This is a genomic window from Sphingomonas sp. BK580, from assembly GCF_014194975.1.
In the GTDB taxonomy this organism is placed as follows: Bacteria; Pseudomonadota; Alphaproteobacteria; order Sphingomonadales; family Sphingomonadaceae; genus Sphingomonas.
The window spans coordinates 57,142-170,604 of the sequence record NZ_JACIAY010000005.1 but is presented as its reverse complement, the minus strand read 5'-3'; the positions used below and the strand labels follow the sequence as shown (position 1 = coordinate 170,604).

The window sequence follows — 113,463 nt, the reverse complement described above, 5'->3', positions numbered from 1 at the left end:
CCTTGATCAGCCACGGCGCGCCGCCGGCGAAGCCGATCCGCCAGCCCGTCATCGCATAGGCCTTGGAGCAGCCGTTCACCGTCAGCGTGCGCTCGTACAGCGACGGGCAGACCTCGGCGATCGTGGCGAAGCGGAAGCCGTCGTAGACGATATGCTCGTACATATCGTCCGCGAAGATCCACACGTGCGGGTGGCGCTCGAACACCGCGCCGAGCTCCCGGAGCTCGTCGACGGTGTAGGCCGCGCCGGTCGGGTTCGACGGCGAGTTGAGGATCACCCACTTGGTGCGCGGCGTGATCGCCGCCTCGAGCATCGCGGGGGTGAGCTTGTAGCCGACATCGGCACCCGCGGCGACGATCACCGGCGTGGCGCCGGCGAACTGCACCACGTCGGGGTAGCTCACCCAATAGGGCGCGGGCACGATCACCTCGTCGCCGGCGTCGAGCGTCGCCACCAGCGCGTTGAAGAGCGTGTGCTTGCCGCCGACGTTCACGCTGATCTGCGCGGGCGTGTAGTCGAGCCCGTTGTCGCGCTTGAACTTGGCGACGATCGCCTCCTTCAGCTCGGGCGTGCCGTCGACGTTGGTGTACTTGGTCTTGCCCGCGCGGATCGCCGCGATCGCGGCCTCCTTGACGAAGTCGGGCGTGTCGAAGTCGGGCTCGCCGGCGCCCAGCCCGATCACGTCGACCCCGGCGCGCTTCAGCTCCAGCACGCGGCTGGTGATCGCCAGCGTCGGCGAGGGGTTGATGCGGTCGAGCGCGGCGGAGGTGTGCATGGCGGGCGCCTTCGTTGAGGAAGCGCGCGTGCCTATGCGACGGGCGTCCTCATTGTGCAACCGCGAGCGTGGCCGGCATCAACCCGCGCAGCGCATTGCCGAGCAGGAATCCGCCCGCGAGGTCGCTGGGGGTGAGATCGCCCTCGGTCGCACGACCCTGTTCGATCAGCTCGGCGCGCAGCACGCCGGGCAGCAGCGGGCCGTCGCGCGGCGTCACCAGCGTCTCGCCCCGTTCGACGAAGACGGTCGTGAAACTGCCCTCGGTGAGGCGTCCGTCGGGGGCGACGAACACCACCTCGTCCGCACCGGCGGCGCGGCGCGCGCGATCGTAGAAGCCGCGGTCGCTGCTCTTGTGCCGCAGCCGCCAGTCACGCGGCGTCACCGGCAGCGGCGCCAGCGCGACGCGCAGCGGGGCGAGCCGCGGCAGCGGCGGCGCGGTCACCTCGATCGCGATCGCACCGGAGGGCGCCAGCAGCAGCCGCACACGCGCGCGCTCGCGCAGGCGGAAGGTCGCCGCCTGCAGCTCGTTGCGCGCGGCATGGCGATCGAAGTCGAAGCCCAGCGCGGCCGCGCTCGCCTTCATCCGCGCGAGATGGCGGTCGACGAGCAGCAGCCCCTCGAGCGGGTCGAAGGCGATCGTCTCGATCAGGTCGGGCGTGGTCACCGCGCGCGCGACGAAAGCCGCCTTGGCGAGTGCCTCGTCCCACTCCTCGTCGGCGCGCGAGTCGGCGACGATCCCGCCGCCGACGCCGAGCAGCGCCGTCTCCGCGCCGGCGGCGAGCGCGAGCGTTCGGATCGCGACGCTGAACTGCGCGTCACCGCCCGCGTCGATCCGCCCGATCGCGCCGGTGTAGACGTCGCGGGCGGTACCGCGCTCGATCGCGGCGATCGCCTGCATCGCCCGCACCTTGGGCGCGCCGGTGATCGAGCCGCACGGGAACAGGGCGGCGAGCACGTCGGCGGCGCCGCGATCCGGCGCGAGCGCGGCGGTGACGGTGGAGGTGAGCTGGTGGACGCTGGGATAATGCTCGACCGCGAACAGCTCGGGCACCGCGACGCTGCCCGCGACCGCGACGCGCGCGAGATCGTTGCGCATCAGGTCGACGATCATCAGATTCTCGGCGCGCTGCTTGGCGTCGGCGGCGAGCCGCTCGGCCGCGGCGCGGTCGGCCGCTGGGTCGGTCTCGCGCCGCGCGGTCCCCTTCATCGGGCGACAGGTGAGCCGGTCGCCGTCGAGCGCGACGAACAGCTCGGGCGAGAAGGACAGCAGCCAGTGCTCGCCGGTGGCGACGATCGCGCCCCAGCCGGCGCGCGCGTGCGGGCGCAGCCGGGCGTAGAGCGCGAGCGGGTCGCCGAGCACGGGCACGCGCGCGCGGAACGTGAGGTTGAGCTGGTAAAGGTCGCCCGCCGCGATCAGCGCCTGCGCCTGCGCGAACATCGCGTCATACTCGTCGCGCGTCGGCTCGGGTTCGGGCGCGCCGACCCAGCTCGCCGCCGCCTCGGGCAGCAGGGCGGCGACGTCGTCCACGGTCTGCCAGCCGTCGAACAGCCCGAACCAGGCGAGCGGCGGTGCGCCGTTCGACGGGAGCACGGCGCCCGCGCTCGGCTCGAACGCCGCACCGGCGGCATAGGAGAGGAAGCCCGCGGCGTCCGATCCCGTCGCCTCGCGGAGCAGGGCCGGTACGGCCGCGAGCGTGTCGGCGCGCAGCACCCGGCGCGGGTTCGTGTAGAGCCGCGCCGGACCGGCACCCGGTCGCGCGTCGTCGAGCAGCACGAAGGGCGGTTCGAGCACCATTGGCCGGTGATGCCCGCCCGCCGCCGCGGCGGCAAGTCGGCTCGCCTCGTCTCGTCGCGGCGAAGTCGCGGGAAGCGCGGCGATTCGGTCGACGCCGCCGGGTCGACGGCTGTGACAAGCGTCGTCGCCGCGGCTATGCGGGGCGCGCGCGGCGCTGCGGACCGCGCCAGGCGCGAGCCCAGGAGCGAGCAATGAGCGACACCCCGCTGCGCGCGGCGATTATCCCGGTCACCCCGCTTCAGCAGAATTGCACCCTGATCTGGTGCACCGCGACGATGCGCGCCGCGGTGGTCGATCCCGGCGGCGACCTGCCCAAGATCACCGCCGCGATCGCGCGCGCCGGCGTAGCGGTAGAGAAGATCCTGCTCACCCATGGCCATATCGACCATGCCGGCGCGGCCAAGCCGCTCGCCGACTCGCTGGGGGTGCCGATCGAGGGGCCGCACGAGGACGATCGCTTCTGGCTGGCACGGCTCGACGAGGACGGCCGGCAGTGGGGCGTCGAGGGCACCGTCTTCGAGCCGAACCGCTGGCTGGTCGAGGGCGACACGGTGAGCGTGGGCGAGCTGGTGCTCGACGTCTATCACACGCCGGGGCACACCGCCGGACACGTCATCTTTCACCACGCGCCGTCGAACTTCGCGCAGGTCGGCGACGTGCTGTTCCAGAATTCGATAGGTCGCACCGACCTGCCGCAGGGCAACTTCCCGCAGCTGATCGAGTCGATCGTCACCAAGCTCTGGCCGCTGGGCGACGCCACCGCCTTCATCCCCGGGCACGGCCAGCCGAGCACCTTCGCGCACGAGCGCCGCCACAACATGTTCGTGAGCGATCGGGTGCTGGCGCAATGATCGTCGGTCGCGAGTGATTCGCGTGAAGGTGCCGGGCCTTGCGCTTCGTCGTCGGCGGCATCAATTGCGCCGCTCGCTCGTTGGTGGCGCAGCGGAGAGACAGGTGACGGCGACTTGCAACAGTGGCGGAAATCGCTATAGGCGCGGGGCTTCGCGATACGAGCCGATGCCCGGCTGTCCGCCGCGGCCGGCTCATGCGTCGGCCGCGCGGCCCCGGACATCGGCTCGTCGCTGTTACGAACTCTTAGATAGATCAAGGTGCCGCGATGGCCGTCCCCAAGCGAAAGACTTCCCCCTCCCGCCGCGGCATGCGCCGCGCGCACGACGCGCTCTCGGTGGAGGCGTTCCAGGAGTGCCCGAACTGCGGCGAGCTGAAGCGCCCGCACAACCTGTGCACCGCCTGCGGTCACTACAACGGTCGCGAGGTCATCGCGGTCGACGCCTGACCGCGGGTCTCCCGCGGCTGAGCATCAGGAGTTGGGTCCAGTGATGTCCGACAGGTCCCGGATCGCCGTCGATGCGATGGGCGGCGACGAGGGGTTGGCGGTCATGCTGGCCGGGGTGGCGCGCGCGCGCCGCCGCTTCGACGACGTCAGCTTCCTGCTGGTGGGCGACGAGGCGGCGATCTCGGAGGGGCTGAAGAGCCACCCGAACCTTTCGCAGCATTCCGAGATCGTCCACGCCCCCGACGTGATCGCGGGCGACGAGAAGCCGAGCCAGGCGATCCGCCGCGCGCGCACCACCTCGATGGGCGTCGCGATCGATCTGGTGAAGCAGGGCCGCGCCGGCGCGGCGGTGTCGTCGGGCAACACCGGGGCGCTGATGGCGATGGCCAAGCTGTCGCTGCGCACCATGCCGGGGATCGACCGGCCCGCGCTCGCCGCGCTGCTGCCGACGCTGGGCGACAACGACGTGGTGGTGCTCGATCTCGGCGCGAACACCGAGTGCGACGCGCGCAACCTCGTCCAGTTCGCGGTGATGGGCGCGGCCTATGCGCGCACCACGCTCGACCTCGACTCGCCCCGGGTCGCGCTGCTCAACATCGGCAGCGAGGACCAGAAGGGCACCGAGGAGATCCGCGATGCCGCGCAGATGCTGCGCGTGGCGGGGCATCTGCCGATGAACTTCACCGGCTTCGTCGAGGGCGACCGGCTGTCGCGCGGCGAGCATGACGTGATCGTGTGCGACGGCTTCTCGGGGAACATCGCGCTCAAGACCGCGGAGGGCACCGCGCGCTTCGTCGCCGACCTGCTCAAGCGCGCCTTCACCAGCTCGGTCCGCTCCAAGCTGGGCTTCCTGATCTCGCGCCCGGCGACCGAGCTGCTGCGCGACCATCTCGATCCCAACAACCATAACGGCGCGGTCTTCCTCGGGCTCAACGGCCTGGTGCTCAAGAGCCACGGCGGCGCCAACGAGGTCGGCGTCGCCACCGCGATCGGCAACGCCGCCAAGATGGTGAAGGCCGATCTGGCGCGCCGCATCGCCGACGACCTGCGTCACTTCGAAGCGAAAGCCGCCGCATGATCCGTGCCGTGCTCACGGGGACGGGCGCCGCTCTCCCCGCGCGCCGCGTCTCCAACGCCGACTTGGCCGAGCGAGTCGACACGTCCGACGAGTGGATCGTCGAGCGTACCGGGATCCGCTTCCGCCATATCGCGGGCGAGGGCGAGACCACCGCGACGCTGGCGCGCGACGCCGCGCTCGCCGCGATCGCCGCCGCTGGGGTGACGGCGCGGGACGTCGACCTGATCGTGCTGGCGACCGCCACGCCCGACAACACCTTCCCCGCCACCGCCACCAAGGTGCAGGCGATGCTGGGGATCGACGACTGCGTCGCGTTCGACGTCGCGGCGGTCTGTTCGGGGTTCCTCTACGCGGTGCAGGTGGCGGACAGCATGATCCGCGCCGGCGCGCATCGCCGCGCGCTGGTGATCGGCGCCGAGACCTTCAGCCGGCTGCTCGACTGGGAGGATCGCGCCACCTGCGTGCTGTTCGGCGACGGTGCGGGCGCGATCGTGCTGGAGGCGCGCGACTCGGCCGACGACAACGCCGATCCCGCGGCGCGGGGCATCCTGGCGACCCGGCTCCACGCCGATGGTCGCCACAACGACCTGCTCTACGTCGACGGCGGGCCGTCGACCACGGGGACGGTCGGCAAGCTGCGCATGAAGGGGCGCGAGGTTTTCCGCCACGCGGTGGTCAATCTCGCCGCGGTGATGGAGGAAGCGCTCGCCGCCGCCGGGCTGCCGACCGATTCGGTCGACTGGGTCGTCCCACATCAGGCCAATGCCCGCATCCTCGACGCCACCGCGCGCAAGCTGTCGCTGCCCGCCGAGAAGGTGGTGATGACGGTCGACCAGCACGCCAATACCTCGGCCGCTTCGGTGCCGCTGGCCCTCGATCAGGCCGTGCGCGACGGGCGCATCCGGCCTGGCCATGTCGTCGTGCTCGAGGCGATGGGCGGCGGCTTCACCTGGGGCGCGGCGGTGCTGCGCTACTGACCCTGACTGGCGGTCGCCGATCGACAAGATAACGATTGCGTTATAACGGACCGTAATGAAAGTGTTTTAGTCTCGAAGGGGGTTGCGGTCATGGTGGATGCTGGCACGCTCACGCGCGCTGACCTGGCGGAGGCGCTGCATCGGCGCGTCGGCCTCTCGCGCGCTGACTCGGCACGCATGGTCGAGCAGATCCTCGAGAAGATGTGCGGTGCGCTGGCCGAGGGCGAGAACGTCAAGATCTCCGGCTTCGGCACCTTCGTGCTGCGCGACAAGGGCGAGCGGATCGGTCGTAACCCCAAGACCGGCGTCGAGGTGCCGATCGCGCCGCGCCGCGTGCTGACCTTCCGCGCCAGCCAGATGATGCGCGACCGCATCGCGGGCGCCAGCTGACGATCGTGGCGTCGGACGAGAAATCCGCCGCCGCCTTCCGGACGATCGGCGAGGTCGCCGCGGCGACCGGGGTCGCCCCGCACGTGCTGCGCTACTGGGAGGAACGCTTCCCGCAGCTCCGCCCGGTGACCCGCGCCGGCAACCGTCGCTATTACCGCCCCGCCGACATCGCGCTGATCGAGCGGATCGCCGCGCTGCTCGACGGCGAGGGCTACACGATCCGCGGCGTCCAGCAGCTGCTCGCGCGCGAGCGCCCGAGCGGCCGGCGCGCGAGCGCCACGGCCGCGGCCCGTTCCGAGCCGGCCGACGCTGCCACGCCGACACCGAGCATGACCAAGCACGCGCCGGGCGAGTTGCAGGGCGAGGCCGCCACGCTCGCGCGCGTACGGGTGGTGCGCGACTGGATCGCCGCCGCGCTCCGCGACGACTGAGGTTGTGATCTGATCTGTCCACGCCGACCCGTCCTCCCGCGCGCGCGATAGTCCAGCGTGACGGGCGTGAGGTCGGTGGCGCTGGGCTCCTGCGGGCGCAGGAGCACGCGGCGGTGGGTCGGACTCTAGGCCCCGCTACTCTCCACCAGCGCGTCGCGTAGCGCCTGCACCTGCCGGTTGAGCGCGGCGAGCTGGTCGATCGACAGTCGCGAGCGCTCCAGCAGGCGCTCCGCCAGGCAGCCGCAGCGCGCGCGCATCGCCTGTCCCGCCTCCGACAGGAACACCCGGACCTGACGCTCGTCGTCCGGATTGCGCCGGCGCTCGACCAGGCCCGCCGCCTCCATCCGCTTGACCAGTGGCGTGATCGTGCTCGACTCGAGCGCGAGCCGCTCGGCGATCGTGCCCACGCTGCGGCCGTCCTGCTCCCACAGCGCATGAAGCACGAGATATTGCGGGTAGGTGATGCCGAGCTCGTCGAGCAGCGGCTTGTACGCGCGCCCGACCGCCATGCTGGCGGCGTAGAGCGAGAAGCAGAGCTGTTGGTCGAGCGGCAGCGGAGCGGACATTCATGTCATCCTTTCCCGCGACATAGCGCATTCCTTATCGCGATACAAATTTTGCTGGACAGCGCGACCAGCGCGGTTTAGCAGAAACATATCGAGGCAACGATTGCTGCGATAGGAGATTGCATCATGACCGTCGACGTCAAGTACAGCACCCGCGCCACCGCCACCGGCGGGCGCGACGGCGAGGCGCGCAGCGAGGACGGCAAGCTCACCGTCGCGCTCTCTACCCCCAAGGAGCTCGGCGGTGCCGGCGGCGAGGGCGCCAACCCGGAACAGCTGTTCGCGGCGGGGTATTCGGCCTGCTTCATCGGCGCGCTCAAGGTCGCGGGCCAGCAGCTCAAGGTGAAGGTGCCGGCCGACACCAAGGTGACCGCAACCGTGGGCATCGGCCCGCGTTCGGAAGGAGGGTTCGGCATCACCGCCGACCTGCTCGTCGACCTGCCCGGGGTCGAGCGCGCCGAGGCGGAGCGGCTGGTCGAGACCGCGCACCAGATCTGCCCCTATTCGAACGCGACCCGCGGCAACGTCGACGTCGGCCTCACGCTCGCCTGACGGAGACTCGCTCATGCCCCGCCCTGCCGGTACCGAGCGGTTCACGCTCAACCAGACGATGCTGCGGGTGCGTGACCCAGCGGCGTCGCTGGCCTTCTACCAGCAGGTGCTGGGCATGACGCTGCTGCAGCGGCTGGATGTCGACGACCTGCGCTTCTCGCTCTACTTCCTCGCCTTCCTCGGCGAGGAGGAGAGCGTGCCGGCCGACCCGGTCGAGCGCGCTCGCTTCGTCTTCACGCGCGAGACCACACTGGAGCTGACGCACAATTGGGGCACCGAGAGCGATCCCGACTTCGCCTATCATAGCGGCAACGACGCGCCGCGCGGCTTCGGCCATCTCGGCGTCTCGGTGCCCGACGTCGCCGCCGCCTGTGCGCGGTTCGAGGCCATGGGCGTGCCGTTCCGCAAACGTCCCGACGAGGGTACGATGCGCGACATCGCCTTCATCACTGATCCCGACGGCTATTGGATCGAGATCCTGTCGCCCCAGAGCATGACCGCCCGCGTCGTCGCGGCGGGCTAGGAGATGCCGCCGACGAGCTGCTCGCTCGTAAGCGGGGAGGCGATGCGGGATGCCGACGGCACCGCTCAGCGGAACCAGTGCCGCCGAAGGAAATAGATCACCGTCCCCGCGGCGATCAGCGCGCAGACGCCCGCGATCGCGTCGAACGCCCAGGGCTCCTTGGCATAGGGCAACCCCTCGACGTTCATGCCGTACAGCCCGGTGAGAAACGTCAGCGGCAGGAACACCATCGCGACGACGGAGATCACCAGCCCTCGCTGGTCGAGCTGCTCGGCGCGCAGGTCGGTCAGCGCCTCGTGCACCAGCGCGGCGCGCTCGCGGATCGCCTCCACCTCCTCCGCCATGCGCGCGGCGCGGTCGGCCGCGGCGGAGAGGTGCGCGCGGTCGTCCTCGGCGAGCCAGTCGCCCGGCAGGGTCGCCAGTTTCTCCAACGCGGCGCGCTGCGGCGCGAGGAAGCGGCGATAGTTGATCGCCTCCGACCGCACCTTGGTGACGCCGCGGCGCAGCTCGAAGATATGCTCCGCGGCGAGTTTCTGCTCGCAATCGTCGAGCCAGTCGCCGAGGTCGCCGACCACGGGATCGAGGTCCTCGGTGATCTCCGTGGCGAAGGCGCTGATCAGGTCGCCGGGGTCGCGGAGCGCACCCGCGCGCATCTGCTGCACCACCTCCTCCAGCACTACCAGATGCTTGCGGGAGACAGTGACGACCCGCCCCCTAGCCGCCCAGATGCGGATCGAGGCGAGCATGTCCGAGCCGTCGAGCTGCTCGTCGGTGCGGCCGCGCAGGTTGACGAAGGCGCTGTCGGTGAGCTTGTCCGCGCGCGGGCGCGACTCAGCGGCGGTCAGCGCGTCGACGATATAGGGTGGTAGCCCGGCCTCGTCGCGCAGCCACGCCTGGGCGTGCTCGGCATTGCTGGCGAGATGGACCCAGACGAACGGCGCGCCGCAGCCGAGCGCGCCCTTCACCGGCACCTCCTCGACCGCGCCCTCCCCGGTGACTCGCCACGCGGTGCCGCTCATCGCTCCTCCTCCATCGCGAGATCGACCACCAGGCCGGCCGCGGGGGCGAGCGGCGGCGCGGCGCACTCCACCCGCTCGGCGTCGGCGCGCGCGCGATCGAGGATCGCGGGTGGCACGTCGGAGCGATGCGTCACCACGTCCGCCGCGGCGAGTAGCCTGGCTTGGCGCAGCGTGAGCTCGTCCGGGTCGTGCGAGCGCAGCCGCAGCCGGGCGAGGCCGGTGGCGCGTTGCGCCGCGATCACCGCGGCGGCGACGTCGTCGAGCGCGGGCGTGCCGAACGGATCGAGCGCGCCGCCAGGCGCGAGCGCGGCGCCGATCGCGCGTCGGCGCGCGCTCATGTCGGGCAGTCCGGCGCGGAGCGCGGGCCGGGCGGCGTGAAGCGCCTCGGCCAGCCGGCCGAGCGTCGCGGGCAGCAGCGTCTCGAGGCGTTGGCGCAGCGCGGCGGCCAGACCCGCCGACACGCCCGCGCTGCCGATCGCGACCAGCACCGGCGCACGGTCCACGATCGCGGGCAGGGTGAAGTCGCACAGCTCGGGCCGGTCGACCGCGTTGACTAGCACGCCGCGGGCCTTGAGCCGCGCCACCGCCGCCTCGTCGTCCGCCACCACGGCGAGCCGCGCCGCGCCGTCGTCCTCGCCGACGATCACCGCGCCCGCGCGCTCGAGCAGCCGCCGCTTCGCCGCGGCCGGCTCGCCCCCGCCGACCAGGATCACGGGCCGTCCCGCCAGCCGCAGGAACACCGGCAGGCTCGGCAGCGCCGCCGCGGCCTCGCGCGGATCGCTCACCGGCTCACAGCCATTCGGGTACCCGCTCGGCGGCGAGGATCGTCTCGGCCGCGATCCGGTCCGCCACCACCGCGAAGCGGTCGCCGTCGACGAGCACCTCGGGCACCAGCGCGCGGCTGTTGTAGGTCGAGGCCATGGTCGCGCCATAGGCGCCGGCGCTGCGGAACACCGCGAGATCGCCCTTGGCGACGCGGTCGATCTCGCGCGCCATCGCGAAGGTGTCGCCGGTCTCGCACACCGGACCGGCGATATTGGCGGTGACTCGCTCGCCGCTCGGCACCACCGGATCGAAGTCGTGCCAGGCGTCGTAGAGCGCGGGCCGTGCCAGATCGTTCATCGCCGCGTCGACGATGACATAGGGGTTCACCACCCCGGGCTTCACCCAGATCACGCGGGTGAGCAGCACACCCGCGTTGGCGGCGATCACGCGCCCAGGCTCGAACATCAGCGTGACGTCCCAGCCGCGCGTGACGCGCTCGACCATCGCGCCGTAATCGGCCGGGGAGCGCGGCGCGTCGCCTTCCTTGTAGCGGACGCCGAGCCCGCCGCCGAGGTCGACTCGCGTGACGCGGTGACCGGCGGCGCGCAGGGTGGCGACCAGCTCACCCACGCGGCGGTAGGCGGCCTCGAGCGGGGCGAGGTCGAACAATTGGCTGCCGATATGAATCGCCACGCCCTCGAGCGACAGGCCGGGCAGTTCTGCGAGCCGCGCGAACATCGCGGGCGCCTGATCGATCGGCACGCCGAACTTGTTCTCCTTGCGCCCGGTCGAGATCTTGGCGTGGGTGCCGGCGTCGACGTCGGGGTTGACGCGCAGCACCGCGCGCGCCGTCAGCCCGCGAGCGGCGGCGAGCCGGGCGAGCGCCTCGCCTTCCTCCTCCAGCTCGAGGTTGAACTGGCCGATCCCGGCGTCAAGCCCGCGCACCAGCTCGGCCTCGGTCTTGCCGACCCCCGAGAAGACGACGGAGTCAGCGGGCATCCCCGCCGCGAGCGCGCGTGCCAGCTCGCCGCCGGAGACGACGTCGGCGCCATAGCCCTCGGCCGCGAGCAGGCGCAGGACGGCGACGTTGGGATTGGCCTTGATCGCGTAGGCGAGATGCGCGTCGCGCACGCCGGCCAGGCCGGCGCGGAAGGCGCGCGCGTGATCGCGGAAGGCGTTGGCGGAATAGACGTAGACGGGGGTGCCGACCTCGGCGGCGATGCGTGCCAGCGGCACGTCCTCGCACCACAATGCCCCGTCGCGATAGTGGAAATGGTCCATCATGTCTCTTCTAGCGTGGTTCGCGCGTCGGCGTGACACAGACGTGGCCGGATGTGGGGCGCATGCCATCGCCCCGCCACGTGCCGCCGCGTCGAACTCGTCTCGGGATCCACGATGCCGCGCATCCCCGGCCGCGGCGTATGCGGGCCAGTGGGTCCCGAGACAAGTTCGGGATGACGGCTTTCGGGTGGGAAGCGCGAGACCCATGAAGCTGCTCCCACGTCACCGCGGCGGCAGGTCGTACTCGTCGCTCTGGCGCTCCTGCGAGCGGGTCAGCACCTCGCCGGTGCGGCGCGGGCGCGCCTGGACGCTGGGGGTGAGCAGGTCCTTGATCGCCGGCGTCGCGGTCGCGCCATAGGGCGCCACCGGCAGCGGCGTGCCCGGCGCCGGCTTGAGCGCCTGGGTCGAGCCGCACCCCGCCAGCGCGGCCGCCAGCGCGATCACCACGAACGATCGGCGCACCCTCACGCTTCCGCTCCCGTCCGCTCCGCCCGCGCGGCCGCGATCGCGGCGCGGACATTGTCGGGCGCGGTGCCGCCGAAGCTGCGCCGGCTCGCCACCGAGGCGTCGACCGACAGCACGTCGTACACCGCGGCGGTGATCCGCGCGTCGATCGCCTGCAGCTCGGCGAGCGGCACGCGGTCGAGCGTGCAGCCCAGCGCCTCGGCGCGCGCCACCGCGCGGCCGGTGATATGATGCGCCTCGCGGAACGGCACGTCGGCCTCGCGCACCAGCCAGTCGGCGAGGTCGGTCGCGGTGGCGAAGCCGCTCTCCGCCACCTGGCGCATCCGCTCGGTGCGGAAGGTGGCGCTCTCGACCATCCCGGTCATCGCCGCGAGCGACAGCGCGAGCAGGTCGTGCGCCTCGAACACCGGCGGCTTATCGTCCTGCATGTCCTTGGAATAAGCGAGCGGCAGCCCCTTCATCGTGACCATCAGGCTCACCAGGCAGCCGGTGATCCGCCCGCTGTGGCCGCGCACCAGCTCGGCGGCGTCGGGGTTGCGCTTCTGCGGCATGATCGAGCTGCCGGTCGACCATTGGTCCGACAGCGCGACGAAGGCGAAGGGCTGCGACGCCCACAGCACGAACTCCTCCGCCAGCCGCGACAGATGGAGCGCGCACTGGCTCGCCGCCATCAGGTAATCGAGCGCGAAGTCGCGGTCGCTGACCGAGTCGAGGCTGTTGCGCGTCGGCGCGTCGAAGCCGAGCGCACGCGCGGTGGAGTCGCGGTCGATCGCGAAGCCGGTGCCCGCCAGCGCCGCCGCGCCGAGCGGACAGAGGTTGGCGCGCGCGCGATTGTCGATGAAGCGCGAGCGGTCGCGCCGCACCATCTCGTGGTAGGCCATCAGATGGTGGCCGAGCGTCACCGGCTGCGCCGACTGGAGATGCGTGAAGCCCGGCATGACGCTGGCGGCATGTTCCTCGGCGCGCGCGAGCAAGGCGTCGTCGAGCCGGTCGAGCGCGGCGACGACCTGGTCGGTCGCGTCGCGTACCCACAGGCGGAAGTCGGTCGCGACCTGGTCGTTGCGGCTGCGGGCGGTGTGGAGCCGCCCCGCCGCGCCGCCGATCACCTCGCCGAGCCGCGCCTCGCTCAGCATATGGATGTCCTCCATCGCGAGATCGTCGGGCACGCCCTCTTCGGCGTAGCGCTCGGCCACCTGCGCCAGACCCGAGTCGATCGCGGCGGCGTCGTCGGCGGAGACGATCCCCTGCGCGCCCAGCATCGCGGCATGCGCGCGGCTGCCCGCGACGTCCTGGCGCCACATCCGCTTGTCGAAGGGGATGGAGGCGTTTATCTCGCGCATGACGGCGGCCGGACCCTCGGCGAAGCGCCCGCCCCACATCTGGTTGGAACCGCTCATGGTCTCGCGTGTCGCGATCGTCTGTCTCCTCGGCGCCGCGCTGGCGGTCAGCGCGTGCGATAAGGGCTCGGGGGGCGACGGGCAAGCCGCGGGCGGCAACGCCAACGCCGCCGCGAGCGCGGACGAAGTGCCCGCCACCGGCGCGGCACGCCCGGACAAGGTGGACCGCAGCCACAAGGGTGAGGCCGCGCCGGGCGCCGGCTTCACCACACTCGCGGGCGCGCCGGCGACGCTGCCCGAGCTGGGCGGCGGCAAGCCGCTGCTGGTGAATCTGTGGGCGACCTGGTGCGCGCCCTGCGTCAACGAGATGCCGACGCTCGACGCCGCCGCGGGGGCGCTGGCGGGCAAGGTCCGCGTCGTCGCGGTCAGTCAGGACATGGAGCCGGCCAAGGCGAGAGACTTCCTCAAGGCGCGCGGCTTCGCCAGGCTGGAGCCGTTCCTCGACGAGAAGCTCGCGCTGAGCACCGCCTATGGCGCCAACCTGCCGACGACGATCCTGTACGACCGCGCCGGCAAGGAGATCTGGCGCGTGACCGGTGACCTCGACTGGACCGGGGCGCAGGCCAAGGGTTTGCTGGCGGAAGCTGGCTGAGGGCGCGTACTTCTGCCAGCGAGACCGCGGCGTTGCTCCACTTGCGGGTGGCAGCCGTCTCTCGGCGAACGCGGGAACCTGGGGCCAGGCAGATCAACGCTTCATGATGCGTGCGACCTCGGGCTCCTGCGTCCGCAGGAGCGCAGAAACGAACCTCCCATGATCCTTCTCATGAAGAGGAGATCGCCTCGGCTCGACGCTCTGCCGTCATCCCGGGCTCAACCGGGGATCCATGCTCCCGCGAGAGCACGCGCGGCATGCGCGGCACGATGGATCCCCGGTCGAACCCGGGGCGACGGCACCCACAGCAGGGCAGCTGCCGCAAGCGTCAGCCCGCTGTACGCGTGAGAAGGACCGCGTCGGCCCCTCACACCTCGCCGATGAACGCCACGCCGGGTGCCCGCGCCGCCGCGCCGAAGGGCGCCAGCCGACCGTCGCGACCCACGGTGAAGCCGTCGATCGTGCCGCTGCGCTCGTTGGCGACGAGCAGGCGCGAGTCGAGGACGCGCAGGTGGCGCGGCCAGCGCCCGCCGCCGGAGATATGCTGGATCGGCGTGAGCGCGCCGTCCGCGGCGATGGCGTAGACCGCGACGCTGTCGGCGCCGCGGTTCGAGGCGTAGAGCCAGCGCCCCCGCGGGTCGATCGCGATCGCGCCGGCCTGGCTCTTGCCCGCGAAGCCGGCCGGCAACGTCGATTGCCGCCCGACCGCCGTGAAGCGCGAGTCGGCGCCGCGGCGCAGCACCGTCACGCTGTTGTCGAGCTCGGCGACGAGATAGGCGAGCGGCAGCCGCGGGTGGAAGGCGAGGTGGCGCGGCCCGCTGCCCGCGACGGCGCGATAGGCCGCGCGGGTCTCGCCGAGCCGCGTGCCGGCGGCGTCGAGCCGGTGCGCGAAGATCGTGTCGGCGCCGAGATCGACCGACCACAGCCACTGCCGGTCCGAGCTGAAGCCGACCCAATGCGCGTGCGGCGCGGCCTGGCGCTCTGCATCCGGCCCGCGCCCGCGGTGCGCCACCACCTGCGCCCGGGCGCGCGGCAGCCCGGTGCGCGGGTCGAGTGCGATCAGCGCGACGCTGCCGCTGCTGTAATTGGCCACGGCCAGCGCGCCGCCGTCGGCGCTCAGCGCGAGGTGGCAGGGGTCGGCGCCGCCCGAGTCGACCAGCGCGAGCCGCTGCCACGCGCCGCCGCGCTGGCGGAACACCGCCACTTTCCCGGCGCTGCCCTCCTGCACCAGATAGTGCAACCCGAGCCGGGGATGGCGCGCGCCCCAGGAGGCGTCGGGCGCGGCGGCCACCGCCGCGTGAGCGTGCCACGCGCCCGCGGCCGGCGCATAGTCGAGCGGCAGCAGCCCCGCGCCGCCCTCCTTGTTGTAGCCGCCCGCGTAGAGCGCGCGGGTCGCCGCGGGGGCGGCCAGCGCGGCGCGCGGCAGCGCGGACGCGGCCGCGGCAACGAGCAGCGCGCGGCGTGTCAGTCGGTCGTCGATCATCTTCGTCTCCGGGGCTCGGCTCATCCTGGCGCGCGCCCCGTCAGCCGCTCGAGGCAGGTTCGCAGCGTCGCCATCGTCAGCGGCTTGTTGAGGTGCGGTGCGTCGGCGAAGGCGGGGTCGCGGTCGGCCGCGTCATAGCCGGACGCGAAGGCGAAGGGGATCGCCGCGGCGCGCAGCGCGGCGGCGACGGGATAGGCCTTCTCGCCGGCGAGATTGAGGTCGAGCACCGCGACGTCGGGCCGCGCGCCCGTCGCCAGCGCCTCGAGCGCCGCCGCGACCGAGGGCGCCACCGCGACCACCTCGGCGCCGTCACGTCGGAGGGCGCGCTCGAGCTGGCGCGCGAGCAGATACTCGTCCTCCACGACCAGCACGCGCAGACCGGCGAGCGCGGTCACGCCGCGGCGCCTCGTGCCAGCGTCTGCGACACCGGCAGCACCATCGCGCAGCGCACGCCATCGGCGGTGAGCGCATAGTCGACCGTCGCCTCGAGCTGGTAGGGCACGGCCCGCTCGATCAGCTCGCGCCCCTGGCCGACGCGCTCGGGCGGGTCGCCGCGCGTCGGCATGGCGACGCCGCGCTCCTCCCAGTCGAAGCGCAGCCGCGGCCGCTCGCCCGCGGTGACCGGCAGCAGTGCCCAACGCACCGACAAGGTCGCGCCCGGCTGGCTCAGCGCGCCATACTTGAGCGAGTTGGTGATGAGTTCGTGGAGCGCCAGCGCCAGCGTCTGGATCCCACCCGATCGCAGCGGTACGCCGCGCGGGCCGCCCAGCGACACGCGCGAGTCTTCCTCGGGCAGCGCACCGAAGGCGGCGAGCTCGCTGCGCAGCAGCTGATCGAAGCCGACCCGCTCCAGCCCCTCGATCCGCGACAGCAGCTGCTGGACGCGCGACAACGCGTCGAGCCGCGCCGAGAAGGCGCGCTCGAAGTCGGTCAGGTCGGCACTCGCCTCCAGCGTGCTCTCCGCCACCGCCTGGATCACGCCCATCAGGTTGCGCGTGCGGTGCTGCAGCTCGCCGATCAGCATCTGCAGCCGCGCCGCGGTGTCGCGCTCCTCGGTGACGTCCTGCGCGATGCCGCCGATATGGCTGACGCGCCCGTCGGGTTCGCGCAGCGGGAAGGCGGTGTTCTTGAGCCAGCGCACCTTGCCGCTGCCGGGGATGCGCGCGCGAAAATCGTGCGTGACCCGCTCGCCCTGGCGGACCCGGCGCAGCGTGGTGGCGGCGAGCTCGCGGTCCTCGGTCACGATCGCGGTCTGCCAGTCGAAGCTCAGCGGCGCGCCGCGCCCGCTCGCCACCCCGATCCCGTAGAGCTTGCGCAGCGCCGGGCTGAGATAGGCGAAGCGCGCGCTGTCGATGTCGAACAGCCACAGCACGTCGGACGAGGCCTCGGCGAACTCGCGGAAGCGCGCCTCGCTCGCGCGCAGCGCCGCCTCGACTCGGTCGCGCTCGGTCGTCTCCTCCACCACCGCACCGATGCCGACGACCTGATCGCCGCTCCGGATCGGGAAGAAATGCTCGCGCCAGCTGCGCTGCTTGTCGCTGTTCGCCGGGGTGCCGCCGCGGACCTCGACGTCGAGCCACGGCTCGCCGGTGTCGATGATCGCGCGCCAGCGCTCCATCAGGGCGTCGATCCCAGCGATGTCGGGCAGCAGCTCGCGCGGCGTGAAGCCGATATGGGCCTCGGGCGGCAGACCGTTCATCTGCGCGAGACTGGCATTGACGCGGACGAAGCGCAGCTCGCGGTCCCAGATGCCGAGCCCGAGCGGCGCGGCGTCGAACAGCGCGTCGAGCGCCGCGGCGGCGCTGGGGGCGGGAGGATGCGCGGGCGCGGGGCCGGAAAGCGACTCGGCCACCGCGGCGCGCAGCGCCGGGCTCCAGCCCTCGGGTGCGCCGAGCGGGGTGGATGCCCAGTCATAGTCACCCAGGGCGGTGACGGCGGGCACAGGAGGATCGGGGACGTGCATGCCGCAACCTATTGTCTCTTCGCAACGAATAGCAGGTCGCACGGGGCTGCCAAGGGCCGCGCGGCGCGCTTGACCGCGCGCGTGCGTCCCGGCACCTCAGGCGCCATGACCCGCCGCCTCCCGCTCGCCCGCCGCGCCGCCCCGTTCCTGCTCGCCGCGGCGCTGCCGGCGGCACTGAGCGCGCAGCGCGCGCCCACCGACACGATGGCGAACGAGCAGGTCGCCAGCTACGACTGGGTGCGCCCCGAGGCCGATTACGTCCGCCGCACCGAGATGGTGCCGATGCGCGACGGCACGCGATTGTACACCGTGATCGTCTACCGCAAGGGCGCGCATGACGCGCCGATCCTGCTCAGCCGCACGCCCTATGACGCCGACAAGGCGACCAGCCGCAACCGCAGCCAGCACATCGAGGAGATCCTGCCCGTCGCCGACGCCGAGTTCGTCGATGACGGCTACATCCGCGTCTACCAGGACGTGCGCGGGCTGGGGAAGTCCGAGGGCGATTATGTCATGAACCGGCCGCTGCGCGGGCCGCTCAACGCCACCAAGGTCGATCACGCCACCGACGCCTATGACACGATCGACTGGCTGGTGAAGAACGTGCGCGAGAGCAACGGCAAGGTCGGCATCACCGGCTCGTCCTATCTCGGCTTCACCTCGCTGATGGCGCTGATCGACCCGCATCCCGCACTGAAAGCGGCGGTGCCGCAGAGCCCGATGGTCGACGGCTGGATGGGCGACGACTGGTTCCACAACGGCGCCTTCCGCACCTTCGGCTTCGACTATGACCTGTCGCAGACGGTGAAGGCGGGGGGCGGTGCGGTGCCGAAGGGGGGCGGCGACGAATATGCCGCCTATCTCGCCGCCGGCTCGGCGGGCGATTACGCGCGCCATTACGGGCTGCTCGACCTGCCGGTGGTGCGCAAGGTGCTCGAGCATCCGAGCTATGATTCATGGTGGCAGGGGCAGGCGGTCGACAAACTGCTCGGCGCCCGAAAGCTGACCGTGCCGACCATGCTCGTCGTCGGCCAGTGGGACCAGGAGGACAGCTACGGCGCCCCCGCGGTCTACCAGGCGCTGGAAGGGCAGGACCCGGACAACCGGCTCGTCAGCCTCGTGATCGGGCCGTGGCGCCACTCGCAGGTCAACTATGAGGCGCGCGAGCTCGGCCCGCTGAAGTGGGAGGGCGACACCGGGCGGCAGTTCCGCACGCGCTGGATGAAGCCGTTCCTCGACTGCCACCTCAAGACCGAGCCGGCGCCGTGCGACACGCCGCCGGTGCTCACCTACGCCACCGGCGAGGACCGCTGGGAGGTGTCGCCGCGCTGGCCCGCCGGCCAGTACAGGCCGCTGTATCTCGCCGCCGGTGCCTCGCTGTCGTGGCAGAAGCCCGCGGCGGGGAGCGACAGCTATGTCTCCGACCCGGCCAAGCCGGTGCCGATGCTGCCGCGCCCGATCCACATGCAGGGCGAGGAGTGGCGCACCTGGCTGGTCCACGACCAGCGCTTCGTCGACGGTCGCCCCGACGTGCTGAGCTACACCGGCGCGGTGCTCGACCGCCCGGTCCACATCAAGGGCGCGCCCAAGGTCGACCTGCGCGCCGCGACGACCGGGCGCGACGGCGACTTCGTGGTCAAGCTGATCGACGTCTATCCCGACGAGAACAGCGCCGATCCGGCGATGGCGGGCTATCAGCTCGCGCTCGGGATCGAGATCTTCCGCGGCCGCTACGTGGGCGGCTTCGCCACGCCCGCGGCGCTGACGCCGGGCAAGACCTATAAATTCGGCTGGTCGCTGCCCAACGTCGACCACGTCTTCCTGCCGGGGCACCGCATCATGGTGCAGGTGCAGTCGACGCTGTTCCCGCTCTACGACCGCAACCCGCAGAGCTGGGTGCCGTCGATCATGGACGCGAAGCCGCGCGATTACGTGAAGGCGACCCAGACGGTGCGCTGGGGCGGCGACGCGGCGAGCGCGGTGTGGCTGCCGGTCGCGGCGGACTCGCCCGCCCATGCGGCGGCCGCGGCGAACTGAGCGCCGCGGCCGCTCCGGCTCAGCTCCGCCCGCGCAGCGTGTTGAGCACCGCGAGCGCGGCGACACCGACGAAGGCGGCGCTGGTCCAGGGTCGCTCCTTGGCGAAGCCGCGCGCCTTCTCGGTCAGCGGCGCGTCGCCGGTGAAATGCGTCTTGAGCGAATCGGTGAGCGCGGTCTTCTTGTTCGACGTGGTGGCGGTGTCGGCCATGAGTGTGTCTCCTGCTGGATGCGGGGGCACAACGAACGAGGCGCGATGCGGTGCCGTGCGGCCGTAGGGGGGCTTGGCCTGAGCCACCTCTTCCCGCTTGGCGAAGAGCGGTGGGAAGCGATCTCCCGTCAGCGCAGCGTTCGCGAAAGCCCCCGTCCACCACCGCTGCGCGGCGGTCCCCTCCCCGTGCCGGGGAGGATCGCTCCTCACTTCAGCCGCAGCGGCGGCGAGTAATCGGTCATCGTCATGAACACGCTGTCGACCTTGGTCACGATCTTGCCGTTGACCTCGCTCGCGGCGGCGACCTTCTGCCACTCGGGGTCGGCGCCGAACGCCTTCCAGTCGGCGTCGCGCGCGGCGCGGTCGGGGTAGGCGAGCACGTAGACGACGCGGCCCTCGGGATAGTCGGCGCTGGGCAGCTCGTTCCAATAGGCCACATTGGTCATGCCGTGGCGCTTGAAGATGCCGAGCGTGTGCTCGCGGAAGCGCGTGTTGAGCGCCGCCAGTTTGCCCGGCGCGGGATAATAGGTGCGCAGCTCGTAGAGCGCGGTACGCGGGTCGAGCGCCGCCTTGGGCGCGGCCGCGGTCAGCGCGAGCGGGGCGAGCAGGGCGAGGGGGAGCGCGATCAGGGCAGGACGCATGCGGCAGGTCTCCGGGACGATGAGGCCGCAGGCTGCGCCGGATTTCGTCGCGACGCCAGTGACTCGGATCAACCCGCCGGCTCAGCGGTGCACGCGCACCACCGCGCGCGTGACGTCGCCCATCAGGCGCAGCCGCGCCGGCAGCGGCGCGCGTGTCCGCGCGATCAGCACCGCCACCGCGTAGCGATGCCCGTCGGGCGCGGTGAGCAGCCCGACGTCGTTGGTGCCCGTCGCGGTGCCCGCCAGCTCCTGTCCGGTCCCGGTCTTGTGCGCGAGCGTCCAGCCGCGCCCCAGCCCCGAGCGCAGCCGCAGCGGGCCGGTGCGGCTCGCGCGCATCAGCGCCAGCATCCGCGCGGTCGACGCCCGGCTCAGCAGTCGCCCCTGCGCCAGCCGCGCCAGTCCGAGCGTGACGCCGTCGGCCGAGGCGCCGTCGGGCGGGCTGGCGACGTAGCGGTCGAGCGCGCGGCGCCGCGCGGCGAGGCTCAGCCGCGCGCGCGCGCGCAGGAAGCCGTCGCCGCCCGCCCACGAATCGCGCCACGTCAACCCGGCGGTGCGCGCCTGGAGCAGCCGCTCGCCGGGACCGAAGGTGACGCCGCTGATCCCCTTGCGCGCCAGCGTCCGCCGCACCGCGGCGGGGCCGCCGACCTGGCGCAGCAGCACGTCGTTGCAGGTGTTGTCGCTGCGCGTCAGCGCGCAGTCGAGCAGGCCGGCGATCGTGATGCGCAGCCCGCCGGCGCCGACGCGCGCGCGGATCGGCTGGTGGAACAGGGTGAGGTCGCCGCGCCGCACCGTCACGGTCTTGCGCAGGCTGAGCGCGCCGCGATCGATCGCGTCGAAGGTGGCGAGCGCGACCCACAATTTGCTCACGCTCTGCTGCGGCCGGCGCGTGCCGCCCTGCCACGAGACGGTCCAGCCGCGCTCCACGTCGCGCACCGAGATGCCGACCGCCCCGGGGAAGCGTTGGCCGAGCGCCTCGACCGCGTTGAGCAGCCGCGCCGGCGGCTGCGGGCGCACCGCGCCGCGGTCGCGCGCCGCGGCGGGCGTCCCCGGTGCGGCCAGCGCGAGCGCGGCGAGCAGCGGGGCGATCAGGCGGTGCGGGGACATGGGTCGGGCGATCTCACTGTCATGACCATTCATCGGGCGCACGGAGTTCTACGCCGCCCGTGTCGCGCCAGCGGCCCTGGGCTCCTGCGTGTGCAGGAGCACCCGTGAACCGACCGTGTTCCTGCGCACGCCGGAACCCAGCGCCGCGCACGAAGCGGTGCCGGCAACGCACTCCGGTCACCCGAGCGCGACCGCCATAACCGCGTCACACGATAAGGAAAGCGTTCAGCGGCCCAGCACGGCCGACACGACCCGGCAGCAGCACTGGCCTATTGCCTCCCCCGTCGCCACGTGGCACCGCCTTCTCATACCAAAAGTTACTATTCTGCCCGGAGACGATCCCGTGACCCTGAAGAGCGTGCTGCTGGCGGCGACCGCCGGCCTCGTCCTCGCCGCCCCCGCGCTGAGCCGCGACCAGCAGGCCGCGCCCGCGCCCACCGCCGCCGCGGCGCCCGACGCCGGCGCGACCCGCTACGGCGCCTGGGGCTTCGATCTCACCGGCATGGACCGCAGCGTCCGCCCCGGCGACGACTGGTTCCGCTTCGTCAACGGCGCCTGGGTGGCGCGCACGCAGATCCCGGCGGACCGCTCCTCCTACGGCGCCTTCGCGGTGCTGCGCGAGCTCTCTGAGCAGCGGCTACGCGCGCTGATCACCGGCTATAGCGCGAGCGACACCGCGCACCCCGACCGCGCCAAGGCGGCGCTGCTCTACACCGGCTTCATGGACACCGCCGCGGCCGAGCGCGCCGACGCCGCGCCGCTGGCCGAGCGGCTGCGCCCGATCACCGCGGCGACGAGCAAGGACGATATCGCGCGGCTGATGGGGCGCTCGGTCGGCGGCTTCGGCGCCAGCTTCGTCAGCGCCGGGGTGAGCGACGACGCCAAGCGCCCCGAGGTCTACGCGCTCTACCTGCGCCAGTCGGGGCTCGGCCTGGGCGACCGCGAATTGTACCTCGACCCCAAGTTCGCGCCGCAGGTGGCGCGCTACCGCCAATATGTCGCGCAGATGCTGACGATGGCGAACTGGCCCGACGCCGCTGCCGCGGCGGAGCGGGTGGTCGACATGGAGACCAAGCTCGCCCAGGCGCACTGGACCCGCGCCGAGAGCCGCGACCGCGACAAGACCTACAACCCGATGACGCTCGCCGAGTTGAAGGCGCAGGCGCCGGGCTTCGCGTGGGACGCTTACTGGCAGGCGGCCGGGCTCGGCGCGGCGGACCGCGCGATCGTCGCGCAGAACACCGCTTTCCCGAAGATCGCCGCGCTGTTCGCCGCCACCGACCTCGCCACGCTCAAGGCCTGGGCGGCGTTCCGCACCGCCGACGACGTCGCGCCGCTGCTGTCGCGCCGCTTCGTCGACGCCGAGTTCGACTTCCGCTCCAAGTTCCTCAACGGCCAGCCGCAGCAGCGCGAGCGCTGGAAGCGCGCGGTGGGCTTCACCGAGAATGCGATCGGCGAGGGCATCGGCCGCGACTATGTCGCGCTCTACTTCCCGCCCGAGTCGAAGGCGAAGATGGACACGCTGGTCGGCAACCTGCGCGTCGCGCTCGCCGGGCGGATCAGGAACCTGGCGTGGATGAGCCCCGCGACCAAGACCCAGGCGCTCGACAAGCTGCAGGGCTTCACCGTCAAGGTCGGCTACCCCTCGAAGTGGCGCGACTATAGCGGGCTGGAGGTGCGCGCGGGCGATCTCGTCGGCAACGCCGAGCGTGCGACGCGGTTCGAGTGGGACTATGACCGTGCCCGCATCGCGCGCCCGGTCGACAAGGCCGAGTGGGGCATGACGCCGCAGACGGTGAACGCTTACTACAGCTCGGTGAAGAACGAGATCGTCTTCCCCGCCGCCATCCTGCAGCCGCCCTTCTTCGATCCGCAGGCGGACGACGCGATCAACTACGGCGGGATCGGCGGCGTGATCGGCCACGAGATCAGCCACGGCTTCGACGACCAGGGCCGCAAGTCGGACGGGCGCGGCGTGCTGCGCGACTGGTGGACCGCCGAGGACGCGACCAAGTTCGAGGCGCAGGCGGCGCGGCTCGGCGCGCAGTACGAGGCCTATACCTTCCCCGGCCTGCCCGGCGTCCACATCAACGGGCGCGCCTCGATGGGCGAGAACATCGGCGACCTCGGCGGCGTGCTGATCTCGCTCGACGCCTATCACGCCTCGCTCGGGGGCAAGCGCGCGCCGGTGATCGACGGCTTCACCGGCGACCAGCGCTTCTTCCTCGGCTGGGGGCAGGTGTGGCGCACCTTGTTCCGCGACGAGGCGCTGCGCCAGCAGCTCGTCAGCGACCCGCACTCGCCGGGGCAGATCCGCGCGGTCAACCCGCTGCGCAACGTCGACGCCTGGTATGCGGCGTGGAAGATCGACCCGTCGCAGAAGCAGTACGTCGCGCCGAAGGACCGCGTGCGGATCTGGTGAGGGGGCGTCGCGGCTCCTTACCTGCGAAGGTAGGACGATGCTCCCTCTCCTCTCCTCGGTCATCCCGGACTCGGCCCGGGATGACCGAGGAGACGGGCAGGCTCTCACTCAGCGGCAGCACCTCATCGCGCGCACGTCACCGTCGCCGGCGCGACGGCGCGCACGTCGCACCGCGGGCGCCCGGCGACGCTGACCTGCGCGTTCTGGATCGCCACCACCGTCGCCGTCTGTGACGCAGCGGCGCGCACGATCGAGTCGCCCGCGCCGCGCGCCGTCAGCCGCTGCGTCGCGAGCGCTCTCGCGTCGATCGTGCCGGAGCCGTTGGCGATCAGCGTCGCGTCGGGCGCGCGGCCGGTCAGCGTGATCGTCGCGTCGCCTGCGAGCGTCGCGCTCACGCGCGCCGCGTCGATCGCCGCCGCGTCGATCGACCCCGCGGCGGCCGACAGGTCGACGCGCTCGCCGCGCATCGCCGCGATCGTCACGCGCGACCCGGCATAGACCGCGACCCAGGCGAGCCGCGGCGCGACCACCGTCACGATCGCTCCAGCGCTCGCCGACCCGCCGCGCAGGACCAACGTCCCCCCGCTCGCCTCCACCTTCAGCGCGTCGAGCGACGCCGGGTCGGTCGCGCTCGCCGCGACGCCGGTGCCCGCACCGCCCGGCGCCGCGACGACGACGCGCACCGTCGCCGGCGTCTCGACCCGCAGCCGCTCGACCGTGGCGACCGACCAGCGCCGCTCCGCGGCGGTCGCCGGCGCGGCGGCGAGCGCGAGCAGCGCGACGGCGGGAGTCAGCCGCCGCACCGCACGCTGCCCGAGCCCATCTTGCGGACCGAGCAGCGCGCGCGCGGCCCGAGATCGACGTCGCCCGAGCCCATCGCCATCACCTCGGCCCGGCCGTCGACCGTCGCGCGGACGCTGCCCGACCCCATCACCTTGATGTCGGCGGCCTTGGCGACCAGCCGCTCGCCCGCCACGTCGCCCGACCCCGCGATCGAGACGTCGAGCCGATCGCTCTCGCCCGCCAGCGTGACGCTGCCCGAGCCCGCGATCGACAGGTCGAGTGTGCCCGAGCGACCGGTGAGGGCGGCGTTGCCCGAGCCGGCGATCGAGACGTCGGCCTCCTCGGCACGCAGCGTCGCCACGGTGAGGTTGCCCGAGCCCGCGAGCTTCGCCTTGAACGCGCGCGCCTCGACCCGATCGACCGAGAGATTGCCCGAGCCGGCCAGGACCGCACCCCTGATCGCGGGCATCGTCACCGTCACGCGCGCGTGCCCGCGCGAGCGGCCGTTGCGGCGGGACACTCGCAGCGTGGCGCCGTCGCGCGTGATCTTGAGTTTGTCGAGCGCCTCGGCGTCGCCCTCGGCGGTGACGGCGAAGCCGCCGCCGACTCGCACGCTGACGTCGTCGCTGCCGGCGAGCTCGACCGAGTCGAAGCCGGCGACCGGGAAGCTGCGCTGGTTGCCGCTGCCCGTGCCCGGGATGCCGGGGCTGTCGTCCTGCGTGAAGCTGTTGCCGCAGGCCGCCAGCGGCAGCAGTACGGCGGCGATGATCGCGCGCATGTCCGTTCTCCCCTACGTGTATTGCAATACTAATACACGAGGGAGAGACGCGCAAACGAAAAGGGGCGGCCCCACGGACCGCCCCTCGCCATCCGACCCGATGCGGCGGCTTACGCCGGCACCTTGTCCTTGTTGTAGATCGCCGCGGCCTTGCGCAGGATCTCGAGGATCTTCTCCTGCGCGGCGGGCTCGTCGATCTGCTCCATCGCGGCGAGCTCGCGCGCGAGGCGGCTGCACGCGCCCTCGAAGATCTGGCGCTCGGAATAGCTCTGCTCGGGCTGGTCGTCGGCGCGGAACAGGTCGCGCACCACCTCGGCGATCGAGACGAGGTCGCCCGAGTTGATCTTCGCCTCATATTCCTGCGCGCGGCGCGACCACATCGTGCGCTTGACCTTGGGCTTGCCCTTGAGCGTCTCCATCGCCTCGCGCATCGTCTTGTCCGACGAGAGCTTGCGCATGCCGACCGACTCGGCCTTGTTGGTGGGGACGCGCAGCGTCATGCGCTCCTTCTCGAAGCGCAGCACGTACAGCTCCAGCTGCATGCCCGCGATCTCCTGTTTCTGCAGCTCGATCACACGGCCGACCCCGTGCTTGGGATAGACGACATAGTCACCGACATCGAAATGCAGAGCCTTGGCAGCCATAGGAGGCCTTTCCAATGTTAGGGCTCCCGCAGCCCGCTGCGACCCGCGCCGGCAAGCACCGCGGAACGGACTAACGAGGGGAGCAGAAGGTTTGACGTCTCCAGGGACGCGAGAACGAATGCGCCCGTGCCGGTCTCTTATAGCAACTCGGCAATAAAATTTCCAGCCCAATTGGGGCAGGCAGGCTGACGCGAGGGAACCTTTTTACAGTTTCGCGTCACCCGGCGCGGCGAGATGCCCCGTTATGGTGCGGTTCGACGGCGATCGCCACGCCCAGAGCACGAGCGTGCTCCTGCGCAAGCAGGGACCCGGGGCCACGAACGCGCTTCCCGGCTCGCTAAGCTCCACCTTCGCTGGAGCCCGCCTCAGCTTCGATCGATCGGACGCTAGCCGGTGGTAGGCGGGCGGAAGAAGCCGGGCGGGAAGGGCGCCTGGCGCGGCCCCCTGGGATCGCGCAGGTCGTTGCGCACGCCCGCGTCGGCGCTGAGCGGGATCGCCATGCCGCCGGTCGTCTCCAGCAGCGCGAACAGCTTGGTGCTCATCCGCGCGGCCAGATCCTCGTGGCCGGGGCGCGCGAGCAGATTGTCGCTCTCGTGCGGGTCGGCGGCGAGGTCGTACAGCTCGTCCAGGTCCCAGATGCCGTGAAAGTGCATGTACTTGTACCGATCCTCGCGGAGCGCGTGGACGGTCGGGGTCTGCGGGAAGTTGCGCTCCCAGTAATATTCGTAGAGCAGCTCGCTCCGCCACGGCACCGCGCCGCCGCGCGCCAGCGGCAGCATGTTCGCGCCCGCCATGTCCGCGGGCGCGCGCAGCCCGGCGGCGGCGAGCATGGTCGGCGCGACGTCGATGTTGGCGACCACCTGTTCCACCACGCTGCCGGCGGGGAACAGCGACGGACAGCGCGCCAGCATCGGCACGCGCATCGACTCCTCGTACGCCGCGCGCTTGTCGATCAGCCCGTGCTCGCCGAACATGAAGCCGTTGTCCCCCATGTAGAGGATCAGCGTGTCATCGAGCTCGCCGCGGCGCTCGAGCAGGTCCATGATCCGCGCCAGCCCCTCGTCCACCGCGAGCAGCGTCTCCATGTAGCGCTTGTAATAGTCGCCGATGTCGAGCGTGCCGTGATAGGGGTAGCCGACGCCGTGCCAGCTGTTGCGCTGGTTCTCGACCCACATCGGCCGCCCCGCGACTCCGGGCTTCATCGACGCCGGGTAGCGGAAGGTCTCCTTGTCGTAGCGGCCCTTGTGGCGCTCGGCCGGGATGAACTCGGAATGCACCGCCTTGTGCGCGAGGTGCATCATCCACGGCTTGCCCCTGGGCCGCTCGCCGAGCCAGTCGAGCGCGTACTCGGTCAGCTCGTCGGTGATATAGCCCTTCTGCGGCACCTTGCGCCCGTCGACGTTGAGCCCGTTCGCCTCGGGCAGGTAGCTGCCCTGGCCGCGGAAACTGACCCAGCGGTCGAAGCCGGGCTGGGGCGAGTCGCCCTCCTCGCCCATGTGCCACTTGCCGATGAAGGCGGTGTCGTAGCCGGCGGCCTGGAGATACTCGGGATAATAGACCAGCCCGGGCGGGATCGGGTGGTTGTTGTCGACCACCTTATGCTGGTGTGCGTACAACCCGGTGAAGATCGAGGCGCGGCTCGGCGAGCACAGCGCGGTGGTGACGAAGGCGTTGCGGAAGTGCGTGCCCTCGCGCGCCAGCCGATCGAGCGTCGGCGTGTCGCCGAAATCCTGCGCCTTCATGAAGCCCATCGCGTCGTAGCGATGGTCGTCGGTCAGCACGAACAGGATGTTGCGCGGCTTCGTGCCCGGCACGCGCGCGAGCCGGCGCGAGCGGCGCGGCGCGGGCGTCGCCGCCTCCGCCGCGCCCGCCGCCCAGCTGTACAGCCCGAACGCGCCGCCGGTCCCCGCCAGCAGCACGCCGCGTCGGCTCGTGTCCTCCGCCATCGTCAGAAATCCTTGCGCAGCAGCAGCCCGGCGTAGCGCCGATCGTCGCGCGGCACGAACCGCACCGTGCCCGCGAACGAGCCGTTGGCGAGGAAGCTGGCATAGGACTGGTCGGTGATGTTCTTGACGTAGGCGCGCAGCTGCCAGCCGTCGCCGGGGCGGATCAGCGCGACGCTGGCGTTCCAGATCGCATAGGCGGGCTGGATCGTGCTCGGCGTCTGGTTGAGCGAGTACTGCGTCTTCGAGCTGAAGCTGACGTCGCTCTGCAGCTCCATCGACAGCGAGTCGCTCAGCGCGAAGCGGTACGCCGCGTTCTCGTACAACTTGACGCGCGGCGCGAAGGGCAGCGGCTGGCCGTTGATGTTGCAGCTGGTCGGCGCGCCGGGCGGGCAGAGGAAGTCGCGCACCGTCGCGTCGGTGAAGGCGCCCGACAGGCCCACCGTCAGCCCCGCGGTCGGGCGCAGCGTCACGTCGGCCTCGACCCCGCGCGAGCGCACCGATCCGGCGTTGATCAGCCGGGTGACCTGCGCGCCGTTGACGACGTCGTTGAAATTGGCCTGATAGCCGTCGAACGTCGTGGTGTAGGCGGCCAGGCTGTAGCTCAGCGCGCGGTCGGCGGTGCTGCCCTTGAGCCCGATCTCGAACGAGTCGCTCGTCTCGGGGCTGAGCGGCAGCTCGTCCAGCAGCGTCGTCGCGTTGAGCGAGCGCATGTTGAAATAGACGTTGTACGCCGGGCCCTTGTAGCCGCGCGAGTAGGTGAAATAGGTCTGCGCGCGCGCGCCGAGATCGAGCTGGAGCCCGAGCCGGTAGCTGTCGCCGCGCCGGTCGGTGCTGCCGCTGGCGTTGTGATAGGCGCGGATCGCGGGGCGATCGAGCGCGGCCGCGCCGCTGTTGGTCGGGTCGTTGCTCGACGTGCGGACGTGGTAGAAGTCGAGCGTGTCCCAGGTCGAGCGATAGCCGGCGATCGCGCGGAAGGCCGAGGTGAAGTTGACGTTGGCCTCGCCGAACAGCGCGTAATTGTGGCTGGTGATCCCGTAATTGGCGACGCCGACGGTGGTGAGCGGCGCGCCCGCGGTCAGCGTGGTGAGCGTGCGCTGGTAGCGCTCGTCGGTCTCGCCGCGCAGGTAATAGGCGCCGACGACATAGTCGATCAGCCCGCCGCGCGGCGAGGTGAGCCGCAGCTCCTGCGAGAACTGCTTGCTGTTCACCGTGCCGTCGTCGAGCCCCTGCGGGAAGGCGGTGCTCAGCCCGGTGAGCCCGTCATAGTCCTGGCGCTGGTGGTTGAGCCACTGCCGCCACGCGGTGATAGAGGTGACCTGATAGTCGCCCAGCCCGAGCTCGGCGGTGAGCGAGCCGCCGTAATTCTCGTCGCGCACGTCGGTGTCGATGTCGGTGGCGTTGGCGCGGTTGGTCGGCGACGGCGTGATCCCCTGCGCGCCGAGCGCGGCGAGCAGCGGCGCGGAGGTCGTCACCGCGCGGCTCGGATAGGCGATCTGGCTCGCGGATGAGTAGACCGCCGCGACCGTCTCCTTCGTGTTGAGATAGTCCCCGATCGCGGTGAGCTTGAGCGTCTCGGTCGGGGTCGCGACCAGCTTGGCGCGCACGCCGTAGCGGCGCGAGGCGTTGGTGTCGTTGCCGGTGACGACGTTGCGCGTGTTGCCGCCGAAATCGTCGTAGAGGCCGCCGATCAGCGCGGCGAGCTTGCCCGGGATCAGCGGCCCCGACACGCCCGCCTTGACGCGATATTCCTCGTCCGTGGTGGCGCCGAGCTCGCCGAAGGCGGCGAAGCCGTCGCCGGGATCGCGCGTGACGATATTGACCACGCCGGCCGAGGCGTTCTTGCCGAACAGCGTTCCCTGCGGCCCGCGCAGTACCTCGATGCGCTCGACCTCGCCGAGGTCGAGCGTCGCCTGGCCCGGCCGCGTCAGCACCACGCCGTCGAGCACGGTCGACACCGAGGGCTCGACGCCCGGCGAGGTGGTGATGGTGCCGACGCCGCGGATGAAGATCGTGCGATCCTTGTTCGACGCGCCGGTGCGGAAGTTGACCGAGGGGATCGCGGCGGTGATCGCCTGGACGTTGTTGAGCTGGCGCTCGGCGAGCGAGGCGCCGCTGAGCGCGGTGATCGCGATCGGCACCTGCTGGAGCGACTCGTTGCGGAAGCGCGCGGTGACGACGACGTCGCCGTCCGCGGGGTTGGCGGCGGGGTCGGCGGCGGCGGCGGGCGCGGGCGTCGCTCCGGCGGCGGTGTCCTGTGTCGGCGTGTCGGGCGCCTGCTGCGCGGTCGCGGGGAGCGCGACGGCGAGCCCCGCGGTGGTGGTGAGGAACGCGAACAGACGGCGACGGTGCATGGAGACTCCCCTCTACGATCAATGTGCTTGTAAAAGCCGACTTCGTCGATGGGGAATAAAGAAGCGCATGCGCCGCATGCACGCGGGCTTTAGTGGACCGCCAGATGCTCCCCTTTCGCGGGAAGGGGAAACACTGGGTCGACGCGGCTCGATCCTCCCCTGCCAGGGAAGGTGGCGCGCGTAGCGCGACGGAGGGGTCACCCGGCCCGCGAGCGTCGCTGAACTCGCGACCGGCGACATCCCTCCGTCAGGCCTGCGGCCTGCCACCTCCCCTTACAGGGGAGGATCTCACGCCTCGTCCGACGAACCCCTATTCCCCGTCCGGCCCCAGCGTCGCGTCGACGTCGCGCGGGCGGACGAAGCGCGTCAGCGTCGCGCCGCCGCGCGCGACCTCGCGCCAGCCGTCGACCGCGAAGGTCATCTCGGCCAGCGTCGCGGTGGGATATTTCTCCTCCACCGCGTCGCGCAGCCCGCCCGGCGCGTCGGGCACCAGCGCGAGCACCAGCTCCTCCAGTCCGGGATTGTGGCCGACCAGCAGCAGCGTCTCCGCGCCGTCGTCCTGCTCGTGCACCACGTCGAGCAGCGTCGCCGCCGAGGCGAGATACAGCCGCCGGTCCCACTCGGGCGCGAGCGCGCGGCCGAGCCCGCGCTCGGCCTCCTCGATCGTCTCGCGAACCCGCACCGCGGGGGAGGCGATCACGCGGTCGAAGTCGAGCCCCATCGCCTTGATCTCGCGCCCCATCGCCTGGGCGGCGCGGCGGCCCTTCGGGTTGAGCGGGCGGTCCAGGTCGCGCGGCACGGCGTCGTCCCAGCCCGACTTGGCGTGGCGCAGCAGCGTCAGCGTCTTCATTCGGGCAGCTCCGCTCGGGCGTCGTCGAGGCCGGCCTCATGCCCGATCGGTCCCGCCGTGGAAAGCCGCTGCCGCACGCGGTTCACCGCCTCGTCGAGCGGCACGCGGGACACTCGGATCCCCGGCGGGAAGGCGTCGAGCAGCCGCGACGGCATCGCCGCTGACAGCAGCACGAACATTCCCGCGTCGTCGCCGCGCCGGATCAGCCGCCCGAACGCCTGCGCCAGCCGCGCACGCACGATGCGGTCGTCATAGGCGCTGCCGCCACCCGCGAGCCGGCGCGCGGCGTGGAGCACGGTCGGCTTGGGCCAGGGCACGCCCTCCATCACCACCAGCCGCAGCGACTGGCCGGGCACGTCGACGCCGTCGCGCAGCGCGTCGGTGCCGAGCAGGCTGGCGTGGGGATCGTCGCGGAAGATGTCGACCAGCGTCCCCGTGTCGATCGGGTCGACGTGCTGCGCGTGGAGCGGCAGCCCGGCGCGCGCGAGCCGATCGGCGACGCGCGCGTGCACCGCCCGCAGCCGCCGGATCGCGGTGAACAGCCCGAGCACGCCGCCGCCCGACGCCTCGATCAGCCGCGCGTAGGCGTTGGCGAGCGCTGGCACGTCGCCGCGCTTCACGTCGGTGACGATCACCACCTCGGCGTTGCGCGCGTAGTCGAACGGGCTCGGGGCGGTGAAGCGGCCGGGCGCGCGCTGGAGGTGCGGCGCGCCGACGCGCGCCTCGGCGGTCTCCCAGTCGCCCCCCGCGGTCAGCGTCGCCGAGGTGACGAGCGCGCCGTGCGCCGGCTTGAGCACCGTCTCGGCGAAGGGGAGGGTCGGGTCGAGCCAGCGGCGGTGCAGCCCGATGTCGTACTCGCGCCCCTCGCCGCGCTCGACCGCGAGCCAGTCGACGTGGCGCGGGTCGGCCGGCCCACCGACGCGCGCGAGCAGCGCCAGCCACGCCGCGACGGTCTCGGCGCGCCAGCCGAGTGAGGCGATCGCGCCCTCGACCCGCGCGCGCGCGGGCGCGTCCATCCAGTCGGGCGCGTCGGCGAGCACCGCCTCCAGCCTTTTCCCCAGTGCCACCATCGGTCGCACCAGCGAGTCGAGCGCGTGCGCGGCGGCTGCCGCGGCCTCGATCAGCTCGGGAGTGGGCTCGGCCAGCTCGGTCTCTAGTCCGTAGCCCGCGTCGGCGTCCTGCTCGGCGCGCGCGTAGGCGAGTCCGCGCACCGCCGCGAGCAGCGTCTCGACCGCGCCGAACGGCTGCCCCTCGGCGACTCGCTGGAGCCAGCCGTCGGCCGCGAGCGCCCCTGCCGCGGCGACGATCTCGGTGATCGCGCGCGCGCCCTGCTCGTCGTAGCTGGCGAGGTCGGACAGTCGCGCCTGGAGCCCGCGCCGCCGCCCGCGCGCGTTGCCCTCGGGGCCGACGATCCAGCGGCGCAGCTCGATCGTCTCCTGACCGGTCAGCGCGGTGCCGAACATCGCGTCGGCGGCGTCAAACAGGTGGTGCCCCTCGTCGAACACGTAGCGCGTTGGCCGGGTCGCGGTCTCGCGCCCGCGCGCGGCGTTGACCATCACCAAGGCGTGGTTGGCGATGACGAGGTCGGCCTCGGCCGAGGCGCGAGCCGCGCGCTCGATGAAGCAGCGGCGATAGTGCGGGCAACCGGCGTAGACGCACTCGCCGCGCCGGTCGGTCAGCGCCGCCGAGCCGTTGCGGCGGAACAGCGTGACGAGCCAGCCGGGCAGGTCGCCTCCGACCATGTCGCCGTCGTCGCTGTACGCCGCCCAGCGCGCCACCAGATGCGCCAGGATCGCGGCGCGCCCGGCGAAACCGCCCTGGAGCGCGTCCTCGAGGTTGAGCAGGCAGAGATAGTTCTCGCGCCCCTTGCGAGTCACCACGCGCGCCTTGCGCACCGCGCGATCGGGGTGGAGCCGCCGCGTCTCGTGCCCGAGCTGGCGCTGGAGCGCCTTGGTATAGGTGGAGATCCACACCGCACCGCCGGCCTGCTCGGCCCACAGGCTGGCGGGGGCGAGATAGCCCAAGGTCTTGCCGATCCCGGTCCCCGCCTCGGCGAGCACCAGGTTGGGCATGTCGCGCGCCATGCGTGGCGCGAAGGCGGCCGCCGCGGCGGCGGCATAGGCGCGCTGACCGGTGCGCAGCTCGGCGCCGCTGCCCACCAGCGTCGCGAGCCGGTCGAGCACCGCGGCGTCGTCGAGCGTCACCGCGCGCGGCGCGGGCCGCGGGGCTGCCTCCTGCCACTCGGGCAGGCGCGAGAACAGCCAGCGCTCGTGCTGCGCCGGTTTGGCGATCCGCGGGGCGACGATCGGCGCCCAGGGCCAGCGCGCGCGGGTGAGCGACTGCGCCGCGGTCCAGGCGCCCTCATGCTCGGGCCAGTCGCTCGCCTGCGTCACGTCGAGCAGCCGCTCGGCCGCCTCGGCGAGGAAAGCGGCGACGTCCTCGTCGCGCGCGGGCGCGTCGAGTCCGGTCACCTGCGCGATCCCGCGCGGCGTCGGCACCGCGAAGCGCGCGGGGTGGAGGAAGGCGAACAGCTCGAGGAGGTCGAGCCCCGACAGCTCGGCATAGCCGAGCCGCTGCGCCACCAGCGGAGCGTTGAGCAGGATCACCGGCGTGTCGGCGGCGAGCCGGATCGCCTCCCCGCGCGACAGCGCGCGCGTCTCGCCGGCATGCGCCACCCACACGCCCGAGTGGCTGGCATGGAGCGCGGGGTGCGGCAGCGCGGGGAAGGGCGACGTCACGCGCTCGCTGTGCGCCACGCGGAACAGATCGGCAACCGCAAAGGCGCGGCGACTTGGCGGGTGAATCTGTCATCGCTGTCCGGAGAAGCGCTGCGACGAGTGGGGCGCCTCCGGCACCTCTCCCGTCATCCCGGCCTTGAGCCGGATCCATGTCTCCGCAAGAGTAACGCCGGCAGCGCGCGCGGCACCATGGATCCCGGGTCGAGCCCGGGATGACGGCTGGGGTGGTCCGCTGCCGCGACAATGAACAATTTGGGTACGGCCTCGCGGAGGTGGCCCGCACGACACTAGCGGTGGCAAGGCGGCTACGGTGCGGCAGTGGAACCCCGGCTCGCCGGACACGGTTCACAGCCTCCACCGATTAGAGCCTACACGCTCCCGCCGCCTCGCACATCGAGTCTAATGCTATCGCCTCGCAACTGCGATGAGCCTTCCATAAACCGCAACCCCGGGGTGGATTCCCCCGCCGCAAGCGCCTAAGGCACGCTCCAGTCTAGTCTGTCCTGCTGTCTCGGAGACCGCGCATGAACATCCACGAATATCAGGCCAAGGAGCTGCTCGCGAAGTTCGGCGTGCCGGTGCCCGCGGGCTTCGCCGCGATGAGCGTGGAGGAGGCGGTCGCCGCGTCCAAAAAGCTGCCCGGGCCGCTCTACGTGGTGAAGGCGCAGATCCACGCCGGCGGGCGCGGCAAGGGCAAGTTCAAGGAGCTGCCGGCCGAGGCCAAGGGCGGCGTCCGCCTCGCCAAGACCGAGGACGAGGTGCGCCACGCCGCCACCGAGATGCTCGGCAACACGCTGGTGACGATCCAGACCGGCGACGCCGGCAAGCAGGTCAACCGCCTCTACGTCACCGACGGCGTCGACATCGCCAAGGAATTCTACCTCGCGCTGCTGGTCGACCGCGCTACCGGCCGAGTCGCCTTCGTCGTCTCGACCGAGGGCGGGATGGACATCGAGACCGTCGCGCACGACACGCCCGAGAAGATCCACACCTTCGCGGTGGACCCGGCGACCGGCTTCCAGCCGCACCACGGCCGCGCCGTGGCGAACGCGCTCGGCCTGACCGGCGACCTCGCCAAGCAGGCGCACAGCCTCGCCGCCAAGGTGTACGACACCTTCCTCGGCACCGACGCCTCGCAGATCGAGATCAACCCGCTCGCGGTGACCGACGACAACAAGCTGATGGTGCTCGACGCCAAGGTCGGCTTTGACGGCAACGCGATGTTCCGCCACAAGGACCTCGCCGAGCTGCGCGACGAGACCGAGGAGGACCCGGCCGAGCTGGAGGCGTCCAAGTACGACCTCGCCTATATCAAGCTCGACGGCGACATCGGCTGCATGGTCAACGGCGCCGGCCTCGCCATGGCGACGATGGACATCATCAAGCTCAACGGCATGTTCCCCGCCAACTTCCTCGACGTCGGCGGCGGCGCGAGCAAGGAGAAGGTGACCGCGGCGTTCAAGATCATCCTCGCCGATCCCGCGGTGAAGGGCATCCTCGTCAACATCTTCGGCGGCATCATGAAGTGCGACATCATCGCGGAGGGCATCGTCGCCGCGGCGAAGGAAGTGAACCTGTCGGTGCCGCTGGTCGTCCGGCTTGAGGGCACCAATGTGGAGAAGGGCAAGGAGATCCTGTCCACCTCCGGCCTCGCGATCGTCCCCGCCAACGACCTGGGCGACGCCGCGCAGAAGATCGTCGCCGAGGTGAAGAAGGTCGCCTGAGGCGTGAGGGGGCGGCGCCCGGTGGCGCCGCCCGCCCCCATCGTCTGGGACTTGGTCCGGGATGACGTTGAGGGGCGCCTCGCCTTTCCTGACCACCCCGGCGGACGCCGGGGTCCAGGTGGGAAGGCCCACGTGACGACGCGCCTCGCTCGTTCGACCGAGGACCACCCACCTGGACCCGGCGCTCGCCGGGGTGGTGACTAGCTAGGCCGGGGTGGTCGCTCTCCCTGTAGTGGGGCGATGCAAGAAGCGGGACCCTGCCACCTCAGCCGCGGCACGACGCGAAAATCACCCGCCCCGGACACCATGTCCGCGCCCCGCGCGTTGACGCCGCGATTGCTGCCGCTACGGCAACCGCGCTTTCCGTACTGAACTTGCGAAAAGCGCGGAAAACCGCCATGTGGAGCCCAGACCGGGGCCGCGAACGCGTGCCCCGACCGCAGGATCGGAAGGACGCTGATGAAGGTCTTGGTGCCGGTCAAGCGCGTGCTTGACTATAACGTGAAACCCCGTGTGAAGGCGGACGGCTCGGGGGTCGACCTCGCCAACGTCAAGATGAGCATGAATCCCTTCGACGAGATCGCGGTCGAGGAAGCGATCCGGCTCAAGGAGAAGGGCACCGTCACCGAGATCGTCGCGGTCTCGATCGGCGAGCCCAAGGCGCAGGACACGCTGCGCACCGCGCTGGCGATGGGCGCGGACCGCGCCATCCTGGTCACCAGCGACACCAAGGTGGAGCCGCTCGGCGTCGCCAAGATCCTCGCCAAGATCGTCGAGGAGGAGCAGCCGCGGCTCGTCATCCTCGGCAAGCAGGCGATCGACGACGACAACAACCAGACCGGCCAGATGCTCGCCGCCTTGCTCGGCTGGGGCCAGGCGACCTTCGCCTCCAAGGTGGAGCTGAGCGCCGACGCGGTGACGGTGACGCGCGAGGTCGACGGCGGGCTCGAGACCGACCGCTACACGCTCCCCGCGATCGTGACGACCGACCTGCGCCTCAACGAGCCGCGCTACGCCTCGCTGCCCAACATCATGAAGGCCAAGTCGAAGCCGCTCGCGACCAAGACCGCCGCCGACATCGGCGTCGACGTCGCGCCGCGGCTCACCACGGTGAAGGTGGCCGAGCCGGCCAAGCGCACCGCGGGCGTCAAGGTCGCCGACGTCGACGAGCTGGCGGGCAAGCTCAAGTCGCTCGGCATCGCGAAGTAAGGGAGCGCAGCATGAAGACTCTGGTTTGGGTCGAGCACGACGGCCAGTCCGTCAAGGACGCCACGCTCTCCGCGGTGACCGCGGCGGCCAAGCTCGGCGAGGTCCACCTGCTGGTCGCGGGGCAGGGGGTCGACGCCGTCGCGCAGGCGGCCGTGAAGATCGCTGGCGTGGGCAAGGTCCATGTCGCCGACGACGCGGCCTACGCGCACCAGCTCGCCGAGAATGTCGCGCCGCTGGCGGTCGAGCTGATGGGGCACCACGACGCCTTCGTCGCGCCCGCCACCACCACCGGCAAGGCGCTCGCGCCGCGCGTCGCCGCTTTGCTCGACGTCATGCAGATCAGCGACGTGCTCTCGGTCGAGGGCGAGGACACGTTCACGCGCCCGATCTACGCCGGCAACGCGATCGCCACGGTGCAGACGCGCGACGCCAAGAAGGTGCTGACGGTGCGCGGCACCGCCTTCGAGAAGGCGGCGGCGGAGGGCGGCAGCGGCATGATCGAGGCGGTGGCGGCCACCGGTGACACCGGGCTCGCGACCTTCGAGGGCGCCGAGATCGCGGCGCTGACCCGCCCCGAGCTGACCAGCGCGCGCGTGATCGTCTCGGGCGGGCGCGCGCTCGGCTCGGGCGAGAAGTTCCACGAGCTGATCGAGCCGCTCGCCGACAAGCTCGGCGCGGCGGTGGGCGCGAGCCGCGCCGCGGTCGACGCGGGCTATGTTCCCAACGACTATCAGGTCGGCCAGACCGGCAAGATCGTCGCGCCGGAGGTCTATGTCGCGGTCGGCATCTCGGGCGCGATCCAGCATCTCGCGGGGATGAAGGACTCGAAGATCATCGTCGCGATCAACAAGGACGAGGACGCGCCCATCTTCCAGGTCGCCGACGTCGGCCTGGTCGGCGACCTGTTCAAGATCGTGCCGGAGCTGACCGAGAAGCTGTGAGGGGGTAGATCTCCCCGCTCGGCGGGGAGGGGGACTGCCGCGAAGCGGTGGTGCAGGGGGCTCTTCGCTCACGCACCAGCTCGTATGCGGGAGCCCCCTCCACCAGCCTTCGGCTGGTCCCCCTCCCCGTGCCGGGGAGGATCGATGATCCCGTCCACGCGATTTGGCCGCCGCGCCCGCGCGGTGTAAGGCGCGCGCTATGATCCGGCTCTCCAACCTGCGCCTGCCGCTGCGTCACGACGACGACGCGCTCCCCGCCGCGCTGCACGAGCGGCTCGGCGTCGCGGCGAGCGACGTGCTCGGCTGGCAGGTGGCGCGCCGCGGGCATGACGCGCGCGGGCGCGGGCGGATCGCGCTGGTCTACTCGGTCGACGTCGCGCTGCGCGACGAGGCCGCGGTGATGGCGCGGCTCGGCGCGGACAAGGATGTCCGCCCGGCCCCCGACACCGCGTACCGCCCCCCAGTGGTCGCCCCGAGCGGCGGCGCGCGCCAGCGCCCGGTGGTGATCGGCGCCGGGCCGTGCGGCCTGTTCGCCGCGCTGATCCTGGCGCAGGCGGGCTTCCGCCCGATCCTGCTCGAGCGCGGCAAGGTGGTGCGCGAGCGCACCAAGGACACCTGGGGCCTGTGGCGCCGCGGCGTGCTGCAGCCAGAGTCGAACGTGCAATATGGCGAGGGCGGCGCGGGCACCTTCTCCGACGGCAAGCTCTACAGCCGCATCAAGGACCCGCGCCACCTCAACCGCAAGGTGCTGGAGGAGTTCGTCGCCGCCGGCGCGCCGCCCGAGATCCTCACCGAGGCGCACCCGCACATCGGCACCTTCCGGCTGGTGACGATGGTGGAGAGCATGCGCGCGTCGATCGAGGCGCTGGGCGGCGAGTATCGCTTCTCGACGCGGGTCGATGGGCTCCACGTCGAGGCGGACGCGCGCGGCGAGCGCCGCGTGCGCGGGCTGCACCTCCACGACGGTTCGTACCTGGAGGCCGAGCACGTCGTGCTCGCGGTCGGGCACAGCGCGCGCGACACGTTCGGCATGCTGGTCGGGGCGGGGGTGCATGCCGAGGCAAAGCCCTTCTCGCTCGGCGTGCGGATCGAGCATCCGCAGTCGTGGATCGACCGCGCGCGCTTCGGCGACGACGCCGGCCACCCCGCGCTGGGCGCCGCCGAATATCACATCTCGCATCACTGCTCGAACGGCCGCACCGTCTACAGCTTCTGCATGTGCCCGGGCGGCACGGTCGTCGCCGCCACCTCGGAGGAGGGGCGAGTCGCCACCAACGGCATGAGCCAATATTCGCGCAACGAGCGCAACGCCAACTCGGGGCTGGTGGTCGCGATCGACCCGGCGCGCGACTATCCCGGCGACCCGCTCGCCGGCATCTCGCTCCAGCGCCACTGGGAGGAGCGCGCCTTCGTCGCCGGCGGGGGCGACTATCGCGCCCCGGCGCAGCGCGTCGGTGACTTCCTCGAGGGCCGCGCCTCGACCGCGCTGGGCAGCGTGACGCCGAGCTACCGCCCGGGCGTGACGCCGACCGACCTCGCCGCCTGCCTGCCCGACTTCGCGATCCAGGCGATGCGCGAGGCGCTCCCGGTGTTCGGCCGCCAGATCCGCGGCTACGACCACCCGGACGCGGTGATGACGGGGGTGGAGACGCGCACCTCCTCGCCGGTGCGCTTCACGCGCGGCGCGGACATGCAGAGCCTCAACACCGCCGGGCTCTACCCGGCGGGCGAGGGCGCGGGCTATGCCGGCGGCATCCTCTCGGCGGCGGTCGACGGGATCAAGGTGGCCGAGGCAGTGGCGGCCAGGCTGGCGGCGTAGCCCGGCGGACGGCGGGCGTGCCCCGGCGGAGGCCGGGGCCCAGGTGGGAGACGCTGATGAGTCTCACCTCCGCCTTCCCGGCTGGGCCCCGGCCTTCGCCGGGGCACGCGGCCAGGTGACCGAACCGGACGGACTTAAAACCGCCCGTTTCCTCCCCTATCTCGCCGCCATGCTCCCGCTCGCTCTCCTCCTCGCGCTCGCGCCCGCTCCCGCCGCCGCGGCGGACCCGCTCGCCGGTACCTGGCGCAACGCGGGCGACAGCGTGCGCATCCGCGTCGCGCCGTGCCGCGGTGAGCCGGGGATGTGCGGCACGGTGGTGTCCGCGAGCGAGAAGGCGCGCGACGACGCCGCGGCCGGCGGCACCGAGCGGCTGATCGGTACCGCGCTGTTCCGCGGCTTCGAGCGCGGCGAGGACGGCCAATATGCCGGCACCGTCTTCGTCCCCGATCTCGGCAGCGAGGTCGACGGCACGCTTCACCTGGAGGGCCGCGATACCCTCGTCGCCGAGGGCTGCCTCTTCGCGGGCTTCGGCTGCCGCGCGCAGCGCTGGTCCCGCGTGACGGGGAGGTGATCCATCTCTCGGTCGCGCTCGGGCGCTTCTTCGAGGCGCTGTTCTACGCGATCCTGCGGGTGGCGGGCGTCATCGCGGTGAGCGTGATCGGCATCGCGCTGCTCGGCGGCGCGGCGTTCCTCGTGGCGCGGCTGCTGCTCGCGCGCGGGCGCCGCTGATGGGCGCGACTCCCGCCTGGCCGCCGCGCTCGACCCCGCGGCTGTACGTCGAGGCGCCGCTCGCCCCCGGCCCGCGCGCGCTCGGCGGGGCGCAGGCGCATTATCTCATCGCGGTGATGCGGCTGCGCGCGGGTGACCCGGTGCGGCTGTTCGACGATGTGACGGGCGAGTGGCTCGCCACCGCGGCGAGCGTCGGCAAGCGCGAGCTGGTGCTCGACGTCACCGAGCGGCTCGCCGAGCGCGAGCCGGTGCCCGACCTGTGGCTCGCCGCCGCGCCGCTCAAGAAGGGGCGGGTCGACTGGCTCGTCGAGAAAGCGTGCGAGCTCGGCGTCGCGCGGCTGGTGCCGGTGGTGACGCGGCGGACCGTGGTCGACAAGCCCAATGCCGAGCGGCTGCGCGCGCACATGATCGAGGCGGCCGAGCAGTGCGGGCGGACCGCGGTGCCCGAGCTGGCGCCGATGGTGAAGCTGCCCGCGCTGCTGCGCGACTGGCCCGCGGAGCGCGCGTTGTTCTTCGCCGACGAGATCGGCGGGGTGCCCGCGGCGGCGGCGATGCGCGCGCACGCGGGGCCGGCGGCCATCCTGATCGGTCCCGAGGGCGGCTTCGACGACGAGGAGCGCGCGCTGGTCCGGGCGCTGCCGCAGGCGGTGGCGATCACGCTCGGCCCGCGCATCCTGCGCGCCGATACGGCCGCGGCCGCGGCGGTGGCGCTGTGGATGGCGGCGGCGGGGGATTGGTGAGGCCGCGTCGATAGGCTCCTGCCCGCCGAGCGGGGAGGAGCGATGCGGAGGTATCCTCACCGCGGGCGCAGCACCACCTCGGTCGCTCCCTGTCCGAGCGCGATCGTCCAGCCGCCGCGCTCGAACGTCGCACCCGCGGGCGCATAGCCCCGTCCACCGCCGCCGCCGTCCCCCAGGAACAGCCGCGCCACCGGCGTGTCCGGTCGCGCCGGGTCGAGCGCCAGCCGGATCTCGCCGCTCGCCGGCATATAGCGCGCCGAGGCGATCTTGCCCGCCTCCAGCGTGATCCACGCCCGCGCCGGCGCGACGAACAGCCGCGCGCGCGCGCCGTCGCGCGGCACCACCGTCACCGCACCGCTCTCCTCGCGCAGGTTGCCGCCGAACGCCAGCCAGCCGAACACTGGGTCGCGCACCACATAGGTGGCTGCGGCATAGGCATGGCCGAACAGCCCCATGCCATAGTCGCCGCTGTAATCGTCCCAGCGCATCATGTCGGGCGCGGAGTGGAAGGCCGCCGAGGAGAAGCCGTCGCGGTCGATGTTGGTGATGCCGCCGAGCAGCCCGCCGTAGGCGACCCGCAGCAGGTGCAGGTCGGACGGATCGCGGCGGAACGAGTCGAACAGCGGCACGGCGTTGAGCGTGGAGCCATAGTGATGCACCTGGCGCTCGATCCGGGCCACCTGGCCGCCGTAGAGGAAGTCCCAGTAGCGCCGGGCGTTGCCGTTATAGGCCCAGCTCGGGATCGTCGGATCATAGCCCAGGATCACCTCGCGTGTCAGCGCGGCCTGCGGCGCGTGGCCGAAGTAGCGCATCCAGGCGTAGACCTCGGGCTGGCCGGTCGAATCCCACGCCATCTCGCTGCCGAACGGGTAGCGGAGCGTCGTCCAGTGATCGGCGCGCGCGCGCATCAGCCGCTCCATCTCGCCGGCCTCGGCGGTCATGCCCTCGCGCTTCAGATCGTCGAGGATGTCGACGAAGACGTCGCCCTCCATCAGCCCGTATTGCGCGTAATGCGGCGCGTCGCGCATCATCGCCACGACGGTGCGCTGCGCCCAGCCGAGATACCAGCGCCAGTCGTGCGCGCGCACCAGCCCCGGGTGGTTGCGCGCGGTGCGGTAGAGCACCCAGTGGGCGATCGCGACGTGCGGGTAATTATAGGCGCGGCCGATATCCTCGGCGTCCTCGCGCGACCAGGAGGTCCAGGTCGTCCAGTCCTGGCCCGGGTCGTAATAGCCTGAATGGGCCTTGGGGTCGTAGAAGAAGAGGCTCTTGCGCACCGCGCCCGCGTGCGGCCCGTCCGCGACCTGGAGCCGGCCGACCACGGTGCTGCCGACCAGTCGCTCCAGCTTCGCGATCTCGCCGGCGTCGGGGTGGTCGAGCTGCTTGATCATCGCCGCGACCCAGCTGCCCGCGCCGCCCTCGTCGCTCATGCCAGCGATCCACACGCGCGGCTCCTGCGTCACCACCGCCCCGCGCGCGCGATCGAAGGTGAGGATCGCGGGCGAGCGGCCGAAGAGGTCGCCGCGCCCCTCATACCATTGCCGCGTCGTCGCGAAGCGGCCGAGGTCGGCCATCACCCGGTCGAGCGGCTCGGTGACGAAATAGCTCACCGTCTGAACCTCGCCGTCGTCGTAGGTCAGCGACACGCGCGCACGCCCCCAGCCGCGCCCTCGCACCGCGAGCCGCTGCCAGCCGGCCACACTGCCCGCGCGGGTCACCGTCAGCACCCCGGCCGGTGCGACGGCGATCGCGCGGATCGCGCGCGGCGCCTTGACGAAGAGCTGCGCCTCGAGGTCGGTCGGCACGACATAGCCGGGCACGCCGACCGCGACCGGCCGATGCTGCGCGGCGAGCGTCGCCTCGATCGCGCGGATCGTCGGGGACGCGACCAGCCGCACGCCGACGCTGCGCGACTCGCCCGGCGCGAGCGTGAGGCTCGTCGGCGTGTTCCACTGCTCCGCGGCGCCGGCCCACTCGCGCTCGGCGAAGGCCTTGCTGGCGACGGTCCAGTCGTAGAACCCTTCCGCGGTCTGCGCGCGCGCGCTGCGGTCGGTGAAGGCGGCGCCGCGTGCCTGTGCCGCGGTGAGGATCGGCCGCCACGCCTCCAGCGGCGTGCCCTTCTCGGGCAGCACCAGCAGCGCGGGACCGGCGCCGTTGAGTCGCGTGACCTGGAGATAGCCCGCGTCGCGCGCGATCGCGGGGTCGACGAAACTCGCCTGCGCGTGCGCCTGATCGAGGTCGCGCCCGGTGATGATGTTGTCGAACACCATCGGCAGGCCGAGCGCGCCGACCTCGACGCGGGCGTCGCTGGTGTTGGTCAACGTGAAGCGCAGTGCCGGTGCGCCGTCGACGGCGAGCCAGCGCCGGACGACGCGGAGGGGGATGCCCGCGCCCATCGTCGCGGTGATGTCGGCGCCAGCGATCATCCCCCGCGCGGGCGGCAGCGGCGCGATCGGGCGGCGCGCCGTGGCGGAGGCGAAGTCGCGCCACGGCGCGCCGGCCGATCGCAGCCGCAGGTGGAGATCGCCGAGATGGACATAGCCGTCGCCCGCGCGCTCGGCCTCGCGCCCGGTGGGAAGGAAGTCGAAGCCGGCACCGCCGTCGGGGCGCAGGCTCGTCGCGGTCTGCGTGTCGCCGCGGAGCGCGAGCGTGAAGCCGCCGACGCGGTAACTGGCGGTGGCGACCGCCGCCGTGCCGCCCGGTCGCGCCGCCGCCGGCGCGAGCGCGAGCGCGAGGGAGAAGAGGAGCAGGGCAGGGCGCATCGACGGCTTCCGGACAGATCGTATACCGTAGCGTGTCGGTTTACACCCGTCAGATCAAGCGTCGCGTTGCTAAGGTCGGATCTGCCACGGCCGAACCACGAGCGTGCTCCTGCGCGAGCGGGACCCCAGCGCCACGAACGCCGTGCCTGCGCCCCTGTCCTCGACTTTCGCCGGAGCACGCTTCGACCTCGACGTGTCAGACTCCGACCCGCTCCGCGGTCGCGCCGCCTCCGCGCGATCCCGCACCGGACGGGCGTCGATCGGCTCTAGCGCGTCCGTTCATCCGCGCGTAAGCGCGGCGCCATGACGACGAAGACCGTTTCGGATCACAGCGCGGCGGTCATCGAATCGCGCGACCAACTGATCGCCCATCTCGCATCGGGGGAGAAGCCCGCGGCGCGCTGGCGCATCGGCACCGAGCACGAGAAGTTCGTCTACGCGCGCGGCGACCATCACGCGCCCTCCTACGACGAGCCCGCCGGCATCCGCGCGTTGCTCGGCGAGCTGGTCCAGCACGGTTGGCGCCCCGTCGAGGAGGGCGGCAAGGTTATCGCGCTGAGCGGCGCCGACGGCAGCGTCAGCCTGGAGCCCGCGGGGCAGTTCGAGCTCTCGGGCGCGCCGCTCGAGACGCTGCACCAGACCTGCGCCGAGACCGGCCGCCACCTCGCCCAGGTCAAGGCCGCGGGCGAGACGCTGGCGATCGGCTTCCTCGGCCTCGGCATGTGGCCCGACAAGACTCGCGCCGAGCTGCCGATCATGCCCAAGGGCCGCTACGCGATCATGCTGCGCCACATGCCGCGCGTCGGCACGATGGGGCTCGACATGATGCTGCGCACCTGCACGATCCAGGTGAACCTCGACTATGCGTCCGAGGCGGACATGGCGAAGAAGTTCCGCGTCGGTCTCGCGCTGCAGCCGCTCGCCACCGCGCTGTTCGCCAACTCGCCCTTCACCGAGGGCAAGCCCAACGGCTTCCTCTCTTACCGCAGCCACATCTGGTCCGACACCGACCCGGCGCGCACCGGCATGCTGCCCTTCGTGTTCGAGGACGGGTTCGGCTACGAGCGCTACGCCGACTACATGCTCGATGTGCCGATGTACTTCGTCTACCGCGACGGCCGCTACATCGACGCCGCGGGCCTGTCGTTCCGCGATTTCCTGCGCGGCGAGCTGAGCGTGCTGCCGGGCGAGAAGCCGACGCTCGACGACTGGAACGACCATCTCTCCACCGCCTTCCCCGAGGTGCGGCTCAAGACCTTCCTCGAGATGCGCGGTGCCGACGGCGGGCCGTGGAACCGCATCTGCGCGCTGCCGGCGCTGTGGGTCGGGCTGCTCTACGACCAGGGCGCGCTCGACGCCGCCTGGGATCTCGTCAAGGACTGGACGCTCGACCAGCGCCAGACGCTGCGCGACTCGGTGCCGCGGCTGGGGCTCGCGGCGCCGCTGCCGGGCGGCGGCACGCTGCGCGACATCGCGGGCGCGGTGCTCGACATCGCCACGCTCGGCCTGCGCGCGCGCGGGCGCACCAACGCCGCGGGCGACGACGAGACCGGCTTCCTCGAGCCGCTGCGCGAGATCGTCCGCAGCGGCAAGGTGCCGGCCGAGCAGCTGCTCGAGCGCTATCACGGCGCGTGGGGCGGCGACGTGTCGAAGGTCTACGCCGAGGCGAGCTTCTAGGCGCCACCACCGCGGCGGCGGCGATCACCACCCACAGCGGCACACCCGTCCTCCCGCTCGACCCGTGACTCGCCGCCGCGATGCGCTACACCCGCGCGGTGCGCGCCCGATCCCTCCTGTTGCTGCCGCTGCTCCTCGCGGCCGCGCCGCCGCTGCCCGAGCCGCGGGCTGCCTGGGCGGGCAGCAGCACGCTCGCGCCCGACGCCGAGGCACGCTGGGTCGATTTCGACCTCACCCCCGGCAACCAGATCCGCTTCCGCATGGCGCTCGACGGCCGTGACGTCACCGCGGTGCTCGACACCGGGGTGAGCTACTCGGTGCTGGCCAAGCGCTATGCCGCCGCCGAGCGGCTGGCGGTGCGCGCCGAGGGGCAGGCGACGGTGATCGGCGGTAGCGTCGATGTCGGGCGCGTCGATACCGCGACGCTGACGCTCGGCGGCCTCACCCGGCGCGGCGGCAGCCTCGCCGTGGCCGAGCTGCCCGCCGCCGCGACCGGCAGCGCCACCCCCGTCGACCTGCTCGTCGGGCGCGACCTCACCGCCGCCTACGCGCTCGACATCGACTATAGCGCGCGGCGCTTTCGCCTGCTGCGCAGCGGTCGCGTGCCCTTCGCCGGCCTGAGCGCGCCGCTGGCGATCGCGCCCGACCGGCTGGTCTACGTCAGCGAGGTGGCGCTCGGGCGCGCGCGGCTGCGCCCGATGGTGGTCGACACCGGCGACGGCTCGTCGATCACGCTCGGCGCCGAGTCCTGGGCGACGGTGGGCGCGGCCGCGCGCGCGGTGCCGACCACCACCACCGTCTCCTACGGACTGGCCGGCGCCGTGGTGAGCGAGCTCGCGATCGTGCCGCGGCTCCAGGTCGGTCGCGTGACGGCGCGCGAGGTCGAGCTGCGCGTCGAGCCCGCCGGCGGCTTCTCCGACACGATCGGTGTGGCCGGGCGGATCGGCTCGGGCTTCCTCCAGCGCTATCGCGTGCTGCTCGATCCGGGCGCGGGGCACATGCTGCTGCGCGCGCTGCCCGGCGGCGCGGCGGTGGCGCGCTCGACCAGCGGGCTGCTGCTCGGCCTGGCGAGCGACCGGCTCAAGGTGCTCCACGTCATGCGCGGCGGCCCGGCCGCAGCGGCGGGCTGGCGCGCCGGCGACACGATCTGCGCGGTCGACGGCGCCGCGATCGGGCCGGGCTACGCGAGCCAGCCGGTCGCTGGCTGGGCGACGGGCGCGCCGGGTCGCGCGGTGCGGCTCACCCTGTGCGACGGCGCGGGCGAGCGCGTGCTGGTGCTGCGGCGCTTCTACTAGGATCCGGTCCGCTCAGGCCGGCTCGTGCTGCGGCGTTTGCCGGGGCCTGGTGCCGCGGGCTCACCCCCTGAGCGCGACATAGCCCGACACCGCCAGCGCGATCAGCGCCGCCATCTGCACCAGCGTCCAGTCGATCCAGCCGACCGCGTCCGGGTCGGCGCGGCGCGTGCGGCGGTGCGCGCGCCAGCCGGCGAACAGCGCCAACGCGAGCGCCAGCGACGCGATCGCGACGAGCGAGGCTTGCGCATCGCTCACGCGCGCGTCAGCCTGCGCGTCATCGTTCCGGAGGATCGCCGATGCATCGTCTCGCCTGCTCCCTGCTGCTCGCCGCGCCGTTGCTGGCAGCGGCCAGCACCCCCAACGTCCCCGCGCCGATCGCCGCCGCGGTCGCCGCGCCGACGCGCACCGCGGCCAACGTGGCGCGCGATCGCTACCGTCACCCGGCGCAGACGCTCGCCTTCTTCGGCGTCAAGCCCGGCGACACGGTGGTGGAAGTGTGGCCGGGGGGCGGCTGGTACACCGAGATCCTGGCGCCGCTGACGGCGCGCACCGGCGCCTATTACGCCGCCGGCCCGTGGGAGAAGGGCCTCGGCGCGGTGCGCGCGCTCCAGGCGAGGGACGCCGCCACCTACGGCAAGGTCAAGCTCGCCGCCTTCCCGGCCGAGGCGGGGCAGCCCGGCGTGCCCGACGGCAGCGCCGACGTGGTGCTGACCTTTCGGAACGTCCACAATTGGCGCTTCGGCGGCGAGGACCGCGCGCGCGCGATGTTCGCGGCCATGTACAAGATGCTCAAGCCGGGCGGGACGCTCGGCGTGGTCGAGCATCGCCTGCCCGAGTCGCGCCCGAGCGCGGCGGAGGAGAAGAGCGGCTATATGAAGCCCAGTTCGGTGATCGGCTTCGCCACCGCGGCGGGGTTCAAGCTGGCGGGCCGCTCCGAGATCAACGCCAACCCCAAGGACAGCGCCGACTGGCCCGAGGGCGTGTGGACGCTGCCGCCGAGCTACGCGCTCAAGGACAAGGACCGCGCGCGCTACGCGGCGATCGGCGAGAGCGACCGGATGACGCTCCGCTTCGTCAAGCCGCGCTGAAGGCGTGGGGCCTCCTGGCCTCGATACGCTGGCGTCATCCTGAGCTCGTCTCAGGATGCACCGCGCCGCCGCCCCAGGTGCCGGTGGCTTCGTCGACGGGAGGATCCTGAACCGAGTGCAGGATGACGGCTTAGTGATGGGGCACGTGAGGACCGGCACGCGGCGCGTTCGGTTCGCGGTGGCGAGTGCTGTTCGCTCGGCGCAGCCTCCGTGGTGGCGCCGACGGGTCGGCCTGAACGTTCCTTCCCGTGCCCCGCGCAGTACCCGCCCGACGAGCGCTGTCCTACGCTACCCACGCCCTGGTAGAAGGCCCGGGTGACTCCTTCCTCGATCGTGGCGCCTCTACACGCACCCGCGACTCAACGTTCGCCCGACACGCGCCGGCGACTCAACATTCGCAACATTCGTGCCCGGGTCGCGCTGTCGCACAAGCACGCTACCGTCCGGCCGCCGCCCTCACTCGCCCAGCTTGTCGACCTTGTCGCGCAGCTGCGCCAGCTCGGCCTTGAGCGCGGCGATCTCGCTGTCCTTACCTGCGGCGGGGGCCGTGCCCCCCGCCGCTGCGGGCGTCGCGCCCGGCTTGAAGGCGTTGGCCGCGGCCTCGAACATCTCGAGGTTGCGCTTGGCGATCTCGGCGAAGGGCGAACCGGCGAAGGCGCCCTCGACCGCGGTCTTGAACTGGGCCTGGTTGCGGCGGAAGCTCTCCATCGATGCCTCGAGATAGTCTGGCACCATCGCCTGCATCGAGTCGCCGTAGAGCGCGATCAGCTGCCGCAGGAAATTGACCGGCAGCATGGTCTGGCCGCGGCTCTCTTCCTCCATGATGATCTGGGTGAGGACGTTGTGCGTGATGTCCTCGTCGGTCTTGGCGTCGACGACCTTGAACTCGCGCCCGGCGCGGGTCATCGCGGCGAGATGCTCGAGCGTGATGTAGGACGAACTCTCGGTGTTGTAGAGCCGGCGGTTGGCGTACTTCTTGATGACGACCACGCCGTCGCCCTGCTGTTTCTTCATCGCGCGAGCCCCCATGACCGATAGTCCCTTCGGTAACGCACAATTTTTCGCGCCGCAACACAAGCGCGACGTGCCCCGGCCGCTGCCCCTGTTCCTCGACATGCTGCGCCGCGAGACCGCAGCATCGCCCGAGCGCCGCGCCGCTGCGCTGGCCGGGCTGCGCCGCTATCAGGAGGTGCCACGCGCAGGTCGGCGGATGAAACCGGTGCGGCATCGCCGCGGTGCGGCACGGCTGCGGGATGGGGGCGGCACCGCTGGCGCGCCGCCGGTGGTGCTGGTGCCGTCGCTGATCAACCCGCCCTCGGTGCTCGATCTCGCGCGCGGTCGCTCGCTGGTGGACCATCTCGCCGGTGCGGGCCTCCATCCCTGGCTGCTCGACTGGGGGCATCCGCGCGCGCGCGACGCCGCGCTCGACCTCGCCGGCCACGTCACCCAGCGCTTGCTGCCGCTGCTGGCGCGGCTCGACCGTCCGCCACTGCTGGTCGGCTACTGCCTCGGCGGCACGCTCGCGCTCGCCGCGGCGGCGCTGCTGGGGCCGCGCTGCGCCGGCGTGGCGACGGTCGCGGCACCGTGGCGCTTCGCCGGCTACGGCGCGCGCGCGCGCGCGGCGATGCGCGCCTCGTGGGAACAGGCCGAGCCCGCCTGCCGCGCGCTGGGCGTGCTGCCGATGGAGGTGCTCCAATCGGGCTTCTGGCAGCTCGACCCGGCGCGCACGGTCGCCAAATACGAGGCGCTGGCGACGGCGGACGCGGCGACGCTGGCGCGCTTCGCCCTGCTCGAGGACTGGGCCAACGCCGGTGCGCCGCTGACCTACGCCGCCGGGGCGGAGTTGTTCGGCGCGCTCGTGGGCGCGGACGCGCCGGGGACGGGCACCTGGCGGGTCGGCGGGCGCGTGATCGATCCCGCCGCGCTCGAGTGCCCGTCGATCGAGTTCGTCTCGCTGAGCGACCGCATCGTCCCCGCGGCGACCGCGGCGGGGCTGGCGGAGCGGCGCGACGTCGGCGCGGGGCACGTCGGGATGATGGTGGGCGGGGGGGCGCGCGCGTTGCTCTACGATCCGCTCGCCGAGTGGCTGCGCGCGGTCGCGGCGTGAGCGCGGCCGCTTCGCCGCCTGCCTCAGGCCCAGCGTCGCTCCAGCCGCCGCCCGAGCCCCGTGAGCAGCTCGTACTGGCTCGTCCCGCTCGCCGCCGCCATCGCGGGCAGGTCGGGATCGAAGCGCAGCCAGTCGCCCTCGCCGACGTCGACCCCGGTCGCGTCGAGAGCGACCAGGTCCATCGAGACCCGCCCGATCACCGGCAGCGCGACGTCCCCGGCGTAGGCCCGGCCGCGGTCGGAGAAAGCGCGGTAATAGCCGTCGGCATAGCCGAGGTTCGCGATCACCACCGCGGTGTCCGCGGGCGCGCGCCACGTCGCGTTATAGCCCACCGTCCCGCCCGCGCGAACGAGGCGGCGCTGCAACACCTCGGCCGCGACCGTCGCGACCGGGCGCACCACGTCGCCGAGCGCGGGCACCGGCACGCCGCCGTAGAGGGCGAGGCCCGGCCGGGTGAGGTCGAAATGATAGTCGGCGCCGAGCGCGATGCCGGCCGAGTTGGCCAGGCTCATCCGCCGCGCCGCGGTCCGGCCAGCGAGCGCGGCGAAGCGCGCCCGCTGCACCGCGTTGAGCGGGTGGCCCGGCTCGTCGGCGCAGGCGAGATGGCTCAGCAGCGTGTCGAGCGCGAGCCCGTCGAGCAGCCCGTCGGCGACCTCCTCCGGCGCGACGCCGAGGCGATTCATCCCCGTGTCCACCATCACGTCGCACACGCGCCCGGCGCCCGCCTCGCGCCACTGCCGCACCTGCGCCGCGGTGGAGAGGACGGGGCGGACACCGGGCAGGTCGGCGAGCGCGAGATCGGCGGCGCGCGCGCCGTGGAGCACCGCTACGCGCGCCCCCCCGCCGGCGAGCGCGGGGGCGAGCGCGGCCGCCTCGGCCCAGGTCGCGACGTAGAAGTCGCGGCAGCCCGCGTCGGCGAGCCGAGTCGCCACCGCGGCGGCGCCGAGCCCGTAGCCGTCGGCCTTCACCGCCGCGCCGCACGCCGCCGCGCCGCTCAGCCGCGCGAGCGCGCGCCAGTTGGCGGTGAGCGCGGCGGCGGAGCAGTCGAGGCGGTGCGGGGCGTCGGTCATCGCGCCTGCGCCTAGCGCGCCCGCGCGCGCGGCGCCACCGCGCGGGGCTTTACCCGGTCCGGCGCGACGGGCAGGACGGGGCGATGAACGTCCTGATCCTCTACGGCTCGTATCGCGCCGATCGCACCGGCATCCGGCTGGCGCGCTACCTCGTCGACCGGTTCGCCGCGCGCGGCGACGCGCCGACGTTGGTGGACGCCAAGGAGGTCGGTCTGCCGCTGCTCGACCTGATGTACAAGGAATATCCCGCGGGCGAGGCGCCCGAGGCGATGGAGCGGCTGGCCGGCCAGATCCGCGACGCCGACGCCTTCGTGTTCGTAACGGGCGAGTACAACTGGGGTCCGCAGCCGGGCCTCAAGAATCTCACCGACCATTTCCTCGAGGAATGGTTCTGGCGCCCCGCCGCGGTGGCGAGCTACTCGGCCGGCCGGCTCGGCGGCGCGCGCAGCAACGGCGCGTGGCACGCGATCCTGCCCGAGATGGGGATGCCGGTGATCTCGAGCACCTTGGTGGTCGGTCCGATCACGCAGACGCTCGACGCCGAGGCGCGGCCGACCGGCGGCGCGGGCGAGTCGCTCGAGCGCCAGTTCGGCCGCTTCGCCGACGATCTCGCCTGGTGGGCCGAGGCGGCGACGGCGCAGCGCGGGCGGGTCGCGCCGCCGTACTGAGGAGCGTGCGGCGGTCGCGCCTCACGCATCCCACGCCGTCACCAGCGATTCGCCCACGGCGGGGCGTAGCGCGAAGATGCCGCTGTCCTGGTGCCGCGTGGGGTGGACGCGGTTGGTCAGCAGCGTCCAGGCGAGCCCGCGCGCGTGGTCGATCCACAGTCCGGTCCCGGTGAAGCCGGTGTGGCCGATCGTCCCCGCCGAGCAGGCCTGGCCGCCCGACCAGCCGTCGTGCCGCACCTCCCAGCCGTGCGTGCGCACGCCCGCCACCGGGGTACGCATCGCCGCGAGCGCCGCGGCCGAGTCCTGGCTGCCGTCGAGCAGCGCCCGCGCGGCGTCGAGCACGCCGTCGACCGTGCCGAACAGCCCGGCGTGGCCGGTGCGGCCTCCCATGGCGAAGCAGTTCTCGTCGTGCACCTCACCCTGCAGCACGCGCCCGCGCCACGTGCAGCACTCGGTCGCGACCGCCGGGCCGGGCGGCGGTGACCAGGCGAGCCCGTCGCTCCCCAGCGGCAGCTGCTCCAGCCCGGCACCGGTCAGCCGCTCGAGCGCGATGCCGAGAAGGATGAAGTTGATATCTGAATAGACCGGCGGCCCGTGGCGCCACTCGCGCTGGAGGACGAAGGCGCGCAGCCGCGCCGGATCGTCGCCATAAGTATAGATCGGCTCCACCGCGGGGAGGAAGGTGCGGTGCGCCAGACAGTCGCGGAAGGTGAGGCGCCGCTCCGCCGCACCGGCGACGTCGTATTGGCGCAGGTCCGGGATGGCGTCGGTGAGCGGGCGGTCGAGATCGATCCGCCCCGCGTCGGCGAGGCGCAGCACGTGGCGGGTGGTGGCGAGCACCTTGCTGACCGAGGCGAGGTCGAACCAGTGCGCGCGAGTCAGCGGCTCGGGATCGGGTGCGCGGCGCGCCCACCCGGCCCAGCGCACCGCGCGCGCGCCGTCGCGCGTCACCGCGCCGAGCGCCGCGCCGGGGATCCTGCCCGATTCCACGGCCGCCGCGGCGGGAGCGAACCCGAGCTCGACCGCTCGCTCGATCACGCCGCGCCCATGTCGTCGTCGCGCGCGCGCACCCGCCCCAGCCAGGGCAGGAAGGGCAAGGCGGCCAGGCTCAGCGCCCCCGAGAGCAGGAAGAAGCCGTCATAGCCGATCGCGCCCACCATCGTGCCGCCCGCGCCGGCGAGCAGCCGCGGGAGCAGGAAGGCGAAGCCGGTGAGAAAGGCGTATTGCGCGCCCGGAAACCGCGGGTTCACCAGCAGCGAGAGATAGACGACGAACACCGCCCCCGCCATGCCGTTGCCGAACTGGTCCGCCGCGGTGGCGAGGTACAGCACCGCCTCGCCGACCGGCCGGTGCGCGAGCCAGACGAAGCCGACGTTGCCGAGCGCCGCCACCACCGCCCCGGTGGCGAGCGCCAGCGGCATCGGCGTGCGCGTCACCAGCCAGCCGCCCGCGCCGACGCCGGCGACGCTGGCGGCGAGCGCGACCAGGCTGTCGGCGCGTCCGATCTGGCTGAGGCTATAGCCCAGCCCCTTGATCATCGGCTTGGCGAGGTTGAGCGCGAGCACGTCGCCCATGCGGTACACCGAGACGAACGCCATCAGCCCGATCGCGGCACCGCCGTAGCGCCAGAAGAAGTCGACATAGGGCCCGAGCGCGGCGGAGCGTCGCCATCGCGAGCCCGGCGTCGCGCGGCGGATCCGCGGCAGCGCGGCCGCCATCGCGCCGAACGGCAGCAGACAGAGCGCGAGCACATAGGGCGTCACGTTGCTCGCCCCGCTCAGCCCCGCCGCTTCGGCGAGCGCCAGCGCGCCCCAGCCCAGAGCGGCGGTGGCGAGCGCGACCGCCGCGAGGATCATCGCCGCGGCGGCGAGCCCTGCCGCCAGCGCGACCCAACGGCCGCCGCGCGCGTCGCGGCCCGGCTGGGGCGCGCCCGCGACGAGCAGCGGGAAGGGCAGGAACGCCGCCGCGGCGATCGCGAGATAGGCGGCGGCCCAGCCCGCGGCGTCGGCGATCAGCAGCGCACCCGATCCCGCTGCCACCATCGCGCCGCGATAGCCCCACAGGTTGGCGGCGACGATCGGCCCCTGCTGGTCCTGGGTCGGGTAGAGCTCGATGCGCCAGGCGTCGGCGGCGATCTCCAGCGTCGTCGTCCAGAAGGCGAGCAGCACCGCGAACAGCGCGGTGAGCGGCAGGCTGGTGTCGGCCGCGGTGACCGCCATCGCCGCGGTGGAGGCGGTGATGCCGAGCTGCGCCAGCATGATCCAGCCGCGCCTCTTGCCCCAATAGCGCGCGAAGCCTGGCACGTCGTAGCGGTCGAGCAGCGGCGCCCAGACGAACTTGAAGGTCGGCAGCAGCTGCACCCAGGCGAAGAAGCCGATCACCGTCAGCGCGACGCCGTGCGCCTGCAGCCGCAGGGCGAGCACCGTGGAGAAGAGGTAGAAGGGCAGCCCCGCGGCGAAGCCGAGCAGCGCGTAGAGCGGCATGCCGTGCGGTACGGTCGGCGCGGACACGGCCGGCTGGGGAACGTCGAGCGCGGCCGCTACGTCGGTCATCGATGCTCCGCTGGAGACGAGCGGACCAGCCTTCCCCGCCAGCACGCCCGCGTCAAGCAGCGCGTGTCGCACGAGCGGCGCAGCGCGCCGCACGGCCGGTGATCAGTGCGCCAGCAGCTGGTCCAACTCCCGGGACAGCGCCTCGAAGCGGTACGGCTTGGCGAGGAAGCGGCCGTCGTCGGGGATCGTGGCCTTGGTCGGGCGCGTGTCGCCCGAGGTCAGCAGGATCCGGATCGACGGCCAGCGGCGGTGTACCTCGCCGGCGAGCTGGAGCCCGTCCATCGACCCGGGCATGCGGATGTCGGTGAACAGCACCTGGACGTCGTCGCTGCGTTCGAGCCGCGCGAGTGCCTCGTCGGCGTCGCCGGCCTCGATCACGCGATATCCCGCCTCCATCAAGGCGTCGGCGCCGATCATGCGGACGAACAGCTCATCCTCGACGAGGAGGACGGTGGTGCCGCATGCCTGACCCATTAGCTGATCTACCCTGCTGATCTATCGGATTAACCCGGTCGAGCGGCGGGACGTTCCGCGGCAATAGGCTAATCTAGGTAGAAGCCGGCTCAGCCGCGGCCGCGCAGCCGCGCGAGCACGGCGAGCCCGAGCCCCGCGCCGACCGCGGTGGCGGCGGCGAACTTGTGACGGCCGGCGGCGTCATACAGGCTGACGGAGCGGCCGTGCTGGTCGTGCGAGCGCTCGCGCCCGCCGTCGAACGGCGCCGCGAGATTATCGCGCCGCGTCGGCGCGCGCGTGCGGTCCTGGATCATCGGGAGCAGCTTATGGCCGAGCTTGTCGAGCAGCGGCGGGAAATGCTCCGCCACCAGCACCTGGAGCCGGCCGGTGCCGCCGACCGTGATGTCGCGCTTGGGATGCTGCGCCGCCTCTAGGATCGCCTCGGCGACCAGCTCGGGGGCGTAGACCGGCGGCGGCAGCAGCGCGGCGCCGTCGAGATGGTTGGCGGCATGTTCCGCGATCGGCGTGTCGATCCCCGAGGGCTTCACCAGCGTCACCGAGATCGGCAGGCGGTCGCCCTCGATCTCGATCCGCAGCGAGTCGACATAGCCCTTCACCGCGTGCTTGCTCGCGGCATAGGCGCCCATGCCCGCGGTCGGGATGTCGGACACGATCGAGCCCACCGTGATCAACGCGCCGCCCTCGCGCTGGAGCTGTTCGACCGCGGTGAGGCAGCCGTGCACCGCGCCGAGATAGTTGGTCCGCATCAAGCGTTCGTGCTCGTCCATCGGCGTGTCGACCAGCTTGGCGTAGATCGCGACCCCCGCGGCGTTGACCCAGGTGTCGATGCGGCCGAACCGCTCGACCGCTTTGGCCGCGGCACGCTGGACATCGCGCAGGTCGCCGACATCGGCGGTGGCGAACGCGGCCTCGCCACCCGCCTCCTCGATCTCGCGCGCGATCGTCGCCAACGCGTCGCTGTCGCGCGCGACCAGCACCACCTTGGCGCCGCGTCTCGCCGCCGTCCGTGCGGTGACCAGCCCGATGCCCGAGCTGGCCCCGGTGATCAGGATGACCTGCTGGTCGATCGGCTTGAGCTGCGGCGGCATGGGTCATCCTCTCGTCGTTGCGCCGGGAGGTAACCCGCGCGGCCGGCGATGGGTTCATCCCGTCGCGGCGGTCGGCGGGCTCGTTAACCAAGTTGAAAGCCGCCGTAGATCAGACACATCCTCTCGTGCCACTGATTGACACAGCCGCAGCGGAGGCCAGACATGCCGGGCATGACCCAACGCCCCTCGCGCCACGTCTCGCTCACGCCCGACCTCGAGTCGGTGATCACCGACGCGCTCGCCGCGAGCGGTTACGGCGATGCCAGCGAGGAGGTGCGCACCGCGCTCAGGCTGCTACGCGATCGGGGCGCCCGCGCGGCGGCGCCGGCGTGGCCGGTCGGGGGCGGTGAAACCGGCGCGCTGATCCGGGCGCGCGACTGGGGACGCGGCCCGCTCGGTCCGCTCGCCGACTGGTCGCCGGAGCTGCGCACCACCGTCGCCAACGTCGTCAACTCGCCCGTTCCCAAGGTGCTGATGTGGGGCCGCGAGGGGGTGATGCTCTACAACGACGCCTATCGCGCGGTCGTCGGCGCACGACACCCGGCCGCGCTGGGCCAAGCCGCGGCGACCGTCTTCCCCGAGATCTGGGACTGGAACCGCGCCATCCTCGAGCGCGGTTTCGCCGGCGAGATCGTCTCGTACCGCGACCAGCCGCTGACACTGCTGCGCGACGGCGCGCCCGCCGAGCTGATCTTCGACCTCTTCTACACGCCCGTCTATGAGGCGGGCGGCGCCGTCGGCGGCGTGCTCTGCACCGTGATCGACAATACCGGCCGGGTCGAGCTGGAGCGCCAGCTCGCCGACAGCGAGGCCGAGCTGCGCACCGTCACGGACGCGCTGCCGCTGCTCGTCTCGTTCATCGACCGCGACCATGTCTTCCGTTTCGCCAACCGTTACTACCTCGAGTGGTTCGGGCTCAGCCCCGAGCAGGTCGTCGGCCGTCACGCCCGCGACGTCATCGGCGAGGAGAATTACGCGCAGCGGCGCGCGCTGATGGACCGCGCGCTGGCGGGCGAGACGATCGAGTCCGACTCGGCGATCCGCCACGGCGACGGCAGCCTCAGGCGGGCCGACGTGCGCTACCTGCCGCGCCGTTCCGCTGACGGCAGCGTCGCCGGCTTCCAGGTGATCGTGCTCGACATCGAGGATCGTGTCCGCCGCGAGGAGGCGCTCGACGCCAGCAACGCGCGCTTCCGCGCCGCGATGGAGGCGATGCACGGCGTGCTGTGGACCAACGACGCGCACGGCCGGATGGTCGGAGAGCAGCCCGGCTGGGCGCTGCTCACCGGGCAACGCTTCGAGGAGTACCAAGGGCACGGCTGGGCGACGGCGATCCACCCCGACGATGTCGCTCCCACGCTGGCAGCCTGGGAGCAGTCGGTCGCGGCCAAGTCGACCTTCGTGTTCGAGCATCGCGTCCGGCGCCACTGTGGGACGTGGCGCACCTTCGCGATCCGCGCCGTGCCGCGCCTCGACGACAAGGGGGCGGTCGCCGAGTGGGTCGGCGTCCACACCGACATCACGCACCAGCGCGCCGCCGAGGCGGCGCTGCGCGACCATGCCGAGCAGCTCGAGCGTCAGGTGCGCCATCGCGAGCGCGCCGAGGAGCAGCTGCGCCAGCTCAACGAGACGCTCGAGACGCGCGTGATCGACGAGATCGCCACGCGGCGCACCGCCGAGGCCAAGCTGGCGCAGGCGCAGAAGATGGAGACGGTGGGCAAGCTCACCGGGGGCGTCGCGCACGATTTCAACAACCTGCTCCAGGTCGTCTCGGGCAACCTCCAGCTGCTGCAGAAGGACATCGCCGGCAATGCGCGGGCCGAGACGCGCGTCGCCAACGCGCTCGCCGGCGTGTCGCGCGGGTCGCGGCTGGCCGCGCAGCTGCTCGCCTTTGGGCGGCGCCAGGCGCTCGAGCCCAAGACCGTCAACGTCACGCGCTTTGTCCGCGGCATGGATGACATGCTGCGCCGCGCGATCGGCGAGGAGATCGAGATCGAGACGATCTTCGGCGGCGGGCTGTGGAACACCTTCATCGATCCGGGGCAGATCGAGAACGCGCTGCTCAACCTCGCGATCAACGCGCGCGACGCGATGGACGGACAGGGCAAGCTTACAATCGAGCTCAGCAACGCGCATCTCGACGACGATTATGCGCGCCGCCACGACGAGGTGACGCCGGGCCAATATGTCATGCTGGCGGTGAGCGACACCGGCAGCGGCATGACGCCTGAGGTGCTGGAGAAGGTATTCGAGCCGTTCTTCTCGACCAAGGCCGAGGGCAAAGGCTCGGGGCTGGGGCTGTCGATGGTCTACGGCTTCGTCAAACAGTCGGGCGGGCACGTCAACATCTACTCCGAGCCGGGGCACGGCACGACGATCCGGCTGTACCTGCCGCGCGCGCTGGAGAGCGAGGACAGGGAGGTGGCGGTCGAAGCCGGCCCGATCACCGGCGGCAGCGAGACGGTGCTGGTGGTCGAGGACGACGACGAGGTGCGCGCCACCGTGGTCGAGCTGCTCGCCGATCTCGGCTATCGCGTGCTCAAGGCGGTGGATGCGCAGAGCGCGCTGAACGTGGTGGAGAGCGGCATCGCGATCGACCTGCTCTTCACCGACGTGGTGATGCCGGGCACGCTCAAGAGCCCCGAGCTGGCGCGCAAGGCGCGCGAGCGATTGCCCGAGATCGCGGTACTGTTCACCTCGGGCTACACCGAGAACTCGATCGTCCACGGCGGCCGGCTCGACCCAGGGCTGGAGCTGCTCTCCAAGCCCTATACGCGCGAGGCGCTGGCGCGGAAGATCCGTCACGTGCTCGCCAACCAGCGTCAGCGCGTCGCGCTGCTGCCGCGCGCCGCGGAGGCGCCGGCCGCGCCCGCCGCGGCGCCGGCGCCCGCGACGATCCTGCTGGTCGAGGACGACGCGCTGATCCGCTCCGCCACCGCCGAGGTGCTGCAGGAAGCCGGGCACGTGGTGGTCGAGGCGGCCAGCGCGGAGGAGGCGATGGCCGCGCTGCAGACCGCGCCGATCGACGTCCTCATCACCGACATCCATCTGCCCGGCAGTTCGGGCCTGGGGCTCGCCGCCCGCGCCGCCGAGCTGCGATCGGGCGTAAGGGTGGTGGTGGCGAGCGGCGACACCGGCTCGGTCGACGCCGCGGCGGCCGGGGTGCGGCTGCTGCCCAAGCCCTATGGCGCAGCCGACCTGCTGCGCGCGATCGGCGCGCCGATGGCGCCGCGCGCGCTGGCGCGCGAGCGAGAGGGTTAAGCGGCGTGTCGGGCGAGCGCACGCCGCGATCGGTCGAGCCTGACAGGGCGTTCTTCGGCGACGGGCCGCGCGCGGGGCTGCCACGGGACGTAACGTTGACCGGTTTTCGGTGCTGACGAGCGAGAGCCGCTGCAGCCGACGCTCGCCTCCGGCGCGATCGGCCGACCGGCGATACCGAGAGCCGATCGAGCGGCCGCCGTCCTTCCCCGCGGGGTAGCGATTCGCAAGATCGTCGACGATCACCGGGGTCGAGGGCCCGGCGTGACCTCGACCGAACCGGGTAGCGCACTAGCGTGTAGGCCGAGCGTTCGCCGGCACGCGGTCGGAACCGACCGTGGGGCGAAGGACCGTCGGGCAGCAGGCTCTTCTGCGCCGACCCTGCGCCGAAGTCGTCCTATCCGGTCCTCTAGCTGAGGAGCTAAATATGACCGGATAGGAACAACTTACGTGGTGGGCGTGGCAAGGATTGAACTTGCGACCCCTGCGATGTCAACGCAACGCGAAAGCGTAGAAGCCAGCATTTCTGCGGCCAGAGGTCGGGTCGCGTGTTCGAACAAGTCGCGAATGAAACAGGAACATCGATCTAATACACGCAAATCACACGCAAGCGAAATCGGGCTTCTCGGGTCCGGATCGGGTGCGCCGCGATCGCCCGGACGTGCGGTCCGTCGCTTGAGAAGCTCCGAGCCTGTCGGTTGACGGGGGGCGATCGTTCCGCCGGCGCCAGCTAGCGCCAGGTCTCGGCGAACGTCCGCGCGAAGTTGGCGCCGAGCACCTTCTCGACGACTCGGCTAGGCAGGCCGCGTCGGCGGAGTGCCTGCGATATCACGCCGTATCGGTCCGGTCGGTTGAGGCCGATCACGAACGGCGGGGGACCCTCGCCGGGAGCCGACACGCCGGCAGCCTTGCGGCGAGCGATCACGGCGTTCCAGGCCTTCATGCTGGCTGGCGACGTATTGAAGGGCAGCAGCCCGCCGTCGGTGCCGATGCCAACGTGGTCCTCGCCGCAGACCGCGAGTGCGTGCTCGAGATGAGTCAGGTAGTCGTCGAGGGTAGGCTGACGCGGCGGCGGCGCCAGGAAGCTGAGCTCGTAGATGCCGACCACGCCGCCGGCGTCCGCCACGGATCGCAGCAGCGTATCGGACTTGTTGCGCGGATGCGGCTGCACGGCGGCGCAACCTGCATGGGATATGACGACCGGGCGGATGGAGGCTCCGGTCGCCGCCAGGCTGGACGCCTCGTCGCTATGGCTGAGGTCGATCGTCACTCCGAGCGAGTTCATCCGATGGACCGCCTCGCGACCTAGCTCCGTCAGGCCTGTCGATTGCTGAGACAGCACGCCGGAGGCGAACGGCGTCGCGCGGTTGTAGCTCAGTCCCATGACCAGCACGCCGGCGCTGCGGTAGTGGTCGATGTTCTCCAGCCGCCCCTCTAGCATCTCGGCGGCCTCGAAGGACGGTATGATGCCGACGCGCCCCTTCCGGGCGTCCGCAAGCAGATCGGCCGGACCGCGCACGAGCGAGAAGACGCCCGGATTGAGCGCGATCGCCCTGAACGCCTGTGCGAGCTCTTCGTCGGTCGCGGCCCTGTCCTGGTCGCCGCTGCCGCCGAACGTCTGCTTGAACGTGGTGAGTCCGGACGAGCGCACCTGCGCTGCGGTCGATCGATCCAGCGGTTCCGCCGGGTCGAGCGGCGCCACGAGGTTGCCGTCTATGACGGGGCAAGCGGCAGCAGATCCTCCATGGTGCTGAAGGGAACGGGAACTGGCTCGCATGGGCAGCATGGCCGAACTCGCACCTCCGCCCAACCATCCAAGCATCGCACGCCGACTGATCATGCTTGAAGCGCTCTCTCTCCATATGCGTAGCCGCCTACCTACCGTGCGTCGCAGCCGCGTGTCGATCGGAAGCAGTGTTCCGCGTGCTCAGCGAAAGGACCATCCGTAGCCTTCCGCCGTCCGGTCGATGCTGCCGACTGAGGAGAGGGGGAAGTGGCTGCTGAATACAGCGCTACGGCTCTTTGCCGCGCGGTCCATCGACGAGACCGCCGAGCTCGTCTGGCCGCTGCTGGAAACTCGCAGAAGGTCGTGACGAGGTCCGGTTCGTACACCTCGAGGGGATGGTGGAACACGTCACCCGCAAAGATCGCGACCTCGCCGTCGCTCGTCAGTTCTATCGACGCATGGTCTATGCTGTGCCCCGAAGTGGAGAGGAAGCGGATGCCCGGCATCACCTCGGATCGATCCACTACGATCCGCCTGACCTTCGCGGCGTCGAGCGGGAGGATGCTGTCCTCGAACGTGCCGGAAGCGGGAACGCGAACCGGTTCGCCCAGGCCCGCTCGATCGCGTGCTGCTTGGATGCCACGCCCCTCGCCGGCAACCAGCGCCAGGCCATAGAAGTACTCCAGGCTCGAGACGACGATGCGTGCGTTCGGGAAGGTCGGCACCCAATCGACTTCCACGAGCCTGGTGTTCCGTCCCACATGGTCCGAGTGGATGTGAGTGAGGAGGACGGCGTCGACCTCCTCGGGAGCGACCCCGGCCGCTGCCAGCCGCTGCAGGAAGGAGTTCGAGAGGCGATCGAGCGCCTTCTGCTGGGGACGCGTGCTCGAACGTCATGTGGCTCAAGTCGGTCTCCCAGATCTTCTGGATGGTCGCCCTGCCGACGCGTTGCACTTGGGAGGGAGCTGCGCTCGATGCGTAGGTCATCGCCTTGGAATAGGCGATCGTGCGTAAGGCTCAAGAGTTCGGCCCGAGCGCCCCTGGGCGCGCCCGCATGTCAGTACCCACGTCGCCGATTGCTGACCCTCAGGTTCGCAGGCGGCAGGCGCCTGGTCGGCGTGCTGCCATGAGGGCGAAGAGCCGTCGGTCGGAAAACGGGCGTGTAGGTCGGCGGCGAGCGGAGTGGTCGGTTCGGTCCAAGGAAGCGACACAGTCGGAGGACGATCGCCTCGATGAAACGTGCGGCCGTCTGAACGAGACGCACGATCGCTCAAGGGAGAGGTCGTGACGCCCCGCGGCGAGCTGCATTGCCGGTTCCGCCGATGAGCATCGTTCCCCTACTCGGAGAACTGCTGCTCGACGACGAAGTGGAAGTCGCGCTCCTGTCCGCACGCGTCTTCGTGACGAGTGGCCGACAACATCCGCTTGATCGCATCGGAGAGGAGCGCCGTGACGATGGGAGCGTCAGGGTCGAAGCCTTCCATAATGCTCGCACTCGCGGCGAGCTCGGAGCCGTAGCGGGCGCGCAGCAGGCCGCGTGCCGCCTGCTCGTCCTCGGCATGCAGGCCGCAGAAGGCCTGGATCCGCCGAGAGCCGGTGCCCAGCCGCCCCTCGAGCATGCAGGAGAAGAAGATGAGCTTCCACTCGAGGAGGTGGCGGCTCGCGTCCGGCGGAGCGGCTCCGCTCCAGAACTCTTCGTCGGTCATGGCGGCCTTCTCGTCGATCTCATCTACCTCCAGAAGCTGGTTGACCTCCTCGGGGCGCGCATCGAGCCCCAGGGACAGCCGATGCAGGAGCGTCGCCTGGAGGAACTCGTCGCGGTTCTGGCAGGCGTCGATCGGGCGAGCGCCGAGAAAGAGCTCCCGCGGCGCGAGCATCCAGGCGAGCGGCTCGTGCTCGACGCCCTCGCGCTCGAAGCGGGCCCCAGTATCCGCCGCCACTAGCGCCATGCGGCGAAGGCGGCGCTCGGTCGTCACGATGAGCCGATCGGATGGACGGTCCGCATCGACAGGGTCGACGTAGCCCGCTTCGTCCGGCTTCATGTCCGGCTCCATCAGGTGCATGCGATCGTAGGAAGCGAACATCGACAGCTCCATCTTGGGGTCCTGGCTGCTTCGCCGACGCACGGGCAGGACGCAGACCGGAACGGACATAAGAGTCATACTACAACATTTCAACGAACGTTGAACTGCATTTATTTACAAGCTGTCGGCTCTTCGCCGCTGGCATGCTGTGAAGTTTCAGCTATCTTCGAAGAATGGAACCAACGCTTCAGATCGACACGCTTGCCGCCCTCGCGAACGAGACCAGGCTGTCCGTGTACCGCGCCCTGAAGGCTGCCGGTCCAAACGGTCTGGCGGCAGGTGCCCTCGCGTCCGAGCTGTCGATCGCACCCAACTCGCTGTCGAACCACCTCGGCATTCTGACGCGCGCGGGCGTCGTCGCGCGACGGCGTCACGGTCGCTCCATCATCTACAGCGCCAATCCTGATCGGGTCAGAGCCTTGGCGAAGCTGCTTGTGGACTCCTGAGCCCGAGCAGCGCGTGCTGCACGAAGATATCGGTCGGCAGCGGCAGACGGCGCCGTTGCGAATGGCGACGGTCGACACCGTGAACAAGCTGGTGGAGCGCTACGCTAAAGGACAGAAAACGGTGTCGGATGACGGCAAGTAAGCTTCGCGCTTCCGGTCCAGGTCAGGTGCGCCGCGGCGTTGACATGCGTATTCGCGTCGGCTGATGATCGCGCCTCCTCGGTCGAGCATCCGACGGTCATCGGCGATGATTCGGGAAAAGGTCTCATCAGGTCTGCGGCCGTACTCTGGCCGGCCGTTCCCGGCTGACTGCGCGCTCCGCGACACACTCTGATCCTAACGGGGAGGGACGCTTGAGCCCTAAATTGCTCGCGATACGGCCGACGCCGGGCGCGCCCGTAGCGGCGTGGGCCTGCCCGATTGACCCCGCGAACATCGGCGGCCATCATCCTTAACCGCGGAGGGGCGACGCGAGATGCCGATTTCTGAGGACCGGCGGAGCGCTTGGTGGAAGGAGTGGTTCGAGAAGGACTACTCCTGGGAGGGCCTCGCGGACTACTGGACCTTCGGCTACGTAGGCCCGGATGGTACCCACAACGATGGCGCCGAACGGCAGAACGATCGGAAGCGGCTGTTGCAGGACCTCTGGCGCGAGATCGAGCCGGATCTGATCGACGAGCGCGACGCGGATGGAAGAGTGCTCAGGCGATGGACTCGTGCACATCTGCCCGCCAGCTTCGCCTCAGGAGCGCCTGCCAAGCTTGCTTGGAGTCTCGACGAGTGGCGTGCGATGGAAGAGGAGCTTGCCCGCTTCGTCGCGAGATGGCGCTCAGCCTTCGACAAGGTCGATCTCCGCGGCTGCGTCCTCCGGACTTTGCCGGCGAGCGTCTTTCCGGAGGTCCGCCTGGATTGCCGGAATTGCGCGTTCGTCGATCACGTCCGCCCCCGCCTGCCTACGGTGGCGTGCGGCGTCGAAGCTCCTGATGCCCTGTTCGAACGCGAGTTGAACCTGACCGACATGCGGTTCGAAGGTGAGTTGCACTTCGAGAATGCGGTCTTCTGCTCAAGCGCTTGGTTCCATGGGGTAAGAATGACAGGGCGGGCAAGATTTGCCCAAGCCACCTTCTGCACGGAAGCGAGCTTCAGAGCGTTCAAGGCCGAAGTCCTCTATCTCGGGAACACGATCACGGGGGGCAACCTCTATCTCGACGAGGCGAAGGTCGACGATTTGGTCGATCTCTCGTCCGCCACGATCGGCGGCGGCCTGTGGGCTGCGGGCCTGACCTCGCGAAACTTTGATCTGACGGCCGCCCGGCTGTCCGGCGACGTCTGGGCACCAGCGATGCGTTGCGAACGCCTGTGGGCCGGGCGCCTCACGGCCGATGGTCGAGTCAACTTGGCCGGAACGCTTGGCGGAGGAAATCTGGATCTCAGTGGCGCACGGATCGCGGGAGCGCTCGATCTCTCTCAAGCGGACGAAGCGGAACCCTGGTTCGAGAAGAGCTCCTTGGAGGGTCTCGACTGTTCTGGCGAAGCCGACTTCCGCGATCGCATATTCGGGGTGAGCACGACCTTCCGTTCAGCGCGTTTCCGAGGGCCGGTTAACTTCGGCGGCGCCGTGTGGCCCGATGGTCAGCCAGGTCGAGGGGTGTTTCGCGACTGCATCTTCGAGAAGATCGTTGATTTTCGAGGTACGACGTCAGTGCCGTTCGCCGCCTTCGACGGCATCTCCGCCAAGGGTGAGATTCGAATCAACCGAAGCGAGTACCTGGAGTACGACTCCTTCCGCGATCAGCTCAGATCTCACCATGGCGAAGATGGGCTCGAATGTCTTGAGAACGGCTGCCGCGCCCTGAAGCTCTCTGCAAGCGCTGGGCAGAACCGGCTTACCGAGCAGAGCTTCTACCGCTTGGAGCTGCTTGCACGTCGCGTGCGCCCCAGTACGGCTCCGGTTGAACGTTTGGCATCGATTATCTACCAATATACGTCTGACTTTGGTCTGTCGCTCACGAGACCACTCGCTGCGCTTGCAATCATCTGGCTTGCGTTCTCGATGGTCTACAATGCGACTGCATGGGGGCGGAACACGCAGCATTGGGCGTCGTCGCTTGATTTCGCGGGGCAGCAGGTTTTCAAGCCGTTTTCCGCCTGGAGCGACCCGTCCGATTGCCGTCGCCTGGGCTCCTTGCCAGTCACAAGTGCCGATACGGCGTGCAAGCTGCTCGGTGGGGGGGAACCTGCTGTCGAACTTGCGACACGGCTTCTCTCGAGCCTGCAGAGCATTGTGTCCACGTCCATGCTGTTCCTGTTCGCGCTCGCCATCAAACGACGTTTCCAGATCACGTGATCATCCGCGAGCGGCTCATTCGTAAGGATCACGGCTGAGGCGGCGTGGCGCATCCCCTTGCTTCGCGGTGTAATTGGCGCTGCGCCTTGGACCCATGCGCCAAGCTAGGCTGAGATGGTGGGATCGTGCAGCCAGCGGCGGCAACAGGCGAACAGCAGGCTCGATCATCGATCAGCAGCCCGCTTGTCGGTGCGCTTGATGTTCGGTTGGTGGCCACCGCGTCATCCAAATGGGCTGGTTAGCGGCGTGCGTTGTCGCTCTGCTCTCGAGCATCGACTAGCTCGTGACTTAGAACGTCCGCTCGAACCTGTACGCGCCGATCCTTTTCCAACGAATCGGTCTATCATCGATCCTTAAGCTTCGCGGACGGTCCGACCTCGTGCGCTACGCCCACGCATAGGCCACCTACGTCGAACATCAGCGCGACTTCGTACGACCGTCCTCGGCGTCCGGCTGACCAGGTCAGCAGGGTGCTGTCGAAGGGCGCGGCGCTGACGCGGCGGGGACGGCCGACGGCTTCGATGACGTCGGTCCGATGCCGGCCGCGCAGGATGCCAGCGCGGTCGAACCCACGCTTGAGCCTGATCGGATCCGAGGCGCGATAACGCGCCATGACCGATGCCCCGAGGACGCCAACAGCGATCGCCGAGAGCCACCGTGCCGCAGCCATGTCCGTCCTCGCGCTAGCCTCGTAGAACGGAGTAGAACGCGGTGGTCGTACCTTCGTCAAGGGACCGGGATCCCGGCATCGACGATCAACGTCTTGCTCGGGACGAGCTAATTCCGGGCGCCTTGAGGTGGTGCCCAGGCTGGCTAGATCTAAGGGCAGCGTCCAGTCGGATCAGCGGTAGCGCGCCAGCTTGAATTCGCGCGACATCTCATCGAACCGCTGCGCGGCTCCCGGCAGATTGCGCCGAGCGAACTCGTCGCTGTTCTGAGTCACGTACCCGGCGGCCGCCGCGACGAAGCGGGCGCGCGCAAGCCCCTCGGCGTCGTCCTCGAAGAACTCGTCGAGCACGCCGGGAGAGGACACGAGCGTCGCTCCGCGCGGAAGGAAGCCGTGCAGCACCGCGACGCAGTCGAGCTCGGCGCGTCCCGGTCGCATCGCTTCGTCGGCGGCGAATGCGTCGACGAACATCACGCCGCGACGCGTTCCGTCGTAGCAGTGGAGCTCGAGGTAACCGGGATCGCCCGTTTCTACATATCGCACGGTCGGGTATCTCATCGTCAATCTGCCTTTCTTCCGCTTTCTGATACCATCCAGGCTAAGAGCAAAACCACTGGAGGAGGCTCGGCGCCGGGTCTTCCGCTTCGCCAGAGGAGAACTAAGTCTCGCAGAGTCTCCGTTCCAGCCTGGTCCCAGCCGTGCCGCGCGGGGGCATGTCCCTCGTGCGCACGCGGGAGCTCTAGCGCACCGGCTGGAAGATCCTCCCGGGAGCCGATCGGACGGCTTCCTTCGCGTCCGGGCTGGCGTAGACGTCCGGGAGGATGCACGGACGAGAGCTGATGGCGAACGACGGCGACGACTACAGCAGGGCCTATGGCGGACTCGCTCTGGCAGCTCGGCTGCGGCGGCTGTCCGAGCGGCTCGACCGCGACGGCACGCGGGTCTACGAGGCTCACGGCGTGCGCTTCGAGCAGCGCTGGTACGGAGTGCTGCGGCAGCTGCTCGCGAACGGCCCGATGACCGTCGGCGAAATCGCGGACACGCTGCGTATCTCGCATGCATCGGTGAGCGAGGCCCGGCGCTCGCTCGAGCGTGAAGGCATTCTCGTCGCCACGCAGTGCCCGAGCGACGCCCGCCGACGCATACTGGACCTCACGCCGGCCGGGCGCCGCCTGTGCGATCGTCTTCGCCCGCTCTGGGACGACTTCAACGCCACGGCTCTCGAACTGAACGACGAGGCGGGCGACCTCGTGAGGTTCCTCGATCGTCTCGAGGACGCGCTTGAAAGGCGCTCGATGTTCGACCGCATGCAGGCGCGCAGAAGCGGAAGCGATTGACGATCCGTAGGCTCCTACGTATCTGTTGGTCTTGCTCGTTCCAGGGTCGCACGATCTGGGACGCATGATCGTCGCGAGCCTTCCATGCTGGTTCTTCCGCTTCTCCTCTCTATCGCACCAACCGCAGTCGCGGTCTCGAGAGACCCCGCCGCGCTCGTCCTCGAATCTAATCGCGCGGCGACGAAGCCGGCTACGCACGACGAAAGGGCGGTGCGCCTGCGCTACGCCTACGCCGGTCAGGGACTGACCGGCACGAGCGAAGCGGTAGTCGATCTGAGGAAACCGGCGTTCGTCGCCACGCGGCAGATCGGGCGCATGCTCGAGCAGGAAGGCTTTGATGGACGACGCGCGTGGGCGCGGGAGCGCTCGGGAAGCGTGAGCATTCAATCGGGCGGAGACATGCAGGCGCTCGCCCTCAGCGAGGCATACCGTCTGACGAACAGGTGGTGGAGGCCTGATCGTGGAGGCGCCGCCGTCTCCTACGTGGGCCGGCGCCGGCTCGGTGAGGGCGAGGTCGACGTCGTTCGCGTAGCACCGCAGGGCGGAACGCCGTTCGAAGCCGGCTTCGACGCAAGCACTCATCTCCTCGCGCGGATCGAAGAGACGCGACACGGCCAGACGATCGTCGTTAGCCTGTCCAAGTACAGGATGGTCGGCGGCACGATGGTGGCCGGCCGTATGAGCACCGGCACCGTCGAGGGAGGGGAGGACGAGACTCAGACTCTGATCGGAGGAGAGTATCTTCGGATGGTGCCGTCGTCCTGCTGCCGCGCTCCGAAGTGGCTCCCGGCCGACGCGCTCCTTGAGGACGGCGCCAAGAGCTCGGTAGTGCCGTTCCGCATCGTGAACGGGCACATCTACGCGGACGTCATGGTCAACGGGAAGGGGCCGTTCCCCTTCCTGTTCGACACGGGCGGCGTGAACATTCTGACGCCGGAGACCGCCCGGATCTCGGGTCTGACCGCGGCAGGTGCCTTGACGATGCGCGGCGCCGGCGAGGGCGCCGTCGTAGGCGGCATCGGCAACGCAGCTTCCATCGCGATCGGCGGAGCCGTGATGCGGAACCAGCCGTTGCGCGTGCTGCCGCTGTCCGACATCGACATCACGCCCGGAGGCATGATCGGCTTCGAGACGTTCCGGCGGTACGTCACGCGCATCGACTATGGCAGCCGCACCTTGGAGTTCGTGCGGCGCGACGCCTTCGACCGAACGGCCGCCGGGACGGAGATCCCGCTGCGGTTCTACGGCAACCTTCCGATCGTAGAGGGCAGCTTCCAAGGACACGAAGGCGGGTTCGTGATCGACACGGGCAACCCGGGTGGACTGTTCCTGAGCTCGCCGTTCTCCCGCCGGTACGAGCTGGAAAGGGCGCCGGGTGCGATCCGCACGATCGCCGGCGTCGGCATCGGCGGGAACAGCTACGGCCTGGTCTTTCGAGGCGGTCCGCTGCGGCTGGGCGGCGTGACGGTGCGGGCTCCGGTCAGCCTCGTATCCACCGATCGTGCGGGCGCGATGGCCGATTCCTCGGTTGCCGGTAACGTCGGAGCGGGGATCCTGAAGCGCTTCGCCGTCACCTTGGACTATGCCGGGTCCGCGCTGTTCCTCTCGCCGGTCACGCCCCCGCCTGCTGACCTGGACCGCTACGACCGGTCAGGGATGAGCCTTACCCGCAAGGATGGGACTACGAGAGTAACCGCGGTCGTGTCCGGTGGACCGGCGCAAGGCGCAGGTGTCAGGACCGGGGATGCGGTCCTCGCGCTTGACGGAAAGACCTGCTCGTCGATGACGTTGGATGAGATCAGGGCTGCGGTGCGGGACCAGCCGGTAGGCACGCGCGTCCGTCTGTCGCTTAGCCATGAAGGGCAACCGGTGAGCGCCACGCTCACGCTTCGCGACCTCATCTGAACTTCGCCAGCGCTCGTAGCGGAACCTGCGTCGGCGCGCCGGAGCGCCTGCGATGGCTGGCTCATCCTGCCCGGCGAAACGTGACGTCCGCGCAAGGAGTCCGCTGCACGAACGCGATCCGTGGTCGGTGAAGACGGGGCCGGTTTGGCCTGAAAGCCAATGCAGACTTAGATCCGCCAAATCGATCAGGACTCGTTCTCGTCGACGTGGCCGTAACCCATGCCTCCTCGGCGGGGAGCACCTGCTCTAACGCCGGCCGCGAGGGCTCCGCCAACCATCTGCGGAAGGTCAGGAGGTTCGGCTGTAGAGAGCGGAGGAAGCCGAACCCCGCCTTGCCGGCGAGGCGTCCGTCGTCGACCAGCCTAGTCAACGCGGCGTGGAAGGGATTGCCCGCAAGCACGTCGTCCCCGAGCTGGCGCTAGCCGATCCGACGACCCGCCGCCTCCGAGATGACCGTGGCGAGCTGGTCCTCGGAGGACTCGTCCCCGGCGAGTTCCAGCGTGATGCCGGCGAACCGGTCGGACGCGGCGAAGACGGCGGCCACGATCCTGCCGATGTCCTCGACCGCAACGAACTGCATGAGCCCGTCCCGCCGCATGAAGAAGTTGAACGTGCCTTCCGGCAGTCCGAAGCAATGCATCATGAGGGGATGCATGATCGCTGCCAGACAAATGCACGATCGCCTAGACCTGTGCCATTCCGCCATCGACCGGGAACTCGGCACCCGTGACGAAGCTGCTGTCGTCGCTGGCGAGGAACAGGGCTGCGGCCGCGACCTCCTCGGCCCTGGCCATTCGGCCGAGTGGAATGAGTCCGGTCAGGACGCGGCGCACCTCGTCGGAGGCCGCTGCGAACATGTCGGTGTCGGTCGGCCCTGGAGCGACCACGTTGACGCGGATGCTTCGTGGCGCCAGTTCGTTGGCCCAGGTGCGAGCGAAGGATCGCACCGCCGCCTTCGTCGCGTTGTAGACGCCGTAGCCCTTGGTGCCGATGCTGCCCGCGATCGAGCCGACCAGCACGATCGACCCTCCATCGCGCATCAGGCCCGCGGCGGTCTGGGCCGCGAACAGGAGCGCTCGAACGTTCAGATCGAAGGCGCGATCGAAATGATCCGGCGTTACCTCCGCTAGCGGACCATACTCGGAGATGCCGGCGTTCACCGCCAGTACGTCGATGGAGCCAACCTCGGCGCCGATTCGCTCGAAGAAGCGCGCGAGGGCCTCCGGGTGCGATGCGTCCACCTGGCGGTTACGGATCTCGCCGGATCCGACTTCCGCCACCTCCTCTCCGGCTCGCCTGCTCGTCGCGTACACGGTCGCGCCTGCTTCGGCGAAGGCTCGCGAAATCGCCCCGCCGATGCCGCCGACGCCTCCGATCACGACCGCATTTCTACCTGTCAGCTTGCTCATACGTCCTCGCTTTCTGGAAAGCAGGCTAGATATAGAATATATACTTACGCTCAAGAACGCACCTCTTGGTGCCTAGGTATAAGGACGTAGACCTATGCAGGAGCCGAGCATCGAGCTTCCATTGGACGTTGCCGCGACCCGGCCGATCCTCGAACAGGTGGCGAACAAGTGGGCCGTTCTGATCCTTAGCGTGCTCTGCGCGGAGCCAAGCCGCTTCAACGATCTCAGACGGAGGTTGGACGGCATCACCCACAAGGCGCTGGCGGACGCGTTGAAGAAGCTCGAGCGCAACGGCCTCGTCAGCCGTCGTCTGCTGGCCACGCAGCCGGTCGGCGTCGAGTATGCGATCACGCCGCTCGGCGCTTCGCTGCGAGAACCTTTCGCGGCATTGTACAACTGGGCTCTCCACAACAACGTCGAGCTCGCGACGGCGCAGGCCCGCTTCGACTCGAGGCGGAACGAGGCATGTGCAGGATCGCCGTCGTCCTGATCGACTTCGCCCATCATAGCTTCTCCGCGAGATCAGGCACGGGGCAGCGGGAGCGCTGCCTGCAATGCGACCTTCCGCATACGGCCATGCTCCAATCTTCGTCTCTCGAGGATAGTCGCGCGCTGGCGGCGCCGCAGCAGGCGACGCCATCCATGGAGCGGACCTGTCCGCTCGTCGAAGCGGAGGCCGAACGATGCTCCAGGAGCCGGTGCGCTACCGAGACGATCTCGAAGCGATCCCCGATGACGAGGCGGATACAATCCAAGCTTTGGAGAAGGTCTTTCGAGGCATCGTCGACAAGACGCATGCCGATCTCGGTCATGCCTACCGCGGCGTACATGCCAAGCCGCATGCTCTTCTGGAAGGAAGGCTGGAGGTCCGGCCGGATCTGGACATCGGGCTCGCCCAGGGCATCTTTCGGCCAGGCAGGATCTACCCTGCGGTCATACGGATGTCGGCGATCCCGGGCGATCCGATAAGCGATCGCGTCTCGCTGCCGCGCGGCCTGTCCATCAAGGTCCTTGGCGTCGAAGGAGTCCGGCTGCCTGGATCCGAGGAGCACGTGTCGCAGGACTTCCTGCTGGTGACCGGGGCCACCTTCTCCGATCCGACGCTTGCCGGCTTCCTGAGAAGCATGCGGCTTCTCGCCGGGACCACGGATCGCGCCGAGCCCGCGAAGATCGCGCTATCCACCATCGTGCAGCCGATCGAGGGCGCGCTCGAGTCCGTGAACCTGCCCAGCGGCCTCCTTCAGACGTTCGGCGGCTATTGTCGGACCAACCCGATCGGCGAGCGCTACTACAGCCAGGGTGCGATCCGCTTCGGCGACTACGTCGGCAAGATCGATCTCGTGCCGCACTCGCCCAACTTCCGCGCGCTCACGGATCAGCCTCTTCCGCCTTCGAAGGACCATGACGCAATCCGCGACGAGCTCCTCGCCATCTTCGCCGAAGAGGGCGGCAGCTGGGAGCTTCGCGTGCAGCTGTGCCGCGACCTTGACCGGAACCCTGTCGAGGACGCCTCCGTCGTATGGCCGGAGGTCGGCAACCCGTATCTTCCGCTGGCCGTGCTCACCGTTCCGCCCCAGCGCAGCTGGTCTCCCGAGCGTCAGACGGAGCTCAACGAACGGACCGCTTTCTCTCCATGGCAAGGCATCACCGAGCACCGCCCGCTCGGCGCTGCCATGCGGGCCCGACGGCGCGTCTACCGCGCGATTCAGGACCATCGGAGCATTCTGAACGGATGTCCGATCCGGGAGCCGCACACGCTTCCGCTGGTCGACTGACGCCGCGATCCGGGCCGGCCGAAGGCCTGCATGTCGCTGTTTCAGCAAAGGCCTGCGTCGCCGCTCACGCCTCGGAGCGCTTCGGCCGCGAAGGCGCGGACTCCCCAAGTTGCGGGTTGCGAAAGGCCGCCTTCCGACATCCGCATCGTTCGGAATGGACGCAGTCGCTAGTGAGCGGCTGACTAAGGGCTCCCCGAGATCGAATGCGACACTTGAGAATGTCGCGCGCATCTGAGGCCGAGAGAGTCGAGAACTGGTGATGGTCGTTCGAATGATGCGGTGCGTTCCTCGGGCTGGCGTTCTGGCAGTCGCCGCCAGCCTCGCGTTGACCTCCTGCGGAGGCGGCGGCTCGGACGAGGGCGATGTCCCGCAGGCGGGAAGCGCGCCGCCAGCGACCGGCGCCATTCCGCCGGCCGCTCCCGCGCTCCCGCCGGCTCCGAGCGCGCCGACGCCGGCGCCGGCGATCTGGCATCCGGCCGTCGACGCCACTTGGCAGTGGCAGCTGAGAGGCGACATCGACACCGACTACGACGTCGACGCGTACGACATCGATCTCTTTGACGCACCTCAGGCGGTGATCGACGACCTGCATAGGCGCGGACGGAGGGTGATCTGCTACTTCTCGGCCGGGTCCTCGGAGGACTTCAGGACCGACTTCGGAGAGTTCGACGCCGCCGACAAGGGGAGGGCGCTGGACGACTGGCCAGGCGAGCGTTGGCTGGACGTGCGGTCTGGCAACGTGCGGCGGATCATGCGCGTGCGGCTGGATCTCGCGGCGTCCAAGCGGTGCGACGGGGTCGAGCCGGACAACGTCGACGGCTACGCCAACTCCACAGGATTTCCGCTGACCGCCGCCGATCAGCTGGACTACGACCGCTTCTTGGCTCGAGAGGCTCACGTGCGGGGTCTCGCCGTCGGTCTGAAGAACGATCTCGATCAGGTCGAGGATCTCGTCGGATCGTTCGACTTCGCCGTCAACGAGCAGTGCCACGAGTTCGCGGAATGCGATCGAGTGGCTCCCTTTGTCCTCGCCGGCAAGCCGGTGTTCAACGCCGAGTACGACGCCGACTTCGTGAGCGATCGCGAGGGAAGGAGGGGGCAGCTCTGTGCCGCCGCGGCGAAGGAGCGTGTGAAGACGCTGGTGCTCCCGTTGGAACTCGACGACTCCTTCAGGTACACGTGCGGCTGAACCCGCCCCGGTTTCCGCATGCGCGCCGGTCGCGTGCGCGCCTGCCGCCTTTGCGTCCCTTCGCGATCGCGACCGGCAGCGCGCAGGCTGGTCAACAATGACCCGAAGCCGAGCCCTTGAGGATCTCGAGGAGTTTGAACGCCGGTCGCCTGGGATCCCGAGCAGGCCCTCGCCCTGCGGCGAGCGGCAGGCGGAAGTCGGCGAGCACGAGGCTCTCGTCTCCTCCGCTAACTCGCTTCTCTATGGGCACGGTTGTGCTCCTGTCGCGATGAGCCTCGCCAGGTCCCCGAGCGCGGCATGACGGTCGTAGCGGCCAACCTGTACCGAAACGGCAAGCGGATCCGACAGGTGTCTCTGGACGAGGCCTGCGACTTCGAACCCGACGAGTCCGGCTTCGTGTGGATCGGACTGTGCGATACAACGGATGAGGAGATGGACACGCTGAGAAGCCGGTACGCGCTCCATCCGCTCGCCATCGAGGACTCGATCAAGTCCGACCAGCTTCCCAAGCTCGATGTGTACGACGATCAGCTCTTCGCGCTCGCTCGGACGGCGAGCCTCGATGGCGACGAGATCGTCTACGGCGCGACCGCCGTGTTCGTCGGCAAGCGGCACGTGGTGAGCGTGCGGAACGGATCCGACCGGTCGCATACGGCCCTGCGGGATCGGGTCGAGTCTGCGCCGGCTCTGCTGGCGAAGGGGACCGGCTACGTCCTGCACGCCATCCTCGACTTCATCGTCGACGGCTACCTGCCCATCGTCGACGAGATCGAAGACCGCGTACTGGCCATGGAGAAGCGGTCACACGACGTGTTCCTCGAGCGCGGCGACGTCGCTCTGATCTTCAAGCTGCGTCGCGAGCTGATGCGCTTCCAGCGCGTCCTCGGCCCGATGGGCGACGTAGCGGGCAAGCTGGTTCGGCTGGATCTTCCCTGCGTCGACGGTGACATGCGGCCCTACTTCAGCGACGTCCTCGACCACGTCCGACGCGTCCACGTGATGGTCGACGGCTTGCTGCAGGTCCTCTCGTCCGTCTTCGAGTTCAGCACGCTTCTCGAGCAGCAGCGGACCGGCGTCATCACCAGGCAGCTGGCCGCCTGGGCTGCGATCCTCGCCGTTCCGACGGCCATCGCCGGCATCTACGGCATGAACTTCCAGAACATGCCGGAGCTGAGGACGAGGTACGGCTACTTCGTCGTTCTGGCGGTCATAGCTGCGGTCTGCGCCTTCCTCTACGTCCGCTTCAAGCGGCTTAAGTGGCTCTGAACCCGGATGCGCGAGCGCTCCGCCTCCGCCGCCTGCTCAAGGCTCGCTTCGGCCGCCTGCGAGCTTTCACGCGTGCCGCCTGGGTGCGCTGCCGCAGCCGCGCTGCATGAACTCAGCCGATCGAGCTGCATCGCCTCGCGCGGTGGTGGACCGTACGATGGCGAGTGCGCGACGGCTTCGGCGGAGAGATCGATCGTTGCGGCGGCACGCTACGCCAGCATGTTGGATCGGAACCGCCAGCGGACGCGTGGCACGCTCCGGGCCGAAGCTCCGGTTCGTCACGATCTTGCGGTGGGCCAGGAACGAGGCCGCTGCGGAACTGCCGGGAAGGAGGAGGGCGCGGATGCGGGACGGATGGATCGACCATGCCGGGGAGGGGAGGCCGCTCCCTTTCGAGACGCGCGTCCGGGTCCGCCTGCGATCCGGCAAGGTCATGCGGGTGGCCCGGGCAGGCAGCCGGAACTGGGAGCACGCCGCGCTGGCCGATCCCGCGTACCAGATCGTGCAGTACGAGGTCGTGACGAACGACGAGCCCTCCGAGATCTAGGCGGGTGGACGCATCAACGAGGATACGTCCAGAGCGCGGGCATCTTGAAGCCGACAAGCTCTGCAGGTTGTCAGTCGCTCTCGGGCCTCCGGATGACTGAACCCGTGGACTCGAGCCGGAGCGCTCTCCGGGCGGCCCAGGTCGCTTTAGGATCCGTTAACCAAATTTGGGACAGCTTCCGGAGATGAGGGTGGAAGGATCCCTCGGGGATGGGCGATGATTGAGGTGGCTTCTTCGATGTCGAGAGCTGCGTGGGCGGTACCAGAGTGTCTCCGATGCGCGACGGCTTCGGAGCGATGGTCGTGAGGAGGCCCGGCCAGCCGATCTGGCGCTACGTCGCCATGCTCTGTCTCGGTACAGTCCTTCCTACGATCCTATGCTCGGCGCTGCTCTTGCATCAGCTCGTCGCCGATCAGCAGTCCCAGACCGCGTCTCGCGCCCAGGGGGCGGCGGATCGTCTCATGGTCCTGCTCGATGGCAAGCTCTCGAGCCTCGTCGCCGTCGGGCAGGCGCTGTCGACGTCGCCTCTCCTGGAGAACGGCGATCTGGCCGGCTTCAGGTCCCAGGCGCTTCGAGCCGTTCAGGGACAGGAATACGGTCTCGTGCTGCAGGATGCCGACGGAAGGCGACTTCTCGACACGAGGCTCGGCAATGCGCTGCCGCAAGGGGCGGCAGGCGGGTCGCCGCACGTGAACGACGTCACTAGCTCGGGTCGTCCGCGCGTCTCGACGGTGCTACGAGACGGCGCGTCGCGGCAGAACCTCGTCTGGGTCAGCGTTCCCGTCTTCAGTCGCGGTCGGGTCGAGTATGTTCTCAGCACCACGTTGCAGCCGTCCAGGCTTCTCGCCTCGATAACCCCGCCGAACTCGGATCGGACATGGCTGGTGCAGCTGGTGGACGGAGCGGGGAGGATCGCATCGGCGGTCGGGCCGACGGTGCCTCGCGAAGGTCCGCATGCGACGGCCATGTCTAGGATGTCGCCGCTCCGCATAGCCCTGCGTGGACCGCGGAGCGGCGCCTTCTCGAAGGCGACGGACCGCGCACGCGACCGCATCATCGCGTTCGGTTTGGCCACGACCTTGTTCGGCCTCTTCGCGGCGGCCCTGCTCGGGCGCGCCATGTCGAGATCCCTGAAGCGGATGAGGGAGAGCGCGGAGGCGCTTTCGGGCAGCGGAGATCCCGTGCTCGGACGGTCGGCCATACGCGAGATCCGCGAGGTCGAGGACGCGCTAGAGAAGGTCTCGCTGCTCCTGCGCGAACAGGCAGCCCAGCGGGACCAGCATGCGGCCGACCTCGCCCACCTGAACGAGACGCTGGAAGCCCGGGTGGCGGAGGAGACGCGCGAGCTGGCGCATGCGAACATGCGCCTCGAGAACGAGGCCAAGGAAAGGGAGGCGGTCGAGGCGCAGCTGCGGCAGATGCAGAAGCTCGAAGCCGTGGGCCTGCTCACCGGCGGCATAGCCCACGACTTCAACAACATGCTCGCCGTCATCATCGGAAGCGTCGAGCTCGCGGTGAGGAAGCAGGAGCAGGGGACTGGCGACGTCCGCCGGCTGCTTACCGATGCGCTGTCAGGCGCCGAGTCGGCGGCGGCGCTGACGAGGCAGCTGCTCGCGTTCGGACGGCAGCAGTCGCTCTCGCCGCAACGGATCGATCTCAACGATCTGCTCTTCAGCATGCGGGACATGCTGCAGCGGACTCTCGGCGAGAAGGTCAGGGTCGACCTGCGGCTGGCCGGGGATCTCTGGCCGAGCTGCCTGGATCGCTCTCAGATGGAAAGCTCGCTGGTGAACCTCGCCATCAACGCGAGAGACGCGATGCCAGGCGGCGGAACCTTGAGGGTGGAGACCGCGAACGTCACCGTGGACGACGAGGCCAGCGCGGCGCGCGAGCGCATCGCCGCCGGCGACTACACGGTGCTCACCGTCAGCGACACGGGAACCGGCATTCCCGCCGACCTCCTGCACCGCGTGATCGATCCCTTCTTCACGACCAAGGAGGTCGGCAAGGGCAGCGGGCTCGGCCTCAGCCAGGTCCATGGCTTCCTCCGGCAGTCGAACGGCTACCTGCGGATCGACTCCAAGCAGGGCGTCGGCACGTCGGTCCGGCTGTATGTGCCCCGCTACGAGGCGATGCGGTTCGAGGAGGCATCGGCCGCATTCCGCGAACTGGACACGGCCGACAAGGAGAGGACCGTGCTCGTCGTCGAGGACAATGACGCGGTCCGCGAGGCGAGCGTGCGCGGCATTCGGGAGTTGGGCTACAACGTCATCCATGCGTCGTCAGCAGAGGAGGCGCTGCAGCGGCTGGCGTCGACCTCGCGCGTAGATCTGCTGTTCACCGACGTCGTGATGCCAGGAATGAACGGTCGCGAACTGGCCGAGGCGGTGTCGAAGACGCGTCCCGATCTGAAGGTGGTCTACGCGACCGGGTACAGTCGGAACGTCGCTCTGAGCGGGCTCGTGGAGAACGGGCGTCCGGTCCTCGAGAAACCGTTCACGCTCAACCAGCTCGCGACTTTCCTCGATCAGGCGTTCGAGGCAAAGGCGGCATGATCGACGTTGGACGGCGAAGCTTGCCGGACGAGGAGACGCGTAGGTAAGTTGGCAGGTGGGCGGACCGCGCGTCCGCCCACACTTTCGATGTCACCGGCCGTCGTCCTGCCACAGCCGACGCCGACTATTATGTGCCCTCCGACCTTGCACATCGGGGACGAGGAGCGAATTGGCGGATCCCTCCGCAACGGCGCACCGGCTTGCCCGAAGGGCTGATGATCTCGGACGACTTCGCGCCGCCGACGTCTCGTCATGGCTCGCGCATGCGGTGATCAGCAGTCACGAGGTCGATCAGCGCGCGCAGAGGTGTCGGCACGAAACGGCTGGAGAAGTACAGCTGCGGCCCTCCAAACGCTGGCCACCAGTCCTCCAGGACCGGGAGCAGGGACCCATCGTCGAAGCATGGAACTAGCCAGTTCTCGAACGTCCCGATGATCCCATGCCCATCGCGCGCCGCCTGGATGGCGGCGGGGACCGCGTCGACGCCGACCGTCAGCCGACCCTGGACATCGATCGTCGTGCTCTCGCCGCCTCGCTCGAATTCCCAATCCACGAGCGCGCCGCTCGAGAAGCGGAGGCGTATCGCCGCATGGTTGTTCACGTCCTCCGGCCGGAGCGGCGTTCCCCAGGCTTCGAGGTAGGACGGAGCCGCAGCGTACGCCAACCTCTGGATAGCAGGTCCGATCGGGACCGCCACGACGTCCTGAGCGAGGTGCTCGCCGTAGCGAATGCCCGCGTCGCACCCGGCGGCGACGACGTCCACGAGACGATCCTCGACCACGATCTCCACGCGCACGTGCGGGTGCAGATGGAGGAAGCGGTCGAGCAGCGGCGGCAGAATGTCGACCATGACGGCTCCGGTCACGTTCAGCCTGAGCAGGCCGCGCACGTCGTTCTTGCTGTTGGCTGCGTCCTGAAGGGCGGCACGAGCCTCGGCGAACACGCCCGCCAGCCTCGATGCCAGCTCCCTTCCCGCCTCGGTCGGCATGACGCTGCGGGTCGTTCTCGTGAGCAGCGGCACGCCCAGACGTCGCTCGATCGCCGAGATCTTGTCGCTGACGGTGGACGGCGAGAGGCGGAGCCGCTTGGACGCGGCCCGGAAGCCGCGCTCCTCGACGACGGCGAGGAAGACCGACATGTCGTCCAGCCCGAGATCGTCACCACTGTTCGGCATGACGATCACCCTGTTCGAACGGGCAGGAATTATCAACGAGCCTCGAGGGGAGCACATGCAAGGCCGAACGAGGCGGCGCCGGAGCCGTCCGTTGAGCAAGGACCGCGCGAATGAGGACTGCCCTGATAACTGGTGCGAACAGGAGCATCGGCTTCGAAACCGCTCGCCAGCTCGGACGCGGCGGGTATCGAGTATGGCTGGGCAGCCGCGACCCGGAGAAGGGCGCCGCCGCCGCTGATCGGCTGCGAGGGGAGGGGATCGACGCGACGGCGTTGAGCATCGACGTCACGGACCCGGACAGCGTGACGAGCGCGGCCGCGACGGTCCGGGAGCGCGTCGGCAGCCTGAACCTTCTGATCAACAATGCCGGCATCGCCGGCGCCTCCGCAGCCGCGCCAAGCGCACAGCCGCTCGAAGACGTCCGAGCGGTATTCGACACGAACGTGTTCGCACCGATCCGCGTCACGCAGGCGTTCCTGCCTTTGCTGAAGGCCTCCGACCATGCCGCGGTCGTCATGGTCAGCAGCGGTCTCGGGTCGCTTGGATGGCTTTCGGACCCGGAGCATCCGTTCCACCGCATCAACCTGCTGGGCTACAACAGCTCCAAGACGGCGCTCAACGCGGTCACCGTCGCCTTCGCAAGGGAGCTGAGCGCGTCGGGAATCAAGGTCAACTCGGTCGACCCGGGCTATACCGCAACCGACTTCAACGGCCACACCGGCTATCGCACGGTCGAACAGGCGGCCGCCGGGATCGTCTGGCTGGCCACACTGGGTTCCGACGGTCCGTCGGGCCGCTTCTACTTCGAACAGCAAGAAGTGCCTTGGTAGGGTGCGCGGCGCGGTCACGGGTAGCGGGTTCCTCTGGCCGACCCCCGTCGGGACCCTGACCGGTCGTTCGATAGTGGATCCTCCTTCAACGCTGCTATGAACGGTCTGAAGGTCCTTCACTCGTCGCAGGCATTTGGCGCGACCGCGGCCGTCGTGACGTCGACGATTGTCGAACGGCCGCTGTTCGCGCGGTAGTGCTCAACGCACCGTCTTTGGCCGAACGAGCCGATTGCGGCTGGGTCGACGCAACGCGTTCGGGTGGTTGATCCTCAGGGGATGGCCGGCGAATCCTTCGCTCGTGGACGCCTCCGGGGGAGGGCGGGAGGTCAGCCTGCCGCTTTTCGCAAGGACGGCTCCGCGTCCTTGCGTCGCTCGACCGACGTGGAAGCTCTACGTCGCCCGTGTCCACCACAGAGGAACACTCCCTTGGCTCACGACGCCGTCTCGCACCCAGGCCGCTACTTCGCAACGGCGGCATCGGGCCTGATGTCCGCCGAGGTGCTTGGAAGTACGATGGCCCACCTTCGCCTCGAAGCGGAACTCGGTGCGCCGGCCGCGGCTGCACGATCCATGGATGCCGTGGCGAGAGGTTATGCGGCGGCGGGGGAGCTGCTCGGAGCGGACGCGGACGAGATCGCGCTCGTCGAGAGCGGGAACAGGGGTCTCCAGGCTCTGATCCAGTCCGTCGACCTGAAGCCTGGCGACCACGTCCTCGTCGATCGTACCTGCTGGGGCGGGACGCTGGCCATGCTGGCAAGCCTGTCCGGCGTCGTCGTCGATGTCATGCCCGTCGACGACGCAGGCGTGGTCGACGTTGCGGCGGCACGGCGAAGTGCCGACCCGAGAACCAGGCTGGTCGTGCTGACATGGATTCCTGCCACGTGCGGCGTCGTGAATCCCGCAGAGGACGTCGGCGCGCTCTCAGCGGAGCTCGGCGCCTGTTATTTCGTGGACGCCTGCCAAGTCGTCGGCCAACGACCAGTGGACGTGGCCTCGCTGCGGTGCGACGGCCTCGTATCGAGCGGGCGGAAGTGGCTTGGGGGGCCGCGAGGGACGGCCGTTCTCTACGCCTCACGGCGCTTTCTGGACGCCACTCGGCCGTTCATGCCGGATCAGTTCGGAGCGGGCCGCACCGATGCCCGTCGCTATGAAACGGGTGAAGCCAACCTGGCTGGCCGCGTCGGGCTCGCTGCCGCACTGCTTTCGTACCAAGCTGCGGAGAGTGAGCGCAGCGCTCGGATGGCCGCGATCGCGGACGACATAAGGCGGCGAGCGGCGGCGGCTACTCGCGCATACGTCGTCGAGCGCGGAGCAAGACTCGCCGACTTCGTAACGCTGGCGGGTTTCGACGTGGCGAAGGCCGCATCGGATCTCGCCAGAGCCGGCGTGACCGTGAGCGTTCCGACGCGTGAGTACGCGCCCCTTGACATGGATTCCAGGCGTCTCGCCGAGGTCATGCGCATCGCTCCTCACCCCGGGACGACGCTCGAGGACGTAGAAGTTCTCTTTGATGCGCTGTCGCACTGGATCGACTGAGCGCCGTCGGCGGCGCGCGACTTGCGCGAAGCAGCGACGAGGCCTGCTCCGCGCCGAACCCCTAAGTTCCAAGAAGAGAGAGCCGCCGCACGCCGGCCGTCGTTGGAAGGGGTGGGCTGAATGACGGTCTTGTAATCCAAGGTACCGGATTGGGTCATGATATGATGCGTACACCTCCGATCTTGGAGGACGGTCGCATGGGGTTGGGGCGGAAGGCTTGGTTTGGCGCGATGGCGGCGGGATCGCTGCTCGCCACCTTATCCGTAAGCGGCGAAATCGGGGATCGCCGCCCACCGGAGCCGCGAGCGAAGCCTGTCGGCGGAGCGGTGACGCTGCTGTCGTACAACGTCGAGGGCTTGCCGTGGCCGCTCACGCATGGACGTGCCCAAGCAGCGGAGGAGATCGCTACGCAGCTGCGAGCCTTGCGGAGACAAGGCGAGCAGCCGCAGATCGTAGCGGTCCAGGAGGCGTTTGGCGCCGCGCAGAAGGCGATCGGAACTGCTGCCGGCTACCGCTACGTGGCCTACGGCCCAAGCGCCGGCATGGTTTCGCCGACCCCTGCTTCGAACGGCGAACGCGCGTTTCTCACGGAAGGTCGGGTCCTCAAGGGAGAGACCGAGGGGGCCTGGGAGGATAGCGGTCTCGCCATCTTCTCGGATCTTCCGATCCTTTGGACGAAGCGGATGCCCTTTCCCCGGTACGCCTGCGCCGGCTTCGACTGCCTAGCAAACAAGGGCATCCTCGCGGTCGCGCTGCGCGCTCCTGGTCGCAAGGATCCTTTAATCGTGGTCGACACCCACCTCAACTCGCGCACGGCTTCGAGGGTCGACGATGCTCGCAGTCTAGAGGCATATCGCTCGCAGGTGGATCTCGTGAGCAAGACCGTACGAACCCTCGGCGGCACCGGCTCTCCCGTCGTGCTTGCTGGAGACTTCAACGTCGGTAACGATCCGGCCCGCCGGATCTACCTGACTGCCGCTCTGGGCGACTTAGACCGCATGGCGGTCGGCGCGTCGGAGGCGGTGTGCGGCGCGACGTGCCGGGTCGTCGCGAGCGTGCCGTCGGTCGCGAGATCCAAGACGATCATCTTCTACCGAGGTTCTTCAACCCCGTCGGGCCCTGCCAAAGGCTTCGGCTCGCTGGCAGACGGACGAAGGCTTTCTGACCACGTCGGCGTCATGCAGGCGTTCGGTCTGCGAACGTGACGACCTCACGACGTTGGGCCGTAAAGAGCGCATCCGTGTCGATAAAGGGCTCGAGGCCCCCTGCGCCAGGGCGATCGACTCGTGCGAAAGCACCTAGACACGCCTCCTCCTGGCCGTCCGCGCGCCTGGACGACCAAGGCAAGCAGGCAGTCGGCAGTCGCTGCCATGGTCGTCAGGAGGTCAGCTTCCCCAAGGTTTCCGCCTGGCGACTTCGTCTTCGCTCCGACACCCTCTTTCGGGAGCGCCGGAATGAGCCGACTCTTCAACTCGAACGGAACATGCGCGTCAGCCTGCGACGCCGGAAGGGACGAGCGCCTTCCCTCCATGCCGAGCCTGGCTGAATGGTCGGCGAAGGGTGGACGCGGTGAGCCCACCCCGCCATGAGCGCTCCCGTGAAAACTGGATCGTACCTGGACGACCCCGATTCCCCCGTGCAGTTCCAGCGGTGCGGCGCGGCGGCTGAGGTGGACCCGGGTAGGGTTGACGGCAACTCTCCGCCCGAGGACTGCGCAGTGGGCTGGCCTCAGTGGGGCTCGATTCTTCTCGGCGTTCTGGCGTCGCTGGTCTACCTGGCCTGCGTACCGCTCAGCAACGGGGACGTGCGGGACCACCTCCTGCATTGGACCGCTTACATCGTCGCGCACGGCCGCTTCGACGCGTTAGGCCACGCGTTCTCCGAATACGCACCGCCGTACCTGTACCTGCTCTCGCTCGGCACTCTGCTGGCGCCCGCGCTTGGGCAGCTCGCGGTGATCAAGCTCGTGTCGATCGCCGGAACGATGTTTCTCGCCCTCTGCGTGCGCTGGCTTCTGCTGGCCTGCGTCGACGCACCGACCGCCAGTCGGGCCTGCGTCCTGACGCTCTGCCTGCCGACGGTCGTGGCCAACGGGCCTGCATGGGGCCAGTGCGACGCGCTGTACGCCGGCTGCGCGGTACTTGCGGTCGGCGCAGTTGCCCGAGGGCGCATACTATGCGCGATGCTCGCGACCGGTGTGGCGGTATCGTTCAAGCTGCAGGGCGTCTTCATCGCGCCGCTGCTGCTCGCGACGCTGCTCGCGGCGCGCGGCCGCTGGTGGACGCTCGCGCTGCTTCCGACCACTTACGCCGCGATGATGCTGCCGGCCTGGATCGCCGGACGCCCGGCACGCGATCTCGCCCTGCTCTATCTCTATCAGGGCGCGTACTTTCACGATCTCGCGCGATCGGTGCCGAACATGTGGCAGGTGCTCCGCGCCTTGGCACCGGAGCTGCCCTACGTGCCGGGAGTGCTCGTCGGGCTGCTCCTCGCGGCCGCGGCCGTGGTGTTGGTCGCGCTCGCTTCCCGTCGGCGGCTCGACGATCCCGAGCGCGTCCTCCTGGTGGCGCTGACGGGGGCGATGCTGGTGCCGTACCTGCTGCCGAAGATGCACAACCGCTACTTCTTCCTCGCGGACGTGCTTGCCTTCGCCTACGCGATGGTCGCCGGCTCACCAAGAGCGATGCGGATCGCGGTTCTGGCGCAGATCGCCTCCTTCCTTTCGTACGCCACCTTCCTGCTTCACCTGACCGGTGGGGCGTTCGTCGGTGCGCTGGTCATGACCGCGGCTCTCGTCCTGGTGCTGCGCGAGTTCTCAGCCAAGGTCGCACCGTTCGGTTCGAGAATGCCGTACGTCCCCATGCGTCAGCGCCGTTTCGATGCTGCGGGAGCGACGAGCCATCCGCAGAAGAGGGCGACGTAGAGGATGCCGACGCCGATCGCACCGATTCCGCCGGCTTCCAGCCAGAAGACGAGCGGCTCGTCGTCGCGAGCGACCCTCCTTCCGCCGAGATGAATGGCGCCTTCGGAGACGCTCCACGCCAGGAGCGACAGTATGATCATGCCGAGAGCTGCCAGCGCGATTCGGCGCCATGCCTGTTCGCCAGTCCTTTTCATGGCGAAAAGGTCGCTCTTCGGCGACAATGGCGCAAGAGGGAGGTGGGCGCCGCACGGCGTGAACCGGGGGCGCTCCGATCGACTTGGGTTCGCACCGGTGCCCGAGGTCAGCGACCGGGGCGCTCCAGCCACCACAGGCAGAAGATGCACAGCGCGTAGAGCAGACGGCCGTGATCGCGACGCCCGGCACGATGCTCGTCGAAGAGCGCGTCCACGGTCGTGGCATTGAGCAGGCCAGACTGCGCGACGCCGCTGTCTCGCCAGAGCTCGCGTGCATAGGCTTCGAAGTCGTCCCGGAACCACCGGCCGAGCGGGATCTGGAAGCCCTGCTTGCGGCGATCGAGAAAGTTCGCCGGCAGCCAGGGCGCCACGGCGGCACGCACCGGAAACTTGCCTACGCCATTGCGCAGCTTGATCTCGGCCGGCATTCGCAGCGCGAGGGCGACGATCGCCTGCGACAGCATCGGGACCCTGACCTCGAGCGAATGCGCCATGCTGGCGCGATCGACCTTGGTCAGCATGGCGGAAGGAAGGTTGAGCTCGAGGTCGGCCATGGCGAACTGCTCCAGACCGTCGGAGGAGATCGCATCCGGGTTCGGGTAGTACTCGTCGACAAGCTCGACGATCGAGTCTTCGCGGTCCCGCCCCTCGAGCGGAGTGCCCGCGAAAAGCCGACGACGCAGGGCCGGAGCGGTGATCTGGGTCTTGGCGAAGAAGCGGGCTGCGCCGTTCGGCAAGGCGGCGCTTCGCGCGGTCTTCTGCCAGCGCTGCATGACTGCCCTTCCTGCGGCCCATGGCAGTGGCGGCAGCTCGGCGAAGCTTCGCATGCCGCGGCGGAGCGCAGGAGGAAGCGCGCCGATACGGCGTTCGGTGAGATGCCGCTTGTAGCCGAAGAACAGCTCGTCGCCGCCGTCTCCCGACAACGCCACCTTGACCTCCTGCGCCGCCAACCGGCTGAGGTACCAGGTCGGCACGGCGGACGGGTCGGCGAACGGCTCGTCGTAGGCGCGCTGCAGCTCGGGTAGCACCGCCCACGCCATCTGCGGGTCGACGCGGTGGGTGCGGTGCTCGCAGCCGAGGTGTCGCGCTACAGCCTCGGCGTACCCCGATTCGTCGTAGGCTCGTTCGGCGAAGCCGATCGTGAACGTCTTGATCGGCCGGTCCGACTGCCGCGCCATCGCGGCGACCACGGCGGAGGAGTCGACGCCGCCCGACAGGAAGGCCCCGACGTCCACGTCGGCGGCGAGCATCTGTGATCGCACGGTGGAGATCCAGGTGTCGCGGAACTCGTCGACCCATGCGTCTTCGGTCCGAACTCCCACTGACTCGTAACGCGCTCGCCAGAATGCTTCGGTGCGCGGGTCGCCCGCGGCATCCAGTTGAAGGATGTGTCCCGGCGGCAGCACCGCTACCCGTGAGTAGATGGAGCGCGGCCCGCGTACGTGTCCGAAGCTGAAGTAGTCGTGCACCGCGCGCGGGTCGGGATCGAACGTGAGGCCATCGACCGACAGCACCGCCTTCAGCTCGGACCCGAACGCGAGCCGGCCGCCCTGCCACATGTAGTAGAGCGGCTTGATGCCGACGTGATCGCGCGCGAGCGTCAGCTGCCGGGTCTCCCGGTCCCACAACGCAACGGCGAACATGCCGTCGAGCCGGTTCCATGCCGCCGCCCCCCACTGGCGCCACGCCGCCAGGATCACCTCGGCGTCGCCGCGCGTCCCGAAGCAGTGCCCCAGCGCAGCCAGTTCGTCCCGCAGGCGCCGGTAGTTGTAGATCTCGCCGTTGAAGACGATTGCATGCCGACCGTCGGCGCTGAAGATGGGCTGCTCGCTTCCGTTCAGGTCTATGATGCTGAGCCGTCGCATGCCGAACGCGAAGTCGCGGTCGACGAACACGCCCTCGCTGTCGGGGCCTCGATGCGCGATTGTCGCGCACTGTCGCATCACCGTGGTGCGGTCGACCGGCGGCAAGCCGGGGCCGTAGAGTCCGGCGATGCCGCAGATGGTCTCTCTCCTCCGTTCGCCCGCCGGTACGGCGGCGTCCTCTAGTGCGGCGGCGGCGCCATGTCACGGCCGCCTTGCTGCCGTCGGGCATGGCAACTAGGCGAGGCGGATGACGGCCGGGCCCGAAGGATCGAAATTCGACCACGGCGGCGCGGTGCGTGCCGCGATCCGCAATCTCGGCTGGCTGCTCGCCAGCAGGGGCGTTCTGGCGGTCCTCTCGCTGCTTTACCTTGGACTCGCCACGCGCACGTTGGGGCTCGCCGACTTCGGCCGCTTTGCGCTGGTCACCGGAGCGGCGCAGGGGCTCGCCGTGCTGGTCGGATTCCAGACGTGGCAGGTGGTGGTCCGCTTCGGGATGGATCATCGCGCCCGCGGAGAGGACGCGGCGCTCGGCCGGCTCTATCGCGCGTGCGTTCTGCTGGATGCCGCCAGCGCGGCGCTCGGCCTCGTGCTGGCGGCGGTCATCCTCGCGGTCGGGCGCGAGCAGCTCGGGATCTCGCACGCGCTGCTCCGCGACACCGCAATCCTTACGGCGGCGCAGCTCCTGTCGATCCGCTCCGCAGCCATCGGCATACTTCGGCTTTCCGACCGCTTCGGCGAGGCCGCCGTGGCGGACAGCGTGACGCCGGTGGTCCGCTTCGTCGGCGCGGTGGTTGCCGCGACGCTGCTTCCCACGCTGCAGGCCTTCCTGTGGGCTTGGAGCGCCGCCGAGATCGCCACGGCGGCGTCGTACTGGCTGATTCTCGCGCGCAGCGGCGACGTCGGGCGGATGTGGAGCGCCCGGCTGTCGGGCCGGCTGACGGCGGAGAACCGCGGCATCGGGCGCTTCATGGTCAACAGCAACGTCGTCTCGTCGCTCGGGCTGGCCGCCAAGCACATTCCGCTCCTTCTGGTCGGAGGCTTCGTCGGCCCGGCCGCCGCTGGTGCCTTCCGGCTCGCGCTTCAGATCGCTCAGGCCCTGGCCAAGCTCGCGCAGCTGATCGCGCGGGCGGCGTTTCCGGAGGTGGTGCGAACCGTGCGCGGGGCGACGCCGGCGGCGGTGGCTGGCGCTCTCGGGCGGATGGTGCTCGCGAGCAGCGTAGGCGCCGCCGTCATCCTGGTCCTGATAGCGCTGCTCGGCCGCGCGCTCCTCGTTCTCGTCGGCGGCGATGCGTCCTATGCCGGCGCCTACGACCTTCTCCTCTGGCTGGCCGCGGCGGGATCGATCGATCTCGCCGTGGTCGGCTTGGAGCCGGTGCTCCTCGCGGCTGATCGTTCGGGAGCGGCGATGCTGGCGCGCGGGGCCGGCGTCGCTGCCCAGCTGGCGCTCTCCCTGCTCCTTCTGCCGCGCGTCGGCGCCGCGGGCGCCAGCGTCGGGGTGTTCGGCGCCTCGCTCGTAACGGCAATTATGCTCGGCGCGCTGGTGCGTCGCTACGTCCGCTCGCGCGAGGCGGACGGCTGAGCGGCGAGACGCGCGCGCACGAAGTCGAGGTCGGTCGGCGTGTCGACGTCCACGGCGGCTAGACCGTCGTCCGCCGCGACGATCGCGGCGACCACGCCTGCGCGCCGGCCGAGATGGCCGACCGCGTCCGCAAGGGTCAGCCGGCCGAGCAGGTAGCGCAGCAGCAGGCCCGGCCCGAGCCGCCGCACGATCCGCCACGGACGCTTGCGGTCTCGCTCCACCTCCTGCCACAGCGAGATCATCGCCGCCGCGCGCGGTGTGGCGAGCAGGAAGAGGTTGCAGCCCGACCAGTGACCGTCGGCGAAGCGGAGGTAGGTTCGGCGCGTTCCCGGCGCGGCGCGTTCGACGAGGTCCCGGCGAGCAAGGAGGACCGCGACGTCGACTCCGTCCGGCACGCGTTCGACGAAGCCGGCCACCCACTCGGGGCGCAGGAGGCCATGGTCCCCGGTCGTCACCAGCAGCGGAGCGCCGAGCGCTTCCAGCGCGAGCGCGGTGGACGCGCTCGGGCCGTCGGCGGCGGGCAGGCCCTCCGCCCCGGCGCGACCTGCTGCGCCGATCACCGCGGCGCTGTTCGCTGACACCGCGACGCGACGTACGCCCGCCGCGCGGAGCGCCTCGACGACGCGGACCAGCATCTCGCGTCCGCCAATCTCGATTAGCGCCTTGTCGGTCACGCCGGCATGGACGGCGAGCGGATCGTCGCCGCCGCGCGACCCTGCGAGCACGAGCGCGCAGGGGATCACGGCGTGCGCCGCCACACGCGCCAGAACACGCCAGGCGCGGCGAGGATCGGGTGGCGTTCGCGGAACGGCGTGAGCGCGATCCGCACGCCGGTGTGGCGCTCGATCTTCCACAGGCCGTAGCGCGCCGCGCCTTCGAAGGTGAAGGCGGCCTTTGCGAGGCGTACGAGGTTCAGCCACTTGCCGGCTCGCGAAACGCGGAGCCAGGCGGCGGCGATCGCACGCAGCTGGCATTCCGTAGGGCGCGCCATGAGCGAGCCGTCGTGCTCGTCGAAGGCAATCCCGCCCGAGCGCCAGGCGAGAGGAAGCAAGCGGTCGTAGCGTTCGCGGTCGTAGCTCAGGATCTGATCCTCCCTTCCCGGAGCCTCTACGCGCAGCTCGGTGGAATAGGTCGCGCGGAAGAGCTGACGCCAGAAGTCGCCAGGCGCCGCGACGTCCGCGCAGTGCAGAGTGGTGAACCAGCTGGCGGTGACGGCGGCATTCGCCACGGCGGTGGCGACGCTGCGCCGAACTGTCTCGTTCTCGGCCCAGATCAGCGCCGACGGCTGGACGAAGCGTGCCCAGATGGTCGTGTCCAGCGTCGCGCCGCGCGCGGCGCGCTCGAAGGTGGCCAGCCGCATCGTCGCGACCTTGGCGCGGACGATCCGGCCCTCGAGCTCTACTTCGTGATAGCTCACGTCGGGCCAGATCAGTCGGCTCAGCAGCCCCGTCCGCGCGGCCGCGCCGCGCAGCACGTAGAAGTCCAGCACGCCGTCGAGATCCCCCGTCCGCAGCACGGATCCGTAGAAGAGGACGGCCGAGCCGGAGACCCGCGCGGCGATGGCCTGCGCCGCACGAGCGACCAGGGGAAGCACCGGACGTCGGAGCTCCTCCGTGATGATGTCCTCCAGCGCCGTCACGCCGTGACGAAGCGGATCGGCGTCCCCGTTCGGATCGTGACGACTTCGGCCGGGTACGCCTCCCCATCCAGGACGAAGCCGCCCCCGAGGCGCAGCCGGAAGGCGGGTACGTCGTGGCAGTGGTGATAGCCGGCGCGCTGGAGCCATCCGCCCTCGCGTCCGGCGAGGATGGCGGGCGCGGCGAGAGGCAGGAGGCGGGGTGGTGCCTCCACGGCGAGGACGTTGAGGCCCTCGGCGTTGTCTCCAAGCGGCCTCAGGCCGAGCGGAAGCCGGCGCAGGGTCGATCCTAGAAGCAGGTAGAGGTCGCTCTCCCGGGCCTTGCCGCTTTCGAGATCCACCATCTCCATCCGCTCGCCCGCGCGCCACGGGTTGGACGACCGTCCGAATGCGGTCTGCGCGAGCGCTCCGACGAGCGACAGACCAACGGCGATGCCTCCGAACGCCCCGATGGCGTGGGTGCGCTGCGCGAGTTCGGTAGCCCGCACGAAGCCGCCGGCGCCGAAGAGGAAGCCGCGAAGCGTCGTTCCATCCTCACGTTCGATCTCGACCGGGCTTCGCGTAACGATCCGACCGGCAGCCAGCGCGACGCGCGCATGCGTCGCGGTCCATTCGTTCGGCACGCCGAGGTCGATAGCCAGCGCGTTCGTCTTTCCCGACGGGATCACCGCGATGGGAGGCAGTTCGGCCCCGAACGCGGCCGGCGCGGCGGTGAGGACGTCGCGCACGGTTCCATCGCCGCCGTCCACCACCAGCAGCTCGATCCTGCGGGCCGCAAGGTCGCGCAGCGTCTCCGCGAGCTCCTGCTGCGAAGCAGGAGCATGGGTGAGGACCTCGCCTTCGGTCTTGCGCAGGAAGGAGACGTGCCGGTTGCGGCGGCTTCGCGGGTTGCCGATGATGCCCACGCGGGAGGGCGCCGGAGACGCGACGGGACGGCGGGCGGACCGATCTGGCGCCTTCGGGAGTCCCCGGTCCTTGATCAGATCGCCAACGGCAAGCGGCGACATCGCCGCCGCGTTGCAGATCCCCGGGTTCACCTGGCGCCGCTCCTCACGAAAGTGTCACAATGCTCTTGTACGCTACAAGCTGGCGGAATTGTGGCACACCGGAGAAGGGGTTTCCAAGGAAACCCGTTCGCGCAAGGACCTATTGCGGATAGCGGGTGCGTATCCTGAGCACCGTGTCGCGAGAGACGGCGAAGCGCGCGCGCTCGAACCCGGGCAGACCGAAGGTCGTCGGCGCGTCGTTGGAGAAGCCGAACCCCTCCTTCACCGAGAAGAGGGTGCGATTGAAGTGCCGATCGCCGTTCTCGTCGTGATAGGTCGCGATCGCGTAGTGGCCCGGCGCGACCCAGAAGCAGGTGGTAGTCTCGGGTGGGCGGGCCGGCACGCGGACCCGAAGCAGCTTGCCCTTCTTCGCAAGGAAGCGTCGGGCGTCATCGGGGTAGAGGGTCACCGCGACCTCTCCCTGCGAGTTGCTCAGGTCGGTGGCGATCACAGTCAGACGGATGCTGCCGGGCTGGGCGGCACCCGCGCAGGCAGGGCCCTGCGCCGCTGCTGGGTACGAGAGGAACGGAGCCGCTGCGAAGAGGAAAGTGCTGACGATGCGGAACATGCGTCCGATATGGCTTTCCGAGCACGTGGTGCAAGCGAACGGGCGGCGCCTCAGGCGAGCCAGCTCGCGACATGCTCGCCGCGTCGCGCCGCCGCCATCGCCTGCAGCAGCCGGACGAGATGGACGACGAGAGAGAGCATCGTCCAGGCCGCGACAGCCACGATGCCCCAGTCGGGACGTCGTACGAGAAGCAGGGCGAAGAGGATCACCATGTTGGGATTGCGGCGCGCGGTGAACAGCCGGAACCAGCTGTCGAACCGTCGCCACACGTGGATGTGCATGCTGAAGCGCACGATGAAGGCGCCTTCGATGAGCCGCTGTGCTACGTACCCGAACAGCATCGCGCCGATGACCGACCAGAAGGTCACATGGTCGAGCGGCCGCCCGTAGGGCGTGCAGCCCGTCGCCCAGGCCCACCACCAGAAGGGCGGGTGCACGAGATCGACCCCATGATCCCAGGCGTTCCCCAGCTTAGACGAGGTGATGGTGCACCGCGCGAGCTTGCCGTCCACGGTGTCCAGCACCATGAAGGCCAGCCCGGTCGCGAGCCCCGTCCAGAACCAGCCGTGCCAGAAGGCTATGGTTGCGACGATGCAGAGCAGCGAGCCGATCGCAGTCACGCCGTTGGGCGTGATGCCGATCCTGGCCGCGAGGCGGGTCAGCGCGAACGCCCACTCGGGCCAGAGATACTTGGTCAGGACGTCGGTCACGCCCTTGTAGGCGCCGACGTAGCTGGCGCGTTCGATCGCGGCGACGTTCTCCGGCACGAGCGGCTCGACGAACGGACGCTCGCGCTTGCGGAGTGCCTCGTTGAAGATCCCCTCCTCGCGCTCGGCCGCGAGAAGGTCGAGATGGGCGGGGAGGCGCTTGCCTGTCTTCATCGCGCGCGTAGCGTCCTCCACGTCGGCGTCCTGCACATGGGCAAGCACCGGCACGCCGTCGCGAGTGACGACGGTGCCTCGATGCCCCTCCAGCCACCCGATCCAAGACGGATCGAAGGCGTAGCGGAGGTCGGCCAGGATGACGGGCTCGCCGGATGCGGGATGTTCGAAGACCAGCCTGCGCGCTGCCGCGATCCGGCGCAGCCGCTCGCGCGCGCTCATGCCCCACAAGGGGGTCGGGTTGTCGTTGACCGGCACCAGCGCCGGCCGGGTCGATGATGATTCGCTAGCCGGCATCGTGGCGCGTCTAGCCTCCGGCGCGCGACGTGGCGAGGACGCCAAGCACCTCCTCCGCCGCGCGCGCCGGCGCTGCCCCCGACGTGTCGCCGAGAGCGGCGAACGCGATGTCGCGCTGCGCCTCGACGTACGTCGGGTGGAGGTCAGGAGCTCGCCGGATCGACGGCAGCAGCTCGGACAAGGCGACGACGACCTCTCCGGCACGCCACATCGCGTAGTCCGGATCCGCACCCCAGTCCCGCGCGCGGGGATCGAGGAAGATCGTCGGCCGGGGATCCACCAGGAATTCGAGGACCTGGCTCGACGTGTCGCCGAGATAGATGTCGGCCGCTGCGGTGTAGCTGCCGTCCACCAAGGCGAAGCTGTCAAGGTCGCAATGCACATGCGGGAGGTGCGCCACCTCCCGCAGGACCGCGCGCACCTCGGGGAAGCGTTCGACCAGTCTCTGGTGCGGCGCGAGAATGACGTTCCACTCGTCCTGTGCTGCCAGACGGTCGACGATCTCGCGTCCCCATGCCGGCCAGGACGAGCGATGGGCTTGCCAGTGCGGTGCATAGAGCAGCGTCGACCGTGGTCGCTCGAACAGGGTGCGACTGGCTGTCCGCTGCCGAAAGCCCGCCTTGACGTAGCCGGTCGCTACGATCCGCTCGGGGGGCATGCCGCGTTCCAGGTAGGTCCTTCGCTCCTGCTCGCTGGGAACGAGCGTGCGGTGCGCTGCCATCCGTCGCGGGTCGTCGCGGGCGCTCAACGACCCCACGCCGTGGGAGGTCTTGACGAAGCGCGCGGGCAGCCACGGAAGGACGCGCGGAATCCAGAGGCTTGTCTGCTCCGCGCAGACCACGACGGGGGTCCGAGCGAGCCGCGGCAGGAGTCTCGCGAGCGTCGGCAGCTTGGCGGCTGGACGCGCATCGCGCCGGAAGCCAGGAGCGCGCCTCACCCGAACGGATGGCAGCGCTTCCGTCCAGGGGCGCACGAGGTCCTCCATTCCGGCGTTCGACACCCAAAGGTCGATCGGCAGCGTCGGAGACTTGGCGGCGAGCGCCTCGACGATGGGGAACAGGTGCGGCACCAGCAGCGTCTCGCCGAGAAGCAGGAACGCCACCTGGGGCGTCAAGACGTCCGCTCCATCAGCGCGCTCCAGCCGATGACGTCGTCCGCCCGATCGATCTCGGCCCAGCCGCCTTCACGCACCTCGATGGCCGCGACCTGTCCCTGAGCCGCGAGCGCCGCGACGACGTCGTGGTGGTAAGCCAGGATGCCGTGCTCGCCGGCGATCACCCTTTCGAGGACCGCTCCGTAGGCGCTGGCTGCACCTCCGACCACGACGCCGAGGGAGCGATGGGTCGCGGCGGCGGGGTCGATCGTCTTGGAGACGGCGAGCACCTTGCCTTCCTCGACCCTGACTAGCATGTCGTCGGTCGCCGGCCGCGCGAGCGGCTCGACCAACAGGGCGATGGACTCGCACCTTGCGGATAGCGCCCGGGTCAAGATGTCGCTCGAGAGGGTGGTGTCGCCGTTCATGAGGCAGAACGCCTCGTGGAAGGCGTCACGCGCCATCCAAGCGCTGCCGATGCTGCTCGATACGCTCCAGAAGGGGTTGAAGCGCAGGTCGACCGGCAGCGGCGACGGGTGGGTCGCGAGATGCGTTCCGACCTGGTCGAAGCGGTAGCCAGCCACCAGGATCACGCTCGTCGCGCCCGCTTCGGCCAGCGCCGTGAGCTGGTGGTCGAGGATGGCGCGTCCACCGACAGGCACGAGGCACTTCGGCATCAGCTCCGTGAGGGGGAGCAGTCTTGAGCCGCGGCCGGCGCTGAGTATCACCGCGCGCACGTGGTGTCTTCCTCGGTCGGCTGCGAGTCCCAGTCCAGGATCGACCATCCTCTCGTCTGGGCGAGTGCCCGCAGAGGTGCGTGTGGGTTCACCGCGAACGGCTCGTCTGCGAACTCCAGGAGCGGAGCGTCGGAGACGTGATCGCTGTAGACCCGAATGCGAGAGGTCTCGCGCCGAGCTCCTTGGTCCGCGAGCCACTGCTGAACCGCGGTGAGCTTCGCGGGACCATAGAGGTTCCGTCCGTCCAGACGGTGCGTCAGCCGTCCGTCGGCCGAGATGATCGCGGCTGTGGCGACGACGTCGGCGATCCCGAGAAGTTGCGCGATCCGCTCGGCGTAGAAGCGGTGCGCAGCAGTGGCGAGGACGGGCCGATATCCCTGCTCCCGATCGGACCTGATGCGAGCTCTGGCATGTGGGCGAACGCTCGAAGCGACGGCGCGCTGTGCGAAGCGCTCTGCCACCGATGAGAGCTCCGCAACCGGAGTGGATCGCCCTAGCATCAGTCCGTGCATGACCTCCTTGAGCCGATCGCGCGAGAGCAGCCCCGCCCTTTGCGCTGCGGCCGGGGGGACGAGAAGCGGCGTCAGCATCAGCCGCCAGGGCGCGCGCCGCAAGGACGCGAACAGCAGGAACGAAGACCAGGTAGGCGACCTCGTGACCGTTCGGTCTAGATCGTAGAAGGCGAAGCTGGACATCTCCATCCTACTGGCATGTTCGACCCGAACCGAGAAGACGACGAGAGGTCTCGACCGATTGGTCTGCGAGGCGGGCCTGCGTGTCGTCGGGGGCTTATGTTCTGAGGTTCTCCGCGGCTCGGCCAGGTCATGGTGACGCCTGACGAAGTCGGACCTCCGAAGCGCTCGTCCGCGGCAGCTACAAGAAGCGCGGGATCGGGCCGTTCTGCGGCGTCTGGTTCGGAAGGTCGACGACGGTCCCGTCGACGTAGCACCAGCCCCATCCCTCGGGCGGATCGTAGCCTTCGATGATGGGGTGCCCCGTCGATCGGAAGTGCCCGGTGGCATGGCGGTGAGGCGAGTCGTCGCAGCATCCCACGTGTCCGCAGGCTCTGCACAGCCGCAGGTGGACCCACCAGCTTCCCATCTTCAGGCACTCCTCGCAGCCGAGAGTGCCGGGTTCGACGTCGCGGATCGTCGCGGCGTGGGTGCAGGTCGAACTCATGTCCATCCTCGGCGCGAGTGGCAAGCGGATGCCCGCCGCGTAGCACTGCCGGCGACACCGCGACACGCTAGATCGCATAGCCGCCGCCGCGATGCAGACGGCGGTGCGCCAGGCAACACTTCGGGACGAGCATGAGCTCGGCGGCCGACGGAAGAAGTGGTGTGGTAGGCAACCAACCAATCGCTGACGCGCCGCGGCCAGGTCGCCTTCGATCGCGACCTGAGAACTGCGTCGTCGTAGATGCCTTCCGCCGGGTCGAGCACGTTCGGTCAGACGGCGCGGGCATGACAGTGCGGAAGGCATCTTTCCGGGTTCCGGTAGGCCGATGGATCCGACTTCGCGCCTTGCGCCTGCTCCGCCGCGTGATAGCCTGCGAGCGCATCAGGGGAGGGCCGGCGTGGAGATCGGGACGATCGTGGTCGCGATGATGGAGAACCGCTCCTTCGACCACATGCTTGGCCACCTTTCTCTAGAAGGGCGCGACGTTGAGGGACTGCGATCCGACGCCGCCTGGCTCGGCAGGGTCGCGAACCGGTTCGGCGACGCCGCGTTCGGCCCGTTCCGAATGCCGAGCCCCTACGACACGCTCGATGCCGATCCGCCGCATGGCCGGGCGGAGATCGCGGTGCAGCTCGGATCCCGCGCGGGGGGGCGCCATGCGATGGACGGCTTCGTGAAGAGCTATGCGCCCGCCAAGGGCGCGAAGCCGGTCGTCGCGGGCGGGCGGCCGCCGGTCATGGGTTACTTCGACGGCTCGCAGGCTCCGATCACCCGCTTTTTCGCCGACAACTTCGCGGTCTGCGATCACTGGCATGCGGCGCTTCCGGCAGGCACGCAGCCCAACCGGCTCATGGCGATGAGCGGCACCAGCCGCATCGATGCCAACAAGGTGCCGCTGCCTCATCAGGAGCTCGTCTACGACTGGCTGACCCGTCGCGGCATCCGGTGGAGGGTCTATCACGCGGGGATACCCTTCTTCACGCTGATGCTCGACCGGGTCGACGACATCCTGTCCGGCCGATTCCGTCCGTTCTCGCGGTTCTTCGACGACGTCGTGGACGAGGATCCGGGGACGTTCCCGCAGGTGATCTTTCTGGAGCCGATCTACTCGGATGCGCCGCACGTCGGTCCGGCCTGCGACGACCACGCGCCGGCCGGGATCGTGGCGGGTCAGCAGTTCCTGCTGCAGGCGTACCGTGCCCTGAGGCGCTCGCGTTCGATCTGGCAGCGCAGCGTCATGGTGGTGACTTACGACGAGCACGGCGGCTTCTTCGATCACGTCCCTCCGCCCGACGTGCCGACCGAGCCTCCGCCGGACGCGTTCTACTCGGAGCGGTTCGAGACCCTCGGCGTGAGAGTCCCCGCGATGGTGGTCTCGCCCTTCGTGAGGCCGGGATCGGTCCACCACGGCGTCCTCGACCACACCTCGATCCTGAAGTTCATCGGTCAGCGGTTCGGCAACGGTGCCGGCTACTCCAGCGCGGTGGACGGTCGCGCCGTCGGCAGCGTGCTCGACGCGCTCGACAATCCGGCCGGGGGCCGGGCGGCGCCCGTTCCGCCGTCGCTGGAGGCCTATGTCGCGGCAGGCCTCCGCGATGCCGGCCGAATGCCCGGCACGGTTCCCGACACGCCCATTCAGACGAACTTCCAGCAGGCGCTCCAGGCGATCAGACGTCATCCCGTCCGTCCCGCCGGCGTGTATGACGAGCTGCTCGCGGCCTTTCCGGAGGGATGAGCGGCATGCGGCAGCCATCGCGTCACATTCGGACTTTCCTCGTCGCCCTGGCGCTTAGCGGGTGCAACCTGTCCGAGCAGTGGCGCCCCGGGTCGACCGAAGTCTACCGGCCCGTCTTCGAGCAGGCCAGCCGCGGCGACGTGCCGGCCGTCGTCGCGGCGCTCGACCGTGAGCCCCGCCTGGTGCGGGCGCAGGAGGACGACGGCCTCACTCTGCTTCACGACGCCGCGGCGGAGGGTCAGCTGCGCATGGCCGAGGTCCTCATCGATCGGGGAGCAAGGCTCGAGGCAAAGACCGGCGGCGGGCTGACGCCCATGCACCTGGCCGCGCAGTCCGGCGATCTGCCGATGATCGAGATGCTGGCGCGAAGGGGCGCCAGGCTGAACGCCACCGATCGTCGCGGCCGCACCCCGCTCGATCAGTCGATCCAGCACGGTCACCCAGAAATTGCGGATTGGCTGCGCTCGCACGGCGGCCGGGAGGGCAGACGCTCCCGGGGCGCGGCGGCGGATTGAACGCGGGGGATCGACGGCGCGCAGCCGGGCGGCTGCCGCTTCGGCGTAATGGGGGAGGCGCAGACGAACGGCATGGGCAAGAACATCGTCATCTTCTCGGACGGCACCGGTCAGGCAGGCGGCGTTCGCCCTGATCAGCGACTGAGCAACGTCTACAAGCTCTACCGCGCCAGCCGTTCGGGACCGGACAGCCCGATCGACCCCGCGGCCCAGATCGCCTTCTACGACGCCGGTCTCGGCACCGAGGACGACGCGGCAGGAGCGCCGACCCGCTTCGTGCGCTGGATTCGCAAGCTCCTCGGTTCGGTCACCGGACGCGGGATCACGCGCAACATCGTCGACTGCTACCAGCACGTCCTAGACCACTACGAACCGGGCGACCGGATCTTCATCTTCGGCTTCAGCAGGGGCGCGTACACGGCACGCTGCATCGCCAACCTGCTTGAGCTGTGCGGCGTACCCGCCAAGGGTCGCGACGATCGACCACTTCCGCGCCTAAAGCCGGAGGTGCGCGAGATCGCCGAGGAGGCGGTGCGCACCGTCTACGAGCATGGCGCGGGGCGGTCGGTCGCCAAGTTCGACGCCGAGCGCAACGAACTAGCTAGGCGCTTCCGCGACAAGTACGCGTCCGGTGATGCGGATGGATCCAACGTGCATCCGCACTTCGTGGGCGTGTTCGACACGGTGGCCTCGCTCGGCGCCAGGGGCTTGGTGCGCTTTGGGCTCGGCGTAGGGCTGGTCCTCGGCCTCGCGGCCGCTGCATCGTTCGTGGGGCTCGTCGCCAGGGTAGGTTTCGGACTCTCCTTCTGGGCGGTGACCGCGATCGTGACCGGGGGCGCGCTGATCGCATTCGCCGCCTCCAGCCTGCGTTCCACGGTCCATGTCATTCGCGACTTCCCGAACAAGGGCGATCGGAGACGGCACATCGCCAAGTGGGAGATGAAGAACTACGATCAGCGGCTGCCCCACGGCATACGCTTCGCGCGGCACGCCATGGCCATCGACGAGACCCGCGCGGACTTTCCGCGAGTGAAGTGGGGATGGAAGGGGCGCAAGGACGAGCGCATCGAAGGAGAGCCCGAGCGCTTCGTGCAGCTCTGGTTCGCCGGCAACCACTCCGACATCGGCGGCAGCTACCCCGAGGAGGAGTCGCGGCTTTCTGACATATCGCTGCAGTGGATGGTGAAGGAGGCGACCAGCATACCCGACCCGCTGATCGTCGACGACGCACGGCTCAAGCTCTACCCTTCGGCCGCCGGGGTCCAGCATTGCGAGGTCGACGCCATGCGCGACAGGCTCGCCGCCTGGATGCCGCGGTGGCTCGCCAGGCGTTGGAAGCCGACCTGGAAGGAGGCGCCGCGCACTGAGGTCCTCGGAGCGACTATGCATTCGTCGGTCGACGAGCGTTTTGCACTCCCCGGAGTGTGGAAGTGCGGTCGCTACGGCCCGTACCGGCCCGAGACCCTCCGGAACGATCCTCATTATTCCGCCTTCTGGCGAGAGGCGAAGTGACCGCGCGCTCCTCCGGCACTAGCGGCCTCGTCGCCGCGATGCTGCTCCTCTCGAGCGGATGCGTCCACACGGGCGGGCAGGGCGACTTCGCGCGGTTCGCCGAGGCGGCGGGCAAGGTCCACGCGCAGGCGGACCTGTCGTTCGCCCGCGCGAACGCGATCTCCCGACGGACCGCCGTCGATGCCTTCGTCGCATCTCGGCGTCCTGGCATCTCGGAGCGCGCATTCCCTCCCGCGCTCGACGCGGACGCCGTGGCGGCTTGGGACGCTGCGCTTTCGGATCTCGAGCGATACGGTTCGCTCGTCGCGACGCTGCTGGACGGGGGACGTGGGGGGCACGCCGCAGAAGCGGTCGCCGGTCTGGGGCGCGAACTGCAGACCGGCGCCGCCGGCGCCAAGATCGATCCCGGGGTGGGCGCCGGGTTCGCTGCGCTGGCGGGGATCCTCGTCGACGCATCGGCGCGTTCCTCCGCCCGAACCATCATGCGCGCGGCCGATCCCGCCGTCAGGTCCACCGTGAACGCGATGGCAGGAGCGATCGGACGCGACCGGTCCGAAGGCCTGCAGGGGACCGTATGGTCCAATTGGACGACTTCGCTCGGCGGCATACGAGACCAGTATGCGGCGGCGGCCGAGAAGGGCGACGAGGTTCGTCAACGTGCGCTGGCGATCGACTTCCTCGCGGGCGTGGACGAGCGCGAGGCGGATCTGCGCGGTTTGGCCTCCCTGCGCGCCTCGCTGCTCGCGCTCGCAGACGCTCACGCGGCGGCTGTCGCCGGCTCTCCGAGGGCGCAGTCCGCCGTCATCGACGGCATCGATCGCCGCCTGTCGGCGGTGAGAAGCAATCTCGATCTTCTCGGAGGAGCCGGCAGATGACATCGGGAGCTGAAACGACGCCTGAACCCCTGCGGAACGAGGATCTGGCGGACGTGCACCGCGAGCTCGTGTCGTTGTCTGCGGCCCTGGACCGCGCCATCGACGAGGCGCCCGACGCCGCGACCGTCCGGCGCCTGACCGCTCAGATCGCGGCTCTCAACGTTCGGATCACCGCCGTGGGACGGCAGCTGTTCGCGACCCGATCGGCCGAGATCGCCGCGGCGGCGCGCGACATCCACGACTCGATCCCGGAGGTGGAACGCGCTTTGGCGGATCTTGCGAGCCTCGATGACGCCCTGAGCGGCCTCACGGCAGTGCTGGGCATCGTCGACAAGGCGGTCGGCATAGCCAACTCGGCGGGGTGAGAAGGCGGACAATTCGCCTCAGCGAGGCGGCGTGCTACGCGACCGGGAGAAGGAGGAGCGTGGCCACTCCGCGGCGTGGCCACTCTCCACGTTCGGATCCGCCGCAACGAATCCGAACGTTCGCGATCGGCTCAGCTGGAGCGCCCGGGGGTTGCGCTGATGCCCGTGCGCCGCGGTCACTCGGAGCGCGAGCTCGTTATTCGCCCCTGCTTCGCACCTCAGCGAGTCGGTCTCGGAGCACGTGTGGTCGCTCGGGTTCTGTTCCGACGCTCTGCTGCGGAGCCAGAACAAAGAGCGCAACTTCTTCAGCGTCTTCAGGAAGGTGAATTGCATCTCGATAGCCTCTGCTAAAACACTCGTTTCTTGTCCTCAGTGCTCCTCGAGAGCCCATCAGCGTACGTAGATCTAATTCTAGGTTCACCGCCTTTCGGGGAGAATAGGCGCAAGCATATCCGCTTTCGGGATCGGCGGGATCGTCATGGCCGCCAGAATTGTAACAAGAGTCTGTATGCGACTTCGATGCTGATGCGGTATCGTGGGTCACGGGTAGCCTGCTCCGATAAGGGAGCGCAGTCGCGTATCGCAGAGCGTCGATCTTCGACTTCGGGGAGGTGTACCATGAGCTTTAAACTGGAAGGCACGTTGCGTTGGACGAAGGCGAGCGAGCCTGAAATCGCTGCACTCAAGGATCTTCAGGGCAACATCCTCGACGGTCATGGCAGAAAGGCCACCCGACACGTCTTTCTTCGCTTCGGATCGAACGCTGAGGAAGCTCGGGCCTTCGTTCGGGAATACGCCGAGCAGGTCACCTCGGCCTTCAGGCAGCTCACCGAGGCTCAGCGCTTCCGCGCTCATGGCGTGAGCGGACCGCCGTTCATAGGGCTGCTGCTTTCGAGCTCAGGCTACGCGGCGCTGGGCGCGAGCGAGAAGGCGCCGCAGCCCGACGACAAAGGCGCTTTCGCCGAGGGGATGCTCGCGCGATCCGGGCTGCTCGCCGATCCCGAACCGGACCAGCTCGACGAACCCTACCGGCAGAGGATCGACGCCATGGTCCTGATCGGCGGCAACCCCGACGCGCCCGACTCGTGGGAATCCACCGAGGCGGAGAACGCCGAGACGAGGCTTCTTAACATCATGCGAGGGCGTGCCGAGGTCGTCGCGACCGAGATCGGACGCGCGATCTTCCGGGACAACGGCGAGGACGAGTCGGGCATCCACAAGATCGAAGGGATCGAGCACTTCGGCTACGTCGACGGGCGCAGCCAGCCGCTGATGCTCGACGAGCTGATCGAGCGGGAGCGCGACGAGAGCGACGGCATAAGCGTCTGGGATCCAACCTTTCCGATCGGGCAGGTCCTGGTGCCCGACCCGGGCTCTCCCGCGCCCGACACGGCGTTCGGCAGCTTCTTCGTGTTCCGCAAGCTCGAGCAGGACGTGGCCGGCTTCAAGGCCCGTGAGGAGGAGCTGGGGAAGAGCGTCGACCTGGGAGCTCAGGGCGAGCTCATGGTGGCGACCCTGGTCGGCCGGTTCGAGGACGGCACCCCTGTCGTGCTTCAACGTGACGGAGGAGGCGACAACCCGGTCATGAACAACTTCGACTATGCGGGCGACCCGGATGGTCTCAGGTGCCCGCTTCACGCTCACATCCGGAAGACCAATCCGCGCGGCGACAGCGTGCGGCAGTTCGGCGTCAGCCTCGAGGAGGAGCGGTCCCACATCATGGCGCGAAGGGGCATGACGTACGGCCGGCGCGACCGAGTGGTCGATCCGAGCGACGCGCCATCCGGCGGAGTCGGCCTCATGTTCATGGCCTTCTATCGCAATCTGGCGACCGGCTTCGAGTTCACGCAGGCGAGCTGGGCGAACAATCCCGGCTTCGTGCGACCGGGCACGGGGCGCGACCCGATCATAGGTCGGCGCGGCAATAAGGCGCCCGAGGAGCTGACAATTCGAAAGACCTGGGGCAAGCGGGATGCCGAGGTGGCCAAGACCGGCTTCGACGAGTTCGTGCGGCACAAGGGCGGCGAATACTTTTTCGCGCCGTCCATCAGCACCCTGCTGGCGCTCTGACCGTCGAAGGCGGCCCCGACTTCCATCGGACATCCCGCAAGCGAGCCTGAGCGGGATGGGACCAGGGGCATGCGCTTCGTCGTTTCGGGGTCGATGCGCCGGCGGTCAATCCGTTGCCCGCCGGCCTGCAGGCGCCGCGTCCTACCGCTCGCGTCGCCGGGGAGCTCGAGGCAACGGGAGCGTGGCGTCGCCCGCGCGAGCAGGGGCTGAAGCGGCGGCGCCAGCTCTCCGATGCCTTGCTGGAGGAGCGGATCGGCGCGCGGCGCAAGGCCGAGGTGTCGAACACGCCCTACGAGCAGATGAGTCGCTGGTCGTGGTTTCTGCCCATGATAGCGGAGGCTGAGGCGCGATGCCGGCGGCGACGCCGCGCCCCACGCTGACCCGGCTGGACGAGGCCATGCAGGGCTGACCAGCAGCCTGGCCGATCTGCGACGTGCGCGCTCCCGGCCCCCGGCTACCGCATCAACCCGGCGCTCGAGGTAACGAGCGGACCTCCGCTCGTTCAGCCCCGTTGGCCGGATCCTCTGGAGATACCAGGCGCTCGAAGCTTCGGATCAGAGCTCGCGTCTCAGCCAAGGCGTCGTCGGCTGCGGCGTGGAGCGCGCGCAGCGCTTCGGCCGCGGCCTCATGCTTCTCCATCTCGGCCAGCCGAGCATAGGCTTGGTCGAGCAGGGCCTGTGCCCGTTCCACCTCTTCGAAGAGGCTCATGCTGCTACCCGGTTCCCGTTGCGTGACTGACTTGAGCTTCCGCCTAGCGATCCGCCGCGCGGTCCGGAAGGTCCAAGCTTGGCCAAGGCCAAACCCGGCGGAACCAGGCCGGGTCAAGTTGCCGTTGGTCCGCCTTGAGGTGTAGTGCGGCCCCTGGTCGGTGCGAACTGTCGTGACGAGTTACGAGTCAGGCGAGCGTTCGTCGCCCCGTTCGAGCGACGATGTACTGCGCTCGTTCAAAGCTATGCGATATGAAGCGAGGTGTGCGGCTTCTCGCGACTGGTGTTGAACCCTCCGGAAGATTGGCGTCACGCGGATGTAACAATGCGTACCTCATGGCATATGAACATCGGGCGCCGACTTGTGCAGGTTCCTTGTTTCATTCGTTGTTGTCGATCCATGTTGGCGTCCGTTCGCTTTGGCGTTGCCCATCCCGGGTCGACGTGCCACGTCGCGAATGACCAGAAGGAATGTCTGGCGTCATCGGGAGCAAGCAATAATGGCGATTGCACTTCGACCGTTCCTCACGATGCTCGCCGCTGGAGCGGCTGCATTCTCCGGCCATGCTGCTCGAGCCGCGGCGTTCGCCGGCTCGTTCAGCTTCAGCGCCGTCGTCTTCGGAGATCAGCCGAACCTTTTCACGGGCACATTCGCGCTGTCCGAAACCGCTCAGGGCTTCGTTCTGACCGACTTCGACGCCGCGTACCGCGGGACGCGATACGACCTCTCCAACACAAGCCTTCAAGCCGTCAGAGCCGACAGGATCATCATCGGCGGAAACGAGAACGGCGGGCCAGGTAGCATCAGCACCGGATCCGACGACTTCAGGATCTTCCTCAATCCGCTAGCCGGCGCCTTCGTGCGAGGGGACATCGTTGCTCCCACGACCGACATCAACGACCTCGATCTTACTCTGACTCCGAGCGGCACCAGTGCCGTGCCCGAGCCGGCCACTTGGATCACGATGATCTTGGGTTTCGCCCTGATCGGCGGGATGACTCGTCTTCGCAGGGCCGGCCGTCGCGACCTCGCGCATCCAGCCTGATTGCGTTTGTGGATCTCGGCGCCGGCCATGGTCGACGCCGGTCCCCGCTTCACGATCTTTCGCAGGCCGCGGTTAGATCAAGGCACCGCGCTTTCCGCCCAAACGGAGGTGCGACACCCTTCGTCGCAGCGAGAGCGGCATATCTGCCGGCGGCGCTCGTCGATCCTTGTCGCGCGTCCTTTGCCGCCGCAAGGTCAGCGAGATGCTAGGCACGACGATCCTGCTGGCCGCGCGCTCGATCCGGCGACATGCGTTCCGGTCTTTCTTGACCGTGCTCGGCATCGTCATCGGCGTGGCGGCGGTCGTGACGATGGTCACGCTCGGAGACGCGACATCGGCTTCCGTGCAGAAGCAGATCGCCAATCTCGGCACGAACCTGCTGCACGTCCATCCAGGGCAGGCGACCCGCCGCGGCGGGGGTGGGCCACCACCCGCGAGCTTCGATCCCAGCGACGTGGTCGCCATCGAGCGGCAGGTCGGCGGCGTCACCGGCGTGGCGCCGCAGGTGCAGGCTACCTCGGCGGTCTTCTACGAGGGCAACAACTGGTCGACGAGCATCTTCGGCATGGACGCGACTTACTTCGTCATCCAGCCGTGGCCGCTACAGGCGGGGAGGGTGTTCACGCCGGCGGAGGAGAGCGCGGGCAAGGCCGTGTGCGTGATCGGCAGCACCGTCAGCAGGAACCTGTTCAAGGAGCTGGATCCGATCGGCCGGCGCTTCCGCGCGGGACCGGTCAGCTGCGAGGTCATCGGCCTGTTCACCACCAAGGGGCAGGGGCAGTTCGGCGATCAGGACGATCTGGTGATCATGCCGATCAAGACCGTGGCGCGCCGCTTCCTCGGCACGAGGGACATCAAGGCGCTGCTGGTCGGTGTGGATCCGGCCTATGACACCGAGCAGGTCAAAGCGTCGCTCACCGGTCTGCTGCGCGAACGGCGGCATGTGGAAGCGGGAGAGGACGACGACTTCCTCATCATCGATACCCGCCAGATCTCGGAGACCCTATCTGGCACAACCGCCGCCCTTACGCGCATCGTCGCTGCGGTCGCGGCGATCAGCCTCGTCGTCGGCGGCATCGGCATCATGAACGTCATGCTGGTCGCCGTCACCGAGCGCACGCGCGAGATCGGCATCCGGCTCGCGATCGGCGCCGTTGCCCGCGAGGTGCTGCTGCAATTTCTCGTCGAGGCGATGACGCTCTCATGTCTTGGCGGGCTGGCTGGGCTGCTGCTCGCGCAGGTGACTATCGCCGGCCTTTCTCGGCTCATGTCACTGGATTGGTCGTTCAACCCGGCGATCAACGCGCTCGCATTCGGCTTCTCGGCGATGATCGGGATCGTCTTCGGCTTTGTGCCTGCCCGTCGAGCCGCCGGGCTGGACCCGATCGATGCCCTGCGGCACGAGTGAGCCAGCTCACCCGCGACGACCCGTAATCCGCTTGAGAAAGTCGCCTGGCCGAGCCTTTATCGTTCCCTCGGCGCCACTGTTGCCGTCAGCATAGCCGCGACTACGTGCGGGCTCACGTGTTCGAAGTGCAGCTGCCGCCACACCGCCGCCCACGAACGAGCACGAAGGCGCGTGCCGGGCGTTCGTCGACGGCGAGCAAGTGCCTCTTGGCCCAGCCAGCGTCGCCCCGGCCGAGCCTGACAGCCGTTGCGGGTCGGAAGGTCTCGGCAGCGGACTCGGCCTCGTCGCTCGCAAGACGTGGTGGTGGGCCGGCTTTGTAACCCGCGCGCGACGACCATCGGTTATCCGTGATCTGCCGGCGTCGGCGATCTCGGCGAGTCGGTCCGAGGTACGCGCCCCGCCGTAGCCTCATCGGACAAGGATTGGGACCTAATCTTCCTGCCGAATGCAGACGTTGCCTAATCCGTCGCTGCCTCTATAACCGTCCGGTTGGTTATAAATGGCAGAAGAGCGCCTAAGTTAGTCGTCGATCCTTGAGAAAACATTCTTCTCTTCGTGCGAGAGATCTTGCGTTCATTCTGAGCGCGGGCCTGGATCAGCAGCGAAGAGACTCGGTTTGGCATCTCCAACAGCTTCGCTATCGAGATCGCCGCGTCGTTGAAGTGTCGAGCAATACTCGAGTCCGGCAGGCAGTGAGCAGCGCGCCGTCTGTTCGAGACGATCAAGGACGTATACGGCCCGGCGGGCCGCGTCGGAGTAGCGATAGAGATAGATCGGGTCATCGAGTACCCGAACGGTTCGTATTTTTGTCGACTCCATTCAATTGTAGAGAACGCTGGTATCGATTAGTCTTTGAGGGTTAACCAATAGCCGAGCAGACTCTCGAGGATGGTTGCAGAGGCGGGCAGGATGACTTCGTCGGGATTGAAGCGGTGCAATCGCCCGTTCTCTTTCTCGAGGGCTGGATCAATAAGAAATCAAAGGCCGATCGATGCGGCCGTGAGAATCCGATCGGTCTTGAATGCATTCCGCCGTCCCCGGCAGCTGTCCGGCTGACCTGATTGGATGTTTGCGGACCAGCCGCGTTCGGGAAGATGAATGGCGATTGCGGACTATGTTCGCGCTACGCCTTTTTCGGAGACGGCGGTATGTCGAGATGTCCGAATACGGAGAGCGCGGCTGTTTCGACAAGCGGCGGGTGCCTGGATGTGGGCGACGCTCAGCTAGCTGAGGTCAGCAGCAGCTTTTCCATAACGACGAGTTCCAGGTCAGGTCGCAGCGGACGACCGACCGAAGGATCGTCATAGGGGAATGCCAGCGTTTCGCCCGTCGGCACGTAGCCGCGCCGGCGATGCCATGCGATCAATGCCTCGCGCTGCCGGATAACCGCCATTCGCATCCTCGGCGCGTCAGCCGCCCTTGCCTGGCGCTCGACCTCCTGCTTGATCGTCTTGCCGATGCCCGCGGTTTGCTCGTTTGGATCCACGGCGAGCATCGATGTATGCCACGCGCCATCATCATCGATTGCGATATGGATGCAGCCTGCGATCGGACCATCTGCTGGGCTGCGCACCAGAAGGATGCGTCCCCGTTCGAGGAGCGTGCGAACACCTTCCTCGCTTATGCGCGCCCCATCGAGCAAACCACGCTCGTTGGTCCATCCCTCGGCCGCGCCTTCGGCCCGGTATGCCGCGTTGACAACCGACGCGATCTCAGCGGCATCACCCGCAACGGCATCCATGAAGACCATGCCTCTTGCTCCTTAGACCCCGTAACTCGCTAACAGGCGCCCGCAAGCGCGCTTCTTGCGGTATGATGTCGTTGCCCCTCAACCGTGGGCTAACGTGGCGCTAGCAGGATGAGGATTGATAATCGCGCTTCGACCTCCTGCGCCTATTGGCCTGAGGACCCGTACCAGGAACGGTGCCCTTCCAGCGTGCTGAGGACCGTCGCCAACTCTACTTCCCAAGCTGTTCTCGATCGCTCGTTCCTGAGTCTCCAATCTGAAATGGACCATTGGGGAGTCGCGCTGAACGATCGGCCAGCTTTTGGCAGCTCGGCTGGCTCGGTTAGCGGCCTTGATTGGGAGGGAGGTGAAAGGGCAGCTTTCGTACGGTTAGCAGACGTCCCCGCGGCATGCCCCTACGCCAATGTTGCTCGCCCCGTCAGATAACGATATCGGATCCGATCACCAACTCTACTACGAAACGACGAACGACACCGGACCTTTCATTGTGGATCTCGCAGCTCGCAATGAGTGGGGAAGGAGTAGGGCTTTTATCCAGTAGAATTGCTACGGCAGAACGCACGGCTGACTTTCGCGCGGCTAAATAGCTGGCGTGACGCTCTCGCCCAACACTGGTACCCTCTGCATCAGTGATCGCGATCCGGAACCCTGACATACTCCCCGTATCGAATCATCGCCGCCTCCTTGCCGGAATAGGACTTCATGCTCGAACCGCAGCAATCGATTTGCGGAACAGGGCCTTTCACTCAGCGGAAGCTACTTGAGTCGCTGTCTGATGAGAAGCGCTAGCGACGTATGCGCTGATGTCCGCTAATGGCAGAGCGGATCGGCGAAAATTTGCTCGAAAACGCGTTGCTAAGTACAAATGGCACCATCTCAAGCTACAAGGCGCGTGCAACTGTGAACGCCGACGCAGCGGTCATTCCAATGCCAAAGAGAATCGGATGAACGACCGATAATGTGCCTCTGAGTTTGTGCCTTAACGCGCTTTGATTGAAGTATCGTTGTCTCGCCGCAGCGTCTTTCGCCTGTATGGCTCGTGCCCGATAATAGGCCCGTTGCGCATCCGCTCTCCAAAGGATCATGATAGAGGCAACTGACAGCGCGAACATGATAACTCCGATGCAGACGCATATGGTCTCAAACGTAGTGAGTAGCGCCGACTTTTCACCGGTTAGAGTAACAAAAAAGACGCCTACGCCGCCACTTGACAAAGAAAGCATTGTTTTTCGAGCTTCAGTCGCCGATCTCTCCGCGCGGGCATGAAGTCGTGAAACATCGTCATCCATCGCCGCCCCCGAGTTAAAACAAATGCCGATATTGCTCGTTAGCCTATCACCCCATACTTAAAAATTTTAAACCAGGTAACGCCCGCAGCCAAGGCAGCATCAACCGTAATCCCGATGCCCTCCAACGCCCTCGCCAACAAATGAGCTAGGCTAAGTCCGACAGAGCGGTGGCATGATTAACCTTGAGCGTAAGCTGTGACCTTACTGGCACGTTTTCGTCTAACGAGGCAAGCGGCACAGCGGCGCGGAACGCCTGAAAGGATTGGACCGCGGGATGAAAGAACCGTCGGAGTTGAGCGGGGGACAGCTGGCGCTGAAAGGCTGCTTTTAAGCGATTTTTTGGCTGTCCTGCGGCCTGACCGGCTTGCTGGCCTATACAGCAACGTCGCGCTAAGCGAGATCTCAGCGCAGCGGCGGTAAATCTCTCTACGAGGCTGCGTCTGGGGTTTCCGACACGTAGCAGCATATGCATACGCCAAGGCTACTGGCCGGTGCCACCTTGCATCTGACGCAGAACCCGTTGGTTCGAAACAGCTCGGAGTAGAGGTCCGGAGGCGGAAACAGGTCGGTTTCCGACAAGCTCCTCAGAGACACCTTGGATAGTGGTGTTGGTGGCACTCTGCCTTCTTTGGCAGCACGACAACTTTCAGCTCGCTGCTTGAGCAGGAGGCAGGATCGCGCGCTCGTTCTCGCTGCCGACGTTGAGCCCGCCGTGCGGCTCAGCGCGGCCCGGAGACCTCGTGACTTGGAACCCATGGTCCTCTCCTCGCTTAGGCCCACGATCACATAGGTGCGCCAGGGTTGCACCTCTCGAAGGTACGACGGAGACGTGGACGCGTATCCTTGGTGCGCGGCGACAAGACCCTTCCAGTCGTGCAGCTCGCCCTAGATCCCGCAGGCTCTGCCGAGCTGTTTGTTGAAGGTGGTTCGCCAATCTCCTGCACTGATGCGCCTCCCTCGTTTGATCGGTGGTGGTCGGTCAACCAAGGCCGTCGATCCACTTTCTTCCAAAAGGGCTCTTAAGGCGCACCAGCCCGCGGTTGCTGACGAAACCTCGCACGCCAGCCTGCTCCGTTTCCGCTGGGAGCTTCGCGTGACCGCGCAGGATGAAGGTCTCAGCCTTCGGCACGGCTGGCGAGTTCGCTTCGTAGCGCTCCGGCGGCGCGCGCAGCCGGAACGCCTCCTGCCCGAGGGCGCGTCCGCACACGACGACCTCGCTGCCAGCGGCTACGCTCTCGCACGGGCGGACGCGCCCGAGCCGTGTTTCGATCGTCGGACCTGAGATGGCCACTTGGAGTATCAGCCAGACCAGCATCGCGACATCCGCTCCATCTCGCCGAGCGACCGCAAGGGCGTACCACCGTCGACTGGAACAGCATACGCGCCAGTCGAAGGTTCAATTGGAATCACATTCTAGAATGGGCTCACCACCGGCTAAGGGTTTGTGCGGACGGCCGCATCCGCCGGCTCGTCGCCGCGAAGCCGAAGAATGCTGCTTTGACCGGCAGCGCCGTTGTTCCAACCAGGAGATCTGCCACCTGCAGCCTCAGTTCCGCAAGCTTCAGGCTCGGATCGATGTGGGCTGAGCGCATCGACCAGCCATCGAACTGCCGCTGCTCCAGCGAGTCCCGGCATACATAGGACAGCTCTCGATGACGCGTGTCCCGCGCTATCGTGTCCATGAGGCCGTGCACGCTCGAGACCGGCCCTTCGATCGCCTGCATGAAGCGTCGATTGTCGTACAGGAGGACGCCGGTCACTCCGAGATGCAGATTCTTCTCAGCCGCAGCAGATCCGAGCTCCTCCAACTCACCCTTGGTGAGGGCACTCGCGAACCGGCTCATGTAGACGATTAGAAGCATTCGAATGCTATACTATCTTTAAAGCTCCACGTGGGCGTCGAAAGCTCGATTGCTAGTCTGTGTTAGCGAAGTGTTAGCGTTCTCGCTCGCTGCGGGAGTGAGCTTCCGCCTTGAGCCGTTCCATCAGCGACGAGCGGACACCCTGGTCGCGCAGATACAAGCCCGTCGAGATCCTCCGCGACGCGATCAGTGGAAGAGTTCGCCGCGGCTTAGTCGGTCCAGGACGACCTCCATCCTGCGGGCGCGTGTCGCCGGTGTCTTCGCAGTCTGAAGCCGGTAGTAGATCGCATAGAGGTTCCTGCGATCCAAGGTGTGGAAGAAGGTTTTCGCGTTCGGCCTCTTCGCCAAAGCTTCGAGGAAGTCGGCGGGCATGGTCATCGTCGCCGAGCCGCCGTACGCGGTTTCCCAGCGTCCGTCGGCACGCGCGGCGTCCACGTGCGCAAGGCCGGCCGGAGTAATGCGTCCCGCCTCTATGATCCTTTCGGCGTGCTCGCGGTTCTTGGCTGACCAGTTCGAACCGGGGCGGCGCGGCGTGAGGCGCTGAAGGTAGAACTTCTCGTCTCCGGACTGCTTGATGCCGTCAATCCAGCCGTAGCGGATCGCCTCCACCACGCAGTCTTCCCAGGTCACGGACGCGTACCCCGATCCCTTCTTGTAGATGCGGACCCAGAGCTCGCGGCTTGTATCGTGGTTCTCCGCCAGCCAGTCGGCGAGGTCGATGGGCCGTGCGAACGCAAGTGGATCATCGCGGGAGCCCCTCATCGCGCCGGTCCAGCCTCGGCGGGGTTCGCGATCCCGAGACGAGCCCTGCCGATCCATCCAGGGTTCGAGGCGGACTCGGTCGTGACCCTCGGCCCCGCGTGGGAGAACGGGTGCCTCGATGCCAGGCTATCCCCCAAGCGGCTACGACGCGATCTCCGGGCGTTCAGCAAGAAGTCGCCTCGTCGAGATCGTACACGCCGCCCGGCACCGCGGCGACGAAGCGACGCGGCGGGATGGAGGCCGCGGACAAGGCCGTCGCGAGAGCGAGGCGCGGTGCGTCGCGGGCTTCGTCGGTAAGCTGGAACGTGCCCCAGTGAATGCCGAGCGCCTGCCGCGCCTCGACGTCGTTGAAGATGCGCACCGCCTCCGACGGATTAACGTGCTGGTCGCTCATGAACCACCGGGGTTCGTAGGCGCCGATGGGGATTAGGGCCAGGTCCGGCGCGCCTAGCCGCTCGCGCACATGCCGGAAGGCCGCACCGTCCGCGTACCCCGTGTCGCCGACGAACCAGACGGTGCCTGCCGGAGTGCGCAGGAAGTGCCCGCTCCACAGCGCCATGCGGACGTCCGTGGGCCACCGGTTCGCCCAATGGTACGCCGGCGTGAGCGTGGTCTCCAGGCCGTCCCCAAGCGTCAGAGTCTCCCACCAGTCGCCTGCCAGGCAGCGGGCGCCCGGCACCGCCGCGTCGACGATGGCGTCGTTGCCGAGCGGCATCGCCATGAGCGGCTGGTGGACGGCCTGCAGCCGACGGAGCGTGGCAACGTCGAGATGGTCGTAGTGGCAGTGGCTGATGAGCACCACGTCGATCGAGGGAAGGTCGTCGAACGCGATCCCCGGGGCGATCGCCCGCCCCGGGCCGAGCGCAGCGAAGGGGCTGGCGCGCTCGGACCACACGGGATCGGTGAGGACGTTCAGGCCGGCGGCCTGGATCAGGAGAGTGGAGTGGCCCACCATGGTGACGCGCAGGCCCGAGATCCTCGGCTCCGGCCTCGCGGGTGTCACGGCGATCTCGCGGGGCCAGTCGGCCGCCTTGCCCGAGAACCGCCAGCGCAGCAGGTCGAGAAGGCTGCGATCGGTCGAAGGCTGTTCGGGGTTGAAGAACCGCTCCCCATCGAAGTGATCGCTGGGCGGACCTTGGTAGTAGCGGTTTCGCGGCATGCGCCACCGATAGCGCAAACGCCGGGGCAGGGCGACCGGGCGAACCGAGACCGGGCACGCGGACGGCACCGGCATGCCGAGGTCCACGCACGCGCCTCGAGACGACGGTCCTCCTAGAACAAAGGAGCGGCCATCGTCAGCAGATTGTCCACGAATCTCTGCGGCAGCGGGCGGATCGCCACTTCGTTTGGGGCGAGCCTCACGGACTGCCCCAGCCAGCGCTGCTGTTGCCGCCCTACGGCATGCGCCACCTCTGCGCTTTCGAGAAGCACGTTGTTCTCGTAGTTCAGGTCCAGGCTCCGGCGGTCCATGTTCGCCGAGCCTAGGAGCACCAGCGCGTCGTCCACCACAAGCGTCTTCGCGTGGAGTAGGCCGCCCTCGAACTCGTGGATGTCGACGCCGGCGCCCGCGAGGGCCGGGTAGTAGGCGCGCGAGATGGCCCCGGCCATCCAGCTGTCGTTCCGCCGTGGGAAGACGATGGTGACGCGGACGCCCCTTCGTGCGGTCGCGACGAGCGCCTCGAGCAGCGGCGGATCCGGCGCGAAGTAGGGCGTCGTGACGACCGCGC

102 protein-coding genes and 1 pseudogene (2 of these 103 cut by a window edge) are annotated in these 113,463 nt (G+C 69.5%); 48 read left to right on the top strand and 55 right to left on the bottom strand.

Annotation, left to right across the window (positions count from 1 at the left end):
- Positions 1-775 carry the 5' portion of a pyridoxal phosphate-dependent aminotransferase gene (locus FHY05_RS11295; RefSeq protein ID WP_183944495.1) on the bottom strand. It extends 425 nt beyond the left edge of the window, so 775 of the gene's 1,200 nt are visible here — the first part of the coding sequence; the start codon lies at positions 773-775; its stop codon lies beyond the left edge, outside the window.
- A gap of 49 nt (positions 776-824) precedes the next feature.
- Positions 825-2,570, bottom strand: a complete 1,746-nt coding sequence (pabB, locus tag FHY05_RS11290) for an aminodeoxychorismate synthase component I (RefSeq protein WP_183944494.1) — start codon at positions 2,568-2,570, stop codon at positions 825-827.
- 191 nt (positions 2,571-2,761) lie between these two features.
- Here pabB and FHY05_RS11285 point away from each other — a divergent pair, with 191 nt between their 5' ends.
- From FHY05_RS11285 to FHY05_RS11260, 6 genes are all read left to right on the top strand, one after another.
- Positions 2,762-3,421: an MBL fold metallo-hydrolase gene (locus tag FHY05_RS11285; protein ID WP_311732451.1), complete on the top strand. Its 660-nt coding sequence runs from the start codon at positions 2,762-2,764 to the stop codon at positions 3,419-3,421.
- Positions 3,422-3,687: 266 nt separating this feature from the next.
- Positions 3,688-3,867 carry a 50S ribosomal protein L32 gene (gene rpmF / locus FHY05_RS11280; protein ID WP_028967316.1) on the top strand — a complete coding sequence of 60 codons (180 nt, stop codon included), beginning with the start codon at positions 3,688-3,690 and terminating at the stop codon, positions 3,865-3,867.
- A 43-nt stretch (positions 3,868-3,910) separates the two neighbouring features.
- Positions 3,911-4,945, top strand: coding sequence for a phosphate acyltransferase PlsX (plsX, locus tag FHY05_RS11275; protein ID WP_183944493.1), 1,035 nt, complete (start codon positions 3,911-3,913; stop codon positions 4,943-4,945).
- Positions 4,942-5,922 carry a beta-ketoacyl-ACP synthase III gene (locus tag FHY05_RS11270; protein ID WP_183944492.1) on the top strand — a complete coding sequence of 327 codons (981 nt, stop codon included), beginning with the start codon at positions 4,942-4,944 and terminating at the stop codon, positions 5,920-5,922. The genes plsX and FHY05_RS11270 overlap by 4 nt, the downstream gene beginning before the upstream one ends.
- A 42-nt stretch (positions 5,923-5,964) precedes the next feature.
- A complete protein-coding gene (locus tag FHY05_RS11265; RefSeq protein WP_311732459.1) occupies positions 5,965-6,312 on the top strand; it encodes an integration host factor subunit alpha in 348 nt (115 codons plus the stop codon).
- 2 nt (positions 6,313-6,314) lie between these two features.
- Positions 6,315-6,743 (top strand): MerR family transcriptional regulator, encoded by a 429-nt coding sequence (locus tag FHY05_RS11260; RefSeq protein ID WP_183944603.1) that lies wholly within the window; start codon positions 6,315-6,317, stop codon positions 6,741-6,743.
- Between the two features lie 125 nt (positions 6,744-6,868).
- Here FHY05_RS11260 and FHY05_RS11255 read toward each other — a convergent pair whose 3' ends face one another.
- Positions 6,869-7,309, bottom strand: a complete 441-nt coding sequence (locus FHY05_RS11255; RefSeq protein WP_183944490.1) for a MarR family winged helix-turn-helix transcriptional regulator — start codon at positions 7,307-7,309, stop codon at positions 6,869-6,871.
- Positions 7,310-7,435: 126 nt separating this feature from the next.
- Here FHY05_RS11255 and FHY05_RS11250 point away from each other — a divergent pair, with 126 nt between their 5' ends.
- Together FHY05_RS11250 and gloA are read left to right on the top strand one after the other, a co-directional pair.
- Positions 7,436-7,861, top strand: a complete 426-nt coding sequence (locus tag FHY05_RS11250; protein WP_183944489.1) for an organic hydroperoxide resistance protein — start codon at positions 7,436-7,438, stop codon at positions 7,859-7,861.
- A 13-nt stretch (positions 7,862-7,874) separates the two neighbouring features.
- Positions 7,875-8,384, top strand: coding sequence for a lactoylglutathione lyase (gene gloA, locus FHY05_RS11245; RefSeq protein ID WP_183944488.1), 510 nt, complete (start codon positions 7,875-7,877; stop codon positions 8,382-8,384).
- 65 nt (positions 8,385-8,449) lie between these two features.
- Here gloA and FHY05_RS11240 read toward each other — a convergent pair whose 3' ends face one another.
- The 5 genes from FHY05_RS11240 to argH form a co-directional block, all read right to left on the bottom strand.
- Entirely contained in the window at positions 8,450-9,403 is a 954-nt protein-coding gene (locus FHY05_RS11240; RefSeq protein ID WP_183944487.1) for a zinc transporter ZntB, read from the bottom strand.
- Positions 9,400-10,188, bottom strand: a complete 789-nt coding sequence (locus FHY05_RS11235; RefSeq protein WP_409321719.1) for an NAD(P)-dependent oxidoreductase — start codon at positions 10,186-10,188, stop codon at positions 9,400-9,402. The genes FHY05_RS11240 and FHY05_RS11235 overlap by 4 nt, the downstream gene beginning before the upstream one ends.
- Before the next feature lie 4 nt (positions 10,189-10,192).
- Positions 10,193-11,449 carry a diaminopimelate decarboxylase gene (lysA, locus tag FHY05_RS11230; RefSeq protein WP_183944601.1) on the bottom strand — a complete coding sequence of 419 codons (1,257 nt, stop codon included), beginning with the start codon at positions 11,447-11,449 and terminating at the stop codon, positions 10,193-10,195.
- Between the two features lie 222 nt (positions 11,450-11,671).
- Positions 11,672-11,917, bottom strand: a complete 246-nt coding sequence (locus FHY05_RS11225; RefSeq protein WP_409321717.1) for a hypothetical protein — start codon at positions 11,915-11,917, stop codon at positions 11,672-11,674.
- A complete protein-coding gene (argH, locus tag FHY05_RS11220; RefSeq protein WP_183944599.1) occupies positions 11,914-13,293 on the bottom strand; it encodes an argininosuccinate lyase in 1,380 nt (459 codons plus the stop codon). Before argH ends, FHY05_RS11225 begins: the two co-directional genes overlap by 4 nt.
- Before the next feature lie 16 nt (positions 13,294-13,309).
- On the opposite strand from argH, the gene FHY05_RS11215 reads away from it, so the two are divergent.
- Positions 13,310-13,903 carry a TlpA disulfide reductase family protein gene (locus FHY05_RS11215; RefSeq protein WP_183944486.1) on the top strand — a complete coding sequence of 198 codons (594 nt, stop codon included), beginning with the start codon at positions 13,310-13,312 and terminating at the stop codon, positions 13,901-13,903.
- Positions 13,904-14,270: 367 nt separating this feature from the next.
- Here the strand turns inward: FHY05_RS11215 and FHY05_RS11210 are convergent, their stop codons facing one another.
- Genes FHY05_RS11210 through FHY05_RS11200 form a run of 3 tightly spaced genes read right to left on the bottom strand, consistent with a single transcriptional unit; the run spans position 14,271 to position 17,349 of the window.
- Complete coding sequence (locus tag FHY05_RS11210) at positions 14,271-15,386, bottom strand: lactonase family protein (protein WP_183944485.1); 1,116 nt, start codon at positions 15,384-15,386, stop codon at positions 14,271-14,273.
- A 20-nt stretch (positions 15,387-15,406) separates the two neighbouring features.
- Complete coding sequence (locus FHY05_RS11205; RefSeq protein ID WP_183944484.1) at positions 15,407-15,781, bottom strand: response regulator; 375 nt, start codon at positions 15,779-15,781, stop codon at positions 15,407-15,409.
- Complete coding sequence (locus FHY05_RS11200; RefSeq protein ID WP_183944483.1) at positions 15,778-17,349, bottom strand: sensor histidine kinase; 1,572 nt, start codon at positions 17,347-17,349, stop codon at positions 15,778-15,780. The genes FHY05_RS11205 and FHY05_RS11200 overlap by 4 nt, the downstream gene beginning before the upstream one ends.
- 105 nt (positions 17,350-17,454) lie before the next feature.
- Here FHY05_RS11200 and FHY05_RS11195 point away from each other — a divergent pair, with 105 nt between their 5' ends.
- Positions 17,455-19,386 (top strand): CocE/NonD family hydrolase, encoded by a 1,932-nt coding sequence (locus FHY05_RS11195; protein ID WP_183944482.1) that lies wholly within the window; start codon positions 17,455-17,457, stop codon positions 19,384-19,386.
- Between the two features lie 19 nt (positions 19,387-19,405).
- Here FHY05_RS11195 and FHY05_RS11190 read toward each other — a convergent pair whose 3' ends face one another.
- The 3 genes from FHY05_RS11190 to FHY05_RS11180 form a co-directional block, all read right to left on the bottom strand.
- A complete protein-coding gene (locus FHY05_RS11190) occupies positions 19,406-19,594 on the bottom strand; it encodes a hypothetical protein (protein WP_183944481.1) in 189 nt (62 codons plus the stop codon).
- 206 nt (positions 19,595-19,800) lie between these two features.
- Positions 19,801-20,235 (bottom strand): NIPSNAP family protein, encoded by a 435-nt coding sequence (locus tag FHY05_RS11185; protein ID WP_183944480.1) that lies wholly within the window; start codon positions 20,233-20,235, stop codon positions 19,801-19,803.
- Between the two features lie 81 nt (positions 20,236-20,316).
- A complete protein-coding gene (locus FHY05_RS11180) occupies positions 20,317-21,339 on the bottom strand; it encodes a serine hydrolase (RefSeq protein ID WP_183944479.1) in 1,023 nt (340 codons plus the stop codon).
- A 343-nt stretch (positions 21,340-21,682) separates the two neighbouring features.
- Between FHY05_RS11180 and FHY05_RS11175 the strand changes: the two genes are divergently transcribed.
- The gene (locus FHY05_RS11175; RefSeq protein WP_183944478.1) at positions 21,683-23,761 is read left to right on the top strand and encodes a M13-type metalloendopeptidase; all 2,079 of its coding nucleotides are present in this window, start codon (positions 21,683-21,685) and stop codon (positions 23,759-23,761) included.
- A 122-nt stretch (positions 23,762-23,883) separates the two neighbouring features.
- On the opposite strand, the gene FHY05_RS11170 is transcribed toward FHY05_RS11175, so the two are convergent.
- The 7 genes from FHY05_RS11170 to FHY05_RS11140 all read right to left on the bottom strand — a co-directional run bounded on the left by FHY05_RS11170 (position 23,884) and on the right by FHY05_RS11140 (position 33,869).
- Positions 23,884-24,564, bottom strand: a complete 681-nt coding sequence (locus FHY05_RS11170) for a GIN domain-containing protein (protein WP_183944477.1) — start codon at positions 24,562-24,564, stop codon at positions 23,884-23,886.
- The gene (locus FHY05_RS11165; RefSeq protein ID WP_183944476.1) at positions 24,552-25,322 is read right to left on the bottom strand and encodes a head GIN domain-containing protein; all 771 of its coding nucleotides are present in this window, start codon (positions 25,320-25,322) and stop codon (positions 24,552-24,554) included. Before FHY05_RS11165 ends, FHY05_RS11170 begins: the two co-directional genes overlap by 13 nt.
- A 110-nt stretch (positions 25,323-25,432) precedes the next feature.
- Entirely contained in the window at positions 25,433-25,966 is a 534-nt protein-coding gene (locus tag FHY05_RS11160) for a CarD family transcriptional regulator (RefSeq protein ID WP_132908544.1), read from the bottom strand.
- A 386-nt stretch (positions 25,967-26,352) separates the two neighbouring features.
- A complete protein-coding gene (locus tag FHY05_RS11155) occupies positions 26,353-27,912 on the bottom strand; it encodes a sulfatase (RefSeq protein ID WP_183944475.1) in 1,560 nt (519 codons plus the stop codon).
- A 2-nt stretch (positions 27,913-27,914) separates the two neighbouring features.
- Positions 27,915-30,263 (bottom strand): TonB-dependent receptor, encoded by a 2,349-nt coding sequence (locus FHY05_RS11150; RefSeq protein WP_183944474.1) that lies wholly within the window; start codon positions 30,261-30,263, stop codon positions 27,915-27,917.
- A 310-nt stretch (positions 30,264-30,573) separates the two neighbouring features.
- Positions 30,574-31,113 carry a histidine phosphatase family protein gene (locus FHY05_RS11145; protein WP_183944473.1) on the bottom strand — a complete coding sequence of 180 codons (540 nt, stop codon included), beginning with the start codon at positions 31,111-31,113 and terminating at the stop codon, positions 30,574-30,576.
- Positions 31,110-33,869: an ATP-dependent DNA helicase gene (locus FHY05_RS11140; RefSeq protein WP_311732450.1), complete on the bottom strand. Its 2,760-nt coding sequence runs from the start codon at positions 33,867-33,869 to the stop codon at positions 31,110-31,112. Before FHY05_RS11140 ends, FHY05_RS11145 begins: the two co-directional genes overlap by 4 nt.
- A gap of 506 nt (positions 33,870-34,375) precedes the next feature.
- On the opposite strand from FHY05_RS11140, the gene sucC reads away from it, so the two are divergent.
- From sucC to FHY05_RS11105, 7 genes are all read left to right on the top strand, one after another.
- Positions 34,376-35,575, top strand: coding sequence for an ADP-forming succinate--CoA ligase subunit beta (sucC, locus tag FHY05_RS11135; RefSeq protein WP_183944472.1), 1,200 nt, complete (start codon positions 34,376-34,378; stop codon positions 35,573-35,575).
- A gap of 459 nt (positions 35,576-36,034) precedes the next feature.
- Positions 36,035-36,784 carry an electron transfer flavoprotein subunit beta/FixA family protein gene (locus tag FHY05_RS11130; RefSeq protein ID WP_183944471.1) on the top strand — a complete coding sequence of 250 codons (750 nt, stop codon included), beginning with the start codon at positions 36,035-36,037 and terminating at the stop codon, positions 36,782-36,784.
- 11 nt (positions 36,785-36,795) lie between these two features.
- Positions 36,796-37,725: an electron transfer flavoprotein subunit alpha/FixB family protein gene (locus tag FHY05_RS11125; protein ID WP_183944470.1), complete on the top strand. Its 930-nt coding sequence runs from the start codon at positions 36,796-36,798 to the stop codon at positions 37,723-37,725.
- Between the two features lie 199 nt (positions 37,726-37,924).
- Positions 37,925-39,544 (top strand): NAD(P)/FAD-dependent oxidoreductase, encoded by a 1,620-nt coding sequence (locus FHY05_RS11120; RefSeq protein ID WP_183944469.1) that lies wholly within the window; start codon positions 37,925-37,927, stop codon positions 39,542-39,544.
- A gap of 169 nt (positions 39,545-39,713) precedes the next feature.
- Positions 39,714-40,115: a DUF2147 domain-containing protein gene (locus tag FHY05_RS11115; RefSeq protein ID WP_183944468.1), complete on the top strand. Its 402-nt coding sequence runs from the start codon at positions 39,714-39,716 to the stop codon at positions 40,113-40,115.
- Positions 40,112-40,273 (top strand): hypothetical protein, encoded by a 162-nt coding sequence (locus tag FHY05_RS11110; protein WP_183944467.1) that lies wholly within the window; start codon positions 40,112-40,114, stop codon positions 40,271-40,273. Before FHY05_RS11115 ends, FHY05_RS11110 begins: the two co-directional genes overlap by 4 nt.
- Complete coding sequence (locus FHY05_RS11105; RefSeq protein WP_183944466.1) at positions 40,273-41,013, top strand: 16S rRNA (uracil(1498)-N(3))-methyltransferase; 741 nt, start codon at positions 40,273-40,275, stop codon at positions 41,011-41,013. The genes FHY05_RS11110 and FHY05_RS11105 overlap by 1 nt, the downstream gene beginning before the upstream one ends.
- Positions 41,014-41,069: 56 nt before the next feature.
- Here FHY05_RS11105 and FHY05_RS11100 read toward each other — a convergent pair whose 3' ends face one another.
- Positions 41,070-43,775: a DUF5695 domain-containing protein gene (locus FHY05_RS11100; RefSeq protein ID WP_183944465.1), complete on the bottom strand. Its 2,706-nt coding sequence runs from the start codon at positions 43,773-43,775 to the stop codon at positions 41,070-41,072.
- Positions 43,776-44,078: 303 nt separating this feature from the next.
- Here FHY05_RS11100 and FHY05_RS11095 point away from each other — a divergent pair, with 303 nt between their 5' ends.
- On the top strand, positions 44,079-45,452 hold the full coding sequence (locus FHY05_RS11095; RefSeq protein ID WP_183944464.1) for a glutamate--cysteine ligase: 1,374 nt from the start codon (positions 44,079-44,081) through the stop codon (positions 45,450-45,452).
- Positions 45,453-45,532: 80 nt separating this feature from the next.
- A complete protein-coding gene (locus FHY05_RS11090) occupies positions 45,533-46,747 on the top strand; it encodes an aspartyl protease family protein (protein WP_183944463.1) in 1,215 nt (404 codons plus the stop codon).
- 60 nt (positions 46,748-46,807) lie between these two features.
- Here the strand turns inward: FHY05_RS11090 and FHY05_RS11085 are convergent, their stop codons facing one another.
- Positions 46,808-47,002, bottom strand: coding sequence for a hypothetical protein (locus tag FHY05_RS11085; protein ID WP_183944616.1), 195 nt, complete (start codon positions 47,000-47,002; stop codon positions 46,808-46,810).
- Between the two features lie 41 nt (positions 47,003-47,043).
- Between FHY05_RS11085 and FHY05_RS11080 the strand changes: the two genes are divergently transcribed.
- Positions 47,044-47,835, top strand: coding sequence for a class I SAM-dependent methyltransferase (locus FHY05_RS11080; RefSeq protein WP_183944462.1), 792 nt, complete (start codon positions 47,044-47,046; stop codon positions 47,833-47,835).
- Positions 47,836-48,291: 456 nt separating this feature from the next.
- On the opposite strand, the gene phaR is transcribed toward FHY05_RS11080, so the two are convergent.
- Entirely contained in the window at positions 48,292-48,849 is a 558-nt protein-coding gene (gene phaR / locus FHY05_RS11075; protein ID WP_183944461.1) for a polyhydroxyalkanoate synthesis repressor PhaR, read from the bottom strand.
- A 13-nt stretch (positions 48,850-48,862) separates the two neighbouring features.
- Between phaR and FHY05_RS11070 the strand changes: the two genes are divergently transcribed.
- Positions 48,863-49,942 carry an alpha/beta fold hydrolase gene (locus FHY05_RS11070; protein WP_183944460.1) on the top strand — a complete coding sequence of 360 codons (1,080 nt, stop codon included), beginning with the start codon at positions 48,863-48,865 and terminating at the stop codon, positions 49,940-49,942.
- Between the two features lie 23 nt (positions 49,943-49,965).
- Here FHY05_RS11070 and alr read toward each other — a convergent pair whose 3' ends face one another.
- Positions 49,966-51,012 (bottom strand): alanine racemase, encoded by a 1,047-nt coding sequence (alr, locus tag FHY05_RS11065; protein ID WP_183944459.1) that lies wholly within the window; start codon positions 51,010-51,012, stop codon positions 49,966-49,968.
- Between the two features lie 83 nt (positions 51,013-51,095).
- On the opposite strand from alr, the gene FHY05_RS11060 reads away from it, so the two are divergent.
- On the top strand, positions 51,096-51,680 hold the full coding sequence (locus tag FHY05_RS11060) for an NADPH-dependent FMN reductase (protein ID WP_183944458.1): 585 nt from the start codon (positions 51,096-51,098) through the stop codon (positions 51,678-51,680).
- A gap of 21 nt (positions 51,681-51,701) precedes the next feature.
- Here the strand turns inward: FHY05_RS11060 and FHY05_RS11055 are convergent, their stop codons facing one another.
- The 4 genes from FHY05_RS11055 to FHY05_RS11040 form a co-directional block, all read right to left on the bottom strand.
- Complete coding sequence (locus tag FHY05_RS11055; RefSeq protein WP_183944457.1) at positions 51,702-52,718, bottom strand: serine hydrolase; 1,017 nt, start codon at positions 52,716-52,718, stop codon at positions 51,702-51,704.
- The gene (locus FHY05_RS11050; protein ID WP_260181494.1) at positions 52,715-54,232 is read right to left on the bottom strand and encodes a permease; all 1,518 of its coding nucleotides are present in this window, start codon (positions 54,230-54,232) and stop codon (positions 52,715-52,717) included. The genes FHY05_RS11055 and FHY05_RS11050 overlap by 4 nt, the downstream gene beginning before the upstream one ends.
- 102 nt (positions 54,233-54,334) lie before the next feature.
- Complete coding sequence (locus tag FHY05_RS11045) at positions 54,335-54,706, bottom strand: response regulator (RefSeq protein WP_183944456.1); 372 nt, start codon at positions 54,704-54,706, stop codon at positions 54,335-54,337.
- 89 nt (positions 54,707-54,795) lie between these two features.
- A complete protein-coding gene (locus FHY05_RS11040; protein WP_183944455.1) occupies positions 54,796-55,794 on the bottom strand; it encodes an SDR family oxidoreductase in 999 nt (332 codons plus the stop codon).
- A 171-nt stretch (positions 55,795-55,965) separates the two neighbouring features.
- Here FHY05_RS11040 and FHY05_RS11035 point away from each other — a divergent pair, with 171 nt between their 5' ends.
- Complete coding sequence (locus FHY05_RS11035) at positions 55,966-59,055, top strand: PAS domain S-box protein (RefSeq protein ID WP_183944454.1); 3,090 nt, start codon at positions 55,966-55,968, stop codon at positions 59,053-59,055.
- A 727-nt stretch (positions 59,056-59,782) separates the two neighbouring features.
- Here the strand turns inward: FHY05_RS11035 and FHY05_RS11030 are convergent.
- From FHY05_RS11030 to FHY05_RS11020, 3 genes are all read right to left on the bottom strand, one after another.
- Complete coding sequence (locus FHY05_RS11030; RefSeq protein ID WP_183944453.1) at positions 59,783-60,754, bottom strand: dipeptidase; 972 nt, start codon at positions 60,752-60,754, stop codon at positions 59,783-59,785.
- A 176-nt stretch (positions 60,755-60,930) separates the two neighbouring features.
- Positions 60,931-61,617: an MBL fold metallo-hydrolase gene (locus FHY05_RS11025; protein WP_183944596.1), complete on the bottom strand. Its 687-nt coding sequence runs from the start codon at positions 61,615-61,617 to the stop codon at positions 60,931-60,933.
- A 498-nt stretch (positions 61,618-62,115) separates the two neighbouring features.
- On the bottom strand, positions 62,116-62,874 hold the full coding sequence (locus FHY05_RS11020; RefSeq protein ID WP_183944452.1) for a hypothetical protein: 759 nt from the start codon (positions 62,872-62,874) through the stop codon (positions 62,116-62,118).
- A gap of 161 nt (positions 62,875-63,035) precedes the next feature.
- On the opposite strand from FHY05_RS11020, the gene FHY05_RS11015 reads away from it, so the two are divergent.
- The 3 genes from FHY05_RS11015 to FHY05_RS11010 all read left to right on the top strand — a co-directional run bounded on the left by FHY05_RS11015 (position 63,036) and on the right by FHY05_RS11010 (position 65,655).
- Entirely contained in the window at positions 63,036-63,308 is a 273-nt protein-coding gene (locus tag FHY05_RS11015) for a helix-turn-helix transcriptional regulator (RefSeq protein ID WP_183944451.1), read from the top strand.
- Between the two features lie 13 nt (positions 63,309-63,321).
- The gene (locus FHY05_RS22510) at positions 63,322-63,450 is read left to right on the top strand and encodes a hypothetical protein (protein ID WP_260181493.1); all 129 of its coding nucleotides are present in this window, start codon (positions 63,322-63,324) and stop codon (positions 63,448-63,450) included.
- Positions 63,451-63,783: 333 nt separating this feature from the next.
- Complete coding sequence (locus FHY05_RS11010) at positions 63,784-65,655, top strand: pentapeptide repeat-containing protein (protein ID WP_183944450.1); 1,872 nt, start codon at positions 63,784-63,786, stop codon at positions 65,653-65,655.
- Between the two features lie 343 nt (positions 65,656-65,998).
- On the opposite strand, the gene FHY05_RS11005 is transcribed toward FHY05_RS11010, so the two are convergent.
- Positions 65,999-66,268 carry a hypothetical protein gene (locus tag FHY05_RS11005; RefSeq protein ID WP_183944449.1) on the bottom strand — a complete coding sequence of 90 codons (270 nt, stop codon included), beginning with the start codon at positions 66,266-66,268 and terminating at the stop codon, positions 65,999-66,001.
- 228 nt (positions 66,269-66,496) lie between these two features.
- On the bottom strand, positions 66,497-66,796 hold the full coding sequence (locus tag FHY05_RS11000; RefSeq protein ID WP_183944448.1) for a hypothetical protein: 300 nt from the start codon (positions 66,794-66,796) through the stop codon (positions 66,497-66,499).
- A gap of 365 nt (positions 66,797-67,161) precedes the next feature.
- On the opposite strand from FHY05_RS11000, the gene FHY05_RS10995 reads away from it, so the two are divergent.
- On the top strand, positions 67,162-67,659 hold the full coding sequence (locus FHY05_RS10995; protein WP_183944447.1) for a MarR family winged helix-turn-helix transcriptional regulator: 498 nt from the start codon (positions 67,162-67,164) through the stop codon (positions 67,657-67,659).
- 84 nt (positions 67,660-67,743) lie between these two features.
- A complete protein-coding gene (locus tag FHY05_RS10990; protein ID WP_183944446.1) occupies positions 67,744-69,564 on the top strand; it encodes an aspartyl protease family protein in 1,821 nt (606 codons plus the stop codon).
- Between the two features lie 418 nt (positions 69,565-69,982).
- On the opposite strand, the gene FHY05_RS10985 is transcribed toward FHY05_RS10990, so the two are convergent.
- Together FHY05_RS10985 and FHY05_RS10980 are read right to left on the bottom strand one after the other, a co-directional pair.
- Complete coding sequence (locus FHY05_RS10985) at positions 69,983-70,219, bottom strand: NmrA family NAD(P)-binding protein (RefSeq protein ID WP_183944445.1); 237 nt, start codon at positions 70,217-70,219, stop codon at positions 69,983-69,985.
- A 28-nt stretch (positions 70,220-70,247) separates the two neighbouring features.
- On the bottom strand, positions 70,248-70,973 hold the full coding sequence (locus FHY05_RS10980; protein WP_183944444.1) for an SDR family NAD(P)-dependent oxidoreductase: 726 nt from the start codon (positions 70,971-70,973) through the stop codon (positions 70,248-70,250).
- 94 nt (positions 70,974-71,067) lie between these two features.
- On the opposite strand from FHY05_RS10980, the gene FHY05_RS10975 reads away from it, so the two are divergent.
- From FHY05_RS10975 to FHY05_RS10950, 6 genes are all read left to right on the top strand, one after another.
- Positions 71,068-71,463, top strand: a complete 396-nt coding sequence (locus tag FHY05_RS10975) for a helix-turn-helix domain-containing protein (RefSeq protein ID WP_183944443.1) — start codon at positions 71,068-71,070, stop codon at positions 71,461-71,463.
- A gap of 193 nt (positions 71,464-71,656) precedes the next feature.
- Positions 71,657-72,748 (top strand): catalase family protein, encoded by a 1,092-nt coding sequence (locus FHY05_RS10970; RefSeq protein WP_183944442.1) that lies wholly within the window; start codon positions 71,657-71,659, stop codon positions 72,746-72,748.
- Between the two features lie 259 nt (positions 72,749-73,007).
- Positions 73,008-73,937, top strand: a complete 930-nt coding sequence (locus FHY05_RS10965; RefSeq protein ID WP_183944595.1) for an endo alpha-1,4 polygalactosaminidase — start codon at positions 73,008-73,010, stop codon at positions 73,935-73,937.
- A gap of 297 nt (positions 73,938-74,234) precedes the next feature.
- Entirely contained in the window at positions 74,235-75,203 is a 969-nt protein-coding gene (locus FHY05_RS10960) for a magnesium and cobalt transport protein CorA (RefSeq protein ID WP_183944441.1), read from the top strand.
- 343 nt (positions 75,204-75,546) lie between these two features.
- Positions 75,547-75,750: a hypothetical protein gene (locus tag FHY05_RS10955; RefSeq protein ID WP_183944440.1), complete on the top strand. Its 204-nt coding sequence runs from the start codon at positions 75,547-75,549 to the stop codon at positions 75,748-75,750.
- Positions 75,751-76,025: 275 nt separating this feature from the next.
- A complete protein-coding gene (locus FHY05_RS10950) occupies positions 76,026-78,305 on the top strand; it encodes a response regulator (RefSeq protein ID WP_183944439.1) in 2,280 nt (759 codons plus the stop codon).
- Positions 78,306-78,555: 250 nt separating this feature from the next.
- Here FHY05_RS10950 and FHY05_RS10945 read toward each other — a convergent pair whose 3' ends face one another.
- Positions 78,556-79,479 (bottom strand): LysR family transcriptional regulator, encoded by a 924-nt coding sequence (locus FHY05_RS10945; protein ID WP_183944438.1) that lies wholly within the window; start codon positions 79,477-79,479, stop codon positions 78,556-78,558.
- A 110-nt stretch (positions 79,480-79,589) separates the two neighbouring features.
- On the opposite strand from FHY05_RS10945, the gene FHY05_RS10940 reads away from it, so the two are divergent.
- The 4 genes from FHY05_RS10940 (at position 79,590) to FHY05_RS10925 (ending at position 84,768) form a co-directional block, all read left to right on the top strand.
- Positions 79,590-80,309: an SDR family oxidoreductase gene (locus FHY05_RS10940; RefSeq protein WP_183944437.1), complete on the top strand. Its 720-nt coding sequence runs from the start codon at positions 79,590-79,592 to the stop codon at positions 80,307-80,309.
- A gap of 426 nt (positions 80,310-80,735) precedes the next feature.
- Complete coding sequence (locus tag FHY05_RS10935) at positions 80,736-81,845, top strand: aminotransferase class V-fold PLP-dependent enzyme (RefSeq protein ID WP_183944436.1); 1,110 nt, start codon at positions 80,736-80,738, stop codon at positions 81,843-81,845.
- A 182-nt stretch (positions 81,846-82,027) separates the two neighbouring features.
- Positions 82,028-83,050 (top strand): endonuclease/exonuclease/phosphatase family protein, encoded by a 1,023-nt coding sequence (locus FHY05_RS10930; protein ID WP_183944435.1) that lies wholly within the window; start codon positions 82,028-82,030, stop codon positions 83,048-83,050.
- Between the two features lie 512 nt (positions 83,051-83,562).
- A complete protein-coding gene (locus FHY05_RS10925) occupies positions 83,563-84,768 on the top strand; it encodes a hypothetical protein (protein ID WP_183944434.1) in 1,206 nt (401 codons plus the stop codon).
- On the opposite strand, the gene FHY05_RS10920 is transcribed toward FHY05_RS10925, so the two are convergent.
- On the bottom strand, positions 84,711-84,962 hold the full coding sequence (locus FHY05_RS10920; protein WP_183944433.1) for a hypothetical protein: 252 nt from the start codon (positions 84,960-84,962) through the stop codon (positions 84,711-84,713). The genes FHY05_RS10925 and FHY05_RS10920 overlap by 58 nt on opposite strands.
- A gap of 107 nt (positions 84,963-85,069) precedes the next feature.
- Complete coding sequence (gene asnB, locus FHY05_RS10915; RefSeq protein ID WP_183944594.1) at positions 85,070-86,956, bottom strand: asparagine synthase (glutamine-hydrolyzing); 1,887 nt, start codon at positions 86,954-86,956, stop codon at positions 85,070-85,072.
- A gap of 118 nt (positions 86,957-87,074) precedes the next feature.
- Here asnB and FHY05_RS10910 point away from each other — a divergent pair, with 118 nt between their 5' ends.
- Entirely contained in the window at positions 87,075-88,406 is a 1,332-nt protein-coding gene (locus FHY05_RS10910; RefSeq protein WP_183944432.1) for a lipopolysaccharide biosynthesis protein, read from the top strand.
- On the opposite strand, the gene FHY05_RS10905 is transcribed toward FHY05_RS10910, so the two are convergent.
- From FHY05_RS10905 to FHY05_RS10870, 9 genes are all read right to left on the bottom strand, one after another.
- Positions 88,376-89,164: a nucleotidyltransferase family protein gene (locus tag FHY05_RS10905; RefSeq protein WP_311732449.1), complete on the bottom strand. Its 789-nt coding sequence runs from the start codon at positions 89,162-89,164 to the stop codon at positions 88,376-88,378. The two genes, FHY05_RS10910 and FHY05_RS10905, sit on opposite strands and share 31 nt — an antisense overlap.
- Entirely contained in the window at positions 89,146-90,045 is a 900-nt protein-coding gene (locus FHY05_RS22505; protein ID WP_311732448.1) for a hypothetical protein, read from the bottom strand. The genes FHY05_RS10905 and FHY05_RS22505 overlap by 19 nt, the downstream gene beginning before the upstream one ends.
- Entirely contained in the window at positions 90,042-91,079 is a 1,038-nt protein-coding gene (locus FHY05_RS10900) for a diacylglycerol kinase family protein (protein WP_183944430.1), read from the bottom strand. Before FHY05_RS10900 ends, FHY05_RS22505 begins: the two co-directional genes overlap by 4 nt.
- A gap of 109 nt (positions 91,080-91,188) precedes the next feature.
- Complete coding sequence (locus FHY05_RS10895; protein WP_183944429.1) at positions 91,189-91,656, bottom strand: DUF2141 domain-containing protein; 468 nt, start codon at positions 91,654-91,656, stop codon at positions 91,189-91,191.
- 50 nt (positions 91,657-91,706) lie between these two features.
- Positions 91,707-92,834: a CDP-alcohol phosphatidyltransferase family protein gene (locus FHY05_RS10890; protein ID WP_183944428.1), complete on the bottom strand. Its 1,128-nt coding sequence runs from the start codon at positions 92,832-92,834 to the stop codon at positions 91,707-91,709.
- 10 nt (positions 92,835-92,844) lie between these two features.
- Positions 92,845-93,948 (bottom strand): hypothetical protein, encoded by a 1,104-nt coding sequence (locus tag FHY05_RS10885; protein ID WP_183944427.1) that lies wholly within the window; start codon positions 93,946-93,948, stop codon positions 92,845-92,847.
- Positions 93,945-94,664, bottom strand: coding sequence for an NTP transferase domain-containing protein (locus FHY05_RS10880; protein WP_183944426.1), 720 nt, complete (start codon positions 94,662-94,664; stop codon positions 93,945-93,947). Before FHY05_RS10880 ends, FHY05_RS10885 begins: the two co-directional genes overlap by 4 nt.
- Complete coding sequence (locus tag FHY05_RS10875; protein ID WP_183944425.1) at positions 94,652-95,359, bottom strand: HAD family phosphatase; 708 nt, start codon at positions 95,357-95,359, stop codon at positions 94,652-94,654. Before FHY05_RS10875 ends, FHY05_RS10880 begins: the two co-directional genes overlap by 13 nt.
- A 178-nt stretch (positions 95,360-95,537) precedes the next feature.
- Entirely contained in the window at positions 95,538-95,843 is a 306-nt protein-coding gene (locus FHY05_RS10870) for a UBP-type zinc finger domain-containing protein (protein WP_183944424.1), read from the bottom strand.
- Between the two features lie 397 nt (positions 95,844-96,240).
- Between FHY05_RS10870 and FHY05_RS10865 the strand changes: the two genes are divergently transcribed.
- From FHY05_RS10865 to FHY05_RS10840, 6 genes are all read left to right on the top strand, one after another.
- Complete coding sequence (locus FHY05_RS10865; RefSeq protein ID WP_183944423.1) at positions 96,241-97,578, top strand: alkaline phosphatase family protein; 1,338 nt, start codon at positions 96,241-96,243, stop codon at positions 97,576-97,578.
- Between the two features lie 5 nt (positions 97,579-97,583).
- Positions 97,584-98,093 carry an ankyrin repeat domain-containing protein gene (locus FHY05_RS10860; protein WP_183944422.1) on the top strand — a complete coding sequence of 170 codons (510 nt, stop codon included), beginning with the start codon at positions 97,584-97,586 and terminating at the stop codon, positions 98,091-98,093.
- A gap of 72 nt (positions 98,094-98,165) precedes the next feature.
- The gene (locus FHY05_RS10855; RefSeq protein ID WP_183944421.1) at positions 98,166-99,605 is read left to right on the top strand and encodes a DUF2235 domain-containing protein; all 1,440 of its coding nucleotides are present in this window, start codon (positions 98,166-98,168) and stop codon (positions 99,603-99,605) included.
- Positions 99,602-100,480, top strand: coding sequence for a hypothetical protein (locus FHY05_RS10850; protein ID WP_183944420.1), 879 nt, complete (start codon positions 99,602-99,604; stop codon positions 100,478-100,480). The genes FHY05_RS10855 and FHY05_RS10850 overlap by 4 nt, the downstream gene beginning before the upstream one ends.
- Complete coding sequence (locus FHY05_RS10845; RefSeq protein WP_183944419.1) at positions 100,477-100,845, top strand: hypothetical protein; 369 nt, start codon at positions 100,477-100,479, stop codon at positions 100,843-100,845. The genes FHY05_RS10850 and FHY05_RS10845 overlap by 4 nt, the downstream gene beginning before the upstream one ends.
- Before the next feature lie 618 nt (positions 100,846-101,463).
- Positions 101,464-102,915 (top strand): peroxidase, encoded by a 1,452-nt coding sequence (locus FHY05_RS10840; protein ID WP_183944418.1) that lies wholly within the window; start codon positions 101,464-101,466, stop codon positions 102,913-102,915.
- A 462-nt stretch (positions 102,916-103,377) separates the two neighbouring features.
- Here FHY05_RS10840 and FHY05_RS10835 read toward each other — a convergent pair whose 3' ends face one another.
- Positions 103,378-103,623 (bottom strand): hypothetical protein, encoded by a 246-nt coding sequence (locus FHY05_RS10835; protein ID WP_183944417.1) that lies wholly within the window; start codon positions 103,621-103,623, stop codon positions 103,378-103,380.
- 931 nt (positions 103,624-104,554) lie between these two features.
- On the opposite strand from FHY05_RS10835, the pseudogene FHY05_RS22870 reads away from it, so the two are divergent.
- Both FHY05_RS22870 and FHY05_RS10825 read left to right on the top strand, forming a co-directional pair.
- Positions 104,555-104,668: pseudogene (locus FHY05_RS22870) on the top strand (PEPxxWA-CTERM sorting domain-containing protein); the annotation flags it as partial.
- A gap of 202 nt (positions 104,669-104,870) precedes the next feature.
- Positions 104,871-106,076, top strand: coding sequence for an ABC transporter permease (locus FHY05_RS10825; protein ID WP_183944415.1), 1,206 nt, complete (start codon positions 104,871-104,873; stop codon positions 106,074-106,076).
- Between the two features lie 1,219 nt (positions 106,077-107,295).
- Here FHY05_RS10825 and FHY05_RS10820 read toward each other — a convergent pair.
- The 6 genes from FHY05_RS10820 to FHY05_RS10795 all read right to left on the bottom strand — a co-directional run.
- On the bottom strand, positions 107,296-107,826 hold the full coding sequence (locus tag FHY05_RS10820) for a GNAT family N-acetyltransferase (protein ID WP_183944414.1): 531 nt from the start codon (positions 107,824-107,826) through the stop codon (positions 107,296-107,298).
- Positions 107,827-110,091: 2,265 nt separating this feature from the next.
- Positions 110,092-110,427 carry a hypothetical protein gene (locus FHY05_RS10815; RefSeq protein ID WP_183944413.1) on the bottom strand — a complete coding sequence of 112 codons (336 nt, stop codon included), beginning with the start codon at positions 110,425-110,427 and terminating at the stop codon, positions 110,092-110,094.
- Positions 110,428-110,536: 109 nt separating this feature from the next.
- Positions 110,537-110,974: a BLUF domain-containing protein gene (locus FHY05_RS10810; RefSeq protein ID WP_183944412.1), complete on the bottom strand. Its 438-nt coding sequence runs from the start codon at positions 110,972-110,974 to the stop codon at positions 110,537-110,539.
- 186 nt (positions 110,975-111,160) lie between these two features.
- Positions 111,161-111,736 carry a YdeI family protein gene (locus FHY05_RS22500; protein WP_183944411.1) on the bottom strand — a complete coding sequence of 192 codons (576 nt, stop codon included), beginning with the start codon at positions 111,734-111,736 and terminating at the stop codon, positions 111,161-111,163.
- 163 nt (positions 111,737-111,899) lie between these two features.
- Entirely contained in the window at positions 111,900-112,982 is a 1,083-nt protein-coding gene (locus tag FHY05_RS10800) for an MBL fold metallo-hydrolase (RefSeq protein ID WP_311732447.1), read from the bottom strand.
- A 26-nt stretch (positions 112,983-113,008) separates the two neighbouring features.
- Positions 113,009-113,463: the end of a phospholipase D-like domain-containing protein gene (locus tag FHY05_RS10795; RefSeq protein ID WP_183944410.1), read on the bottom strand. 982 nt of this gene lie beyond the right edge of the window; 455 of the gene's 1,437 nt are visible here — the last part of the coding sequence; the start codon falls outside the window, past its right edge; the stop codon is at positions 113,009-113,011.

Excerpts from the sequence above, each read along its gene's own strand:
- FHY05_RS10810 (WP_183944412.1), bottom strand. The coding sequence starts at position 110,974 with ATGCTTCTAATCGTCTACATGAGCCGGTTCGCGAGTGCCCTCACCAAG.
- FHY05_RS11115 (WP_183944468.1), top strand. The coding sequence starts at position 39,714 with ATGCTCCCGCTCGCTCTCCTCCTCGCGCTCGCGCCCGCTCCCGCCGCC.
- FHY05_RS11010 (WP_183944450.1), top strand. The coding sequence starts at position 63,784 with ATGCCGATTTCTGAGGACCGGCGGAGCGCTTGGTGGAAGGAGTGGTTC.
- FHY05_RS11215 (WP_183944486.1), top strand. The coding sequence starts at position 13,310 with ATGGTCTCGCGTGTCGCGATCGTCTGTCTCCTCGGCGCCGCGCTGGCG.
- FHY05_RS11250 (WP_183944489.1), top strand. The coding sequence starts at position 7,436 with ATGACCGTCGACGTCAAGTACAGCACCCGCGCCACCGCCACCGGCGGG.
- FHY05_RS11035 (WP_183944454.1), top strand. The coding sequence starts at position 55,966 with ATGACCCAACGCCCCTCGCGCCACGTCTCGCTCACGCCCGACCTCGAG.
- FHY05_RS10920 (WP_183944433.1), bottom strand. The coding sequence starts at position 84,962 with ATGAAAAGGACTGGCGAACAGGCATGGCGCCGAATCGCGCTGGCAGCT.
- FHY05_RS11045 (WP_183944456.1), bottom strand. The coding sequence starts at position 54,706 with ATGGGTCAGGCATGCGGCACCACCGTCCTCCTCGTCGAGGATGAGCTG.
- FHY05_RS10940 (WP_183944437.1), top strand. The coding sequence starts at position 79,590 with ATGAGGACTGCCCTGATAACTGGTGCGAACAGGAGCATCGGCTTCGAA.
- FHY05_RS11060 (WP_183944458.1), top strand. The coding sequence starts at position 51,096 with ATGAACGTCCTGATCCTCTACGGCTCGTATCGCGCCGATCGCACCGGC.
- FHY05_RS11190 (WP_183944481.1), bottom strand. The coding sequence starts at position 19,594 with ATGGCCGACACCGCCACCACGTCGAACAAGAAGACCGCGCTCACCGAT.
- FHY05_RS10990 (WP_183944446.1), top strand. The coding sequence starts at position 67,744 with ATGCTGGTTCTTCCGCTTCTCCTCTCTATCGCACCAACCGCAGTCGCG.
- FHY05_RS11155 (WP_183944475.1), bottom strand. The coding sequence starts at position 27,912 with ATGGCGGAGGACACGAGCCGACGCGGCGTGCTGCTGGCGGGGACCGGC.
- FHY05_RS11150 (WP_183944474.1), bottom strand. The coding sequence starts at position 30,263 with ATGCACCGTCGCCGTCTGTTCGCGTTCCTCACCACCACCGCGGGGCTC.
- FHY05_RS11040 (WP_183944455.1), bottom strand. The coding sequence starts at position 55,794 with ATGCCGCCGCAGCTCAAGCCGATCGACCAGCAGGTCATCCTGATCACC.
- FHY05_RS10870 (WP_183944424.1), bottom strand. The coding sequence starts at position 95,843 with ATGAGTTCGACCTGCACCCACGCCGCGACGATCCGCGACGTCGAACCC.
- FHY05_RS11180 (WP_183944479.1), bottom strand. The coding sequence starts at position 21,339 with ATGTCCCCGCACCGCCTGATCGCCCCGCTGCTCGCCGCGCTCGCGCTG.
- FHY05_RS10890 (WP_183944428.1), bottom strand. The coding sequence starts at position 92,834 with ATGCCGGCTAGCGAATCATCATCGACCCGGCCGGCGCTGGTGCCGGTC.
- FHY05_RS11015 (WP_183944451.1), top strand. The coding sequence starts at position 63,036 with ATGGAACCAACGCTTCAGATCGACACGCTTGCCGCCCTCGCGAACGAG.
- FHY05_RS11210 (WP_183944485.1), bottom strand. The coding sequence starts at position 15,386 with ATGATCGACGACCGACTGACACGCCGCGCGCTGCTCGTTGCCGCGGCC.
- argH (WP_183944599.1), bottom strand. The coding sequence starts at position 13,293 with ATGTGGGGCGGGCGCTTCGCCGAGGGTCCGGCCGCCGTCATGCGCGAG.
- FHY05_RS10875 (WP_183944425.1), bottom strand. The coding sequence starts at position 95,359 with ATGTCCAGCTTCGCCTTCTACGATCTAGACCGAACGGTCACGAGGTCG.
- FHY05_RS11195 (WP_183944482.1), top strand. The coding sequence starts at position 17,455 with ATGACCCGCCGCCTCCCGCTCGCCCGCCGCGCCGCCCCGTTCCTGCTC.
- FHY05_RS11200 (WP_183944483.1), bottom strand. The coding sequence starts at position 17,349 with ATGCACGTCCCCGATCCTCCTGTGCCCGCCGTCACCGCCCTGGGTGAC.
- FHY05_RS10895 (WP_183944429.1), bottom strand. The coding sequence starts at position 91,656 with ATGTTCCGCATCGTCAGCACTTTCCTCTTCGCAGCGGCTCCGTTCCTC.
- FHY05_RS11070 (WP_183944460.1), top strand. The coding sequence starts at position 48,863 with ATGACCGATAGTCCCTTCGGTAACGCACAATTTTTCGCGCCGCAACAC.
- FHY05_RS22500 (WP_183944411.1), bottom strand. The coding sequence starts at position 111,736 with ATGAGGGGCTCCCGCGATGATCCACTTGCGTTCGCACGGCCCATCGAC.
- gloA (WP_183944488.1), top strand. The coding sequence starts at position 7,875 with ATGCCCCGCCCTGCCGGTACCGAGCGGTTCACGCTCAACCAGACGATG.
- FHY05_RS10985 (WP_183944445.1), bottom strand. The coding sequence starts at position 70,219 with ATGCATCCCCTCATGATGCATTGCTTCGGACTGCCGGAAGGCACGTTC.
- FHY05_RS11165 (WP_183944476.1), bottom strand. The coding sequence starts at position 25,322 with ATGCGCGCGATCATCGCCGCCGTACTGCTGCCGCTGGCGGCCTGCGGC.
- FHY05_RS10995 (WP_183944447.1), top strand. The coding sequence starts at position 67,162 with ATGGCGAACGACGGCGACGACTACAGCAGGGCCTATGGCGGACTCGCT.
- FHY05_RS11100 (WP_183944465.1), bottom strand. The coding sequence starts at position 43,775 with ATGCGCCCTGCCCTGCTCCTCTTCTCCCTCGCGCTCGCGCTCGCGCCG.
- FHY05_RS10960 (WP_183944441.1), top strand. The coding sequence starts at position 74,235 with ATGACGGTCGTAGCGGCCAACCTGTACCGAAACGGCAAGCGGATCCGA.
- phaR (WP_183944461.1), bottom strand. The coding sequence starts at position 48,849 with ATGAAGAAACAGCAGGGCGACGGCGTGGTCGTCATCAAGAAGTACGCC.
- plsX (WP_183944493.1), top strand. The coding sequence starts at position 3,911 with ATGTCCGACAGGTCCCGGATCGCCGTCGATGCGATGGGCGGCGACGAG.
- FHY05_RS11270 (WP_183944492.1), top strand. The coding sequence starts at position 4,942 with ATGATCCGTGCCGTGCTCACGGGGACGGGCGCCGCTCTCCCCGCGCGC.
- FHY05_RS11020 (WP_183944452.1), bottom strand. The coding sequence starts at position 62,874 with ATGGAGCTGTCGATGTTCGCTTCCTACGATCGCATGCACCTGATGGAG.
- FHY05_RS10965 (WP_183944595.1), top strand. The coding sequence starts at position 73,008 with ATGGTCGTTCGAATGATGCGGTGCGTTCCTCGGGCTGGCGTTCTGGCA.
- FHY05_RS10945 (WP_183944438.1), bottom strand. The coding sequence starts at position 79,479 with ATGCCGAACAGTGGTGACGATCTCGGGCTGGACGACATGTCGGTCTTC.
- FHY05_RS10970 (WP_183944442.1), top strand. The coding sequence starts at position 71,657 with ATGCTCCAGGAGCCGGTGCGCTACCGAGACGATCTCGAAGCGATCCCC.
- FHY05_RS10835 (WP_183944417.1), bottom strand. The coding sequence starts at position 103,623 with ATGAGCCTCTTCGAAGAGGTGGAACGGGCACAGGCCCTGCTCGACCAA.
- FHY05_RS11095 (WP_183944464.1), top strand. The coding sequence starts at position 44,079 with ATGACGACGAAGACCGTTTCGGATCACAGCGCGGCGGTCATCGAATCG.
- FHY05_RS10840 (WP_183944418.1), top strand. The coding sequence starts at position 101,464 with ATGAGCTTTAAACTGGAAGGCACGTTGCGTTGGACGAAGGCGAGCGAG.
- FHY05_RS10825 (WP_183944415.1), top strand. The coding sequence starts at position 104,871 with ATGCTAGGCACGACGATCCTGCTGGCCGCGCGCTCGATCCGGCGACAT.
- FHY05_RS10860 (WP_183944422.1), top strand. The coding sequence starts at position 97,584 with ATGCGGCAGCCATCGCGTCACATTCGGACTTTCCTCGTCGCCCTGGCG.
- FHY05_RS11285 (WP_311732451.1), top strand. The coding sequence starts at position 2,762 with ATGAGCGACACCCCGCTGCGCGCGGCGATTATCCCGGTCACCCCGCTT.
- lysA (WP_183944601.1), bottom strand. The coding sequence starts at position 11,449 with ATGGACCATTTCCACTATCGCGACGGGGCATTGTGGTGCGAGGACGTG.
- FHY05_RS10975 (WP_183944443.1), top strand. The coding sequence starts at position 71,068 with ATGCAGGAGCCGAGCATCGAGCTTCCATTGGACGTTGCCGCGACCCGG.
- FHY05_RS11145 (WP_183944473.1), bottom strand. The coding sequence starts at position 31,113 with ATGAAGACGCTGACGCTGCTGCGCCACGCCAAGTCGGGCTGGGACGAC.
- FHY05_RS11185 (WP_183944480.1), bottom strand. The coding sequence starts at position 20,235 with ATGCGTCCTGCCCTGATCGCGCTCCCCCTCGCCCTGCTCGCCCCGCTC.
- alr (WP_183944459.1), bottom strand. The coding sequence starts at position 51,012 with ATGACCGACGCCCCGCACCGCCTCGACTGCTCCGCCGCCGCGCTCACC.
- FHY05_RS10820 (WP_183944414.1), bottom strand. The coding sequence starts at position 107,826 with ATGGTCTTCATGGATGCCGTTGCGGGTGATGCCGCTGAGATCGCGTCG.
- FHY05_RS11080 (WP_183944462.1), top strand. The coding sequence starts at position 47,044 with ATGCATCGTCTCGCCTGCTCCCTGCTGCTCGCCGCGCCGTTGCTGGCA.
- pabB (WP_183944494.1), bottom strand. The coding sequence starts at position 2,570 with ATGGTGCTCGAACCGCCCTTCGTGCTGCTCGACGACGCGCGACCGGGT.
- FHY05_RS10950 (WP_183944439.1), top strand. The coding sequence starts at position 76,026 with ATGCGCGACGGCTTCGGAGCGATGGTCGTGAGGAGGCCCGGCCAGCCG.
- FHY05_RS11120 (WP_183944469.1), top strand. The coding sequence starts at position 37,925 with ATGATCCGGCTCTCCAACCTGCGCCTGCCGCTGCGTCACGACGACGAC.
- FHY05_RS11255 (WP_183944490.1), bottom strand. The coding sequence starts at position 7,309 with ATGTCCGCTCCGCTGCCGCTCGACCAACAGCTCTGCTTCTCGCTCTAC.
- FHY05_RS10855 (WP_183944421.1), top strand. The coding sequence starts at position 98,166 with ATGGGCAAGAACATCGTCATCTTCTCGGACGGCACCGGTCAGGCAGGC.
- FHY05_RS10910 (WP_183944432.1), top strand. The coding sequence starts at position 87,075 with ATGACGGCCGGGCCCGAAGGATCGAAATTCGACCACGGCGGCGCGGTG.
- sucC (WP_183944472.1), top strand. The coding sequence starts at position 34,376 with ATGAACATCCACGAATATCAGGCCAAGGAGCTGCTCGCGAAGTTCGGC.
- FHY05_RS11160 (WP_132908544.1), bottom strand. The coding sequence starts at position 25,966 with ATGGCTGCCAAGGCTCTGCATTTCGATGTCGGTGACTATGTCGTCTAT.
- FHY05_RS11050 (WP_260181494.1), bottom strand. The coding sequence starts at position 54,232 with ATGACCGACGTAGCGGCCGCGCTCGACGTTCCCCAGCCGGCCGTGTCC.
- FHY05_RS10815 (WP_183944413.1), bottom strand. The coding sequence starts at position 110,427 with ATGCTGGTCTGGCTGATACTCCAAGTGGCCATCTCAGGTCCGACGATC.
- FHY05_RS11105 (WP_183944466.1), top strand. The coding sequence starts at position 40,273 with ATGGGCGCGACTCCCGCCTGGCCGCCGCGCTCGACCCCGCGGCTGTAC.
- FHY05_RS11005 (WP_183944449.1), bottom strand. The coding sequence starts at position 66,268 with ATGGCGCGTTATCGCGCCTCGGATCCGATCAGGCTCAAGCGTGGGTTC.
- rpmF (WP_028967316.1), top strand. The coding sequence starts at position 3,688 with ATGGCCGTCCCCAAGCGAAAGACTTCCCCCTCCCGCCGCGGCATGCGC.
- FHY05_RS10980 (WP_183944444.1), bottom strand. The coding sequence starts at position 70,973 with ATGAGCAAGCTGACAGGTAGAAATGCGGTCGTGATCGGAGGCGTCGGC.
- FHY05_RS11090 (WP_183944463.1), top strand. The coding sequence starts at position 45,533 with ATGCGCTACACCCGCGCGGTGCGCGCCCGATCCCTCCTGTTGCTGCCG.
- FHY05_RS11240 (WP_183944487.1), bottom strand. The coding sequence starts at position 9,403 with ATGAGCGGCACCGCGTGGCGAGTCACCGGGGAGGGCGCGGTCGAGGAG.
- FHY05_RS11125 (WP_183944470.1), top strand. The coding sequence starts at position 36,796 with ATGAAGACTCTGGTTTGGGTCGAGCACGACGGCCAGTCCGTCAAGGAC.
- FHY05_RS11130 (WP_183944471.1), top strand. The coding sequence starts at position 36,035 with ATGAAGGTCTTGGTGCCGGTCAAGCGCGTGCTTGACTATAACGTGAAA.
- FHY05_RS10955 (WP_183944440.1), top strand. The coding sequence starts at position 75,547 with ATGCGGGACGGATGGATCGACCATGCCGGGGAGGGGAGGCCGCTCCCT.
- FHY05_RS10845 (WP_183944419.1), top strand. The coding sequence starts at position 100,477 with ATGACATCGGGAGCTGAAACGACGCCTGAACCCCTGCGGAACGAGGAT.